Genomic DNA, 111914 nt, shown 5'->3' with positions numbered 1-111914 from the left:
GACGGGACCCTAGGGCCTCTCGTTCGGATCATGCCGGGCTCGCGCCGGGCGGGGCGGAGCTAGCCGGGGAGGCCCGTCCAGGCGGGGTGGCGCGGGTCGTCGGTGCGGACGACCACGTCCGCGGCCTCGGACGGGCCGACCTCGTTCTCGTACCGCTCGAAGGCGGGCAGGGTCCATGTCTCCTCGGTGCGGCGCGCGAGGGCACCGGGCGAGAGCCGCAGATGCGCGGTCGTGTCGAACGGGAACCAGTGCCCGAGCAGGAACGGCCCGTGCACCACGAGGACGCCGCCCGGCGCCAGTTCGGTGTAGGGGCTGCGGGTGGCACGGTCGGTGGCGGGATCCCACAGGTCGGGCAGGACGCGCCCGCTGCCGCCCGCCTCCAGCGGTCCGAACACCTCGCGCCACAACGCCCCGGTGTCGAACCAGCCGCTGTAGTACGAGTCGGGGTCCTGCTTCCCGTACTCGTAGCGGAGCGACGCGGGCCGCAGGAACCCTGTGGCCCCGACGACGAGCACGGACCGGCCGCGCAGCCGCAGCGCCCCGGCGATCCGCTCCGCGGTCTCCGCGGTCGGTGCGGCGGGCGCCCCGTCGACGCCGACCTTCAGCCAGGCGCTCCCGTCACCGGGCGTCGCGCCGTCGATGTGCGCGGCCAGGGCCTCGGAGAGGCGCTCCCAGGTGATCGCTTCGAATCGCACGGGCTTGACCTTGTCCTTGGCGTCAGGGTTCGAGCATCGAGTCTATGAACAGCGCAGAGCCGCAGAGGATCATTCTCGTCACCGGAGCCGGCACCGGCATCGGCCGGGCCACCGCCCGGGCGTTCGCCGCCGCCGGCGACACCGTCGTCGCCGTCGGCCGCAGACCGGGACCGCTGGCGGAGACCGCCGGGGGCCACCCGGGGATCCGACCGCTCATCGCCGACATCACGGCCGAGGGTGCGGCGGAGGAGATCGTACGGTCGGCGCTCGCCGCGCACGGACGCCTTGACGTCCTCGTCAACAACGCGGGCATCGCCACCGGAGGGCCCCTGGGAACGCTCGACCGGTCGGTCATCGGCCCCCTCGTCGAGACCAATCTGGTCGCTCCGATCCTGCTGACCCAGGCCGCCGTGCCCGCGCTCGAGGCGGCCGGCGGTGTGATCGTCAACGTCACGACGACGGTCGGTCAGCGCGGCTGGCCGAACAACTCGGTCTACCCGGCGACCAAGAGCGCCCTGGAGACGCTCACCCGCTGCTGGGCCGTGGAGCTCGCCCCGCGCGGCGTCCGTGTGGTCGCCGTCGCGCCCGGCGCGATCGAGACGCCGATCGCCGATCACCTGGGGCTGACCTCCGAGCAGCGCGCGGCGATCAGGACATGGCAGATCGCCCACACGCCGCTCGGGCGGCTGGGGCTGCCGGAGGAGGTGGCCTGGGCGATCACCCGACTGGCCGCTCCCGAGGCCGGGTTCCTCACGGGGACGGTCCTGCCCGTGGACGGGGGAGCGCTGGTCGCGTGATACGACTGCGCGAGGAGGTGGGTCCTTGCGCATCGGTGAACTGGCCCGGAGAACGGGCGTGACGGCCCGGGCCCTGCGTCACTACGAGAAGACCGGTCTGATCACGTCGGTCCGCGAGCCGAACGGATACCGGATCTACGACTCCACCGCGACGGCCCGCGTGGCCAATATCCGGTATCTCCTGGACGCGGGGCTGACCTTGGAGGACGTGGCCGCGTTCCGTGCGTGCCTCGACGGCGACATGCGGGCCACGCCGCCGTCCGCGCGCGGGCTCGACATCGCCCGCGAGCGGCTGGCCGTCCTGGAGGCCCGGATCGCCGCGCAGACCGCCGCCCGCGACCGGCTGGCCGCCGCCCTGGCCACCACGCGCGGCTGAAGGCGCCCTAGGGGCGGCGGTGCGCGCAGTCCGGCGCGTCCGCTTCTATCGCGAGCGGGGCGCCCTGGGGCAGCAGGCAGGTCATGTAGAGCACGACGGGTTCCGTGCCGAAGTTGTGTCCGACGTGCCGGTTCCTGCGGCCCGCGGGTTCGACGAACGCCTCGCCCGCGGACATGGTCTCGACCGAGCAGTCGTGCAGGACGCGGGTGAGCGTGCCCGACTGGACGACGGCGATGATCTGGCCGGGGTGGTGGTGCCAGCCGGTGGACTCGCCCGGGGCGAGCGTGACGGTGCGGAAGACGACGTCCGTCCGGCCCTTGGGCGGCTTGATCCGGAGCGTCCCGCCGGAGGTGCCCTGGGCGAGCGTGCCACGGGCCTCCCGCGTGACCGCACGCCGGCCCACGAGGGTCTCGCCGGGCCGTGGCTGCGCTCCGCCCCGTTCGATCCAGACGTCGGTCCCCATGGAGCAGCCCTCCCGCTTCCCCGCGGCCTCTCGGTTCAGGCCGCAAAACAGCCCCACGCTACTCCGTAAGGGGGATGAGCTGGACGGGGATTGACGATCAGTTCACCGACGCGGGCAGCAGTCGCGCCCGCAGTTCACCGGCAAGGTCGCCGTCGCCGGACACCTCGGCCCGGCCGTCCCGCACCGCCCGGGCGAGCGTCGTCCCCCCGGCCGCCAGGGCCCGGCAGGTCGCGGCGTCGGTCCGCAGCAGCACGTCGGCGGGTTCGGCCGGCGGACCGTCCCCGTAGGCGGGCGGCCCGCCGCCCCCGACCCGTACATGGAACGCGCCCTCGTCCAGGGTCACCTGGACGACCCCCTCGACCAGCCCCTCCAGGGCGCCGATCAGCGGGACGGCGAACCAGTGGGCGCGCACCGCGTCGGTCGGCCGGGGCTCCTCCAGAGCCGGGGCGCCCCACTCCGCCAGGGCCCGCAGGACGGTGAGCAGTTCGCGTCCGCGCGCGGTGAGCTCGTACACGTACGCGGAGACGGGCGCGGGCAGCCGGCGGCGGGTGACGAGTTCGGCGCCCTCCATGTCCTTGAGGCGGCCGGCGAGCATGTCCGTGCTGACACCGGGGAGGTCGGCGTGCAGGTCCGTGTAACGGCGGGGTCCCGCGAGGAGTTCACGGACGATCAGCAGTGTCCAGCGGTCGCCCACGACGTCGAGGGCACGGGCGGCGGCGCAGTACTGGTCATAGCTTCGACGACGTGGCATGCGACGCAGTCTAGACAAGTTGTTGGACTTTCCAAGCTCGAACTTGGTAAAACCAAGCAGCACCACAACGTCTGGGGAGGTCGTCGCATGGAGTTCCGGCAGTCGAGCAAGCTGAGCGAGGTCTGCTACGAGATCCGGGGCCCGGTCATCGAGCACGCCAACGCCCTGGAGGAGGCGGGCCACAGTGTCCTGCGCCTCAACACCGGAAACCCCGCCCTCTTCGGGTTCGAGGCGCCCGAGGAGATCGTCCAGGACATGATCCGGATGCTCCCCAAGGCCCACGGCTACACGGACTCCCGCGGCATCCTGTCGGCCCGGCGCGCGGTCGCCCAGCGCTACCAGGCGATGGGCCTTCCGGAGGTCGGCGTCGACGACGTGTTCCTCGGCAACGGCGTGTCCGAGCTGGTCTCCATGGCCGTCCAGGCGCTCCTGGAGGACGGCGACGAGGTGCTGATCCCCGCCCCCGACTTCCCCCTGTGGACGGCGGTGACCACCCTCTCGGGCGGCAAGGCCGTGCACTACCTCTGCGACGAGTCGGCCGACTGGTACCCGGACCTCGACGACATGGCCGCGAAGATCACCGACCGCACCCGCGCCGTCGTGATCATCAACCCCAACAACCCCACGGGCGCCGTGTACCCGCGCGAGATCGTCGAGGGCATCCTCGACCTCGCCCGCCGCCACGGCCTGATGGTCTTCGCCGACGAGATCTACGACCAGATCGTCTACGACGAGGCCGTGCACTACCCGGCCGCCTCCCTCGCCCCCGATCTCGTCGTGCTCACCTTCGGCGGCCTCTCCAAGACCTACCGGGTCGCGGGCTTCCGCTCGGGATGGCTGGTCGTCACCGGACCGCAGCAGCACGCCAAGAGCTATCTGGAGGGCCTGACGATGCTGGCCTCCATGCGGCTCTGCCCGAACGCCCCGGCCCAGTACGCCATTCAGGCCGCGCTCGGCGGCCGGCAGTCGATCCACGAGCTCACCGCCCCGGGCGGCAGGCTCCACGAGCAGCGCGACAGGGCCTGGGAGAAGCTCAACGAGATCCCCGGGGTCTCCTGCGTGAAGCCGAAGGGCGCGCTGTACGCCTTCCCCCGCCTCGACCCCAAGGTCCACAAGATCCACGACGACGAGAAGTTCGTCCTCGACCTGCTGCTGCGCGAGAAGATCCAGGTGGTGCAGGGTACCGGCTTCAACTGGCCCCGCCCGGACCACTTCCGCATCCTCACCCTGCCGTACGCCGACGATCTCGACGCCGCGATCAGCCGCATCGGCCGCTTCCTCAGCGGCTACCGGCAGTAGACGGGGAGACCGGGAGACGGCCCGGGAAAAGGAGCGGGTCCGAGGGCGTAGCCGGCCCCCGGACCCTGATGGATGCCGCTCCCATCACACGCCGGCACACTTGAGAACCCGGGTCAGTCGTCATTGCGTCGCGTCCTGCCATTGGACCACCGCCGATCGAGCTCGGCGGACCAGATTCGAACTGGCATTTCGACGCACCAGGGCCCGGGCCCGGTCGATCCGGCGATGAGCGGCGCATACTGAATCTGGAGCAATAGTCTGAGTTTGAACGCGACCCTCGTCAGAAGGGCCGCGCATTCACGACAAGCCTCAGCTTCAGCTTTGCGCTCCTCGCGCACCCCGACCGTGTTCTGTGGCCGGGGAGTTCATGGGTCTTCCCGCTACCCGAAGAGGTAGCCGAAGACGGCGTCACCGACCCGCTGGTCGATGACCTCGGCGCTGTTCGCCTCCTCACGGGCGTACTTCACCGCCTGCTGGAGCTTCTCCACCCGCTCCAGGAGATCGTTCACCCGCCGGACCGGCAGGGCGCCGGAGAACTTCACGGTCGTCCAGTAACCGACCGGCACGTCCTCGTAGTACACCTCGACCTGCGCCGGGTGCTTGTCCGTCGCCTCCGCCTTGACGTGGTTGCGCGGCACCTTCTTCGTCCGCACCGTCCGGACGACCTCGGTCTTCCACGCGTCGGTCGACGGGTCCTGCGTCCACGACTCGGCCGCGTCGAGGACGGGCAGTTTGCGGACGAAGGTGTGAAGGTCCGTCAGCTGCTTCTCCAGGAACAGGAGGTACGCGACGGGGACCTGGCCCACCAGCACCCGCCCGTCGACCGTGATGTCGGCGCGCGCGTCGCAGTTGGCCCAGTCCTTGGTGGCGGTCACATCGAACAGCCGCGTCAACGCCCGCGCGGTGTCGCGCAGCACGTCCTCGGCCTTCACCTGCACCAGCGTCGACTCGGGCGGCAACTGCTCGCCCTCCTCGTCCTTGGGCTGGTACGTACGGGAGATGCCGGCGAGCAACGCGGGCTTCTGCAGCCCGTGGTGTGCCGCCGTCAGGTCCTGCTGCGCCCGGGACTTGACGCCCTTCTCCACTGCGATGATCTGATTGAGTTTCGTTGCCACGCGACAGACCCTAGAGGGTGAAGTGGCGTGGGTTCGAACGATTATTGGGTGTCGGCCGCGGGCCCGACGTGAGTGTGCCGAGGAGCAACCGGTCATGGAAACGGCCCTGATCGCCGTGGCGGGCACCCTCTTGGGGGTGATCGCCACCCACTGGTTCCAGAGCCGCGCGGACGCCCGCACGGCGTCGCTCGCCCGGGACGAGCAGCTGCGCCAGGAGCGGATCTCGGCGTACAGCGCGTTCGCGGGCGCGGTCGTCGACTACCGGCGCAGCCAGAACGACCGCTGGTTCCGGGCCGCTCAGGACCCGGACTCGGAGCGGGCGGAGGATTCGCGCTATGCCTCGTACCACCAGCGCACCGCCACCCGGCAGGCGCTCTTCCGTGTCCAGCTGGTCTGCGACGATCCGGCCACCCGTGAACTCGCCGAGTCCGCCTTCGAGCTGACCAACTGCATGCACGAGGCGCCCGACGAGGAGGACCGCGCGCGGCGCTCCCGGGACGCGAAAGAGGCACTCGACCGGTTCATCACCGCGGCCGCGCCGGGCGTGCGCTGAAGCCGGGGACAGGACTGAGGAGGCCGTGATGGACCTGGTCGCACCCGTCGTCGTCGAACCGCTCAAGCGCCGCCGCTGCTCGGAGTGTCTCCAGGGGCCGCTGGAGCGGATGATCGTGGAGTTCAACGCTCCGGTCTGCCTGGACTGCGCCGACCTGGGCCATCTCGTCTTCCTGCGCCGCGGGAACACCGCCCTCACCCGCAGGGCCCGGGAGGGCAGCACGCTGTGGGCGGTGGTCGTCCGGCACAACCGGCGCCGTACCCGGTACGAACGTCAAGGCCTCCTCGTCGAGGAGGACGCGCTCGCCCGGGCCGAGGCCGCCTGTCTCGCGGACGCGGAGGCGCGGTCCCGGCGCCGGGTGCGGGACGCGGCCCGCCGCGCGGAGCGGGACGCGGAGGTCACGGCGGCCCTGGAGGCGGAGATCCTGCGGCTCTTCCCCCGCTGCCCGGGGGTCCGGGCAGCGGAGATCGCGGCCCACGCCTCCAGCAAGGGCAGCGGCCGGGTGGGGCGTACGGCGGCGGGGCGGGCGCTCGACCGGGGTGCGGTCACGGCCGCGGTGCGGGCCGCCGTACGGCATGTCGACACCGAGTACGACACGCTACTCATGCGCGGGGTTCCCCGGCACCAGGCCCGGACGAGCGTCGCATCCGCCATCGAGGCGGTGCTCCGGACCTGGCGACCCGGGTGAGGACCGGGAGGAACCGCGCGGGGGGCCTCAGACCTGCGCGCCCGTGCGACGCGAGCGGCGGTAGAGGAGCGCGCCACCGAGCAGCATCGCGGCGGCGGCCGGGGCGCCGTAGCCGACGAGGTCCGAGCCGGTGCTCGCGAGCTCGACGGAGTCGCCCTGCGGGCCGGGCGCGGGGGCCGGGATCTCGGCCTCGTCGTCGACCGGGGCGGGCAGCGGCTTCGGCTGCTCCTTCACCGGCGGCTTGGGCTCCTCGACGGGGGCCTCGGGCTCGCCAGGACCGTTGACGGCGGTGTTGCCGATGGCCGGGTTGCCGACGCCGACGACGTTGACCGAGTTGCCGCTCACGTTGACCGGGAGGTCGATCGGCAGCTGGAGGCCGTTGCCGGAGAGCACACCGGGCGAGCCCTTGGCGATGCCCTCGGCGGTGGCGCCGCCGCCGTTGGACGAACCGCCTCCGTGGGAGCCGCCCTCGTGGGAGCCGCCGCCGGCGTGGCCGCCGCTGCGCGGGGTGCCGGGCTGGTCCTTGTGGTGCCGGCCGCCGCCGTCCGCGTCCGAGCCGTACCCCTGGGACGGGCTCGTGTTGGCGCAGCGGTTGCCCGCGGCCGGGTTGAGCAGTCCGACGACGTTGACGGTGTTCCCGCAGACGTTGACCGGGACGTGCACCGGCAGCTGAATGGTGTTGCCGGAGCCGACGCCCGGGGAACCGACCGCGGCGCCCTGTGCACCGGAGTCGGCGTGCGCGGCGCCCGCCGAGAGCGCGAGTGCGCCACCCGTGACCATCAATGTGGCCAGACCACTTCGGCGAATCTGCCTCATGGCTTCCTGCCTTCTGGAGGTATTCACGGGCATTCGCCCGTACCGCAATTAACGCGATGCTGGCGAGGCTGGATCAGGCCGCTGGCGCGTTTCACTCCATCGAGTGGGATTGGCCTCGAACGGACGGGGCAACCCCTGCCGTTCGAGCGATGAGCGCACCGGCGGCGGCGGGCGGTCAGCGACCGAGCAGGTCCGTGAGGGCTCCGACGGGATCGGCGTCCGGGGTGCCGCGCGGCCACCAGTCCTCGCGGTCGGCGTCCGACTCGTAGCCGTACCAGAGTCCGTCGCGACCGAAGCGGAGTTGGAGGGAGCGGGTCGACAGGTGGTTGCGCCAGGGGCGGAAGGCCGGGAAGTCGGCGGCGAGCAGGGCCGGGCGGGCCCGGTCGAAGGGCCCCGCGGGCGGGTCCCAGGGCTCTTCGAGGACCGCGAGTCCGGCCAGTCCGCCCTGACGCCAGGCGGCGACGGCGCGCGCCAGGTCGGTGGGGGTGCGGTCGAGGGCGTGCGCGAGGTCGCGATAGAGGGCGCGGGTGGAGGCGGTGAGCCCGGAGCCCGGATGGGCGGCGGCCAGCCGGACGGCGTCCTGCCAGGGGGTGAGCGCGGCGACGGGGTCGTGGCCGGTGGCCAGGAAGGCATGGGCGCGGGCGGCGGCTTCCGTTGCGAGCAGGTCGAGCGCGAGCGGGTCTGGGGCGTACGGGTCGGGCGGGTAGACGGGCGGCCGGCCGGGCTGGGCGGGCACGGGGAACGGTGGCGGCAGCGCCGGCAGGACGTGACCCGTCAGTGGCGCGAGGGCGGTGCGGGCCGGGACGGTCGCCATCGGCGGTGCGGTCGCGCTCTTCTCCGCCGCCGAACGGGCCGCGTTGCGGTGGGTGAGGGCGGCGAGGATCTCCTGCTCGCCGCGGCCCCGCATCAGGAAGAGGACGAAGGGGTCCTCGTCCAGGAGCCGGGCGGACTGGTAGCAGAGGGCGGCGGCGTGCTTGCAGGGGAAGCCGTCGTCCGGGCAGGAGCAGTCGGGGATGAGGTCGCCGGGCGCCGGCAGCAGACCCGCGACGGCCTCCAGGGCGTGCGGGACGTCCTTGTCGAGCAGGGCGGCGATGTGGTCCGGGCGGGCGGCGACCTCGTCCAGGAACCGCTCCCAGCCGTGGTCGCCGAGCGTCCGGAGCCGGATCTCGGTGCGGTACGGCCGGGGGCGGCTGCCGTGGACGTACGCAACGACCCGGCCGGGCGTGACCGTGATCGCGTCGACGTGTCCCCGCCCCGCGTACGCCCTGCCGCGGGCGAGGCGCGCCGGGTCGAGGGCGGTGTCCTCCAGTGCGTCCACCCAGGCGTTTCCCCACCAGGTGGCGGCGAACCGGCCGTCGGGCGCCTCGCGCGGGGCGAGCGCGGGGAACGTGCGGCGCAGGTCGTCGTGGCGCGGGCCCCCGAACCGCCCGGCGCCGCGGCGCGGCGACGCTCCGGCTCGCGTCGAGGAGTCGGGTCGCGGTGAGGAGTCGGAGCGGCGGTTCATGACGGCCTCCTCAGCGACACCAGATCGGCCAGCTCGCGGTCGGTCAGTTCGGTCAGGGCCGCCTCTCCGGAGCCGAGCACGGCGTCGGCCAGGGCGCGCTTGGCCCGGAGCATCTCGGCGATGGTGTCCTCCACCGTGCCCTCGGCGATCAGCCGGTGGACCTGCACCGGCTGGGTCTGCCCGATCCGGTACGCACGGTCGGTGGCCTGCTCCTCGACGGCCGGGTTCCACCAGCGGTCGAAGTGGACGACATGTCCGGCCCTGGTGAGGTTGAGGCCGGTGCCCGCCGCCTTCAGCGACAGCAGGAAGACCGGCACGTCGCCGGACTGGAAGCGGTCGACCATGCGCTCCCGCTCGGCGACGGGCGTTCCGCCGTGGAGCAGTTGGGCGGGGATCGCCCGCGCGGCCAGGTGGTCGGCGAGCAGCCGGGCCATGGAGACGTACTGGGTGAAGACGAGCACGGAGCCGCCCTCGGCCAGGATCGTGTCCAGGAGCTCGTCGAGGAGGGCGAGCTTGCCGGAGCGGCCGGCGAGCCTGGCCGTACCGCCGCCCCCGGGCGTCTGCTCCTTGAGGTACTGCGCGGGGTGGTTGCAGATCTGCTTGAGCGAGGTGAGCAGCTTCATGACGAGCCCGCGACGGGCGATGCCCTCGGCGCCCTCGATCTGCGCCATGGTCTCCCGCACCACCGCCTCGTAGAGCGAGACCTGCTCGCGGGTGAGGGCCACGGGATGGTCGGACTCGGTCTTGGGCGGCAGTTCGGGGACGATACCGGGGTCGGACTTGCGGCGGCGCAGCAGGAAGGGCCTGACCAGACGGGCGAGCCGCTCGACCGCCTCCTCGTTCTCGATCTCCTCGCTGTTCTCGACGGCCCGCGCGTGACGGGAGCGGAAGGCCTTGAGCGGCCCGAGGAGTCCGGGGGTGGTCCAGTCGAGCAGGGCCCACAGCTCGGACAGGTTGTTCTCCACGGGCGTGCCGGTGAGGGCGACGCGGGCGGGCGTGGGGATGGTCCGCAGCGCCTTGGCGGTGGCGGAGAAGGGGTTCTTGACGTGCTGCGCCTCGTCGGCGACGACCATCCCCCACTCCTGTTCGGCCAGCTGGGGGGCGCTCGTGCGGAGCGTGCCGTAGGTGGTGAGGACGAAGCCGGCCGGGCCGGATTCCGGGGCGAGGCCGTCGAGGGAGCGGTCGGCGCCGTGGAAGCGGCGCACGGGCACGCCGGCGGCGAAGCGCTGGATCTCCCGCTGCCAGTTGCCCAGCAGGGAGGCGGGGCAGACGACGAGGGTGGGGGCGCGGCGGGCCCGGCGCAGATGGAGGGCGATGAGGGTGACGGTCTTGCCGAGCCCCATGTCGTCGGCGAGGCAGCCGCCGAGCCCGAGCGAGGTCATCAGATCGAGCCAGGCCAGCCCGCGCAGTTGGTAGTCGCGCAGGGTGGCGTCGAGGCCGGCGGGGGCCTCGGTCTCCTCGGGTCCGGCGACGAGCCGGTCGCGGAGCGTCGCGAGGGCTCCGACGGGCACGGCACGGACGGTCTCACCGTCGAGCTCGGCAGTGCCGCTGAGGGCGACCGCGAGGGCGTCGACGGGCTCCAGCAGGCCGAGTTCGCGTTTGCGTGCCTTGCGGACCAGGTCGGGGTCGACGACCACCCACTGGTCGCGCAGCCGCACGATGGGCCGGTGGGACTCGGCGAGCGCGTCCATCTCCCGCTCGGTGAGCGGGTCGCCGTCGAGCGCCAACTGCCAGTTGAAGCGGAGCAGTTCCTCGCTGTCGAAGAACGCGGTGCCGTCGGTGGCGGAGCCGGGGGCGGTCATGGGCGGCCGGACGACGGCGGAGGCGCTGAGCGAGCGGGCCAGTTCACGGGGCCAGTGCACGGCCACCCCGGCGTCGGCGAGACGGACGGCGGCGGGGCCGAGCAGCTCGTACAGCTCGTCCTCGGTGACGGCGAGGACATCGGGGACGTCGCGCTCCAGGAGCCTGCCGAGCGGCGGCCAGACGCGGGCCGCGCGACGCAGCGCCAGGACGGCGTCGATCCGGGCGCGCGGCCCGAAGAGCTCGTCGCCCTCGCCCGCCCAGAGGGCGGCGGCGTCGATGACGAGGGTGGGGTCGGCCAGGCTGTGGACCTGGAGCAGGGCCGCGGCGGCCTGCCGCTCGTCACCGCCCTCCTCGGCGATGTCGAAGAGCTCGTACCCGGAGAGGTCGAGGCGCAGCGAGACCCGCACCCCGGCGTCCATGCCGGCGGCGGCCTCGGCGGCCCAGGCACGCGCGCGGGGCAGGTGCTGGGCGGCGCGCGCGGCGAACGGCGCCCCGGCGGCGTGGGCGGCGGCGGGTGTCCGGGGCAGGGTGTCGGCGACCGCGTCGAGGAAGGCGCGCACGAGCGCCTCCGGGTCGGGCAGCTGGAGCGGGCTGCGGCCGGGCACGGGCACCGCGTGGGCTTCGGGGGGCATGGCGGCGGCGACGGCCCGCAGGTGCGCGATGTCGTCGGCGTCCAGCGGCCCCGCCCGCCAGGCGTCGAGGTCGTCGGCCGTGAGCCCCGGCAGCAGCCTGCCCCTCGCGGCGAGGTGCAGGGCGTGCAGGGCTGCGGCGCCCCAGCAGGCCGCGGCGGGGTGGGCGCCCGGCCGGTGGCGGGCGGCGACGAGCTCCGGGAGTGCCTCGGCGACCCCGAGGGTCACGGCGGGGACCGTGCGGCTGCGGACCCCGGCCCCGTGGCGCCGTACGACGGTGAGCTCGGTCGGTTCGGCGCCCGCGACGACGGGAAGCGGACCGCCGTCCGGGGACCAGAAGGCGACCCGGCCCTCCCTGGGCAGCGCGGCCGGGAGGAAGACGGCAGCGCAGGTCTGCGCGCTGTGCTGGGCCACGGTCCTGCTCACCTCCCGTTCCTCGACGGATTCCGACTGGATCTCCGACCTTACGGGTGGGGTCTGACAACGGGCTCGCGCGCCGCTTCGCCCGGGCGGCCCAGCAGCGGATGACAGCCCGGGCGGCAGGCGGGAGGGTGACGGGGACAGGGCTTCTGCCGCCTTCGCCCGACAGACGAGGATCCGCCATGTCCGTACACCGGCGTCTCGGCACCGCCGCCGGGGCCGCGCTCCTGACGCTCGCCGTCGCGGGCTGTTCCGGCCTCGGCCGCACCGCGGTGGGCCCCGTCATCTACGAGACCCAGCGCGAGGTCGTGATCTCCGTGACGAGCCCTTCGGTGAAGGGCTGTCACCGCCTGGCGCCGTCCGGCGTGACGGCGATCGAGAACCAGACGCTCATCGACATCAAGGCGTACACCAACCGCACGTGCCAGGGCGACTACATCTACATCCCCACCGTCACGAGCAACAGGATCGCCCCGGACACCCTCCCCTGGCGCAGCTACAGCTTCGTCCACTAGCCACGTCACCGGTGCCCGTTCTCAGCGGAGTGTGGGGCGGGCCCTCACCCAGGTGCCGTCGTCCGTCAGGTACGCGTCCACGGCAAGCCCCGCCTCGCCCAGATGCCGTTCGAAGTCCTCCCTACTCAGGGGCCGTGAGCGGAAGGTCTGGGTCCAGCGGAGATCCGGGAAGACGTACTCGGCGACGACCGAGTTGACGCCGTCGCCGACCGGGTCCGCCGAGAGGATCCGTACCGTGCAGCCGCTCGGGTCCCGCCGTTCGCGCGGCACGTCGAGGTGCCAGCTCTCCCCCTCGCGCTGGATCAGGACGCAGCCGTCGTCCCGCACGTGGTCTCTGCAGGTCTCCAGGAGTGCCTGGCGCTCGCTGTGTTCGGCCGTGTGCACCAGGTACGAGGCGAGCATCACCACGTCGAACCGCCGCTCCAGGTCCAGCGATTCGATCGGGCTGCGCACCGTCTCGGCGCCCGGCACTCGCTCCCGTACCGCTTCGAGCATCTCCTCCGACTCGTCCACCGCCGTCACGGCGAAGCCGCGCTCGACCAGAGGCCCCGTCACCCGACCCGCGCCGCAGCCCAGTTCGAGCAGCGAGGCGCCCGCAGGCACGGCCGACGCGATCACATCGGGCTCGGTCCCGACGCCCAGCCGCCGATACACATCGACGGCGCAGCCGTCCGGGGTGATGGCTCCGGGCCCTGTCCCTTGGTGTCCCTCACGCATCCGTACGCTCATGCCCCGGAGAACGAAGGGGCACAGGGAGCCGTTCCTTCCGGCACCTGTTCGGGCCGGACACCCCTCGTTCGAGTGATGTTCGCACGGGCGCGCCGGGGGTAGACCTCCTGTAGGAGATGCGACCGCCATGCGTACGGGCAGTGAGCCGGCGACCGCGCGCAGTGCGCTGCGGATGCGGTTCTGGCTGAGTCTGTGGGGTCTGCTCTGGGCCGCCTTCGGCACGACGGTGTTCGCCCTGGTCGGCAGGCCCGGGTGGGCGGCGGCCTGTGGCGTGCTGTTCCTGGTGGCGGCCGTCGACATGTCGATCGTGCTGCACCATCTGCGCCAGGGGCCGCATTGGCAGCCCGGCCGGGACATCCCGCCCTACGAACCCGACCACGGCGGCACGGGCCGCCGCTGAGACGCGGGCAGCGACCTCGCCGTCAGTCCTCCGCGCCGAAGCGAGCCGCCTGGAGGTACTCGGGCCTGGGGTCGAGGGCCGCCGCGAGCCGGAAGTGCCGGGTGGCCTGATCGGGCCGGCCGGAGCGCTGGAACGTACGGGCCAGGGCGAAGTGCGCGAACGCGTTGTCCGGCTCGCGTTCCAGTACCAGTTCGAACTCCAGCTCCGCGGGACGCAGTTGCGCGGCGGCGAAGAAGGCGCGGGCGCGCAGCAGCCGCGCCGCAGTGTTCTCCGGGTGGGCGGCGATCACCGAGTCGAGCAGCTTCACGGCACCGCGAGGGTCCCGCGCGGCCAGCAGATGCTCGGCTGCGCGGAAGTCGATGACGTGGGTCTCGGGGTTCCTCTCGGCCACGGTGGCATCCTTCCCTTGCTCCGGCGTTTCAACATCGGGTGCTGCAGGGCTATTCCGCGCCTGCGCGATCCCTACCCAGCCGGGGGCGCGGCCGATCGGCGCGAACGTTTCGGCTTTGTGCCGGGTGCGGCTCCGGGGCGGTCACGGGTTCCCGTCGGCCGCCCGCCGGGTCAGCTGCTCCCAGACCGCGCGCACCTGGGGTTCCAGCGCCTCCAGCGGCCCGTCGTTGTCGATGAGGAGGTCGGCGATCTTCTGCCGCTGCTCGCGCGTGGCCTGGGCGGCCATCCGGGCGCGCGCCTCTGACTCGGCCATGCCCCGCAGCCGTACCAGCCGGTCGAGCTGGGTCTCGGGGGACGCGTCGACGACCACGACCAGGTCGTACAGGGGGGCGAGGCCGTTCTCGGTGAGGAGGGGCACGTCGTGGACGACGACGTCGTCCGGTCCCGCCGCGCTCTCCAGCTCTGCGGAGCGGGCGCCGACGAGGGGATGGACAATTCCGTTCAGGGTGGCGAGGCGGTCGGCGTCGGCGAAGACGATCGAGCCGAGCCTCGGCCGGTCCAGCGTGCCCTGCTCGGTCAGGATCTCCGGCCCGAACGCCGCCACGACGGCCGCGAGCCCGGGTGTCCCGGGCTCGACGACCTCGCGCGCGATCTTGTCGGCGTCGATCAGTACGGCTCCGTAGGAGACGAGGAGCCGCGACACTTCACTCTTGCCGGCGCCGATACCGCCGGTCAGGCCCACCTTCAGCATGAGCGGCAGCTTAGGACCCCGGCCCGGGCCGCTAGGAGTCGCCCTCCCGCTCGGCGAGGAAGCGCTCGAACTCACGGCCCAGCTCGTCCGCCGACGGGAGGTCCACGGGCTCCGCGACGAGGCTGCCCCGGGTCTCGGCGCCTGCCACCGCGTCGTACTGGTGCTCAAGGCCCTGGACCAGGGCCGTCAGCTCGTCGTCGCCCTCGCCGATCTGGCGCTCGATCTCGGTCTGGGTGCGCCGGGCCTCGGTGCGCAGCGTGTGGGCGACACCGGGCAGGACGAGACCGGTGGCGGCCGTGATGGCTTCCAGCGCGGTCAGCGCGGCGTCGGGGTACGAGGACCGGGCGACGTAGTGCGGGACGTGGGCCGCGACGCCGAGCGTGTCGTGGCCGGACTCGGTGAGCCGGAACTCGACGAGCGACTCGGCGCTCCCGGGCACCTGGGCCTCGTCGAAGGGGCTCTTGTGGCCCGGCATGAGGTCCGTGCGGCTGCCGTGCGGCGTGAGACCGACGGGCCGGGTGTGCGGGACGCCCATCGGGATGCCGTGGAAGTTGACCGAGAGCCGTACACCGAGGCGCTCGACGATCTGGCGGACGGCGACGGCGAAGCGCTCCCACTCCACGTCCGGCTCGGGGCCGGAGAACAGCAGGAACGGCGCGCCGGTGGCGTCCTGGACGAGCCGGACCTCGATGGCGGGGGTTTCGTACGCCGTCCAGCGGTCACGCCGGAACGTGAGCAGCGGCCGACGGGCGCGGTAGTCCACGAGCCGGTCGTGGTCGAAGCGGGCCACCACCTGGTGGGGCAGCGTGTCGAGCAGGCGGTCGACGATCTGCTCGCCCGTCTCACCCGCGTCGATGTAGCCGTCGAAGTGGTAGAGCATGACCAGCCCGGCCGACTCCTGCGCCAGGGCCACGTCCACCACGGCCAGGCCCTTCTGGTCCCATTCGTACAAATCCTGGGGATCAAGCACGATTACCGCTCCTCCTCGCGTTCCTAGGGAAGAACGCTCCCCGGCCCACGAGCATTCCCCGCGTGATGGTTTTCGTGAGCGGAGTGTCAGCGCGCGAGCACGCGCACGCGCCCCCGGCGGGCGCAGGGGGCGCGGGACACGAAGGAGGCCCGCGCCCCCGAAGGGGTGCGGGCCTCGATCGTCGGCTAGCTACTGGCTAGCAGCAGAGCTGATTCAGCTCTGGCCGCCGGCCAGCTTCTCGCGCAGGGCAGCCAGGGCCTCGTCCGACGCCAGGGCGCCGGAGTTGTCGTCCGACTCCGAGGAGTACGAACCACCGGAGACGCCCGCCGGGGCACCGGCCGGAGCGGCGGCGCCACCCTCGGCAGCGGCGGCCTCGTCGGCCTCGCGGGACTTGATGACCTGAGCCTGGTGCTGCTCGAAGCGCTGCTGCGCCTCGGCGTACTGGGTCTCCCAGGCCTCGCGCTGGGTCTCGTAGCCCTCGAGCCAGTCGTTGGTCTCGGGGTCGAAGCCCTCGGGGTAGATGTAGTTGCCCTGGTCGTCGTAGGACGCGGCCATGCCGTACAGGGTCGGGTCGAACTCGACCGACGCCGGGTCGGCACCGAAGGACTCGTTGGCCTGCTTCAGGGACAGCGAGATCCGGCGACGCTCGAGGTCGATGTCGATGACCTTGACGAAGATCTCGTCGTTGACCTGGACGACCTGCTCCGGGATCTCCACGTGGCGCTCGGCCAGCTCGGAGATGTGGACCAGACCCTCGATGCCCTCGTCCACGCGGACGAACGCACCGAACGGAACCAGCTTGGTGACCTTGCCCGGGACGACCTGGCCGATCTGGTGCGTGCGGGCGAACTGCTGCCACGGGTCCTCCTGCGTCGCCTTCAGCGACAGGGAGACACGCTCGCGGTCCATGTCCACGTCGAGAACCTCGACGGTGACCTCCTGGCCGACCTCGACAACCTCGGACGGGTGGTCGATGTGCTTCCAGGACAGCTCGGAGACGTGCACGAGACCGTCGACGCCACCCAGGTCCACGAAGGCACCGAAGTTGACGATCGAGGACACGACGCCGGAGCGGACCTGACCCTTCTGGAGGGTCGTGAGGAAGGTCTGGCGAACCTCGGACTGGGTCTGCTCCAGCCAGGCGCGGCGGGACAGGACCACGTTGTTGCGGTTCTTGTCCAGCTCGATGATCTTCGCCTCGAGCTCCTTGCCCACGTAGGGCTGGAGGTCGCGGACGCGACGCATCTCGACCAGGGAGGCCGGGAGGAAGCCGCGGAGGCCGATGTCGAGGATGAGACCACCCTTGACGACCTCGATGACGGTACCGGTGACGATGCCGTCCTCTTCCTTGATCTTCTCGATGGTGCCCCACGCACGCTCGTACTGGGCGCGCTTCTTCGAGAGGATCAGGCGGCCTTCCTTGTCCTCCTTCTGGAGAACCAGGGCCTCGATCTCGTCGCCGACCTTGACGACCTCGTTCGGGTCGACGTCGTGCTTGATCGAGAGCTCGCGGCTCGGGATGACACCTTCGGTCTTGTAACCGATGTCGAGCAGGACCTCGTCCCGGTCGACCTTCACGATGACGCCGTCGACGATGTCGCCGTCGTTGAAGTACTTGATCGTCTCGTCGATCGCGGCGAGGAAGGCTTCCTCGTTACCGATGTCGTTGACCGCAACCTGCGGGGTGGTGGCGGTGGTCTCGGTGCTGCTCGTCATGTGGGAAAGGGCTCCGGTTACGGACAGAAAGTCGTAGGTACTGCTACGCCGAGAGCCCGTATCGCACCGAAGAAGCCGGACAGCCTATGAAGCGCCTTTCCCGATGAAGGGAGGCGCCTCGCGAACCGAGGGGACATACAACCGTGCGAGCGCGGCCTGCTCCGTCTGAGGCGCGCAGGCCCGCAGCGCAACCTTTAGCATACGGGGGCAGCCGGACAGGGTCAATGCGCGAAGCGCGCACGCGGGGCGGATCGCGGCATACCCGGCACAACTCAATTCTCCCCAGGCCATGATGGCCCCGGGGGCCGCACGGCGGCGCTGTGCGCAAACTACATCGACGGGCGAGATGAACCAAGAGTACGAACACGATGCCGACCCCGACGACGGGATCGGCGGGGTGCACGGGGCGGACGGGGCGGACGAGGCGGAGGCGACCCGCCGCGAGGCCGGGGACACCGAAAGCAGCCGGGCGAGCCGGGGCTGGTGGGACCGGAACGCCGACGAGTACCAGAACGAGCACGGGGCCTTCCTCGGGGACGACCGCTTCGTCTGGGGGCCGGAGGGGCTCGACGAGGCCGAGGCGGGGCTGCTCGGACCGGCCGAGGGGCTGAAGGGGCTCGACGTCCTGGAGATCGGCGCGGGCGCGGCGCAGTGTTCCCGCTGGCTGGCCGCCCGGGGCGCCCGGCCGGTGGCTCTCGACCTCTCGCACCGCCAGCTCCAGCACGCCCTGCGGATCGGCGGGGACGTGCCGCTGGTGGAGGCGGACGCCGGCGCCCTGCCGTTCCGCGACGGCTCCTTCGACCTGGCGTGCTCGGCGTACGGCGCGGTCCCGTTCGTGGCGGACCCGGTGAAGGTGTTCCGCGAGGTGCGCCGGGTGCTGCGGCCGGGCGGTCGGTGGGTGTTCTCGGTGACGCACCCGATCCGCTGGGCCTTCCCCGACGAACCGGGCCCCGAGGGCCTGTCGATCTCCGCCTCGTACTTCGACCGCACTCCTTATGTCGAGCAGGACGAGCGGGGCCGCGCGGTGTACGTGGAGCACCACCGGACGATCGGCGACCGGGTGCGGGACGTGGTGGCCGGCGGCTTCCGGCTGATCGATCTCGTCGAGCCGGAGTGGCCGGCATGGAACAGCCAGGAGTGGGGCGGATGGTCCCCGCTGCGGGGGAACCTGATCCCGGGCACGGCGATCTTCGTGTGCGAGCGGGACGAACAGCCGTAGCGAGGGGAACGAACAGCTGTGGCGAGGGGGACGAAGAGCTGCAGCGAGGGGGCCACAGGCCTTAGTCATATGAAAGGACCGAGCCTGTGGACAGCCGGGCCCGGCGTCGGCGGTGACGTACGAGACTGAGTGCGTGATCCGAAACGACGCACTCGACCGTCTCCCCGTCCGCCATGCCGTCCCCGAGCTGCTGACCGCGCTCGAGGAGCGCGGCACGGCGGTGCTGTACGCGCCTCCCGGCACCGGCAAGACCACGCTGGTGCCGCTGGCGCTCGCGGGGCTGATAGGGGACGGACCCCGGCGGCGTGTCCTGGTGGCCGAGCCGCGCCGGATGGCGGTGCGGGCGGCCGCCCGGCGGATGGCGTGGCTGCTGGGCGAGGAGGTCGGCGACGCCGTCGGCTTCTCCGTGCGCGGGGAGCGTCGGACCGGTCCGGCGACCCGCGTCGAGGTGGTGACGACGGGTGTCCTGCTCCAGCGCCTCCAGCGTGACCCGGAGCTGGCGGGCGTGGACGTGGTGCTGCTCGACGAGTGCCACGAGCGGCATCTCGACGCGGACACCGCGATGGCGTTCCTGGTGGACGTCCGGGCGACGCTGCGGCCGGAGCTCAAGCTGATCGCGGCCTCGGCGACGAGCGACGCCGAGGCGTGGGCGCGGCTCCTCACCGTCCTCGACGGCGGCGGTCCCGCGCCGATCGTGTGGGGGAAGGGCGAGGGGCACGGCTATCTGGTGCGCTTCGCCGCGCCGCCCGCCGGCATCAGGCCCTCCCACGGCACCTGGGTGGACCCCGCGCTCCTGCGCCACGTCGCGGCGACGGTCCGGCTGGCCTGCGAGCGGCACGAGGGCGACGTCCTCTGTTTCCTGCCCGGTACGGGCGAGATCGCGCGGACGGCGGGGCTGCTGGCCGGCCTGGACGCGGAGGTGCTCCAGCTGCACGGGCGGGCCCCGGCGGCGGTGCAGGACGCTGTACTGAAGGGAGCGGAGCCCGGCGGGCGGCGCAGGGTGATCCTCGCGACCTCCGTGGCGGAGTCGAGCCTGACGGTCCCGGGGGTTCGGATCGTCGTGGACTCGGGCCTGTCGAGGGAGCCGCGGACGGACCACGCGCGGGGCCTCGGCTCACTGGCGACGGTGCCGGTGTCGGTCGCGGGCGCGACCCAGCGCTCGGGCCGCTCCGGGCGGGAGGCCTTCGGTGTGGTCTACCGCTGCTGGGCCGAGGCGGACGACGGGCGCCGGGCTCCCTATCCCTCCCCCGAGATCCGGATCGCCGACCTGGCCTCGTTCGCCCTGCGGGCGGCGTGCTGGGGCGACCCGTCGGCGGAGGGCCTGGCCCTCCTGGACACCCCGCCTGCCGGAGCGCTGGCGGCGGCCCGTTCCGTCCTGACGGCGATCGGCGCGGTCGACGAGGACGGCCGGGCGACGGAGCGGGGGGTACGGATGTCCCGGCTCGGGGTGCACCCTCGGCTGGCCCGGGCGCTTCTGGACGGTGCGCCCGAGGTCGGGGCGCGACGGGCGGCCGAGGTCGTCGCCCTGCTGAGCGAGGAGCCGCCGCGGGAGTACGGCGACGACCTCGCGGCGGCCTGGCGGGCGGCCCGGCGGGGCGCCGACGGCTACGGGGCGCGCTGGAAGGCGGAGGCCCGGCGCCTCGAACGGGCGGCGGGCGAGGCGGGCGACGGGAGCGCGGACGGGCGACGGGGCGAGAACGGCGCCCTGAGCGGGGGCCTTGCCGGGGGTGGGGAGGACGTGGTGGCCGGGCTGGTGACGGCGTACGCGTTTCCGGAGCGGGTGGCGCGGGCGCGGGAGGGGCGCGGGTTCCTGATGGTGTCGGGGACGGGGGCCGAGCTCGCCGAGGGCTCGGGGCTCGGGCGCGCGCCCTGGCTGGCCGTCGCCGTGGCGGACCGGACCGCACGGAGCGCCACGGCCCGGGTGCGTCTTGCGGCCGTGGTGGACGAGGACGTGGCCCGGGCGGCCGCGGGACATCTGCTCTCCTCGGGCGAGGAGGTGCACTGGGAGGACGGAGACGTGGTCGCCCGCTCGGTGTCCCGGCTGGGCGCCGTCGAACTGGCCGCGCGTCCGCTCGGGGAGACCGCCGACCCCGCGCTCGTCCGTTCCGCGCTCCTGGACGGGCTGGGGCGGGAGGGGCTCGGGCTGTTGCGGTGGAGCCGTGAGGCGCAGGAGCTGCGGCAGCGGCTCGGCTTTCTCCACCGGGTGCTTGGCGAGCCGTGGCCGGCTGTCTCGGAGGAGGCGTTGCTCGACCGCGCGGAGGAGTGGCTGGAGCCGGAGCTGTCCCGGGCCCGGCGGCGGGCCGACCTCGGCCGGATCGACGCGGGGCAGGCGCTCACGCGGCTGCTGCCCTGGGCGACGGGTGAGGCGGGCCGGCTCGACGAGCTGGCGCCCGAGCGGATCGAGGTGCCCAGCGGGTCGCGGATCCGGGTGGACTACGACGGCGAGCAGCCGGTTCTCGCGGTGAAGCTGCAGGAGATGTTCGGCCTCGCCGAGACACCGCGGGTGGCGGGCGGCACACCGGTCGTGGTCCATCTCCTCTCCCCCGCCGGGCGGCCGGCGGCCGTCACCGCCGATCTCGCCTCGTTCTGGCGGGACGGCTACCGGGCGGTGCGGGCTGAGCTGCGCGGCCGCTACCCCAAGCATCCGTGGCCGGAGGACCCGGCCGGCGCGGAGCCGACCCGGCACACCAGCGCGCGGCTCAGGAGGGAGCGGTAGCGGGGCCGTCCGGGGCGGGGCGGCGGCCGCGCGCCTCGAGCCAGAGGGAGAGGGCGAGCAGGAGGAGGGAGAGGGTGAGGAAGGTCCAGGGCAGATAGGAGGTGACGAGCAGGATGACGGTCCGGTTGGCGTCGACCAGCTCGACGGTGTCGCGGATGTAGTCCTCGCGCATCTTCACGTGCCCGGAGAACGCGGTGACCTTCCAGTCGGTCTTGTCGTTGCGGAGCTCCTCCTCGTGGATCTCCTCGCCGTTGACCGGGGCGCCGGTGACGGGGTCGACCCAGAACATCCGCTTGGTCGTGTACCAGATGGACATGCCCGACTGGCTGATCATCTCGGGGGTGATGCCCTTGACGGGCATCGTCTTGGGCATGGGGACCTTGGTCCAGGGGATGGTCTGCTCGAAGTAGTAGACCTCCATGCCGCGGAAGGTGCGGGTGCCCTTGTAGTGGATCGGGGAGGTGGTGCGGGAGCGGGCATCGAAGTACTGGTAGTCCCTCTTCTCGGTGAGGAAGGGCCACTTGAACTCGATGCCCTCGCGCCGGACCGCGTCGCCGTCGACCGTCGCGCCGGTGGCGTTGACCGGGTCCTGGGTGTGGGCGTCGAAGACGTAGCGCTCGGGGATCTGGGAGACCATCTTGCCGTCGGGCCCTGTGATGTAGGTGAGGGCGTCCCAGACGACGACGTCACGGCCGGCGGAGCGCTCGATGCGCCTGGACTCCTCCACGTTGCCCTTGAGGGTCTGGATGATGGTGAGCTTCTCGACCTTCTTGGCGGTGAGGGTGGAGTAGTCGACGAGGGTCGCGGGCTTCGCCTCGAGGACGATCTCCTGGTACTGGTTCGGCGGGATCTTCGCCACGCGGGGGAAGACGTACCAGCGGAGGGTGGGGGCCATCGCGGCGAAGAAGACCGCGAAGGCGAGCAGGACGAGGCTGGCTCGGCGGCGCATGGACGGAGCTCCTCCTACTTCTTGGGGCCGGGGTCGGCGGTGAGGAGGGGCTTGGGCGAGGTGGGCCCGTCGGGCGGCAGGTCGACCACGGAGACGAGGAGGACGACGAGGAGGACTGGGACCAGCCCGATGGCGGCGGCTACGAGGGCGCGCATGGTGGGCCTCCCGGTGCTCGATCTGATGCGGCGTCAGGGCTGGGGCACCGTAGCAACGCGGACCCGAGATGAGAACACGTTGCACTCAGAACGCAGAGCGCCGCCCTCCTGTCCGGGGGGGGACGGGAGGGCGGCGGACCGGCTGACCGTGCGGAGGGGCTGTGGCGCCTCAGGGCGTCGACGGGGCGGACGTGGTCGGCGACGGTGTCGGCGTCGGGTCGGGCACCGGGGCGGTGACCTTGAGCTCGATGGTCACGGTGCCGCCGCCGGGCGCCGTGAGCCGGAGCAGGAAGGTGCCGGTCTGGTCGTCCGAGAAGATGTCCGGGAGGGTGAGCAGTCCGGCGGCGTCCGTCTTCAGGCCCGTGAGGGTGCGGACGGGGTTGCCGTCGGCGTCCTTGAAGTACGGGCCCTTGCTGTTCTGCTGCGGGTCGTCCGCCGAGTTGATCATGGTGGCGGTCAGGCCCACCGAGGAGGCGACGGCACCGTCGAGGGTGGCCTTCACCAGGACGCGGTCCGCGAACCGGCCGCCGGTGGTGGCGGTCAGCTCGGCGGCGTCGCCGCGGACCAGCGTGTCCGCCTGCCGCTCGGTGACGGTGGCGGAGAAGGAGACGGTCGCGCTGTTGCGGCCGACGGCGGTGGCCCGGACCGTGAAGGTGCCCGTCTGCTCGCCGGCCCGCGGGGACGGCGCGACGGCCCGGCCGTTGGCGGCGGTCACGACGGTCACGCTCTTCGCCACGCCGCCGAGGTTGGCGTCGGTGGAGCCGACGATCTCGAAGCGCACGCTGAGCCCGGCGACGGGCTTGCCCGCGGCGTCCAGCGCCTCGACCGTCGGGCGCCCGGCGAAGACGCTGCCGACGGTGGCCGTCAGCGTGCCGGTACCGGCGTCCTTCAGGGAGACGACCCTCGCGGCCGGCGGCTGAGTGACGGGCGGCGGCGTGACCGGCGGAGTGGTGGGCTTCGACGGGTTCGGCTTCGGCGTGGTCGGGGTCGGCGAAGGGGTGACGGGCGCCGTTTGCGAGGGCTTCGACGAGGGGCGGGTGGTCGGGGTGTCGCTGCGGTCGATGGGCAGCACGCCCGTGCCGTCCGGGACCTGGTGGCTGCCGCGCTTGTAGTACTCGAACCAGGAGAGGACCGTGCGGAGGTACTCGGTGGAGCGGTTGTAGCTGAGGATCGCCCGGTCCAGGTCGGCCTTGACCGCGAGGTCGCGGTTGTTGGCGCACAGGTACATGCCCGCGGCCTGGGCGGCGTCGTAGATGTTGTTGGGGTCCTTGAGGCCGTCGCCGTTGGCGTCCTGACCCCAGGTCGCCCAGGTGGAGGGGATGAACTGCATCGGGCCGACGGCGCGGTCGTGCGTCGCGTCCCCGTCGAAGGCGCCGTCGTCGGTGTCCGAGATGTTGGCGAAGCCGACACCGTTGAGCTGCGGGCCGAGGATCGGGGAGAGGGTCTTCCCGTTGGCGTCGACCCGGCCGCCGCGCGCCTGCCCGGACTCGACCTTGCCGATGCCGGCGAGCAGCTGCCACGGAAGGTTGCACGCGGGGTCGCTGGAGCGGATCGACTGCTCGGCCCGCTTGTAGGCGGCGAGGACGGTCGCGGGTATGCCGGCTTCCGCGGGGCCGGTGATGATCGGCAGGTCTATGGAAGTGCCGGGCTTGTTCGGCGTGTTCAGCGGCGGCAGATCGGTGTAGTACGGGGAGTCACCGGTGGCCGAACCGTCGGGCGGGGTCGGCGTCGCGTCACCGGCGCCGACCGGCCGGTCGCCGGCCGCGCTGTCCGAGGGGGGCGGCACGACGCCGGGCGCCTGCGAGGCGGCCAGTGCCGCCACCGCCGCCGCGACGACCGCACCGCTCGTTGCTCCCCTGCGCAGACGGCGGCCGAATTGCGCTGCCATACGTGTGGTCCCTCCCCCTCGACTGCACCCGCGCTCCCCGCGCGAGGCCTCAGGAGACCCTATGACACCGACGGGCCCCTCGACACAGCGCCCTGACCGTGTTTCACGCTTTCGTCACCTCTTGGTCGCCCACGGTCCGGGTGGAGATCGCTCCCGCATACTGGGCGTGACCGCCGACCGCCGCCGCGGGAGACGTCCGGGGCCGGCGCGGAGACCAGGGGGATGTTCCGATGCCGTTCACGCTCAGCCATGCCGCCGCGGTGCTGCCGGGCATCCGCCGCGACGGCACAGGACGCGGACCGCTGATCGCCTCGGCGATGGTGGCGGGGTCGTTCGCGCCCGACATGACCTATTTCGCGGCCACCGCCGTGCCCGGCGCGATGCTCTTCGGGAGCGTCACGCACTCCCCCGTGGGCATCCTGACGGTCGATCTGCTGATCACCGCCGCACTGGTGGCCGTGTGGCTGATGGTGCGTGAGCCGCTGGTGGCCCTGCTGCCGGCCCGGCAGCAGAGCCGGGTGTACGGCTTCGTGCGGGGCGGTGGCTGGCGCGGCCGGCCGGTCCTGCCGTTGGCCACCTGGTTCGGTCTGTCGGCGGTGCTCGGCGCCTCGACGCACGTGGTGTGGGACTCCTTCACCCACCTCGACCGCTGGGGCACCCGCGCGCTTCCGTTCCTCGACGACCTCGTCGCCGGCTTCCCGGTCTATCTGTACTTCCAGTACGGAGGGTCGGCCCTGGCGCTCGTCCTGCTGGTGTGGTTCACGGTACGGGCGCTGCGGGCCGCCCCGGGCGGGGCGACGCCGCCCGCCGGGGTGCCGGTCCTGAGCCGCCGGGGCCGCCGGCTGGCCGGCGTGCTGATCGGCGTCTGCGTCCTGGCCGGGACGTGCACCGGTGCCTGCGCTGGTACGCGTACTGGGGTCGGATCGAGACGCCGCTGGACATCATCCCGACGGCCTGCTTCGGCGGCGGCGCGGGGCTCGCCGTCGGCCTCCTGCTGTACGGGGCGGGGATGCGGCTGCGCGCCGCGCGCCCGCGTCCGGCCGCGGTCCCCGGGGGAGCGGCCGGGGAAGCGGCGGAGGGTCGTGAGCCGGAGCGGTCCCGCCCCGGCTCACGCTGAGCCTGCGGGCCCTCAGTGGGCGGCCGACTCCCAGTCCGCGCCCACGCCGACGGAGACGTCGAGGGGGGCACGGAGCGAGGCGGCCGCGGACATCTGCTCGCGGACCAGGGCCTCGACCCGCTCCCGCTCGCCCGGGGCCACTTCGAGGACGATTTCGTCGTGGACCTGGAGCAGCATCCGGGAGGCGAGGCCCGCCTCGGTGAGCGCCCGGTCCACCTTGAGCATCGCGATCTTCACGATGTCCGCCGCCGTGCCCTGGATCGGCGCGTTGAGCGCCATCCGCTCGGCGGCCTCGCGGCGCTGGCGGTTGTCGCTGTTCAGATCCGGCAGGTACCGGCGGCGGCCCAGCATCGTCTCCGTGTAGCCCGTCGCCCGCGCCTCGTCGACGACGCGGCGCAGATAGTCCCGTACCCCGCCGAAACGCTCGAAGTAGGTGTCCATCAGGGCCCGCGCCTCGCCCGCCTCGATGTTCAGCTGCTGGGAGAGGCCGAAGGCCGACAGGCCGTACGCCAGGCCGTAGGACATGGCCTTGATCTTGCGCCGCATCTCGGCGTCGACGGCGGACCGCTCGACGCCGAAGACCTGCGAGGCGACCGTGGTGTGCAGGTCCTCGCCCGAGGTGAACGCCTCGATGAGGCCCTCGTCCTCGGAGAGGTGGGCCATCACCCGCAGCTCGATCTGGCTGTAGTCCGCCGTCATCAGCGACTCGAAGCCCTCGCCGACGACGAAGCCGTGCCGGATCGCCCGGCCCTCGTCCGTGCGCACCGGCACGTTCTGCAGGTTCGGGTCGGTGGAGGAGAGCCGCCCGGTCGCCGCCACGGTCTGGCTGAAGGTGGTGTGGATGCGGCCGTCGGCCGCGACCGTCTTGATCAGACCCTCGACCGTCGACCGCAGCCGCGCCTGCTCGCGGTGGCGGAGCATGATCACCGGCAGATCGTGCTCGGTCTGCCCGGCCAGCCACGCGAGGGCGTCGGCGTCCGTGGTGTAACCGGTCTTGGTCTTCTTGGTCTTCGGCAGGTTCAGCTCGCCGAAGAACACCTCCTGGAGCTGCTTGGGCGAGCCGAGGTTGAACTCGTGCCCGACCGAGGCGTGCGCCTCCTTCACGGCCTGCTGCACCGCGCCGGCGAACTGCTGCTCCATGGCCTCCAGATGGGCCCGGTCGGCGGCGATGCCGTGCCGCTCCAGGCGCGCCAGGAGCTCGGACGTCGGCAGCTCCACCTCGTGCAGCAGCTCGCGGGCGCCGACCTCGCCGAGCTTCTCCTCGAAGGCGTCGCCGAGGTCGAGGACGGCCCTGGCCTGCGTCATGAGCGCCTCGGCCTCCGCCGAGTCGTCGGCGCCGAAGGCGAGCTGGCCGTCGGCGGCGGACGCCGGGGCGAGCTCACGGCCCAGGTACTCCAGGGAGAGCGCGTCGAGCGCGAAGGAGCGGCGGCCCGGCTTGACCAGGTACGCGGCGAGGGCGGTGTCCATGGCGACACCGGCGACGCTCCAGCCGTGCTCGGGGAAGACCCGCATCACGCCCTTGGCGTTGTGCAGCACCTTGGGCCGGGCCGGATCGGCGATCCAGGCGGCGAACGCCTGCTCGTCGGCCTCGTCGAGCTCGGTCGTGTCGAACCAGGCGGCGGCGCCGTCGGCGGCGGCCAGCGCGATCTCGCCGACGTTCCCCGTGCCCAGGGCCCAGCTGTCGACCGTGGCCATGCCCAGCGGCTTCGTGCCGTGCTCCGCCAGCCAGGGGGCCAGCTCGCCCGCGCCGAGGACGGTGCCGTCCAGCTCCACTCCGGCGGCGGGCGCCGGGGCCTGCTCCTCGCCGGCGCCCGGGTCGACGGCGAGCAGCCGCTCGCGCAGCGAGGGGTTACGGATCTCCAGCGTGTCCAGGACCATCGCGACGGCCGTACGGTCGTAGGCCACGCGCTCCAGGTCCGCCACGGTCTTCGGCAGCTCGACGTCCCGCACCATCTCGGTCAGGACGCGGTTGAGCTTGACCGCCTCCAGGTGGTCCCGGAAGTTCTGCCCGGCCTTGCCCTTGACCTCCTCGGCGCGCTCGACCAGCTCCGCGAAGGAACCGAACTGGTTGATCCACTTCGCGGCGGTCTTCTCACCGACGCCAGGGATGCCCGGGAGGTTGTCGGACGGGTCGCCGCGCAGGGCGGCGAAGTCCGGGTACTGCTGCGGCGTGAGGCCGTACTTCTCCTCGACCTTCTCCGGCGTGAACCGGGTCAGCTCGGAGACGCCCTTCGTCGGGTACAGCACGGTCACGTGGTCCGTGATCAGCTGGAAGGAGTCCCGGTCGCCGGTGACGATCAGGACCTCGAAACCGGCGGCCTCGGCCTGCGTGGCGAGGGTGGCGATCACGTCGTCGGCCTCGAAGCCGTCGATCGCGAACCGCGGCGCGCGCATGGCGTCCAGCAGCTCGCCGATCAGCTCCACCTGCCCCTTGAACTCGTCCGGGGTCTTCGAGCGGTTCGCCTTGTACTCCGGGAACTCCTGGGAGCGCCAGGTCTTTCGGGACACGTCGAACGCGACGGCGAAGTGCGTGGGCGCCTCGTCACGGAGCGTGTTCGCCAGCATCGACGCGAAGCCGTAGATGGCGTTCGTCGGCTGTCCGGTCGCGGTCGTGAAGTTCTCCGCGGGCAGCGCGAAGAACGCCCGGTACGCCAGGGAGTGCCCGTCCATGAGGAGCAGGCGCGGACGGGTCTCTTCGGTCTTCTTCGATGCTGTATCAGCCACGGACACGATCCTGCCACGGACCACTGACATTCCCGCCCACGGCGGCCCTCGGGGACGCGCTGTCGGTGGCCCGTGACAGGATCGGGGGCGTACGGAAGAGATGACCGCTCAAGGGAGAGCGCGATGGTCAGCAAGCCCCCCGCAGGCGACCCGGTCCAGGACGCGCCGCAGGTCGCGCCGCCGCAGCACGCCGCCGCCGGCCTCGCCGCCGTCGCGCACACGCTCCGGATCTCCCAGGCGCAGATGGGCGTGCGGCGCACCGCGCGCACCCTGCTCAAGGTCAACCAGAAGGACGGCTTCGACTGCCCCGGCTGCGCCTGGCCCGAGGGCGACAAGCGGCATGTGGCGGAGTTCTGCGAGAACGGGGCGAAGGCGGTCGCCGAGGAGGCGACGCTGCGCCGCGTGACCCCGGAATTCTTCGCCGCCCACCCGCTCGCGGACCTGGCGGAGCGCAGCGGGTACTGGCTGGGCCAGCAGGGCCGCATCACGCAGCCCATGCTTCTGGAGAAGGGGGCCGGGCCGGACGGGGCCGAGCGGTACGAGGCGGTGACCTGGGAGCGGGCCTTCGCGATCATCGCCGAGGAGCTGACCGCCCTCTCCTCCCCGGACGAGGCCCTCTTCTACACCTCGGGACGCACCAGCAACGAGGCCGCGTTCCTGCTCCAGCTCTTCGCGCGCGAGTTCGGCACGAACAACCTGCCGGACTGCTCCAACATGTGCCACGAGTCCTCCGGTTCCGCGCTCAACGAGACGATCGGGATCGGCAAGGGCAGCGTCTCCCTGGAGGACCTGCACCAGGCCGATCTGATCGTCGTCGCGGGACAGAACCCCGGCACGAACCACCCCCGGATGCTCTCGGCCCTGGAGAAGGCGAAGGAGGCCGGCGCGAAGATCATCTCGGTCAATCCGCTGCCCGAGGCGGGCCTGGAGAAGTTCAAGAACCCGCAGACCCCGCAGGGCCTCCTCAAGGGCGCCTCGCTCACCGACCTCTTCCTCCAGATCCGCATCGGCGGCGACCAGGCCCTCTTCCGCCTCCTCAACAAGCTGGTCCTGGAGACGCCGGGCGCGGTCGACGAGGAGTTCGTACGGGAACACACCCACGGGTACGAGGAGTTCACTGCCGCCGCGCGCGCCGCCGACTGGGACGAGACGCTGGCCGCGACGGGCCTGACCCGAGGCGAGATCGAGCGGGCCCTGGAGATGGTCCTCGCCTCGAAGCGGACCATCGTCTGCTGGGCCATGGGGCTCACCCAGCACAAGCACTCCGTGCCCACGATCCGCGAGGTCGTCAACTTCCTCCTGCTGCGCGGCAACATCGGCCGCCCCGGCGCGGGCGTCTGCCCCGTGCGCGGCCATTCGAACGTGCAGGGCGACCGCACCATGGGCATCTTCGAGCGGCCCGCGCCCGCCTTCCTGGACGCCCTGGACAAGGAGTTCGGGATCGTCTCGCCGCGCCACCACGGCTTCGACGTGGTCCGTTCGATCCAGGCGCTCCGCGACGGCGAGGCGAAGGTCTTCTTCGCCATGGGCGGCAACTTCGTCGGAGCCACGCCCGACACGGCTGTCACGGAGGCGGCGATGCGTCGCGCCCGGCTCACCGTCCATGTCTCGACGAAGCTGAACCGCTCGCACGCCGTGACCGGCACGCGCGCGTTGATCCTCCCCACGCTCGGCCGCACCGACAAGGACGTCCAGAGCAGCGGCAAGCAGTTCGTGACCGTCGAGGACTCCATGGGCCAGGTGCACGCCTCGCGCGGCAACCTGCCGCCCGCGAGCCCGCACCTGCTCTCCGAACCGGCGATCGTGGCCCGCATGGCCCGGGCGGTCCTCGGCGCCGGATCGGCCACGCCCTGGGAGGAGTTCGAGAAGGACTACGCCACGATCCGCGACCGCATCGCGCGCGTGGTGCCCGGCTTCGACGACTTCAACGCCCGCCTCGCCGCCTCCCCCGGCGGGTTCGCCCTCCCGCACGCACCGCGCGACGAGCGACGCTTCCCGACCGCGACCGGCAAGGCCAACTTCACCGCCGCGCCCGTGGAGTACCCGACGGTGCCGGAGGGCCGGCTGCTCCTGCAGACCCTGCGCTCGCACGACCAGTACAACACCACGATCTACGGCCTCGACGACCGCTACCGCGGCATCAAGGGCGGCCGCCGGGTCGTCCTCGTCCACCCGGAGGACGCGGCGGCCCTCGGCCTCGCGGACGGGGCGTACACCGATCTCGTGAGCGAGTGGCGGGACGGCGTTGAGCGGCGCGCGCCCGGCTTCCGGGTGGTGCACTACCCGACGGCCCGGGGCTGCGCGGCCGCGTACTACCCGGAGACGAACGTCCTGGTGCCGCTGGACTCCACGGCGGACATCAGCAACACCCCGGCCAGCAAGTCCGTGATCATCCGGTGCGAACCGACCCCCGAGTAAGCGCTCGCTCAATAGGCTGATAGGAAGTGCGCGTAAACGAGCGTTCACGGAGAAACGGAGAGAGCCCATGGGCGAGCAGCACGCGGTGAAGTTCCCGCAGGAGATCCTGGACGAGTACACGGCCCTGGGCATCGACCTGCCCGCCCTCTTCTCGGCCGGCCACCTCGGCGAGCGGATGGACATCCGCATCCTGGAGGCCGCCCCCGACCGCGTCGTCGGCACGATGCCGGTCGAGGGCAACACCCAGCCCTACGGCCTCCTGCACGGCGGCGCCTCCGCGGTCCTCGCCGAGACCCTCGGCTCCGTCGGCGCCATGCTGCACGGCGGCCACACCAAGATCGCGGTCGGTGTCGACCTGAACTGCACCCACCACCGGGGCGTCCGGTCCGGCCTGGTCACCGGCACCGCCACACCCGTCCACCGGGGCCGCTCCACCGCCACGTACGAGATCGTCATCACCGACGAGCAGGACAAGCGCGTCTGCACCGCCCGGCTCACCTGCCTCCTGCGGGACGTCGAGCAGTAACACCCCCGAAACGGGGGGCTGTTGTCATCAGGCCGGTCCCGGTCTAGCGTTCCCGCATGGGTAAGGGACCGGCACCGGCTCACCACTCCGCGGCAGCGCCCGCGCCAGACACGGCGGCCGTCCCGGCCTCCTCCCGAACCGCCTCCTCGACCACCGCCTCGACCACCGTCTCGACCACCGTCTCGACCGCCTCCCCGAGCGCCGGGTCGCAGGCGTGAGCGGCGCGGGCGGCGTCGGGCCGATCGAAGCGGGCGACGGCACCTCGGAGCGCCCGCCGCCCGCCCCCGGACCCCGCCGCACCCGCTTCGGGCCCGGCCCTCTCACCCCACGCGCCCGCCTCCTCCTGGCCTGCGCCCTCGGCGCCTCGGCGGCCTGCGCGATCACGGTGTACGTGACGACGCGGCCCGCTCCCGCCCCGCCCCCGGAGGCACTGCCCCCCGCCCCGCCCTCCCAGCGGATCGCACTGCGCTACGGCGAGCCGGTCGCGGCCTCCGACCCCGGCGCCGCCTTCGCCTTCACCGTCCTCATGCTCACCTCGTCCGGGCCGCCCGTGACCGTGGAGTCCATCGGCCAGCCGTCCAGCGCCCTGAGCCTGCGGGTCCGGCCCGCGCTCCCCGTCTCCGCACCCGCCGGACAGGTCCGCGAGGTGGTCGCCGAGATCGACGTAGTCGATTGCGTGCATGTGGCACGGAATTCCGGACTCCCCTTTCTGGAGGTAACCCTCAGTAATGCAGGGCAGAAAGAGGCACACAGCTACATTCTCGGCGACCGGTACGCGGCCGATCTTTCCACCGCCCTGAACAGGGCGTGTCCCATGGATCGAGATCAAGGCCGGTCCACCCCGTCATGACCAAAAGCCCCTACAGTCCTGGGCCGTCAGCACTGAAACCCGCCCATGCTCCTGCAGCGTCTCAGCATGCAGACAAGACGAACCGCCCGCAATTCGCCCGTTCCGCCCCCAGAGTTCGCTATGTATTACGCCGCGGCATAACAAGAGCGTCACATCATCGGCCCGAACCCTCCATATCCGCCGGTCCGCCGCCTAGAGTCACCGCCAGTCACCGCGACCCGATTCCTTTTCGGTTCGGTTTCACGCGTTCGACTCGGCGCATCCAAGGTGGGACGCCGTGCCTGGAAAGGACTCATCGTGCGTCAACGTAAGCTCATTGCCGTGACCGCCGCGCTCGCCGCCGGAGCCCTCACGCTCACCGCCTGTGGATCGCGCGACGAGGGCAACAAGGGCGGCGGCGCCACCGGCGACGTGACGGTTGTCATCGGTGTCGACGCCCCGCTGACGGGTGACCTCTCCGCCCTCGGCCTCGGCATCAAGAACTCCGCCGACCTGGCCGCCAAGACGGCGAACGAGAAGAAGTACGTCCCCGGCGTCACCTTCAAGGTCGAGGCCCTCGACGACCAGGCGCAGGCCTCCTCCGGCCAGCAGAACGCCACCAAGCTCGTCGCCAACAAGGACGTCCTCGGTGTCGTCGGCCCGCTGAACTCCTCCGTCTCCGAGGCCATGCAGAAGGTCTTCGACGACGCCAAGCTGGCCCAGATCTCCCCGGCCAACACCAGCCCCTCCCTGACCCAGGGCCCCAAGTGGGCCGAGGGCCAGAAGGTCCGCTCGTACAAGAGCTACTTCCGCACCGCCACCACGGACGCCATCCAGGGCCCGTTCGCGGCGCAGTACCTCTTCAACAAGGCGGGCAAGAAGAAGGTCTTCATCATCGATGACAAGAAGACCTACGGCGCGGGCCTGGCCGGCACCTTCAAGGGCGAGTTCACCAAGCTCGGCGGCCAGGTCGCGGGCGAGGGCCACATCGACCCGGAGTCCAAGGACTTCTCCGCGATCGTGACCCAGGTCAAGAACTCCGGCGCCGACGTCGTCTACTACGGCGGCGAGTACCCGGCGGCCGGCCCGCTCAGCAAGCAGATCAAGGACACCGGCGCCAACATCCCGCTCGTCGGCGGTGACGGCATCTACGACAAGAAGTACGTCGAGCTCGCCGGTGCCAAGTCCGCGGGCGACCTCGCGACCTCGGTCGGTGCCCCCGTCGAGACGCTGCCCTCCGCCAAGGAGTTCGTGGCCAACTACACCAAGGCCGGCTACAAGGACCCGTACGCGGCCTACGGCGGCTACTCCTACGACTCCGCCTGGGCGGTCATCGAGGCCGTCAAGAAGGTCGTCGAGGGCAACGGTGGCAAGCTCCCCGAGGGCGCCCGCGCCAAGGTCCTGGAAGCCGTCCAGAACGTCGCCTTCGACGGTGTGACCGGCAAGGTCTCCTTCGACGAGTTCGGTGACGCCACCAACAAGCAGCTCACGGTCTACAAGGTCGAGGGCACCGAGTGGAAGTCCGTCGAGTCCGGCACCTACGGCGGCTGATCCCCCTCCCAACGGCCCGCTGAACGGGCGGGCCGACACCACCCACCTGCCGCGCGGGGCGCGCACCACAAGGCGCCCCGCGCGGTGTCACATCCGTCGAAAGACTCGGAGGACTGCGGTGCACGAACTGCCGCAACAGCTGGTCAACGGCCTGCTACTGGGATCCATGTACGGGCTCGTCGCCATCGGCTACACGATGGTCTATGGCATCGTCCAGCTCATCAACTTCGCCCACGGCGAGATCTTCATGACCGGTGGGTTCGGAGCCCTCACGGTCTGGCTCATGCTCCCCACGGGGACGACCATGCTGGTCGCGCTGCCCCTCATGCTCATAGGCGCGATCATCGTCGCCACCCTCATAGCCGTCGGAGCCGAACGCTTCGCCTACCGGCCGCTGCGCGGAGCCCCCCGCCTCGCGCCCCTCATCACCGCCATCGGGCTCTCCATCGTGCTCCAGCAGGCCGTCTGGGCCTGGTACCCGGACGCGCGGTCCTCCCTCGTCTTCCCGCACATCCCCGGCGGCCCCTTCCACATCGGCAGCGTCACCATCCAGACCGGTGACCTCTTCCTGCTGATCGCGGCCCCCGTCTCCATGGCGTTCCTCGGCTTCTTCGTCAAGAAGACCCGCACCGGACGCGGCATGCAGGCCACCGCCCAGGACCCCGACACCGCCAAGCTCATGGGCATCAACACCGACCGCATCATCACGGTCGCGTTCGCCCTCGGCGCCGCCTTCGCGGCCGTCGGAGCCGTCGCGTACGGCCTCAAGTACGGCGAAGTCAACTACCGCATGGGCTTCATCCTCGGCCTCAAGGCCTTCACCGCGGCCGTCCTCGGCGGCATCGGAAACATCTACGGCGCCATGATCGGCGGACTGGTCCTCGGCCTCGCCGAGACCCTCACCACCGTCTACATCGACGCGATCCCCGGCATGCAGCAGCTCGGCGGACAGTCCTGGGGCAACACCTGGGCGTTCGTCCTCCTCATCCTCGTGCTCCTCTTCCGGCCGCAGGGCCTGCTGGGTGAGCGCGTGGCGGACAGGGCGTGAGAACCATGACCACCATCACCGCAGAAACCGCGAAGACCGAGGAAAGCCAGGACAAGGGCTTCATCGGCCTCTCGGAGAAGACCGGCCGCGCCCTGGCCACCGCCGGCGGCCTCCTCACCGTGGCCTCCTGCTTCCTCTCCTGGACCTGGACCTCCGCCTTCCCCGGTGACCTCACCGTCTACGGCTACCCCGGCGGACTCCAGTGGCTCGTCCTCGTCGGCGGCGCCCTCACCACCCTGTTCGGCCTGTCCTCCTACGGCGTCAAGGGCCTCGGCTGGATCGCCCCGGCCGGTGCCGACGCGGCCCTCAAGCTCTCCGCGCTCGCCGCGTTCGCCACCGCCTGGTACACCCTGATCGCGATCATCGCGACTCTCGGTGCCCTCGTCGACCTGGAGCCCGGCGGCGCCATCGTCGCCCTCACCACCCTCCTCACCCTCCTCGGCGCCCTCGCCCTCCCCTTCAAGCGCCCCGCGCTCGAGGCCGCCGACCCCGACGACGGCGCCTGGGACACCTTCAAGCACAACGCCGGCAACCGCTGGACCACCGTCAAGGCGGCCTTCACCGCCGACGCCCCCGGCCCGGCCCGCGCGCTCCCCGGCTACGTCGAGATCCTGATCATCACCGCCGTCCTCGCCGTCGCGCTCGGTGTCTTCACCTACGGCATCACCACGCCGTACCAGGAACTCTTCATCGGCTTCCTGCTCACCGCGGGCTTCGGCTTCGGCGCCGTCAGCAAGGCCGGCCTGGTCGCGCGCTTCACCGCGCTCACCACCAAGCACCGCAACGTCGCCCTCGTCGGCGCCTTCGTCGCGGCGGCCGCCTTCCCCCTCACCCAGAGCGACGACCAGTACGCGACCCTCGGCGTCAACATCCTCATCTTCGCCACCGTCGCCCTCGGTCTGAACATCGTCGTCGGCCTCACCGGCCTCCTCGACCTCGGATACGTCGCCTTCCTCGGCGTCGGCGCCTACACCGCCGCCCTCGTGTCCGGCTCCCCGAACTCGCCGTTCGGCGTCCACATGCCGTTCTGGGCCGCCATCCTCATCGGCGCCGCCGCCTCCATGGTCTTCGGCGTCCTCATCGGCGCCCCGACCCTCCGCCTCCGCGGCGACTACCTGGCCATCGTCACCCTCGGCTTCGGAGAGATCTTCCGGATCTCGATGAACAACCTCGACGGCGTCTCCGGCCCGGACATCACCAACGGCCCCAACGGCATCGCGGGCATCCCGAACGTCAACCTCTTCGGATTCGACTTCGGCGCCTCGCACACCCTCGCCGGCTTCACCATCGGCCGCTTCGCCAACTACTTCCTGCTGATGCTCGTGATCACCCTCCTGGTGGTCCTGGTCTTCCGCCGGAGCGCCGAATCCCGCATCGGCCGCGCCTGGGTCGCCATCCGCGAGGACGAGACCGCCGCCGAAGCCATGGGCATCAACGGCTTCCGCGTCAAGCTCATCGCCTTCGCCCTCGGCGCCACCCTCGCCGGATTCGCCGGAGCCGTGCAGGCACACGTCAACTACACGGTCACCCCCGACCAGTACGTGTTCGCCAACGCCGTCCCGCCGAACTCCGCCTTCCTCCTCGCCGCCGTCGTCCTCGGCGGCATGGGCACCATCTCCGGACCGCTCGTCGGTGGAGCACTGCTCTTCCTGCTCCCCAACAAGCTCCAGTCCCTCGGCGAATACCAGCTCCTCGCCTTCGGCATCGCGCTCGTCATCCTCATGCGCCTGCGCCCCGAGGGCCTCATCCCCAACCGGCGCAACCAGCTCGAGCTCCACAAGGACCTCGAAGCGCCGACGTCCCTCAGCAAGGCAGGGGCCTGACCCATGACGACCACCACCACCGCCCCCGCGGCGGAGACCGTCCTGGACGCACGTGGCGTCACCATGCGGTTCGGCGGCCTCACCGCAGTCAAGAACGTCGACCTCACCGTCCGTAGCGGCGAGATCGTCGGCCTCATCGGCCCGAACGGCGCCGGCAAGACCACGTTCTTCAACTGCCTCACCGGCCTCTACATCCCCACCGAGGGCGAAGTCCGGTACAAGGGCACCGTCCTGCCGCCCAAGTCCTTCAAGGTGACGGCGGCCGGCATCGCCCGGACCTTCCAGAACATCCGTCTCTTCAACAACATGACGGTCCTGGAGAACGTCCTCGTCGGACGCCACACCCGCACCAGGGAGGGCCTCTGGTCCGCCATGCTGCGCCTGCCCGGCTTCCACAAGGAGGAAGCCGCCAGCCGCGACCGGGCCATGGAACTCCTGGAGTTCATCGGCCTGGCCCACAAGGCGGAGCACCTCGCCCGCAACCTCCCCTACGGTGAGCAGCGCAAGCTGGAGATCGCCCGGGCCCTGGCCAGCGACCCCGGCCTGATCCTGCTCGACGAGCCCACCGCCGGCATGAACCCACAGGAGACCCGGGCCACCGAAGAGCTCATCTTCGCCATCCGGGACCAGGGCATCGCCGTCCTCGTCATCGAGCACGACATGCGCTTCATCTTCAACCTCTGCGACCGGGTCGCCTGCCTCGTCCAGGGCGAGAAGCTCATCGAGGGCACGGCCGACGAGGTCCAGAGCGACGAGCGCGTCGTCGCCGCCTACCTCGGCGAACCCTTCGAAGGCGCCCCCGGCGCCGAGGAGGCCGCCGAGGTCGAGGCTGCCGAGGCCCACGCGGAGGAGGCGCACGCGCAGGAGACCGAGGCGGCGGAGACCGAGGCCGACGAGGCTCCGGCCGACGCGGACGCCGACTCGGCGGACGAGGCTCCGGCCGACGCGGACGCCGACGCCGACCCGGCGGACGAGGCTCCGGCCGACGCGGACGCCGACCCGGCCGAGGACACCCCGGCCGACAGCACCACCAGCAAGGACGGAGAAGCCAAGTGACCGCACTCCTGGAGGTCGAGGACCTCCGCGTCGCCTACGGCAAGATCGAGGCCGTCAAGGGCATCTCCTTCTCCGTCGAGGCCGGCCAGGTCGTCACCCTCATCGGCACCAACGGCGCCGGCAAGACCACCACCCTGCGGACCCTCTCCGGCCTCATCAAGCCCAAGGGCGGCCAGATCAAGTTCCAGGGCAAGTCGCTCAAGAAGGTCCCCGCCCACAGCATCGTCAGCCTCGGGCTCGCCCACTCCCCCGAGGGGCGGCACATCTTCCCGCGCATGACGATCGAGGACAACCTGCTCCTCGGCGCCTTCCTCCGCAAGGACCGCGAAGGCATCGCCAAGGACGTCCAGCGCGCCTACGACCTCTTCCCCATCCTGGGCGAACGTCGCAAGCAGGCCGCCGGCACCCTCTCGGGCGGTGAACAGCAGATGCTCGCCATGGGCCGCGCGCTCATGTCGCAGCCCAAGCTCCTGATGCTGGACGAGCCCTCCATGGGCCTGTCCCCGCTCATGATGCAGAAGATCATGGCGACCATCTCCGAGCTGAAGGCCCAGGGCACGACCATCCTGCTGGTCGAGCAGAACGCCCAGGCGGCGCTCTCCCTGGCCGACCAGGGCCACGTCATGGAGATCGGCAAGATCGTCCTGTCCGGCCCCGGCCGCGAACTCCTCGTCAACGAGGACGTCCGCAAGGCCTACCTCGGCGAGGACTGACCCCGCCGCGCCACACGGAAGGGCCCGCCTCCCTCGGGGGAGGCGGGCCCTTCGCACGTACCCGGTACACCGGTACGGAACGACCGCTACCTACTGGCCCTTGGCCGCCTTCTTCTCCTCGGCGTCCTCGATGACCGCCTCCGCGACCTGCTGCATCGACATACGACGGTCCATCGACGTCTTCTGGATCCACCGGAACGCCGCCGGCTCCGTCAGCCCGTACTGGGTCTGCAGGATCGACTTCGCCCGGTCGACCAGCTTCCGCGTCTCCAGCCGCTGCGAGAGGTCCGCGACCTCCTTCTCCAGCGCCCGCAGCTCCGCGAACCGCGACACCGCCATCTCGATCGCCGGCACCACGTCGCTCTTGCTGAACGGCTTCACCAGATACGCCATGGCCCCGGCGTCCCGAGCCCGCTCGACGAGGTCGCGCTGCGAGAACGCGGTGAGCATGAGGACCGGCGCGATGGACTCGCCCGCGATCTTCTCGGCGGCGGAGATGCCGTCCAGGACGGGCATCTTCACGTCCAGGATCACGAGGTCCGGCCGGTGCTCCCGCGCGAGCTCGACGGCCGTGGCCCCGTCGCCGGCCTCGCCGACGACCGAGTAGCCCTCTTCTTCGAGCATCTCCTTGAGGTCCATGCGGATGAGGGCCTCGTCCTCGGCGATGACGACACGGGTCGTCAGCGGCGGAACGTGCGACGCGTCGGCGTCGTCGGCGGCGGGCTGGGGCGACTCGGGGGCGGTCACGGGGGCTCCTCGTTGCGGGGCGTGGCGCTGCTGCCAGAAGCCTACCTAGCTGCGATGGACCCGAGTGAACCGGTAGACTTCCCGAGCCCGCCCGGTTGGAGGAACTGGTTAGACTCGCGGTGCTCAAACCACCGTGCCTTAGGGCATGTGGGTTCGAATCCCACACCGGGCACGCTTCAAGAAAAAGCGGACGTTCACCTTCGTGTGAATGTCCGCTTTTTGCTACCCGCAGCAAGTTCACGTTGCGCAGAGTGATCGCATGCACTTCCACGGAACAGAAGTACGACAGCGCGCGCTCGCCCTACTGCGCGGCGGCGCCAAGAACGCGGACGTGGCCCGCAAGCTCAACGTCCCCGCAGGCACGATCAGCCACTGGAAATACGAGGACCGCGCGAAACGCGGTGAGTGTCCGAGCCGCCCCAAGCATGGGTGTCCTCGTTGCGGCGACGGGGAGCTGGACGAGGCCGCGTACGCGTACCTCTTGGGGCTCTACCTTGGCGACGGCCACGTGAGTCAGCCTCGGCAACACCGGGCGCCGAGCCTGAGAATCACTCTCGATGATTCCTGGCCAGGCGTGCAGGACGAGGCCGAGGCCTCTATGCGTCTGGTCTTTCCCGGCAACGCGATCTCCCGAGCGCGCAAGCCGGGGTGCCATGACATCAAGGTCTACTCAAAGCACCTTCCATGCCTGTTCCCTCAGCACGGGCCCGGCAGGAAGCACGAGCGGCACATCGCGCTACAGGGGTGGCAGCAAGAGATCGTGCGTGGCCACCCGTGGGCGTTCATCCGAGGGCTCATCCACTCCGACGGGTGTCGGATCACCAACTGGACCGAGAAGATCATCGGCGGCCGCATGAAGCGGTACGAGTACCCCCGGTACTTCTTCACCAACACGTCCGCCGACATCATCGGGCTCTTCACGGCCGCCCTCGACCGCGTCGGCGTCGAGTGGAAGGGCGCGAACCAGTCCCGTACCGCTCAGAACATCTCCGTCGCCCGCAAAGCCTCCGTCGCCCTCATGGATCTCCACGTCGGGCCCAAGTCCTGACCCGAGGTCAGGGGGTCCTGTTCACCGGGTCGCCGATGTGGTGGACGTGGACGAGGTTCGTGGAGCCGGGGACGCCGGGCGGGGAGCCGGCGGTGATGACGACCGTGTCGCCCTTCTTGCAGCGGCCGATGCGGAGGAGTTCCTCGTCGACCTGGGCGACCATCGCGTCCGTGGAGTCGACGTGCGGGCCCAGGAAGGTCTCGACGCCCCAGGTGAGGTTGAGCTGGGCGCGGGTCGCCGGGTCGGGGGTGAAGGCGAGGAGGGGGATGGGTGAGCGGTAGCGGGAGAGGCGCTTGACCGTGTCGCCGGACTGGGTGAAGGCGACGAGGAACTTGGCGCCGAGGAAGTCGCCGATCTCGGCGGCCGCACGGGCTACCGCTCCGCCCTGGGTGCGGGGTTTGTTGCGTTCGGTGAGGGGCGGGAGGCCCTTCGCGAGGATGTCTTCCTCCGCGGCTTCCACGATGCGGCTCATCGTGCGGACCGTTTCGACGGGGTAGCGGCCGACGCTCGTCTCGCCGGAGAGCATCACCGCGTCCGTGCCGTCGATGACCGCGTTGGCGACGTCGCTGGCCTCGGCGCGCGTGGGGCGGGAGTTCTCGATCATGGAGTCGAGCATCTGGGTGGCGACGATGACCGGCTTGGCGTTGCGCTTGGCGAGCTTGACGGCCCGCTTCTGGACGATCGGGACCTGTTCGAGGGGCATTTCGACGCCGAGGTCGCCGCGGGCGACCATGATGCCGTCGAAGGCGGCGACGATGTCGTCGATGGCTTCGACCGCCTGGGGCTTCTCGATCTTGGCGATGACGGGGAGGCGGCGGCCTTCCTCGTCCATGACGCGGTGGACGTCCTCGATGTCGCGGCCGGTGCGGACGAAGGAGAGGGCGATGATGTCGGCGCCGGCGCGCAGGGCCCAGCGGAGGTCGTCGATGTCCTTCTCGGAGAGGGCGGGGACGGAGACGGAGACGCCGGGGAGGTTGAGGCCCTTGTGGTCGGAGACCATGCCGCCTTCGACGACGCGGGTGTGGACGCGGGGTCCTTCGACGGCGGTGACTTCGAGGGTGACGCGGCCGTCGTCGACGAGGATGCGTTCGCCGGTGGTGACGTCGGCGGCGAGGCCCTTGTAGGTGGTGCCGCAGGTGGTGCGGTCGCCTTCGTGTTCTTCGACGGTGATGGTGAAGGTGTCGCCGCGTTCAAGGAGTACGGGGCCTTCGCGGAAGCGGCCGAGGCGAATCTTCGGGCCTTGAAGGTCGGCGAGTACGCCGACGCTGCGCCCGGTCTCCTCGGAGGCTTTGCGGACGTGCCGGTAGCGCTCCTCGTGTTCGGCGTAGGTGCCGTGGCTGAGGTTGAAGCGGGCGACGTTCATTCCGGCTTCGACGAGTGCCTTGATCTGCTCGTACGAGTCGGTGGCGGGGCCCAGGGTGCAGACGATTTTCGCTCGGCGCATGGTGTGAGCCTAGGGCTTACCGGCGGGTAGTTGAGGGGTCGGGCATGGCCGTTCAACAACCTTTGCGTGAAAGCTTGTTGACAAGTCTTGAATCTGTGCGGGCGGGTGCTCCGATGAGCGGTTTCGGGGGGGGCCGGGTGGCCCCCCCGTGGGGCCTTCGCTACAGCTGGGGTGGGGCCATGGTGAAGCGGGCGGTGACCTCTGCCGTGACGGTCTGGCGTTGGGGTTCGAGGTCGAGCGGTGGGGGTGCGTCGGGGGATTCGGCGGCGAACGCGGCCATGCGCATGCCGACGCCGCCGAGGGGGGCCGGTGGCATGAGCTCGGTGTCGGAGAGTTCGAGCAGGGCGGTGAGGTGCGTGCCGAGGGCTTCCGCGTAGGCGCGGGCGCGTTGGACGGCTTCGCGAACGGCGGTGCGGCGGGCTTCGGCGTGCGCCGGGGAGTCGGGGCGCAGGGCCCACCAGGGGCCGTCGACACGGGTGAGGTCGAGGTCGGCGAGGCGGGTGGTGAGTTCGCCGAGGGCGGTGAAGTCGGTGAGTTCGACGGTGAGGTGGACCGTGCCCTGGTAGGCGCGGATGCGTTCGCCGCGGCCGTGTCTGCTGGGTTCGGGGGTGATGGAGAAGGCGCCGGTCTCCAGCTTCTCGATGGCTTCGCCGTAGGACTTGATGAGGTCGAGGGTGTGGGTGTTGCGGCGGGTGAGGTCGGTGAGGGTGGCGGCGCGGTCGGTGCCGCGGGCGCTGAGGGTGACGGCGATGCGGGCGATCTCGGGGTCGACGTCGAGTCGGGCTTCGCCCCGGACGGCGACCTGGGGTGCCTCGGGGGTCGGGTGGTGGGTCGTCACTTCGGCTCCCTCGTACGGGTGACGGCTGCGATCCCGAACACTTTCCCACTCCGTGACCCGGAAACTCTGTCGCGCCGGGGGCGGCTGGGCCAGAATCTACGCGCGTTGTGCACCACCGGACCAAGGAGAACACATGCCGCTGAACCGCCGGACGTTTCTGGAGGGCTCCGTCGCCGTCGGAGCCGGAGCCGCCCTCACCACGGGGGTCGCCGCCGCCCCGGCCCAGGCCCACGGACCGCGCCCCAAGCCGGCCAAGCGGTACTCCTTCACCGTGATGGGCACCACCGACCTGCACGGCAACGTCTTCAACTGGGACTACTTCACGGACAAGGAGTTCGACGACAAGGCGCACAACGACGTGGGCCTCGCCAAGATCTCCACTCTCGTCGAGCAGGTGCGCAAGGAGAAGGGGCGGTGCAACACGCTCCTCATCGACGCCGGTGACACGATCCAGGGCACCCAGCTGTCGTACTACTACGCCAAGGTCGACCCGATCACCGCGCGCCGCGGTCCCGTGCACCCGATGGCGCAGGCGATGAACGCGATCGGGTACGACGCCGCCGCGCTCGGCAACCACGAGTTCAACTACGGCATACCGGTGCTGCGGAAGTTCGAGGAGCAGTGCGACTTCCCGCTGCTGGGCGCCAACGCGCTGGACGCGAAGACGCTGCGGCCGGCGTTTCCGCCGTACAGCATGCACCGGCTGCGCACGCCGCACGGCCGGGACGTGAAGGTGGCGGTCCTGGGTCTGACCAACCCGGGCATCGCGATCTGGGACAAGGCGAACGTCAGCGGCAGGATGGTCTTCCCGGGTCTGGAGGAGCAGGCGGCGAAGTGGGTGCCGAGGCTGCGTTCGATGGGCGCGGACGTGGTGGTCGTGTCGGCGCACAGCGGTTCCAGCGGCACGTCCTCGTACGGTGACCAGCTCCCGCACATCGAGAACGCGGCCGGTCTCGTCGCGGAGCAGGTCCCCGGGATCGACGCGATCCTCGTCGGCCACGCGCACACCGAGATCCCCGAGTACCGGGTGAAGAACAAGGAGACCGGCAAGGACGTGGTGCTGTCCGAGCCGCTCAAGTGGGGTCAGCGGCTGACGCTCTTCGACTTCGACCTGGTGTGGGAGAAGGGCCGCTGGGTCGTCGAGAAGGTCGGCGCCCAGGTGCTGAACTCCAACACCGTGGAGGAGGACCCGGAGATCGTCGGCCTGCTCGCGGACGAGCACGAGAAGGTCGTGGCCTACGTCAACCAGGTCATCGGCACCTCCAGCGCGACCATGGCCACGGCCGAGGCGCCGTGGAAGGACGAGCCGATCATCGATCTGATCAACCACGTGCAGGCGGAGACGGTGAGGAAGGCGCTGGCGGGCGGCGCGTACGCGGCTCTGCCGGTGCTGTCGCAGGCATCGTGCTTCTCCCGTACGGCGGCGATCCCGGCCGGTCGGGTCACCATCCGTGACGCGGCCGGGCTGTATGTCTTCGAGAACACCCTGGAGGCGCGTCTTCTCACGGGCGCCCAGGTCAAGGACTATCTGGAGTTCTCGGCGCGGTACTACGTGCAGACCCCGGCGGGTGCGCCCGTGGACACGGCGAAGCTGACGAACGCGGACGGCACGCCGGACTACAACTACGACGCGGTGTACGGCGTGACGTACGAGATCGACATCGCCAGGCCGGCGGGCTCGCGGATCGTGAACCTGTCCTTCGACGGGAAGCCGATCGACCCGGCCGCGCAGTTCGTCCTCGCCGTGAACAACTACCGGGCCAGCGGCGGTGGTGCTTTCCCGCACGTCGCCAAGGCCCAGCAGCTGTGGGCCAACTCGGACGAGATCCGCAACACGATCATCCAGTGGGTGAAGGCGGAGGGGTCGATCGACCCGGGCCGGTTCGCGTCGGTGGACTGGAAGCTGACCCGGGACGGTGTCCCCGTCTTCTAGGGCGGTTCAGCTCTGTGTGAGAGGCGTCAGCGCCTGGCCCTGGGCCGGGATGCGTGGCGCCTCTTGCCGTTCCAGGCCGAAGGTGGTGAAGGCGGTGCGGCGGGGCTGGGGGTAGGGGTCCTTGCCGGTGAGGGTGTTGAGGATGGTGGCGCTGCGCCAGGCGGCGAGGCCGAGGTCGGGGGCGCCGACGCCGTGGGTGTGCTTCTCGGCGTTCTGGACGTAGACGGAGCCGGTGACGGAGGCGTCGAGGACGAGGCGGTAGGTGGCGTCGATGCGGGCGCGGCCGGCGGAGTCGTGGCGGAGGTAGGGGTCGAGTCCGGCGAGCATGCGGTCGACGGGGCGTTCGCGGTAGCCGGTGGCGAGGACGACGGCGTCGGTGGTGAGGCGGGAGCGGGTGCCTTGCTGGAGGTGTTCGAGGTGGAGTTCGACCTTGGTGGTGGCGACGCGGCCGGCGGTGCGGACGCGGACTCCGGGGGTGAGGACGGTGTCGGGCCAGCCGCCGTGGAGGGTGCGGCGGTAGAGCTCTTCGTGGATGGCGGTGAGGGTGTCGGTGTCGATGCCCTTGTGGAGTTGCCATTGGCGGGGCACGAGGTCGTTGCGGGTGGGTTCGGACAGGGCGTGGAAGTAGCGGGTGTAGTCGGGGGTGAAGTGTTCGAGGCCGAGCTTGGAGTACTCCATGGGGGCGAAGGCTTCGGTGCGGGTGAGCCAGTGGATCTTCTCGGCTCCGGCGGGCCGGGCGCGGAGGAGGTCGAGGAAGATCTCGGCGCCTGATTGTCCTGAGCCGATGACGGTGACGTGGTCGGCGTCGATGAGGTCGGCGCGGTGGGTGAGGTAGTCGGCGGAGTGGATGACGGGGACGTGGGGGGCGTCGGCGAGGGGTTTGAGGGGTTCGGGTACGTACGGTTCGGTGCCGACGCCGAGGGCGATGTTGCGGGTGTAGGTGCGGCCGAGGGCTTCGGCTTCGCCGTCGGCGTCGAGTTGGGTGAAGTCGACTTCGAAGAGGGCGCGTTCGGGGTTCCAGCGGACGGAGTCGACCTGGTGGCCGAAGTGGAGGCCGGGGAGTTGGCCGCTGACCCAGCGGCAGTAGGCGTCGTACTCGGCGCGTTGGATGTGGAAGGTCTCGGCGAAGTAGAAGGGGAAGAGGCGTTCGCGGCTGCGGAGGTAGTTGAGGAAGGTCCAGGGGCTGGTGGGGTCGGCGAGGGTGACCAGGTCGGCGAGGAAGGGGACTTGGAGGGTGGCGCCTTCGATGAGGAGTCCGGGGTGCCAGTGGAAGGCGGGGTTCTGTTCGTAGAAGGCGGTGGCGAGGCCGCCGGGGACGCCGTGGGCGAGGGCGGCGAGGGAGAGGTTGAAGGGGCCGATGCCGATGCCGACCAGGTCGTGGGGCTGGTCGGGGTCGTGGGGGGACGGGGGCTTGGGGGTGCTGCCGGTCATCGGTCGGTGCTGCCTTCCACGAGGTTCAGGAGGTGCTGGAGGTCGTCGGGGGTGGTGTGGGGGTTGAGCAGGGTGGCTTTGAGCCAGAGGCGGCCGTCTTCGTGGGCGCGGCCGAGGACGGCGCGGCCTTCGGCGAGGAGGGTGCGGCGGATGGTGGCGACGGTGGAGTCGTCGGCGTCGGAGGGGCGGAAGAGGACGGTGGTGAGGGTGGGGCGTTCGTAGAGCTGGAGGCCGGGGGTTTTGTCGACGAGGTCGGCGAGGTGCTGGGCGAGGGCGTGGACCTGGTCGACGAGGGCGCCGAGTCCGCTGCGGCCGAGGGCGCGGAGGGTGACCGCGATCTTGAGGATGTCGGGGCGGCGGGTGGTGCGCAGGGAGCGGCCGAGGAGGTCGGGGAGGCCGGCTTCGGTGTCGTCGGTGGCGTTGAGGTAGTCGGCGGTGTGGGCGAGGGCGGCGAGGTCGTGGGTGTCGCGGACGGCGAGGAGTCCGGCGGCGACGGGCTGCCAGCCGAGTTTGTGCAGGTCGAGGGTGACGGTGCGGGCGCGGTCGAGGCCGCTGAGGAGGGGGTGGTGGGTGTCGCTGAAGAGGAGGGGGCCGCCGTAGGCGGCGTCGATGTGGAGGTCGGCGCCGTGGGCGTCGCAGAGGTCGGCGATCTCGGGGAGGGGGTCGATGCGGCCGGTGTCGGTGGTGCCTGCGGTGGCGGCGACGAGGAGGGGGCCGTGGAGGTCGGTGAGGGCTTCGTCGAGGGCGACGGGGTCGAGGGTGCCGTTGGGGGTGGGCACGGTGACGGGTTCGGGGAGGCCGAGGAGCCAGGCGGCGCGGTGGAAGGAGTGGTGGGCGTTGGCGCCGACGACGGTCTGGACGGTGTGGCCGGGGTGGTGGCGCTCGCGGGCGAGGAGGAGGGCGAGCTGGTTGGCTTCGGTGCCGCCGGTGGTGACGAGGGCGTCGGGGGTGGCCGCGTGGGGGTAGACGGTCGCGGCGAGTGCCTCGGTGACCAGGGCTTCGAGGGCTGAGGCGGCGGGGGCCTGGTCCCAGGAGTCCATGGAGGGGTTGAGGACGGCGGCGGCGAGGTCGGCGGCGGCGGCGAGCGCGAGGGGTGGGGTGTGGAGGTGGGCGGCGCAGAGGGGGTGCGCGGGGTCCGCGGCGCCTGCGGCGAGGGCGCGGGTGAGGGTGTGGAGGGCGGCGGTGGGGTCGGTGCCGTGGGGTGGGAGCGGGTCGCCGAGCGCGTCGCGCAGCTGTGCGGTGACCTGGTCGGGGCCGCCGGGCGGGAGGGGGCCGCCGCGTGCCGCGGTTCCTTCGTGGAGGGCGCTGAGGACGGTGTCCAGGAGGGGGCGCAGGGCGGTGGGGTCGTTCGCGAGGGGCGGTGTGGGCGGAGCGGTCGGGGTGGTCGCGGCACACATGGCACCACCCTGCCGGGGGTTCTGGGGGTTTGTCCGGGGAGTGGGGCGGTGGCACCCGAACGGGGGACGCGGAGAGCGACCTGCCGTGCGGCGATTCGGTGTCTACTCGTCGTAGACGATGTCCTCGATCGGGTGGGTCCAGCGGACCTTGCCGTCGTTGACCTCGATGATCAGGTCGAGGCCGGTGCTGAAGTGGCCGGTGGAGAGCAGGGTGAACTTGTCGGCCTTCCGGCGGAGGTAGTCGAGGAAGCCGTCCAGTGCCGGGTTCCCGTCGTTCTCGAGGACGTACTCGCCGAGCCGGCGGAAGAACTTGGGGTAGATGACGTCCTCGTCGACCGTGGGCGGGGCGGTCACCACCGTGTCGCTGTGGGTCTTGTCCAGGGGCCACAGGCCCTCGTCGTCGTCGCGCGCCGTGCGGGCGGTCGCGGCGAGGTCGGCGCGCAGGTCGGGGAAGAGCGTGCGGTAGAAGATCGGGTAGACGAATCCCTTGGCGAGCAGCTTGTGGTTGACCGTGTCGCGCATCGTCTCGGGGGTGAGGAACACCTGGTCGTTCGCGTCCGCCTCGGGACCGTCGCCCGGGCCGGTGAACGCGATGCAGCGGCCGGGCTTGTCCGCGCCCCGGGTGAGGACGTAGCCGCGGACCGCGGCCGGGGTGGTGGGGGCCTTCACCGTCCCGTTGGAGGTGCGCTGGACGGGGTCGAAGCCGAGGAGGCGGAGCAGCTCGGCGGCTGCCGCTTCGGCGGGCACCTTGGGCTGGTGCAGTTCGGGGCCGCTGACGAAGGGCGGCTTGAAGTGTGTTTCGAGGGCGTCGATGCCCTCCAGGCGCAGGTTCGCCCCACCGGGGCCGCGGATCACGATGGGGTGGGGGCCGGGGACGGTGCTCCAGACGGCCGGGTCGTCCGGGTAGAAGCGGACCGTGTCGCCGTCCGGGCGTGTTCCTACGATCCGGAATTCGCCTTTGATCCTCAGGTACGGCATGGGAGGGGCCTCGCAGACGCCTGCGGCAGGGTGGGTGGGAGCAAGGTGCCAGCAGGGGAAGGCCCCCGGGGCGGACCGCCGCCGTGGAAGGCGCTCCCCCTGTCCCACTATGCGTCCATGTCGTCGGCGGGTCCTGTTGGCGGTTCAACCTCTCGGGTGCCGGAGGCCCGTCGAGGGGTTGAACCGCCGTGCGGTGTGTTCGCGAGTGGGTCGGGTCAGGCCTCGCGGACCTTCAGGGCTCGGCGCAGGTCGGCCAGTTGGTCGACGAGCTTGCGGTGGAGGGCGGGGGTGAGGGCGGGGTCGGTGAGGTGGTTCTCGCCGAAGGTGAGGGATTCCTGGTCGATGGCGTGGGCGGGGAAGGCGTGGCGGCCCGCGGCTTCGGCCATGGCGGCGCCCCGGCGGGTGGCCAGCGCGGTGGCGGCCGGGTAGTAGCGGGGGATGTACTCCCGTACGAGTTCGGCCTGTTCGGGCTGCCAGAAGCCTTGGGCGGTGGCGGTGAAGAGGTAGTTGGAGAGGTCGTCGGTGTCGAAGAGACGGGACCAGGCGGCGGCCTTGGCCTCGGGGGTGGGGAGGGCGGCGCGGCAGCGGGCGGCGCCTTCCTGGCCGGTGGCGCTGGGGTCGCGGGCGAGTTCGCTGTCGATGGCGGCTTCGTCGAGGGCGCCGAGGACGGCGAGGCGGGCGAGGATGCGCCACCGGAGTTCGGGGTCGATCTCGGGGCCGCCGGGGACGGTTCCGTCGGCGAGCCAGCCGGCGATGGTGTCGGGCTGGGTGGCGCTGCTGATGTACGTACGGACGGCGGTGAGGCGCAGTCCGGGGTTGTCGCCGTCCTCGGTGCGGCGGATGAGGTCGCGGGCGAGGCCGGTGAGGAGGGTGAGCGCGGCGGGGCGGTCGTCGGCCGGGAGGTACCGGTCGGCGATCTGGGTGCGGGCGAAGGCGAGGACGCCCTGGACGACGGCGAGGTCGGTCTCCTCGGGGAGGTGGGCCTCGGCGGTGGTCAGGTAGTCCTGGGGGTCCAGTTCGCCGTCGCGGACCATGTCGCGCAGGGTGTTCCAGACGAGTGCGCGGGTGAGGGCGTCGGGGATGCCGGAGAGGCCGCGCAGGGCGGTCTCCAGGGAGTCGTCGTCGAGGCGGACCTTGGCGTAGGTGAGGTCGCCGTCGTTGAGGACGACGAGGGCGGGGCGGGGTCCGGGGAGGTCGAGGGGCTCGGCCTGCGGGACGTCGATCTCGACGCGTTCGCGCCGGACGAGGCGGCGGCCGTCGACGAGGTCGCGGTCGTAGACGCCGACGGCGATGCGGTGGGGGCGGCTGCCGTGGTGGTGGACGGTGAGGGTGGTCCGGGTCTCGTCGCCGCCGAGTTCGGGGGTGAGGGTGTCGACGCCGGTGGTGCGGAGCCACTGGTCGGCCCAGGCGTGGACGTCGCGGTCGGTGGCGGAGGCGAGGTTGTCGATGAAGTCGGCGAGGGTGGCGTTGCCGAAGCGGTGCCGCCTGAAGTGGGTGTTGATGCCGGCGAGGAAGTCCTTCTCCCCCATCCAGGCGACGAGTTGACGCAGGGCGGAGGCGCCCTTGGCGTAGGAGATCCCGTCGAAGTTGAGGAGGGCGGAGGCCGTGTCGGGGACGGCGTCCGGGTCCGGGGCGACGGGGTGGGTGGAGGGGCGCTGGTCGGCGTCGTAGCCCCAGGCCTTGCGCTCGATGCCGAAGTCGATCCAGGTGTCGGGGAAGCGGTCGGCGCAGGCTTCGTTGATGGTCTGGTAGCCCATGTACTCGGCGAAGGACTCGTTGAGCCAGATGTCGTCCCACCAGCGCAGGGTGACGAGGTCGCCGAACCACATGTGGGCCATCTCGTGGGCGATGACCATGGCGCGGGTCTGGCGTTCGGTGACGGTGACGGCGGAGCGGTAGACGAACTCGTCGCGGAAGGTGACGAGTCCGGGGTTCTCCATGGCGCCGGCGTTGAACTCGGGGACGAAGGCCTGGTCGTACGAGTCGAAGGGGTACGGCTCCTCGAACTTCTCGTGGAAGCGGTCGAAGCAGGCCTTGGTGATGTCGAGGATCTCGTCGGCGTCGGCGTCGAGGTGGGGGGCGAGGGAGCGGCGGCAGTGGATGGCGAAGGGCAGTCCGGCGTGTTCGGTGCGGACGGAGTGCCAGGGGCCTGCGGCGACGCAGACGAAGTAGGTGGAGAGGAGGGGGGTGGGGGCGGCCTGCCAGCGGCCGTCGGGGAGCTGCTCGGTGATGCCGTTGGCGAGGACGGTCCAGCCGTCGGGGGCCTTGACGGTCAGCTCGAAGACGGCCTTGAGGTCGGGCTGGTCGAAGGCGGCGAAGACGCGCTGGACGTCTTCCATGAAGAGCTGGGTGTAGACGTACGACTCGCCGTCGGTGGGGTCGGTGAAGCGGTGCATGCCTTCACCGGTGCGGCTGTAGCGCATGGTGGTGACGGCGCGGAGTTCGTGCTCGCCCTCGGTGAGGGTGAGGGGGACCCGGTTGTCGTCGAGGGAGGCGGGGTCGAGGGGTTCGCCGTCGAGGTGCAGGGAGTGGAGCGTGACCGGTTTCAGCTCGACGAAGGTGTCCCCGGCGGTGCGGGCGGTGAACCGGATGACGGTCGTGGATGCGAAGGTCTCGTCGCCTGTGGTGAGGTCGAGGTCGACCGTGTAGCGCTGGATGTCGAGGAGATGGGCACGGGTCTGCGCTTCCTCGCGCGTCAGTACGGGCATGGGGCCATGCTGCCCGATGGGGTGGCGGCGGGGCACGGGAGTTCCGCTGACAGCTCAGCGCCGCGTCGTGGCGGTGGTGTGGGGTCGCGGTTCAGGCCAGGCCTGCGCCGGTGAGGTGGGCGAAGGCGGCGGTGATGCCGGGGCGGTCGTAGCCCGTGCCGCTCTTGGCGCCGGTGGAGAGCAGGGCGTGCAGCAGGAGGCGGGCCTTGGCGGGGTCGAGGGGTCCTGCGGGGATGAGGCCGCGGTGCAGGAGGTCGTACTCGGAGCCGGGGCCCCGGTAGGTGTGCGTGAGGGTGGCGCCGGCGCCGGTGCGGGAGGCGAGGACGACGGGGATGTGGGTGGCCAGGCGTTCCAGGGGGTCGACGAGCCAGGTCGGGACGTGGCCGGCGCCGAACGCGGCGAGGACGAGGCCGTCGAAGCGGGTGTCGAGGCCGTCGAGGAGTTCGCCACGGTCGCCGAGGGAGAGGGTGACCAGGGCTACGCGGACCGCCGGGTCGAGGCGGAGGGGGTGGATGGCGCTGGTGCCGGCGGGGCGGAGCAGGATGCGGGGCTCGCCCTCGACGACGCTGCCCAGGGGGCCGGCGCCCGGGGAGGCGAAGGTGGTGACGGACGTGGTGTGGGTCTTGCGGACGTGGCGGGCGGCGTGGATCTCGTCGGCGAGGACGACGAGGACGCCGAGGCCCGCGCAGCCGGGGTCGGCGGCGACGGCGATCGCGGCGGCGAGGTTGGCGGGGCCGTCGGCGCCGGGCAGGTCGGGGCGGCGCATGGCGCCGGTGACGGCGACGGCCTGGGGGGTGTCGCAGAGCAGGTCGAGGAGGAAGGCGGTCTCCTCCAGGGTGTCGGTGCCCTGGACCACGACCACGCCGGACCCTGCGGCGAGGGTGTCGCGCACCTCGTGGGCGAGGGCCGCGAGGTCCTCGAGGGTGAGCGAAGAGCTGGGGAGGCGCCGGAAGTCGCGCAGCTCGACGTCGGGGACGGGGGCGGGGGCCGTGCCGGGAGCGGCGCCCGGCCCGGCGGTGCCGGTGGGCGCGCCGGGGGCGGGGGTGGCGGCCGCACCGGGGGCGGAGGCCGGGGGCATCGCACCGGGATCCCGGGTCGTCCCGCCAGGGGCCCCGGGGGCCTCGGTGGTTCCGGTCGGGGTGGGAGGTGGTGCGTCCGGGCCGGCGGTGCTGGTGGGGATGCCCAGGGCGGCGAGGACTTCCGTGCCGGTCATGCGGCTTGCGTCGCCGCCGCGGGCGGAGATGGTGCCGCCGAGGGTGAAGACCGTGACGCGGTTCATCCGACTGCTCCGTTCGTCGCGGCGACGGGGCCGCAGGGGTTCGTCTTCGTGCCCGGTGCCGTGGTCAGCCCTGGGCTCCGTCCGCGATGGTCTCGTGGTGGCGGATGACCTCGGCGATGATGAAGTTCAGGAGCTTCTCGGCGAACGCCGGGTCCAGCTTCGCGCTCTCGGCCAGTTCGCGCAGCCGGGCGATCTGGCGGGCCTCGCGCGCGGGGTCGGCGGGCGGGAGCTGGTGGCGGGCCTTGAGGACGCCGACCTGCTGGGTGCACTTGAAGCGTTCGGCGAGCATGTGGACGACCGCCGCGTCGATGTTGTCGATGCTTTCGCGCAGCCGGGTCAGTTCCGCCGTCACGGACTCGTCGATCTCACTCATGAGCAGCGAGCTTAGACGGATCGGCCGGCGATCGTCGGGGGGTGTTCGGGATCCGGGATGCGGTCGCTCCAGCCGCCGGGGACCGCCCTGCCCTGCTGTTCGCGGAAGCGGACGGGGGCGGTGCCGACCCTGCGGGTGAAGAGCCGGGAGAAGTAGGCGGCGTCGTCGTAGCCGATGCGGCGGGCGACGGCGGCGACGGGCAGTTCGGTGGCGGCGAGGAGTTCCTTGGCGCGGCCCAGCCGGATGGTGAGCAGGTAGTCCTTGGGGCTGCAGCCGGCGGCGCGGCGGACGGCGGTGCGGAGTTCGGCCTGGGTCATGCCGTGCCGGGCGGCGTGTTCGGCGACGGACAGCGGCTGGAAGGCGTCGCGGGCGAGGGCGGTGAGGACGGGGTCGCCGTCGGCGTTGGTGTCGGCGCGGGCGCGGCGCAGGGCGACGAGGAGTTCGTGGACGGCGGCGCCGGTCTCGACCTCGAGGAGGGGGTTGCCGCGGCGGGCGGCGCGGGCGATGCGGCCGATGGCGGCGCGGGGTGCGGCGGCGTCGGCGAGGGGGACGACGGGCCGGTCGGGTTCGATGTAGCCGAGTTCGGTGTACGTGGTGGTGGCGGGTCCGGTGAAGTCGACGAAGGCCTCGTCCCAGCCGGTCTCGGGGTCGGCGGAGTAGTGGTGGGGGGTGCCGGGGGTGAGCCAGATCAGGGCGGGGGCGGTGATGGCGGTGCGGCGCCCGTCGGGGCCCCGGTACCAGCCGTTGCCGGCGCTGACGACGACGGCGACGTGGTGGTCGAGGGTGCGGGGGCCGACGGTGGGCAGGGCGCCGTGCTGGAGTCCGACGCCGAGGCAGACGAGGCCGAGGCGGTGGTGGACCGGGCTGGGCGTGAAGTAGCGCATCCAGGTGTGGTACATCGGCCGTCGCCTGCCTTTCTCCGCCGCGTTCCGGCGCCGTGTTCCGTGCCGTGTTCCGGCGCCGTGTTCCGTGCCGTGTTCCGGCGCCCTGTTCCGTGCCGCGCTCCGGCGCCGCGTTCCGTGCCGCGCTCCGGGAACGTTCTTCCGTCCAAACAGCGACGATCTTTGTCCATGGACCGGCCCGCCGCCAGAGGGCGAAGGTGAGCGCATGAGCACGTTCGCTGTGGGTGACGAGGACTTTCTGCTGGACGGCAGGCCGGTGCGGCTGCTGTCGGGGGCGCTGCACTACTTCCGGGTGCACGAGGAGCAGTGGGGACATCGGCTGGAGATGCTCCGCGCGATGGGTCTCACCTGTGTGGAGACGTACGTGCCGTGGAATCTGTACGAGCCGGAGCCCGGCCGGTACGGGGACGTGGCGGCACTGGGGCGGTTCCTCGACGCGGTGGCGGCGGCCGGGATGCGGGCGATCGTGCGGCCGGGTCCTTATATCTGCGCCGAGTGGGAGAACGGCGGGCTGCCGCACTGGCTGACAGGCCGCCTGGGGCGGCGGGTGCGGTCGGCCGACGCGGAGTACCTGGGCCATGTGGAGCGCTGGTTCCGGGCGCTGCTGCCGCAGGTCGTGGAGCGGCAGATCGGTCGCGGCGGGCCGGTGATCATGGTTCAGGTGGAGAACGAGTACGGGAGTTACGGCTCCGACCAGCGGTATCTGCGGTGGGTCGCGGAGCTGCTGCTCGACTGCGGGGTGGAGGTGCCGCTGTTCACCTCGGACGGCCCTGAGGACCACATGCTGACGGGCGGGTCGGTGCCGGGGGTGCTGGCGACGGCGAACTTCGGCTCGGGGGCGCGCAAGGCGTTCGAGGTGCTGCGGCGGCACCAGCCGTCCGGGCCGCTGATGTGCATGGAGTTCTGGTGCGGCTGGTTCGACCACTGGGGCAAGGACCATGCCGTACGGGACGCGGGTGACGCGGCGGAGGCGCTGCGGGAGATCCTGGAGTGCGGGGCGTCGGTGAACGTGTACATGGCGCACGGGGGGACGAACTTCGCGGGCTGGGCGGGGGCGAACCGGGCCGGCGAGATGCACGCGGGCGAGCTGGAACCGACGGTCACGTCGTACGACTACGACGCGCCGATCGACGAGGCGGGGCTGCCGACGGAGAAGTTCTGGCGGTTCCGCGAGGTCCTTGCCGCGTACGCGGAGGGGCCGTTGCCCGAGGTTCCCGAGCCGCCGCGGCGGATCGCGGGGCCGGCGGCGGCGGACCTGGCTCAGTGGGCACCGCTCGCGGAGGTGCTCTCGGTCCTCGGCGACGAGGAGTCGGTGACGCCGGTGCCGCCGACCTTCGAGGAGTTGGGCGTCGACCGGGGCGTGGTGCGCTACCGGCTGGAGGTGCCCGGGCCGCGGCAGCCGTATCCGCTGGTCGTGGCCGGGCTCCGGGACCGTGCGGTGGTGTACGTGGACGGGGTGCGGGCGGGGGTGCTGACGGCGGAGGAGGAGGCGCTGCCGGAGCCGGTGGCCGGGCCCGCGGTGGTGGAGCTGTGGGTGGAGTCGCTGGGGCGGGTCAACTACGGGCCGCGGCAGGCGGAGCCGAAGGGGATCACGGTCGGGGTCCGGCACGAGCGGCAGTACGTGCACGGGGTGCGGGCCCGCGGTCTGCGTCTGGACGCCTTCGAGGCGGCGGCCGTGGCGAAGGTCCCGTTCCGGCCGGTGGCCGACGGAGGGGCCGGGGCTCCGGGGCTGTTCCGGGCCGTGGTGGACGTGGCCGGTCCGGGTGACGCGGCGCTCTCGCTGCCGGGCGGGGTGCGGGGCTTCGTCTGGGTGAACGGGTTCTGCCTGGGCCGGTACTGGAACGTCGGCCCGCAGGAGTCGCTGTTCGTACCGGGCCCGGTGCTCCGGGAGGGTGCCAACGAGGTGTGGGTGCTCGAACTGGAGGGCGGGGCGGAGGAGTCGGAGTCCGTACGGCTCGCGTGAGCGGATCAGCGGGTGGGCGGGAGCAGGTACGGGTCCGGATGCCTGGATGTGCGTGAGCGGGTACGGGGCGGCTCTGCCCCGTACCCGCTCACGCGCGGTTCATGCTCCTCGTACTACAGGGTCGCCGCGGCGGACTTGATCTGGGCGGCGAAGGTGGAGACCTCGGTGTACACGCCCGGGTAGTTCGGGCGGGCGCAGCCCTGGCCCCAGCTCACGATGCCGACCTGGATCCAGGCGCCGGCGTTGTCGCGGCGGAACATCGGGCCGCCCGAGTCACCCTGGCAGGTGTCGACGCCGCCCTGGGGGAAGCCGGCGCAGATCTCCTCGCCCTTGATGAGGTCGCTGCCGTAGGACTTGGCGCAGTCCGTGTCCGAGACGAACGGGACGGTGGCCTTGAGCAGGTAGCGCTGCTGGCCGCCGCCCTCGCGGGCCGCGCCCCAGCCGGCGACGGTGAACGTGCCGTTGTTGTACGCGGTGGTCTCGGCGATCTTGAGGGTGGGCACCGAGGTGATCGGCGAGGCGAGCTTGATCAGCGCCCAGTCCTTGCCGCTCCCGTTGTAGCCGGGAGCCTGGAGGACCTTGGTGGACCTGACCTTGATGGCGGCGCTGGACTGGAGGTCCACGACTCCGACGGTGGCGGTGATGCTGGTGTTGTTGCCGGAGCCGCTGACGCAGTGGGCGGCGGTGAGGACGATCTGCGGGGTCAGCATGGAGCCGCCACAGCCCATGGAGAGCCGGACCATCCAGGGGAACTCGCCCTGCGCGGCGCGGGTTCCGCCGACGACGGGGGCGGGCGCGGCGGAGGCCGTGGTGGACGGCTGGAGGCTGACGGCGGCGAGGACGACGGCGCCGGCCGCGGCGATTCTCTGCAGGGCGCGGACGAACCTGTTCTTCTTCAAGTGTCTGCCTTTCGTGGGGGGTTGGCCTTGATGGCATGTGCCCGTCAAGGCTTGGTCCGGATTATGGACACCGCTCACCGGGGGCCACAAGGGCACGATTTCGGCCAGCGCCGGGGCGCTGCGCGGGGGCCTCGTACAGTGGAGGGAAGGGGGTGCGGCGTGCCGGACGGAAGCGGAGTCGAGGGAGCCGGGGCTTCCGGCGCGGTCGTGCACGGGTTCCCGCACCTCGCCACGGTCCGGGCCTCGATCACCGCGCTGTACCGCCGACTCTCGGCGGACGGCGTACGCCAGTACGCGGCCAGCGTGCCCGCGGCGGCGGTGGCCTTCTCCGACGAGGAGGACCTCCACCTCGGGGCACAGCGGGTGGCCGGCGCCCTGGTGCACCACCTGCGGCTGCCCGAGGCGCGGATGATCGTCAGCTTCCGGGAGATGCGGCACGCGGCGACCGTCGAACTGGCGGCGGGTCCGGAGTACTTCGTCGAGCTGAACGATCGCTTCCGCGACCACCGTGCCGATGTGGGCGCGGCGCTCGCCCATGAGATCACCCACGTGCTGCTGCACCGCCTCGATCTCGGCTTCCCCGGCACCCGGGACAACGAGATCCTCACCGATGTGGTGACCACCTATCTGGGGGCGGGCTGGCTGCTGCTCGACGCGTTCCGCGAGGACGGGATGTCCCGCCAGAAGCTGGGCTACCTGACGCCGGAGGAGTTCGGATACGTGCTGGCCAAACGGGCCGAGGTGTTCGGGGAGGACCCCTCGCCGTGGTTCACCAGCCCGCGGGCGTACGAGGCGTGGACCCGGGGGCGTCAGGAGGCCGCGCGGGACGCCCGGCGGCCCCCGCTGGCGGCGGCCGGGTGGGCGGCGCGCCACCGGTACGCGAAGGACCGCCGCTACGGGCGGGCCGCGGCGGACGCTCCGTACGCCTTCGAGGGGAGCGGTGCCTCGGCCCGGGTCTCCTTCCCGTGCCCGGTGTGCCGGCAGCGGCTGCGGGTCCCGGTGGGGCGGCGGGTCCGCGCCCGGTGCGGGGTGTGCGGGACGGTTCTGGAGTGCGACGCGTAGCGGCGGATACCCATTTGCGCCGTCCGGGGCCGGCGGGTGAAGGTCGGCGCATGAGCACGTTGTTCGAGGCGATTCACGAGGGGGCCGACGCCGTCGTGCGCGCCCTGCGGGCCGGGGCCTCCCCGGAGACGGCCGACGAGGACGGGGAGACCGCGCTGTACCGGGCGGCCGTCGCGAACGAGCCGGGTGCCGTCCGGCTGTTGCTGGCCGCGGGGGCGGATCCCGGGCGGGCCGGCGGCGCCGAGGCCGGGGACCTGCCGCTGTGCGGGGCGGCCTGCGGCGGGCACGCGGACGTGGTGCGGGCGCTGCTCGCCGCCGGGGCGGTGGCGGACCAGCCGGAGGCGTACGGGTTCACGGCCATGGACTGGGCGGTACGACTCGGGCATGCGGAGACCGTACGGATCCTGCTCGAACACGGCGCCGCGCCGAGCCGGCCGGGGCCCGACGGGCTGCCGCCGCTGGTGGCGGCGGCGCGGCGCGGGTCGACGGCGAGCGTGCGGGCGCTCCTGGAGTTCGGCGCGGGCCCGGCCGAGGACGCGCTGCGCGAGGCGCGGCGCTGGATCGGCGTGGACATCGCGGAGGAGTTGCGGCGCGGCCTGCTCACGGAGGACGGCTCGGGCGCCGGGCAGGTCGGGGGCGAGGCCGGGGCCGAGGGCGGGGAGAGCGGTCGGGCGCCCGAGGTCGTCGTGCGGCGGGTGCGGGAGGACGGCGGGGTGACCGTCGTGGTAGAGGTGCTCCGGGAGGACGGCGCGCCGAGCCGCGGCAACGAGCAGCAGACCGGGCACGCGGCGATCGCGACGCTCCTGGAGCGCGCGCTCGGAGTGCGGGTCCCGCCCGAGGAGTTGGCCGCGCGGGCGCTGCGCTGCGGCGAGCCGGACCTGGACGACTGGAAGGAGGCGGTACGGACGCTGGGCGCCCGCGACGACGAGGAGTCCTTCCGGGCCGCGTCCGCCTGGTGCGCGAGCCCCGACCCGCTGCGCCGTGCCCTCGGCGCCCGCGTCCTCGGCGCCCTCGACAGCTTCACTCCCCGGGGTCTGCCGGTCCTGCGCGGGCTGGCGGCTCAGGCGGCGAAGGCGGCGCTCGGCGAGGGGCCCACGACACCCGGCGCCGCCCGCGAGCCCGCGCTCTCCGTCGTCGTCGCGCTCGGCCAGTACGGGGAGGAGGCGGCGCTGCCCGAGATGCTGGCGCTCGCCGCCCATCCCGACATCGAGGTGCGGCGGGCGCTGGGCTGCGCGCTGACCGGTCCCGTGCCCGCCGGGGACCCGGTGGCCGTGGCGACGCTGGTCGCGCTGAGCCGGGACCACGACCACGGGGTACGGGACTGGGCGACGCTCGCGCTCGCGGAGGTGCCCGAGGACACCCCGGTGCTGCGGGAGGCGCTCGTCGCGCGGCTCGCGGACGACGACGAGGACGTGGTGGCCGAGGCCGCGCGGGGTCTGGCGATGCGTCAGGATCCGCGCGCGGTCGAGGTGCTGGCGGCGATCCTCGCCGACGGGGACCCGGACGGCGCCGCCCGGGACACCGCCCTCGCCTCCGTCGAGTACGTCGAGGACCCCCGGGTCAGGACCCGCCTGGAGTGGACCGCGCCGCGATGTCGTTGACCGCCGCCCACGCGAACGCCATCGCGGGGCCGATCGTCGCGCCCGGTCCCGGATAGGTCTCCCCCATGACGGCCGCCGAGCAGTTCCCGGCCGCGTACAGGCCGGCGATGGCGCCGCCGTCCTCGCGCAGCACCCGCCCGTCGCCGTCGGTGACCAGGCCGCCCTTGGTGCCGATGTCGCCGGGGTGGACCGGGACGGCGTAGAAGGGGCCCTTGTCCAGGGGCGCCAGGTTCGGGTTCGGGAGGGTCGGGTCGCCGTAGTAGCGGTCGTAGACGGAGTCGCCGCGCCCGAAGTCCTCGTCGCGCCCTTTCGCCGCGAAGCCGTTGAAGCGGGCGATCGTCGCTTCGAGGCCGGGGGTGCCGATCAGGGCCGCCAGCTCCGCCACCGTCCCGGCGCGCTCCACGAAGCCGTCCCACCGCTTGGGGAACGGCTGGCCGGGGAAGAGGCCGGCGAAGAGGTAGCGCGCCTTGGAGCGGGCGTCGAGGATCAGCCAGGACGGGACGGTCGTCGCCTCCGGTCGGTCGCAGGCGTACATGCGGTCGACGAACCGGTGATACGGCGCGGCCTCGTTGGCGTACCGCTCCCCCGCCGCGTTCACGATCACCATGCCGGGGATGCCCCGGTCGGCGACGAGGAAGAACGGCTTCTCGCCGGGCGGGCAGACGGACGGGGCGCCCCACACCTTGTCGAGCAGGTCGGTCGCCGCGCCCAGCTCCTCGCCGAGGCGCAGGGTGTCGCCGGTCTGCCCCTCCGAGGCGTGCGTCCAGGCCGTCGAGGTGGGCGCCGGCAGGTGCTTCTCCCGGAGCTCCTGGTCGTGCGAGAAGCCCCCGGAGGCGAGGACGACACCTCCCCTGGCCCGTACGGTCCGGCCGTCGGCCAGCTCCACCCCGGCCACCCGGCCGTCCTCGACGAGGAGGCCGGCGAGCGGGGCTTTCAGCCAGAGCTCGCCGCCGAGTTCGTGCAGCGAGAGCCGCATCCGGGCGATGAGCGCCTCGCCGAGCGAGAGGAGTCTCCGTCCGGTGAGCAGGGCGCGGACGGCCCGCGCGCCGACCCTGACCGAGGCGCGGCGCCCGGCCCAGGTGCGGGCGACCATGTTGAGGAAGCGGAAGTCGTACGAGGTCATGGTCAGCCCGTACGTCGGAAGGCCGGCCCGGCGCATGGTCGCCGCGAGCGGTCCGAGCCGCTTGAGGTCGACGATCCGCGGCTCGACCGACCGCCCCTGCGCCATGCCGCCGAGGGCTTCGGGGAAGTAGTCGGAGTAGCCGGGCGTGTACATGAAGCGGACATGGGTGCGGTCGTGGAACTCCCGCACCATGCGCGGCCCGTGGGCGAGGTAGGCGTCCTTGCGGGCGGCGGGCACGCGGTCGCCGACGGTCGCGTCGAGATAGGCGCGGGCCTTCTCGTCCGTGTCCCCGAGGCCTGCCTCGTCGAGGAGGTGGTTGCCGGGGACCCAGATCGCGCCGCCGGACAGGGCGGTGGAGCCGCCGTAGCGGTCGGTCTTCTCGACGACGAGGGCGGTCAGGCCGCGCAGCCGGGCGGTGATCGCGGCGGCGAATCCGGCGGCGCCGGAGCCGACGACCACGACGTCGTACTCGTACTCGTACTCGTGCGCGTCTCCCTGGTCGGAGCTCATCCGAACACCCCTGTCGCGTAGTCGCTGCGGTAGTAGAGGAGCGGCGCGCCGTCCTCGCGGGCCTGCAGGGCCAGGACCCTGGCCGTGACCACGTGGTGGTCGCCGGCCTCGTGGACGGCGTGGACGGCGCAGTGCAGGGTGGCGAGCGCGCCCTCGATGTGGACGGCGCCGTCCTCGCTCACGGTCCAGTCGACCCCCGCGAACTTGTCGGGGCCCCGGCGGCCGAGGGAGGCGCAGACGGCTCGCTGGTCCTCGGCGAGGATGGAGATGCCGAAGTGTCCGGCGGCCCGGACGGCGGGCCAGCTGGTGGAGGTCTTCGCCACGCAGAGCAGCACCAGCGGCGGTTCGAGGGAGAGCGAGGCGAAGGACTGCACGGCCAGGCCCGCGGGCCGGCCGTCGCCGTCGAGGGCGGCGACGACCGTGATACCGCTGGCGAAGTGGCCGAGGACCTCGCGCATCAGCCGTTCCACTGGTGGCCCCAGAGACTGTCGGAGGTGATCTCCTTCGTGGTCCAGGTCGCCGGGTCGACGAGGAGGCCGTCCCAGCCGTACTCGACCTGGAAGCCGCCGGGTGCCTGGGCGTAGAAGGAGACCATGCGGTCGTTGGAGTGCCGGCCGAGGGTGGAGGCGATGGGGATGCCCGCCGCGTTCATCCGGTCGAGGCAGTAGCCGACGGCGTCGAGCGTGTCGGTCTCGACCATGAAGTGGACGATGCCGGGCGGCAGCGCGCCCGGGTAGAGGCCGAGGCTGTGGTGGCGGGCGTTGGGGCTGAGGAAGTTCATCCAGTAGAAGTCCTGGCCGGGTTCGCCGGTGGGGACGGCGACGGGCGGGAGCTTCATCCGGTCGCGGAGCTGGAAGCCGAGCAGGTGCTCGTAGAAGGTGACGGTCTCGTCCATGTTCGGGGCGGGCAGGACGACATGGCCGAGGCCGAGGTCCTGGCCGTTCGGGGCGGTGGTGACGAAGCGGTTGCCGTAGCGGGCGGGCAGCGGGCTGTGGTCCTGGGCCTGGCCCCAGTACAGCTCCAGGGGGTTGCCGGCGGGGTCGTCGACGTGGATGAGGCCCTGGACGCGGCGTTCGGCGAGGGTGGCCTGGTCGGCGTGCTTGACGGGGAAGCCGGAGGCTTCGAGCTCCTCGGCCGCCTCGTCGAGGGCGCGGGCGTTCGGGAGTTCGAAGCCGGCGGCGAGGAGCCGGTCGGTGGTCCCCGCGACGAAGGTGAGGCGGCGGATCCGGTCGTCGATGCGGGTGTGCAGGACGGTGTCGGTGGAGTCCTGGGCCTCGGCCATGCCGAGGATGTCGAGGGTGTAGGCGCGCCAGTCGGCGAGCGTGGTCGTCTCGATGCGGAGGTAGCCGAGGGAACGGATGTCCATGGGAGCGGGGTCCTATCGCGAGAAGAAGTCGAGGGCGAGGCGGTTGAACTCGTCGAAGCGTTCGACCTGGGCCCAGTGGCCGCAGTGCGGGAAGACGTGCAGCCGGGCGTCCGGGATCGTGCGCAGGGCGACGAGCGCGCCGTCGAGCGGGTTGGTGCGGTCCTCGCGGCCCCAGGTGAGCAGGGTCGGCTGGGTGATGCGGTGGCCGTCGCGCCAGAGCTGCGACTCCTGCGGCCAGGTGGCGAAGGCGGCGCCCATCCGGGCGGCGCCGAGCCGGGCGTCGGGGTCGGTGGCCTGGGTGTAGCGCTCCTCGACGAAGGCGTCGGTGACGATCGCCGGGTCGTACGCCATGGTGAGCAGGAAGGCGCGCATCTGCTCGCGGCTGGGGGCGGGCGAGGCGTTGAAGCCGAAGAGGTGCTTGATGCCCTCGGTCGGGTCGGGCGAGAAGAGGTTGACGGAGATCCCGCCCGGGCCCATCAGGACCAGCCGGTCGACCTTGGCGGGGTGGTCGACCGCGAGCCGGGCGGCGGTGCCGCCGCCGAGCGAGTTGCCGATGAAGTGGGCCTTCTCCAGGCCGAGTTCGTCCATGAGGGCGGCGACGGCGCGGGCGCTGAAGGAGAAGTAGTCGCGGTCCGGCGCGGTCTTGTCGGAGCGGCCGAAGCAGGGCTGGTCGATCAGGAGCGTACGGAAGCGCTCGGCGAAGACCGGCAGGTTGGCGCCGAAGTTGGACCAGGCGGAGGCCCCGGGGCCGCCGCCGTGGAGCATGATCACGGCGGGGGCGTCGGCGGGACCGGCCTCGTGGAAGTGGAGGGTGAGGTCGCCGGCCTTCGCGGTCCGTGAGGTGTTCTCGTGCGTGAGAGCGGTCGCGGTGGTCACAGCATCGTGTCCTGGATGTCGAGGCCGAGGGCGGCCTGGCCGTAGAGGACGAGGGCCCGCTCGGGGTCGTTGGCGGCGTGGCCGCGCCCGGTGTGGACGTCGCGCCAGGCGCGCTGGACCGGATTGGGGCCGGTACGCATCGCGCTGCCGCCGGCGTTCTCCATGAGCAGGTCGACGGCGGCGACGGCCCGTTCGGTGGCGATGACCTGGTCGCGGCGGGCGCGGGCGCGCAGCTCCATGGGCAACGGCGCGCCGGCGCGGGCGAGTTCGTACAGCTCGGCCATGTTGCGGGTGAGCTGGAGCCAGGAGGCGTCGATGTCGGCGGCGGCGCGGGCGATGCGGACCTGCGCGAAGGGGTCCTCGGCGACCTGCTGTCCGTAGCTGACGCGGAACCGCTCGCGGGTCGCGGCGACATGGCCCTCGTAGGCGCCCTCGGCGATGCCGACGATCGGGGTGGAGATGGTGGTGGTGAAGACGGAGGCGTACGGGAGCCGGTAGAGCGGTTCGGGGTTGGCGGCGAGCCCGGGCGCGTCGAGGGCGGTGACCGGGCCGAAGCTGAGCGCGCGGTGCTCGGGGACGAAGACGTCCTCGCAGACGACGTCGTTGGAGCCGGAGCCGCGCAGGCCGACGGTGTCCCAGACCTCGTCGACGCGGTAGGCGGTGCGCGGGACGAGGAAGGTGCGCATGTCGACGGGGCGGCCGTCGGCGTCGGTGACGAGGCCGCCGAGGAGGGCCCAGTCGGTGTGGTCGCAGCCGGAGGAGAAGTGCCAGCGGCCGGTGAGGGTGAAGCCGCCGTCGACGGGGGTGACCTTGCCGGTGGGGGCGTAGGAGGAGCAGATCCGGGTGTCGGGGTCGGCGCCCCACACCTCCTCCTGTGCCTTCGGCTCGTACAGGGCGACGTGCCAGGGGTGGACGCCGACGACGGAGGCGACCCAGCCGGTGGAGCCGCAGGCCTTCGCGATCTCCTTGACGGCCTTGTAGAAGGCGACGGGGTCGGCGGCGTGGCCGCCGTACGCGCGGGGCTGGAGCAGCCTGAAGAATCCGGTCGCGGCGAGCTCCTTGACGGAGTCCTCGGGGACCTTGCGGGCGGCCTCGGCCTCGGCGGCCCGCTCGCGCAGGGCGGGGGCGAGGGCGCGGACGGCCTCGAGGACGGCTCCGGTGGCGTCGCTCATCGCGTGTCCTCTCTCGGAGGGAATCGGGAGTGGCTGGACCGTACGCCCAGGTGTTCCGGAACGGCATACGGGGTTCCCGCTGAGCGGGAACCCCGAGGCCGGGGGCGCGGCGGGGGGGGGACCTGGCGCCCATGGACCCCGCCGAGGCCCATGGGTCCCGCCGCGCCCCCATCCGTGCCGAACTTGCCGGTAACCCGATCCGCCGGGGAATCGCAGGGCGGGCTTCTCCTCGCGTTCACCGAGGGGTCATCGTGACCCCCCGTAATGCAGGAGTTGTATGGACAACAGTTGTTCATACATCTTGGCCCCGCTCCCCTTCCCTCATGGAGTACGCGTGACCTCCCCTGCCCGCGCCGCCGTCCTGCTCGGCGCCCTCGGACTGACCGCCCTGTCGCTCACCGCCTGTGGTGCCGCCCCCACGAAGGGCGCCGCAGGCGCCGACGGGAAGAACCTCGCCACCGCGACCTCCGCCGCCGAGGCCGGCGGCATGGACGCCCTGATCGCCGCCGCGAAGAAGGAGGGCACGCTCAACGCGATCGCCATCCCGCGCGACTGGGCCAACTACGGCGCGATCATCGACGGCTTCACCGCGAAGTACGGCATCAAGGTGACCGTCGAGAACCCCGACGGCTCCAGCCAGGACGAGATCAACGCGGTCAAGTCCCGCAAGGGCCAGGACCGCGCCCCCGACGTCCTCGACCTCGGCGCCTCCTTCGCGCAGGCCGCCGGCGAGCAGGGCCTCACCGCCCCCTACAAGGTCGCCGCCTTCGACAAGATCCCCGGCTCGCAGCGCGACGCCCAGGGCCGCTGGTTCAACGACTACGGCGGCTACGTCTCCATCGGCTGCGACGCCAAGAAGGTCACGGTCTGCCCGCAGACCTTCGACGACCTGCTCAAGCCCGAGTACAAGGGCAAGGTCGCCCTCAACGGCAACCCGACCAAGTCCGGCTCGGCCTTCGGCGGCGTCTACGCGGCGGCGCTCGCGAACGGCGGCTCCTTCGACGACATCAAGCCGGGCATCGACTTCTTCGGCAAGCTGAAGAAGAACGGCAACTTCAACCCGGTCGAGTCGACCCCCGCCACCATCGAGAAGGGCGAGACGCCCATCTCCATCGACTGGGACTACCTGAACGCCGGTTACGCGAAGCAGTTCACGGCCAAGGGCATCGACTGGAAGGTCGCCGTGCCCACGGACGGCGTCTACGCCCAGTTCTACTCCCAGGCGATCAACAAGGACGCCCCGCACCCGGCGGCCGCCCGCCTGTGGCAGGAGTACCTGTACAGCCCCGAGGGCCAGAACCTGTGGCTGAAGGGCTTCGCCCGGCCCGTGCTGATGCCGGCCATGGAGGCCGACGGCACGCTGGACAAGACGGCCGCCGCCGCGCTGCCGAAGGTCGCGGGCACCCCGACGTTCCCGACCGAGCAGCAGACCTCCAAGGCCAAGGAGACCCTGTCGCAGGGCTGGGCCGCGGCCGTCTCCGGGTGACGCCCCGATGACTCCGCACCCCTCCACGACCCCGTCCGGGGCGGCCGACGCGTCCACCGCGCGTCCGGCCGCCCCGGCGGGGCCGGGGGCCGCCGGTTCCCCCATGACCGACGGCTCCCCCACCCTCCCGGCGCAGGCCGGCGCCGTGACCCCGGCCAAGAGCGCCGCCCCGGCCGGGCAGCCGCGCCGGGGCCGCCGCTCCATGGGCGGATGGCTCGCCGCACTGCCGCTGCTCCTGCTGGTCGCGCTCGCCTTCGGGCTGCCCGCGCTCGCCATGACCGACGGCGCCTTCACGCTCGCCGACGGCGGGTACGGCCTGGACAACCTCGAGCGGTCGGTGGACGGCGCGTACGCCACCGCGCTGCTCGGCAGCGTCAAGCTCTCCGCGCTCACCGCCGCCGCCGGCACCGTCTTCGGGCTCTTCCTCGCCCAGGCCGTGGTCTCCTCGCGCGGCCGGGCGCTGCGCGAGGCCGTCCTCACCGCGTCCGGTGTGCTCGCCAACTTCGGCGGTGTCCCGCTCGCCTTCGCCTTCGTCGCCACCCTCGGCAACGCGGGCGTGCTCACCACCGAGTTCGGCCTGGACCAGCACGGCTGGTCGCTCTACGGGTTCTGGGGCCTCGCCCTGACCTATCTGTACTTCCTCGTCCCGCTGATGGTCCTGACGGTCGCGCCCGCGCTCGACGGACTGCGCGTCCAGTGGCGCGAGGCGGCCCACGACAACGGGGCGACGACCTGGCAGTACTGGCGCCACGTCGGCATCCCGGTGCTGCTGCCGTCCCTGCTCGGCGGCTTCGTGCTGCTCTTCGGCAGCGCGTTCGCCGCGTACGCGACGGCCGCGGCGATGGTCGGCAGCTCCGTCCCGCTGGTGACCCTGCAGATCGCGGACGCGCTCTCCGGCAACGTCCTGGTCGGCCAGGAGAACGTGGCGCTCGCGCTCAGCCTCGACATGGTCGTGGTCGCGGCGCTCGTGATGGCCGTCCACCTCCCCCTCCAGCGAAGGAGCACCCGATGGCTCGCCTAGGACGTCCCGTCGTCCTCCTGGTCGCGGGGGTCTACTTCCTGGTGCCGCTGCTCGCGTCCGCCGTGTTCACCCTGGACATCCCGGGGCAGGGGCTCACCCTCTCCGCGTACACGGCGATCTTCGCCGCGCCCGGTTTCACCGGCAGCCTGCTGCTGTCGCTCGGGCTCGCGGCGGCGACCGTCGCGCTCGTCCTGCTGGTGACCGTCCCGGCGGCGGTCGCGGCCCGGCTCTCGGCGCCCCGGCTGCGGCCGGTCCTGGAGGTCGTCTGCACCCTGCCGCTGGTGGTGCCGCCGGTCGCGCTGACCGCCGGGCTCGGGACCGTCCTGCGCTGGGGCCCGGAGCACCTGTCCACGACCCCGCTCTACCAGACCTTCGTGGCCGTGCAGAACCCCGACTTCCCCTTCGTCCTTGTCCTCGCGTACGCGGTGATGGCGCTGCCGTTCGTCTACCGGGCGCTCGACGCGGGCCTGCGCTCGGTCGACCTGCGCACCCTCGTCGAGGCAGCGCGGGACTGCGGAGCGTCCTGGCCCCGCGCGCTGGTCTCGGCGGTGCTGCCGAATCTGCGGGGCGCGCTCCTGAACGGCTCGTTCCTGACCTTGGCGCTGGTGCTCGGCGAGTTCACGGTGGCCTCGCTGCTCGGCTTCCAGCCCTTCGCGGTGTGGATCGTGCAGGCCTCCGGCTCCGACGCCCGGCTCTCGGTGGCCGTGTCGCTGCTGAGCCTGCTGCTGACCTGGGTGCTGCTGCTCGCGCTGACCACCGTGGGCAACCGCCGCCGGCGCGCACCGCGCTCCGGCCGCTCCCTCCGTCCGTCCGGGGCCTTGTCGGCCTCCCGAGGAAAGACCACCAGCTCATGACCGTGACCGAGAACGTGACCGGCCCCGCCGCCAGGACCGGGGCGGCGCTCCAACTGCGCGGTCTGCGCCGGACCTTCGGCTCCGCCGTCGCCCTCGACGGCCTCGACCTCGATGTCGCCCCCGGCGAACTCCTCGCCCTGCTCGGCCCGTCCGGCTGCGGCAAGACGACCGCGCTGCGCGTGCTGGCCGGTTTCGAGCGGCCCGACGAGGGCCAGGTGCTGCTCGACGGCGAGGACATCGTGCCGGTGCCCGCCAACCGCCGTGACACGGCGATGGTGTTCCAGTCGTACAGCCTCTTCCCGCACCTCACGGCCGCCGACAACGTGGCCTTCGGGCTGCGGATGCGCAAGGTGCGGTCCGCCGAGCGGCGCGCCCGCGCCGCCGAACTGCTCGACCTCGTGGGGCTGGGCGGCCACGGTGAGCGGTTCCCGCACCAGCTCTCCGGCGGCCAGCAGCAGCGGGTCGCGCTGGCCAGGGCGCTGGCGCTGCGGCCCCGGCTGCTGCTGCTCGACGAGCCGCTGTCGGCGCTCGACGCACGGGTGCGGGTGACGCTGCGGGAGGAGATCCGCCGGCTCCAGCTGGAGCTGGGCATCACCACCGTGTTCGTCACGCACGACCAAGAGGAGGCGCTCTCGATGGCCGACCGGGTCGCCGTGATGAACGGCGGGCGGCTCGAACAGTGCGCCACGCCGACCGAGTTGTACGAGCGGCCCGCGACGGACTTCGTCGCGGAGTTCATCGGCACCATGAACCGGGTGCCGGGGCGCGCGGTCGACGGCGGAACGGCGGTCGAGGTGCTCGGGGCGACGCTTCCGGTCGGGGAACCGGACGGGCGTACGGGGGACGTGCGGGTGCTGCTGCGGCCCGAGGCCCTGGAGGTGACGGCGGGCGGCCCCGCCCACGTCACGGGGACCTCGTTCCACGGCCCGACGACCCGGCTGCGGATCGCGCTGCCCGACGGTACGGACGTCAAGGCGGACGTCCCGACGCACGCGGCGGCCGGGCTGACCCCGGGTACGGCGGTCGCGGTCCGTCCGCAGTCCCGGCCCGTGCTCCTGGCCTCCGCCGGAGCTGCGGCGTGAACGGCGCGAACCGGCTGCAGGCGGTCCTCTTCGACATGGACGGCACGCTGGTCGACACCGAGGGCGTCTGGCTCGATGTGGTGGAGTCCGCGGCCGCGCGCCGGGGCAGGACCCTGGGCGCCGAGCGGCGTACGGCGGTGACCGGCCGGTCCGTCGAGGACACGGCGGAACTGCTGCACGCCCATCTGGGGTCGCCCGCGGCGGAGTTGGCCGCCGAGCTGGGCGCGGACTTCGCCGCCCGGCTCGCGGTGGCGGTGGCACCCCGGCCGGGCGCGCTGCGGCTGCTCGCGGCGCTGCGCGCGCACCGGGTGCCGACGGCGCTGGTCTCGGCCTCGCCCCGCGCGGTCGTCGCGCAGGTGGCGAGCACCCTGGGCGGGCACCGGTTCGACGCGCTGTTCGGCGCCGAGGACACCGCGCGGACGAAGCCGGAGCCCGATCCGTATCTGGCGGCGGCCGTGGCGCTCGGCGCCGAACCGGCGCGGTGCGTGGCGGTGGAGGACAGCCCGACGGGCGTCGCCTCGGCCGTCGCGGCCGGCTGCCGGGTCCTCGCGGTGCCGTCGACGGAACCGCTGGTGGACTTCGCCGGAACCGAAGGCGTCACGCTGGCGGACTCGTTGACGGAGGTCGACCCCGAGCTGCTGAACTCCCTGGTCGGGTGAGCCGCGCACATGGCAGGGTGGGCCTGTGAGTGAGGAACGGGGCAGGACGCCGCTGTATCTGAAGGTCGCCGCGGACCTGCGGACCGCCATCACGGCGGGCGAGTACGGATCGGGCGCGAAGCTCCCCGCCGAGGACGAGCTGGCCCGCCGCTACGGCGTGTCCCGGGGCACGGTCCGCCAGGCCCTCGCCGCGCTCCGCACGGACGGGCTGATCACCTCGCGGCGGGGTTCGCGCCGGGTGGTCCTCGGCGGTCCCCGGCTGCACAGCTTCGGCGAGCTGCGCTCGTTCACGCGCTGGGCGCGCTCCCTCGGCGAGGAGCCGGGCGGCCGGATCGTGGCCGTGGAGCGGGTGCCGGCGGACGCGGAGGAGGCGGAGAAGCTGCGCGTCGAGGAGGGCGCGCCGGTCTACCGGGTGCGCCGGCTGCGCACGCTCGCGGGCGCGCCGGTGATGGTGGAGCGCACGACGTATCCGGAGCGGATCGGTGAGCTGGTGGCCGGGATGCCGCTGGACACGGTCTCGCACTCGGAGCAACTGGAGCTGCACGGCGTGCTGTTCGCGGACGCGCGGCACACCATCGACCTGGTGCCGGCCGACGCCGACGACGCGGAGCTGCTCGGCTGCCGGGTCGGGGAGTCGCTGCTGCGGGAGCGGCGGCACTCCACGGACCCGGCGGGGACGCCGGTGGAGTGGTCGCAGGACCGCTATCTGCCGGGCACGGTGGCGTTCACGATGCAGAGCTCGACGGCGACGAGCGCGCTGGGCCGCAGACTGGGTGCCTGAGTCCGCCACACGTACGACAGGAACCCGGGGTCCCAGACCCCGGGTTCCTTCGTGTGTGGCGGTGGTGTCAGGCCGCGCGGAGCAGCGCCGCGAGGAGCGGGCGGAATTGCGCGAAGCCCGGGGTCGGCAGCTCCGGGTCCTTGGCCTGCTCGTCCCAGCGGCGTACGGCGACGGCGTCGGCCGCGCCCGGGTGGGCCTCGAAGGCGCGCACCTGCTCCTCGGTCATCGGTCCGCCCTGGACGGCCAGGGTGTGCACCGACGCATCGGAGAGGAGGGCGAGGTAGCCGGGCTCGACGGCGCAGAGGTACCGCTTGGCCGCGACGTGCAGCCGTACGGGTTCGGTGACTTCGGGCCCGAACCACTGGTCGAGCCAGTCGGCCCCGGTGTGGCTGTGCCGGTTGTCGGTGCCGTTCTCCATCAGGTCGCGGCCGGTGACGGCGCCCTGGAAGTGGCCGACGTCGTGCAGGAGCGCGGCGGCGACCAGGTGCGCGGGGGCGCCGGCCGCCTCGGCGAGGGCGCCGGCCTGGCACATGTGCTCGGCCTGGGTGACGGCCTCGCCGAAGTACTCGGCGCTGCCCTCGCCCTCGAAGAGGGCGGCGAGCGTGTCGAGGGGGTGGTTCATCGCGTGCTCTCCGCTCGACGCAGGACGGCGAGGGTGGAGGCGAGCCCGTCGATGTCGGCGTACGCGCCCTGGAGGTGCCGGTCGCCGGACTCGGCGAAGGCAGTACGGGCGTGCAGCAGCCGGGTGTTGTCGAAGATCAGGCAGTCGCCGGGGGCAAGCCGGAAGTCCAGCTGGAGCTCGGGCCGCAGGAGCAGTTCGCCGAAGCGCCGGTAGGCGGCGTAGAAGGCGTCGAGCAGGTCGGCGGGGAGGGAGAGCGTGCCGATGGAGCGGTTGTTGAAGCGGATCTCGCGGAGCCGGCCGGCCGGGTCGGTGCCGATCAGGGGCCGGTGGGCGCGGAGTTCGGTGCGCTCGTCGGCGAAGGCGAAGGGGACCGGGACGCGGGTGAGGATCTCGTACGCCTCCGGGTCCTCGGCGCGCAGCAGGGCGGCGGCGTGGAAGCCGTCGACGAGGCCGGAGTCGCCGCCCCGGGCCGCGTTGCTGAGGCAGTGCAGGAGCTGGAGGGTGGGGACCGGGTCGCGGTAGGGGTTGTCGGTGTGCGGGGTGATCCGGGCGCCGGTGAAGGCGAGGTTGTTGGGGTCGGCCTCGACGCGGACCTCGAACAGCTCGCCGTAGTTGGTCTCGCGGACGTAGCCGAAGGTGCGGGCCACGTCGAGGACCTGGCGGTCGCGCACGGGGACGCCGCGCAGCAGGGTGAAGCCGAGGCGCAGGACGGAGTCGAGGGCGGCGGCGCGGACGGCCGGGTCGCCGGTGTACGCGTCCCAGTCGGCCTCGGGGAGTCCGTCGGCGAACCGCTCGGCGGCCCACAGCTCCTTGTCGTCCTCGGTGCGGCCGTCGCCGGGCGCGGCGTCGGCGCCCGGCAGGTGGGCGCCGAGCCATGCCTCGGGGTAGACGGAGCGGTGGCCGTCGGGGGCCCAGACGACCTCGCGGGCGGGGGCGCCGTCGGGGGTGCGGGTGTCGTGGACGGCGTCGACGGCGAGCGCGGCGGGGAGTTCGGTGATCTGGAACAGCTTCTGGCCGTTGCGGGGGTCGCGGCAGTGCGCGCAGGGGCAGTTGTCGCGCAGCCAGAACGGCGGCGCGGTGGCGAGGGACGCCATGAGGCTCTCCAAGTTGTACAGACAACTTTCGGTTCGGTCGGGAGCCTCCCAGTCCCGGATGACCAAGGGGTTACGGACAGCCCAACAGGCACCCGAACCCCGTCCCGTATATGCCTATTCGAAATAGTGGGTGCAGCTGTCTTCCCCCCGGCGAGGAGCGCGTGGCAGGGTCTGCGCAACGTCACGGAAACACGGGGACGGGAACGGAGACGGCCATGACCGCTGAGCTGGTCGGCGTGGGGACCCCCGCGCCCTCTCTGCTGGAGAAGGCCGCCCGGGTGCTCGCCGCCTTCGAGGGGCCCGAGCCGCGGCTCTCGCTGACCGAGGTGATCCGCCGCTCCGGCATCCCGCGCTCCTCCGCGCACCGCATCCTCGACCAGCTCGTCCAGCTGCGCTGGCTGGACCGGGAGGGCCGGGACTACCGCATGGGCATGCGGATGCTGGAGCTGGGCGCGCTCGCCGCCCACCACAACCGGCTGCGCCGGGCCGCCCTCCCCCGCCTCCACGCGCTCCACGAGTCCACCGGCCACCTGGTCCACCTGTACGTCCTCGACGGCGCCGAGGTCGTCTGCCTGGAGCGGATCGGCGGCTCGGAGGACTCCACGGTCCCCTCCCGCACGGGCGGCAGGATGCCCGCGTACTCCACGGCCGCCGGCAAGGCCCTCCTCGCCTTCGGCGACCCGGCCGCCCTCACCGCGCTCCTGGCCCGGCGGCTCCGCCCGCTCACCCCCCGCACCCTCGTCAATCCGGTCGCCCTCCGCTCCGAACTGGCCGCCGCCCGCGAACGGGGCGTCGCCTTCGACCGCGAGGAGACCTACCGGGGTGTCTCCTGCGTGGCCGCGCCCCTGCGCGGCGCGGGCCGGGCGATCGCCGCTGTCTCGGTCTCGGGCCACGGCATCCACCGCGACCTGGACCGCCTCGCCCCGGCGGTCCTGGCGTGCTCCCGCGGCGTGTGGCAGGACCTGTTCGGCCCGGGCCGCGCCACCGCCTCCCCCCAGGCCGCGGCGCCCGCGCCGAAGTCCCGGGTGTCGGAGGGGGAGATGGACGCGATGATGGGGTGGCTGCGGTTCAGCGAGTGGATGTAGCGGCGGCCACGTGCTCGGCCAGCAGGTCGGCCATCCGCTCCATCACGGGCACCGGCAACGAGGGATTCACCGTGGCCCCGTAGGCGGTCTCCCCGTCGCGCAGCAGCCGCACCAGGACATCCGGCGGGACGGCGGGGTTGCGGGCGGCCCTCGCCCGCACCGAGACCTCCGGGTCGTCGAGCAGCCGTACCACCGACTCCGGCGAGAGCCGCGGGTCCTCGGCCGCGTCCCGCCGCACCTCCTCCGCCTCGTCCCGACTGAACGCCTCGACCAGCTCGGGCGTGGACTCCGGGTCGTCCAGGGCCAGTCGGCGCAGTCTCGGGTTCGGGTCGGTGGCGTAGCGGAGCAGTCCGGCGCGCGGGAAGTTCGGGTGCGTGCGCGGGCGGCCGGGGAAGGAGAGGCTGCTCCCGTCCCACCAGTGCCACAGCTCCAGGAGCATGTCGGCGGGCGCGTCGTCGCAGGACTCGGCGAGGAAGAGCCGGACGACCCGATCCTCGTCCCGGGCCAGTCGTTCGACCACGTCGGGCGGCAGGTGCCGGGCGCGGGCGACGCTGCCGCGGACGTACGGATGGCTGGAGGCGGCGAGCCGGCGCATGGCGTCGGCGTCGTGGTGCAGGTCCACGACCCAGTCCAGAGCCATGGGGCGCAGGGCGTTCTCCTCGAACGCGAGGCGCACGGTGGCTCGTCGCTCCTCGGTGAGGTCCGCCCGCACGGCGAGCGCGCGCCGGACGCCCTCGTCGTCGTCCTCGGCGAGGACGGCGAAGACCGCCGGATCCAGGCCGGGACTCCCCGCCAGCCGCAGACGGACCTCACGGTCCTCGTCCGCCGCGAGGCGGGCGGCGAGCTCCGGGGCCAGGCAGCACCGGTCCAGAGCCTCGCCCTCCTTCCCTCCCAGCCGCTCGAAAGCGGCCTCGCCCAGCGGGTGGTCCTCGTGGAGGCGCAGGAGGGCGGCCGTACGGACGTGTTCGTCGGGGTCGGCGAGCAGCCCTTCCCGTACGGCGGAGGAGAGGTGCGGCCAGGCGGGGCCGCAGGCGGCGGCCCGGACGGCGGAAACGGGGTCGGCGGCGAGGGTGTGCAGGAGGGGCGCAGCCAGTCCGGGCAGCGCAGCGGCCGCGGCGCGCACCAGCGGGGAGCTGTCGGCGACGAGCGCGTGCTGCCCGGCGTCGGTCGGGGACTCACCGCGGCGGACGGCTCTCTCCACCAGCAGGGCTCGTCGCGCGGCGCCGCGTTCGGCGCGTGCCAGCCGAGTCCAGTGGTCACCGGTGAGTCCACGCCGGGACTCCAGGAGCCGTTCACGCACCTCGCGGTCGGGGTGCCGGAGCGCCGCGTCCAGGACGATCCGGGGCAGATCCTCTCGGGATACGAACGACGGGTCGATGTCGAGCAGCCGTATCAGCAGCTCGTCCGGCGCCGCGCGGTTGAAGCCGAGGAAGTCCCAGCCGCGCACCGGCCTGCCCAGGTCGTCGAGAGTCACGCACACCATCGTGCCCGGTCCGCGGCCGGCCCGGCATGGGGGAAGGTCCGGCCGCGGAACGGGAGCCGGTGACGTGGTGCGTCAGCAGTCGTGGTCGATGAGGTCGAACGAGGCGTAGTGGTCGGCGGTGTAGTAGTCCTCCTGGTACGACTCGCCCGTCACGATCCGGCGCGCGCCCCGGGTGGAGGAGCCCGGGGTCTTGACCGTGTACTCGTGGTAGTAGCCGAGGGAGTGCGCGGGCAGCAGGCGCTCGCGGTTCTGGAAGACGCTGCCGTCCTGGCGGTACGGGAAGGGGCCGCCCTGGTCGATCAGGCGGAGGGTGTCGTGGGCCTGGGAGGGCAGGTCGGAGTAACAGATGTCGCCGACGGCGGCGGCCGAGAAGGCCGATGCGGCCGGGGCGGCGGCGGTCGGGGCGACGGCCGCGGTGGCCGGGGCGCCGAGGAGGAGGGTCGAGACGAGGGCGGCAGCGCCGCCGATGACGGTGATGCGTGGGGGGATCCTCATGGCTCGATGATGACGCGCGTAGAGGAGGCCTGGACAGGCCAACTCCCTTCATTTCAACGGACGTTAACTTCATCTGCGCCTTGTGGGGACGGTGTGCGCGGCCGTCACTCGTACGTCACGTCCACCCGCTCCCCGAGCGGCACCGCCTGGCAGGCCAGGACGTAGCCCTCGGCCAGGTCCGCCGCGTCGAGCACCTCGTTGCGGGCCATCTTCACCTCGCCGGCCGTGACCCGGCAGGCGCAGGCCGCGCAGGCGCCCTCGCGACAGGAGTACGGGGCGTCGACACCGGCCGCGAGGAGGGCGTCGAGGAGCGGGGTGGCCGGCCCGCCGGTCACCCGGTGGACCCGGCCGTCCAGGTGGACCTCGGCGGTGTACGAGGCCTCGGTCGCCACGGGCTCCTCGCGGGTGAAGACGTCCTCGGCGAGGGAGAAGTACCGCTCCCGGTGGACCCGGCGCCCGCCCGCCGACCGTACGGCCGTCTCCGCCGCGTCCATGAGCGGGCCCGGGCCGCACAGGTAGGTGTCCCGGGCCGCGTACGGGGCGAGGGCGGGGGCGAGGAGTTCGGCGGTGGGGAGTCCCTGGAGGGACTCCAGCCAGTGGGTGAGGGTGAACCGGCCCGCGAAGTCCTCGGCCAGGTCGCGCAGTTCGTCACGGAAGACGACGGAGTCCTGGTCCCGGTTGGCGTAGAGCAGCGCGACCCGTCCCTCCCCCGCCACCAGCGCCGACTTGGCCAGCGAGATGACGGGGGTGATGCCGCTGCCGCCCGCGACGAGCAGCAGGTCGCGGCCGGGGACGGCCGGGGTGAAGGTCCCGGCGGGCGCGAGCACCTCCAGTTCGTCCCCGGCTGCCACCCGTTCGCAGAGCCAGCCGGAACCGCGCCCGCCCGGCACCTTCTTGACCGTGATCTTCGGCGCCTCGCCGGTGTACGGGGAGCTGGCGAGGGAGTAGCAGCGGGCGCCGCCGTCGGGCAGGCGGACGGTGAGGAACTGGCCGGGACGGTAGGGGAAGTCGGCGTCGAGGACCAGGGAGACGGCGTCCGCCGTCTCCCTGATGACCTCGGCGACCGCGACCCGCAGGCTACGGGAGGTCCGCACCGGTCACCTCCAACGCGCCGCTCGCCACCGCCGCGTCGATGGAGCCCCGCAGCTCGCCGCAGGAGCGGACCCGGCCGGCCGGCTCACCGGCGGCGACGCGCGCCCGGATGACCGGGCACGCGTCCACCGAGGGGCCCGACCACTGCACGGAGGTGTGCGCCGGGCTGAACTTCTCGCACAGCACCCGGTTCCCGCAGGCGGCGCACTCCACCGGGCGCATCACCGCGCGCGCCTTGCCAGGTTCTCGGCGACCTCGGCCTCCCAGGCCTGGTTGGCCCGGGTGGTGTCGATCTCGAACTCGAACCGCTCGACCATCTCGTCCCTGACGTCGGCCGCGTCCACGTAGAACTGCTCGTACCAGCGGCGCAGTTGGTAGACGGGCCCGTCCTCCTCGCTCAGCAGGGGGTTGTCGATGCGGGTCTTGTTCCGCCAGACCTCGATGTCCTGCTCGAAGCCGACGGCGAGGCCGGTGGTGAACAACTCGGCTGCGGCGGCGGGTTGTTCGTCGGTCATGCCGGGGAGCTTGCGCACGGTCGTGCCGTAGAGGAGAACGAAGCTGTCGGCGGACACCGGGTAGTGGCAGTTGATGAGGACGCTCTCCATCTCCGCGCCGCCGCCGATGTCCGACCAGACGCGGTCGATCATGTAGGAGGGGCCGTAGTAGGAGGCGTCGGAGCGCAGGGGTGCGCTGAGGTTGCCGAGGTCCATGTCCTGGCGCGGGGTGGACTCCAGGTACTGGCTGGCGATGTGGCCTTCGAAGACGTTGGTGAAGCGGGTCGGGAAGGCGTAGTGCACGTAGTAGAAGTGGGCCATGTCCACGACATTGTCGACGATCTCGCGGCAGTGGGAGCCGTCGACGCGGGCGGTCTTCCAGGACCAGTCGGACCACTCGCCGCTGTCGAGGCCCTCGATCTCGGGGATGGTGACCTCGGGCGGCGGCGGGTTGCCCTCGGGGTCGTGCCAGACGAAGAGCTGCTTGTTCCGTTCCAGGGTGGTCCAGGCGCGGGTCTTGGCGCGGGCCGGGACGCGGCGGGCGTACGGGATGCCGGCGCAGCGGCCGTTCCCAGCCCAGCGCCAGTCGTGGAAGGGGCAGGCGACGGCGTCGCCCTTGACGGTGCCGTGGGCGAGGTTGCCGCCCATGTGGGGGCAGTAGGCGTTGAGGACGTGCAGCTGCCCGTCCTCCTGGCCCTGGAAGACGACGAGCTTGGTGCCGAAGGCCTCGATCTCGTGCGGCTCGCCGTCCTTGAAGTCCCGGGCGAGCCCGAGGCAGTGCCAGCCGCGGGCGAAGCGGGCGGGCGGGGCGGCGGCGCGGATGACACGGGGACCCTGGTCGGTGGCGTCCGGCAGGTCGACGGTGGTCATGGGGCGATCACCTTCTCCTTCGCGAGTTCGACGGCGATGTCGATGAGCTGGTCCTCCTGGCCGCCGACGAGCCGGCGTTCCCCGGCGCGCAGCAGGATCTCGGCGCCGGAGACGCCGTACCGCTCGGCCTGCCGGTAGGCGTGCTTGAGGAAGCTGGAGTAGACCCCGGCGTGGCCCATGAGCAGGGCGAGCCGGTCGAGTCGGCACTCCTCGTCCATGACGGGCCGGACGACGTCCTCGGCCGCGTCGATGATCTTCAGTACGTCGATGCCGGTACGAATGCCCATCTTGTGGCAGACGGCGACGAGGGCCTCGACGGCGGTGTTGCCCGCGCCCGCGCCGAGCCGGCGGGTGGAGCCGTCGATCTGCCGGGCGCCGGCCTTGATCGCGGCGATCGAGTTGCCGGTGCCGAGGGCGAGGTTCTCGTGGCCGTGGAAGCCGACCTGGGCGTCGTCGCCGAGTTCGGCGACGAGGGCGGCGACCCGGTCGGCGGTCTCGTCCATGACGAGGGCGCCCGCGGAGTCCACGACGTACACGCACTGGCAGCCGGCGTCGGCCATGATCCGGCCCTGGCGGGCGAGGAGTTCGGGGGTGGTGGAGTGGGCCATCATCAGGAAGCCGACGGTCTCCAGGCCCATCTCCCGCGCGAGGCCGAAGTGCTGGACCGAGATGTCGGCCTCGGTGCAGTGGGTGGCGATCCGGCAGACGCTCGCGCCGTTCGCCTGGGCGGCCCTGATGTCGTCCTTGACGCCGAGGCCGGGGAGCATGAGGAAGGCGATCCTGGCGCGCGTCGCGGTGGCGACGGCGGCCTTGATCAGCTCCTGCTCGGGTGTCTTCGAGAAGCCGTAGGTGAACGAGGAGCCGCCCAGGCCGTCGCCGTGGGTGACCTCGACGACGGGGACTCCGGCGTCGTCGAGGGCGGCGACGACCGAGGTCACGTCCTCGACGGTGAACTGGTGGCGCTTGGCGTGGGAGCCGTCGCGCAGGGAGGAGTCGGTGATGCGGATGTCGTACGCGTCCGTGGTCATGCCTGGCTCCGCTTCGCGAACTCCTCGCCGACCTTCGTGGCGGCGGCCGTCATGATGTCGAGGTTCCCGGCGTACGGCGGGAGGTAGTCGCCGGCGCCCTCGACCTCCAGGAAGATGCCGACGCGGGCCATGCCGCCGCTGACGTCGGAGGGGTCGTCGAACTGCGGCTCGGCGCGCAGCCGGTAGCCGGGGACGTACTCCCGCACCTCCTCGGCGACCTGCTTGACGGAGAGCGCGACGGCCTCCCGGTCGGCGTCCTCGGGGATCGCGCAGAAGACGGTGTCACGCATGATCACGGGCGGGTCGGCGGGGTTGAGGATGATGATCGCCTTGCCCCGGTCGGCGCCGCCGATGGTCTCGATGCCGCGCGCGGTCGTCCGGGTGAACTCGTCGATGTTGGCGCGGGTGCCGGGTCCGGCGGAGACGGAGGCGACGGACGCGACGATCTCGGCGTAGGGGACGGGGACGACACGGGAGACGGCATGGACCATGGGGATGGTGGCCTGGCCGCCGCAGGTGATCATGTTGACGTTGTCGCCGTCGAGATGGGCCGTCAGGTTGGCGGGCGGGACGACGCCGGGCCCGAGGGCGGCCGGGGTCAGGTCGACGGCCTTGATGCCGAGCGCGCGGTAGCGGGGGGCGTTGGCGCGGTGGACGGAGGCGGAGGTCGCCTCGAAGACGAGGTCGGGGAGTTCGGGCCCGTCGAGGAGCCGGTCGACCCCGTCGTCGAAGGTGTCGAGCCCGAGCCGGCGGGCGCGGGCGAGCCCCTCGCTCTCCGGGTCGACCCCGACCATCCAGCGGGGTTCGATGTGGGGTGAGCGCAGGAGTTTGTAGAGCAGGTCGGTGCCGATGTTGCCGGAGCCGACGATGGCGGCGGTGAGGGTGGTCATCGTGCCTCAGCAGAAGGAGAGGGAGACGGAACCGAGCCCGGTGAACTCGGCGGTGTACGTGCGTCCCGCGGTGACGTCGACGGCGCGGGTGCAGGACCCGGGCAGGACGAGGTGACCCTCGCGGAGCCGGACGCCGTAGCGGGCGACGGTGCGGGCGAGCCAGGCGACGGAGCGGGCGGGGTCGCCGAGGACGGCGTCGCCGCGGCCCTCGGCGAGCGGCGCACCGTCCGCGTGGAGCCGGGCCTCGACGCCCCTGGGGTCGATCTCGCCCGGGGGGCGTCCGGCGCCGACGACGAACCCGGCGGAGGAGGCGTTGTCGGCGATCGTGTCGCCGATGGTGATGCGCCAGTCGGCGATCCGGCTGTCGATCAACTCGATCGCGGGGACGATCCGTTCGGTGGCGGCGAGGACGTCGGCCGGTGTGCAGCCCTCGCCGGGGAGGTCCGCGCCGAGCACGAACCCGGTCTCGACCTCGATGCGGGGCGCGCAGTAGCGGGCGACGGGGACGGGCCGGTCGGAGCGGAGCTCCATGTCGTCGAGGAGATGGCCGTAGTCGGGCTCGTCGACGCCCATCATGCGCTGCATGACGGGCGAGGACAGGCCGACCTTGTGCCCGACGACGGTGGCTCCGGCGGCCTGCCGGTCACGGATGTTGAGCAACTGGACGTGGTACGCGTCCTCGACGCCGAGGCCCGGGAAGGTCTCGGTGAGGGGCACCACGGGGGTTCTGCCGCGCTCGGCGTCGCGCAGCCGCTCGGCGGCCTGCCGCCGGAGCCGGTCGGTGAGCATCGCCGCTCCTTCCGGGGGGGGAGGTGGGTGGAGTGCGCCGACCGTAGGCCGGTGGGGCGGCGCCGGGGGAGCGCGGTTTCCCACTGGCCGGGAAACCGCCGCCTCGCGCATTCCGGGCGCCTCACACGCCCCTTCACGCCCCCAACAGGTGTGATTACGGTATGTGATGACACGGGCACATGTGGTGACAAGCGCATCGACGCGAGCCTCTGGAGAGCTCCATGTCGCACATCACCGGCACGGTCCAGACCCTGTCCCCCGCCGTCGTCATCGGGCCCGCCTCCGGCGCGCCCCCGACCTCGCCCGGCATCTGGGCGATCGACTTCCCGTACACACCCGCGCCTTCGGGCACGAAGCTGGTGGTCCTGCACTTCCAGGGGGTGAGCCTGCCTGCCGCCAACCGCCTGGAGGTCGAACTCGGCTACGGGACGGACGTGTTCACCTCCGGCCACGGGACCGAGTTCTGGTCCCGCCCCGTCGACGTGTACGCGCTCCCCGGCGGCCGGGTGCCCATCCGTTACGTCACGGACGGCGCCACCACCGGAGGGGCGACGCTCGACCGGTACGCGCGCGGTGAACGGCACGCGGGCGAGCAGGACCCCACGGCGTTCTCGAACAGCGATCCGTTCCTCGGCGAGGCGGTGTACACGGAGCCGAAGTACGACCCCTTCTGGTTCTGCAACACGCCGCCGAACTGGGAGAACGCGGCCTGCGCGACCCCGGCTTCAGATGTCCGGGCGCGGGTCGCGAAGAGCGTGGGCATGATCGTGGCGGCCCACGGCCACCACTTCTCGACCTGCTCCGTCACGCTCGTCGAGCCGAACGTGGTGCTGACGGCCGGGCACTGTCTGACGGACGTGGTCGCGGAGGCCGCCTCGGCCTCGGTGACCTTCGACTACGCGACGGACTGCGCGGGCGCCCGGCCCGCGGGGTACGCGGCGCGGTTCCACAAGGTCGTGAAGGTGCTGCGGCACCGCTGGGACCCCAGCACGGGGCTCGACTACTGCCTGCTGCAACTGGAGGTGCCCGCGTCGGGGCTCGGGATCCCGCCGATCCCCATCAGAGCGGACCTTCCCGGCCCGGGCGAGGCCGTCTTCGGCGTGCACCACCCGAACGGCGCGGTGAAGAAACTCTCCCCGCCGCACGCCTCGTTCGGCGGGATCATCAGCAGCTCGGCGGCCGGCCTGGACGTCAATTTCGACGTGTCCGGCGGCAGTTCGGGCTCCGGGCTCTTCGACACCTCGGGCCGGGTGATCGGCGTCCTGTCCACCGGGCGGGCATGCCGGCTGTCGTACTCCCCGACGGCGAGCGTCCTGCGCGACCTCGCCACCCCGGCCGAGCCACCCACGAACCGGGACGTCATGGTGGTGGTCGACCGCTCCGGCAGCATGACGGAGACGGCCGGGACGGGCCGTGACCGTACGAAGATCGAGGAGGCCCGGGACGCGGCCTCGCTCTTCGTCCGGCTGGTCCGCGCGGGGACCGGCAACCGGCTCGGCCTGGTCTCCTTCTCCACGTCGGCGAGTTCACCCGTCGACTTCGCCCTGGCACCGGTCACCGACGCGACGAAGACGGCACTGGCCGGGCCCCCGCCGTTCTCCGGCGGTGTGGTCGGCGGACTCGCCCCCGGTGGGATGACGACGATCGGCGGCGGACTCGACGCCGCACGCGGCCAGTTCCCCGCGCCGGGCGCCAACCCGCGCTCCGTGCTGCTGCTCACCGACGGGCTGCAGAACACCCCGCCGATGGTGGCCGACGTGCGCGGCGGCCTCGCGGGCATCGGCGTCAGCGCGATCGGCTTCGGCACGGAGACCAGCCTCGACGGCGCCCTGCTGACCCAGCTGACGCAGGAGCGCGGCGGGCTGTACACCCGGGCCGGGAACGGTCTGGCGCTGAAGAAGTTCTTCGGCCTCGCCTTCGGGAACATCTTCGAGTCGGGCGCGCTCTTCGACCCGGAGTTCGACATGCCGGCGGCCGTGCGGCGCAGCGACCCGATCCCGTTCCACGTGTGCGGTGAGGAGTCGCTGACCGTGGTGGTCGGCTGGGACAACGTGGAGGGCGAGCTCGGCATCGGGCTGCTCACACCGTCCGGCCGCTTCGTGTCGACGTCCACCGCCGGGGTCGTCCTGGAGAACGGGCACACCTGGACGTTCCTGCGGGTGCCGCTGCCGTACGGCGAGGAGCGTGACGGCCAGTGGCGGGTGCAGGTCTTCCGGCCGGGTGGCGGCGAGATCCCGCCGCCCGGTGTGAACCTGCGGTACTTCGTGCAGGTGGTGGCCTCCGGCGGGCCGAGGCTCGACCAAGTGGCGGGACCGACCCGCTTCTACACGGGCGACACCGTCAATCCGCGGGTCTTCCTGCGGTACGAGGAGGGCGGCAGCCCGCACCACGGGCGCGTCGACCTCACGGTGACCCGGCCGACGGCGGGCGCGGGCAACGTCCTGACCGAGGCCGGGCTCGGGGCGCCGGTGACCGTCGGCGGTGACACCATCCCGGCTCGGCACGCGACGCTGCGCGCCCTGGAGCAGGCGACGGGGAGACCGCTGTTCACGTACACGAGCGAGACGTTCCCGCTCTTCTCCGACGCCGCGCACACGGAGGGGGCCTTCGAGGCGGGCGGCCTCTTCGGCAACCCGCAGACCGAACTCCTCACCGTGGAGGGCAACTACACGTTCCACGCCCGGGCGGTGTACGGCGAGGGATGCGTGTCGACCCGGGAGACCCAGTGGACGGTCCACGTCGACGTCTCGGTGGACCCGGGCCGTACGACGGTCACGGTCGCCGGACCGCCCGACGGCGGCACGCTCACGATCGTCCCGCGCGACCGCTACGGCAACCACGTGGGCCCCGGCCACCTCGACGACCTCCCGATCACCGGGGCGCCCGGCACGACGGTCACGGGGCCGGTGCGGGACAACGGCGACGGCAGCTACACGATCCCGGTCACCTGGGACCCGGACGTGCCGGGCGCCCCGGGGGTCGTCGTCGCCCAACCGGGCCGCCCACCCGTGGTCGTGGCACCCCCGGCGCCCCCGCCCCCGGGCGGCGGCGACCCCTGCGAGGAGGCCCTCCGGCGCCTGCTGAAGGCCCTCTGCCGCTGCCTGGTCCGCCCACCGCACGGCCCGTGCGGGTGCGGACCGCACGGACCGGGTGGACCGGGTGGACCGGGTGGACCGGGTGGGCCGCACGGGCCCGGTGGACCTTGCGGACCGGGTGGACCGGGTGGACCGAGTGGGCCCGGCGGGCCTGGTGGACCGGGTGGACCCGGTGGACCCGGTGGGCCGCACGGACCGGGTAAGCCCGACAAGCCGCACGGGCCCGACGGCTCGGGCGGACCCGACCGGCCGAAGCCGCCCCGCCCCGGGGGCGGTTGCTGCGGGGGCCGCCCCTGACGGCCCCGGGGGTTCGGGGGGCCAAGGCTCCCCGAACCCCCACCCTTCAGGCACCCACCCCTCAGTCCGCCGCCCCGTACACCCGCCCCGGGGTCTCGGCGGCGGCCAGCAGCTTCAAGGTCGCCTCCCCCGCCTCCGCCGGGTTCCAGCGCGCGCCCTTGTCCGCCGAAGGGCCGGGCCGCCAGCCCTCCATGACCGTGATGCGACCGCCCTCCGCCTCGAAGACGCGGCCGGTCACGCCCGCCGAGGACGCCGAGCCGAGCCAGACCACAAGGGGCGAGACGTCCTCCGGCGCGGCGTCGAGGCCCGCGAAGGCCTGCTCGGTCATCCGGGTCCTGGCCGCCGGGGCGATCGCGTTGACCTGGACGCCGTACCGGCCCATCTCCGCCGCCGCGACCAGGGTGAGCCCGACGATCCCGGCCTTGGCCGCCGCGTAGTTGCCCTGCCCGACGCTGCCGAGCAGTCCCGCGCCCGACGTCGTGTTGACGACCCGTGCCACCGGCTCGCGCCCCGCCTTCGCCTCCGCCCGCCAGTACGCGGCGGCGTGCCGCAGCGGCAGGAAGTGGCCCTTCACATGGACGCGCATCACGGCGTCCCAGTCGTCCTCGCCGAGGTTCACGAGCATCCGGTCCCGCAGGAAACCCGCGTTGTTGACCAGCGTGTCCAGCCGGCCGAAGCTGTCGAGGGCGGCGGTGACCAGCGAGGCCGCGCCCTCCTCCGTGGCGATGTCGCCGCCGTGCGCGACGGCCTCGCCGCCCGCCGTACGGATCTCCTCCACCACCTGCTCGGCGGGCGAGCCGGAGCCCGCCGAGCCGTCGAGCCCCACGCCCAGGTCGTTGACGACCACCTTCGCCCCCTCGGCGGCGAAGGCCCTGGCGTGCGCCCGCCCGAGCCCCCTCCCGGCGCCCGTCACGATCACGACCCGGCCCTCGCACAGGCCCTCACGCACTCCGTCACTCCGTCCCATCTCAGCTCTCCTTGTTGACAGTCGCGGCATCCAGAAACGCGGGGCGTTCGCCGCCCCCGTGCACCAGCAGCGCGGCCCCCGAGACGTATCCGGCCCGTTCGGAGGCGAGGAAGACGGCCGCCTCGCCCACGTCCGAGGGCTCCGCGAGCCGGCCGAGCGGCACGGTCCGGGCGACGGCCTCGATCCCTCCCTCGTCCCCGTAGTGCAGATGGGAGAGTTCGGTCCTGACCATGCCGAGGACCAGGGTGTTCACCCGGACGTACGGGGCCCACTCGACGGCCATCGACCGCGCGAGGTTCTCCAGGCCGGCCTTCGCGGCGCCGTACGCGGCCGTGCCCGGTGAGGGCCGGGTCGCGCTGACGCTGCCGATCATGACGACCGAGCCGCGCGACTCCCGCAGCAGCCCGTGCGCGGCGAGCGAGGCCGTGAGCGGGGCGGTGAGGTTCAACTCCACCACCCGCGCGTGCCGTTCCGCCTCGCCCTCGCCGAGCAGCCGGTACGGCGTGCCGCCCGCGTTGTTGACCAGGGTGTCGAGGCGTCCGTACCGCTCGCCGACCTCGGCGAAGAGGTCGGCGACCGCCGCGGGGTCCCGCAGGTCGACGGGGACGAACTCGGCCTCCCGGCCCGCCTCCTTCACCGGCTCGCCCGGTGGCCTGCGGGCGCAGACGACGACCCGCGCGCCCGCCCCGAGGAAGGCCCGCGCGATGCCCGCGCCGACCCCGCGTGTGCCACCGGTGACGACCGCCACCCTCCCGTCCAGCTCCATCGGCTGCTACCTTTCCTGACCAAGCAGTCACCTAACAAATGTTTGGTGGAAAGGTAGCTGATCCGCTCATGGGTGTCTCCACCGCAAGCCCCGGCAAGGGCATCGCCCTCGTCACCGTCGACTTCCCACCCGTCAACGCCCTGCCCGTGCGGGGCTGGTACGAGCTCGCCGACGCGATCCGCGCGGCCGGCCGCGACCCCGAGATCCGCTGTGTCGTCCTTGCCGCCGAGGGCCGCGGCTTCAACGCCGGCGTCGACATCAAGGAGATGCAGCGGGACCCCGGGCACGCCAGCCTGATCGGCGCCAACCGCGGCTGCGCGGAGGCGTTCGCGGCGGTCTACGACTGCGAGGTGCCGGTCGTCGCGGCCGTCGGCGGCTTCTGCCTGGGCGGCGGCATCGGACTCGTCGGCAACGCGGACGCGATCGTCGCCTCCGAGGACGCCACCTTCGGACTGCCCGAGCTGGACCGGGGCGCGCTCGGCGCCGCAACCCACCTCGCGCGGCTCGTCCCGCAGCACCTGATGCGCGCGCTGTACTACACCTCGCGCACCGCCACCGCCGCCGAACTGCACGCCCACGGCTCGGTCTGGAAGGTAGTTCCACGTGAGGAACTCCTGGACGCCGCAGTGGAGTTGGCGGGCGAGATCGCCCGCAAGGACGGGTATCTGATCCGGCTCGCCAAGGCCGCCATCAACGGCATCGACCCGGTGGACGTGCGCCGCAGCTACCGCTTCGAGCAGGGCTTCACCTTCGAGGCCAACCTCAGCGGGGTCGCCGACCGCGTCCGCGACACCTTCGGCAAGGACGAGGCGAAGGACGAAGCGAAGGACAAGGCCAAGGAGGGCACCTCGTGACCGACAAGACCATGACCCCCGACGAGGTGGTCTCCCGGCTCCGCTCCGGCATGACGCTCGGCATCGGCGGCTGGGGCTCGCGCCGCAAGCCGATGGCCCTGGTCCGGGCGCTGCTCCGGTCCGAGATCACCGACCTGACCGTGATCTCCTACGGCGGCCCCGACGTCGGCCTGCTCGCCGCCGCCGGCCGGATCCGCCGGCTCGTCGCCGCCTTCACCACCCTGGACTCCATCCCCCTCGAACCGCACTTCCGCGCCGCCCGCGAGCGCGGCGACCTCACCCTCACCGAGCTGGACGAGGCCATGTTCATGTGGGGCCTGCACGCCGCCGCCAACCGGCTGCCCTTCATGCCCGTCCGCGCGGGTCTCGGCTCGGACGTCATGACGGTCAACCCCGAGCTGCGCACGGTCACCTCGCCGTACGAGGACGGGGAGACCTTCGTCGCCGTGCCCGCACTGCGCATGGACGCCGCCTTCGTCCACCTCAACCGGGCCGACCGGCTCGGCAACGGCCAGTACCTGGGCCCCGACCCGTACTTCGACGACCTCTTCTGCGAGGCCGCCGACACCGCGTACGTCTCCTGCGAGCGGCTCGTCGACCGGTTCGACGCGGACACCGCCCCGCAGTCCCTGCTCGTCAGCCGGCACAGCGTCACCGGCGTCGTCGAGACCCCGAACGGCGCCCACTTCACCTCCTGCGTCCCCGACCACGGCCGTGACGAGCCCTTCCAGAAGCTGTACGCGACCACCCCCTGGCCCGAGTTCTCCGAACGGTTCCTCTCCGGCAAGAGCGAGGACGACTACCAGCAGGCCGTACGGACCTGGCACGAGGAGCAGCGATGACCACGACCACCACGACACGCTCCGAGTACTGCGTCGTCGCCTGTGCCGAGGCCTGGCGCGACAACGGCGAGATCCTCGCCGCCGCGATGGCCCCGGTCTCCTCCTTCGGCGCCCGGCTCGCCAAGCGTTCCTTCGCCCCCGACCTGCTCCTGACCGACGGCGAGGCGATACTCGTCGGGCTCGACGGGGAGCCCGAGGGCTGGCTGCCGTACCGCCGCCACCTGACGATGGTCACCGGCGGCAAGCGGCACGTGATGATGGGCGCGAGCCAGATCGACCGGTACGGCAACCAGAACATCTCCTGCATCGGCGACTGGTCGCGCCCCGCCCGCCAGCTCCTCGGCGTGCGCGGCGCGCCCGTCAACACCCTGAACAACCCGGTCAGTTACTGGGTCCCCAAGCACTCGCCCCGGGTCTTCGTCGAGCGCGTCGACATGGTCAGCGGCGTCGGCTACGACCGGGCGGCGGCAGCCGGGGCGGAGCGCTTCCACCGGATCCCCCGGGTCGTCTCCGACCTCGGCGTCTTCGACTTCGAGACGCCCGACCGCTCGATGCGGCTCGCGTCCCTGCACCCGGGCGTCACCGTGGACCAGGTCCGGCAGGCCACCGGCTTCGACCTCGTGATCAGCGACGACGTCCCGTACACCCGCGAGCCGACCGTCGAGGAGCTGCGGCTGATCCGCGAGGTCATCGACCCGAAGGGGCTGCGGGACCGGGAGGTCAGGTCCTGATGGAGACGGCGCTCACCCGGCTCACCGGGGTGCGGTATCCGATCGTCCAGACCGGCATGGGCTGGGTCGCCGGGCCCCGTCTGGTCTCGGCCACCGCAGAGGCGGGCGCGCTCGGCATCCTCGCCTCGGCGACGATGACCGTCGACGAGCTGCGCGCGGCGGTCCGCGAGGTGAAGTCCCGTACGGACCGGCCCTTCGGGGTCAATCTGCGCGCGGACGCGGGCGACGCCCGCGAGCGGGTGCGGATCATCATCGACGAGGGCGTACGGGTCGCCTCCTTCGCGCTCGCCCCCTCCCGCGAGCTGATCGCGGAGCTGAAGGACGCGGGCGTGGTCGTCGTCCCCTCCATCGGGGCCCGGCGGCACGCCGAGAAGGTCGCGGCCTGGGGCGCGGACGCGGTGATCGTGCAGGGCGGCGAGGGCGGCGGGCACACCGGGGACGTGGCCACGACGGTCCTGCTGCCGCAGGTCGTCGACGCGGTCTCCATTCCGGTGATCGCGGCCGGCGGCTTCCACGACGGCCGCGGTCTGGTCGCCGCGCTCTCCTACGGGGCCGCCGGCATCGCCATGGGCACCCGCTTCCTGCTCACCTCCGACTCCACCGTCCCCGACGCCGTGAAGGCGAAGTACCTGGCCGCCACGGTGAAGGACGTGACGGTGACGACGGCCGTCGACGGGCTGCCGCACCGGATGCTCCGTACGGAGATGGTCGCCGCCCTCGAACGGGCGGGCCGCGTACGGGCGTTGGCGCAGGCCGTCCGCCGGGCGGCCGGCTTCCGCAAGCTCTCGGGGCTCTCGTGGCCGGCCATGGTCCGCGACGGCCTCGCGATGAAGCACGGCAAGGACCTGTCGTGGAGCCAGGTCCTGCTGGCAGCGAACACCCCCATGCTCCTCAAGGCGTCCATGGTCGAGGGCCGCACCGACCTCGGCGTCATGGCGTCCGGACAGGTCGCGGGGATCATCGAGGACCTCCCGAGCTGTGAGGAACTCGTCCTGCGCGTCATGTCCGAGGCCGAGAAAGCGCTCCGCGCCCTGCCGACACCAGGGTGAACCCGCCCTCCCCTCAAGGGAGTTCCCGTACAGGGAGTTCAGTCATGCCCCTTTCGAGACGCGCACTTCTGAGCACCGCCACCGCCACCGCTCTCGTCTCGCTCGCCTCCCCGGCCGTCGCGGCGCCCCGCCGTCGGTACCGCGCCGCCACCATCCGGCACATCCCGCTCCAGGGCGCGGTCAACGTCCGCGACCTGGGCGGCTACCTCACGTACACCGGCGACCGGGTGCGCCAGGGCCTGGTCTACCGGGGCGACGCCCTGGGCAAGCTCACCGACGCCGATCTGACCACCCTGTCCGGGCTGCGCCTGGCCACGGTGGTCGACTTCCGGATCCCGCTGGAGATCCAGGCCGACGGCGCCGACCGGCTGCCCGGCGGCCTGGTCCCGGTGTCCCGGACGGTGACCGACAACGGTCTGAACGCGCTGATCCGGGCGGCGATCGGTTCCCGGGACCCGGTGAAGCAGGAGGAGATGCTGGGCGGCGGCCGGGCGGCCGCGTTCATGGCGGACGTCTACCGCACCTTCGTCACCGACGCCGACAACCGGGCGCGGTTCGCCGCGACGATCCGCGACATCGCCCGCCCGGGCGCGGGCCCGCTGCTGTACCACTGCACCTCGGGCAAGGACCGTACGGGCTGGCTGAGCCACCTGCTCCTGACGGTGTGCGGGGTGCCCGAGCGGTACGCCGTGGAGGACTTCCTGGCCTCCAACACCTTCCGGGCCGCCTACGACGCGAAGCTGCGCGAGGGCCTGAAGCAGGCCGGACTCATGCAGAACCCGGACCTGCTCATCCCGATGCAGGAGGTACGGACCGAGTACCTGAACGCGGCGCTGACCGAGGCGAAGACCCGCTACGGCAGCCTGTTCCGCTATCTCACCGACGGCTTGGCCCTGGAACCGCGCACCCTCGCGCAGCTCCAGGACCGGCTCGTCGACTGATCGGCTAGGCGGACCGTCCGCCCTGGGCGGCGCCGCCGCCGGACCGGCGGCCACGGCCGCCGCCGCTGCGGGTACGGGTGGGCGCACCACCCGTGCCCGTACGGGCGCCGGTGCCGGACCGCGTACGGGAGCGCTCGCCGCCACCCGTGCCGCCGGTCGCAGCGCCTCCGCCGTTGCCGCCGCCTCCGCCGCCACCGCGGCGCGAGCGGCGGCCGGCGCCGTTGCGGGCGGACGCGGGCGGGGTCGGCTGCGGGACCTCGATGACGACCGGGACGCCCGAGGGCTCGCGGGCGCCGGTGAGCCGGGTCAGCTCCTCGTCGCTCGACTTGATCTGCGCCGAACGCGGGGTGATCCCGGCGTTCGACATCAGCCGGCCCATGTCGCGCTTCTGCTCGGGCAGGACGAGGGTGACGACGCTGCCGGACTCGCCGGCGCGGGCGGTGCGGCCGCCCCGGTGCAGGTAGTCCTTGTGGTCGATGGGCGGGTCGACGTTGACGACCAGGTCGAGGTCGTCGACGTGGATGCCGCGGGCCGCCACGTTGGTCGCGACCAGGACGGTGACCTGGCCGTTCTTGAACTGGTCCAGGGTGCGGTTGCGCTGCGGCTGCGAGCGGCCGCCGTGCAGCCCGGAGGCCCGGACACCGCTGGCGAGGAGCCGCTTGACGAGCCGGTCCACAGAGCGCTTGGTGTCCAGGAAGAGGATGGTGCGTCCGTCGCGGGCGGCGATGCGCGTGGTGACGGCCTTCTTGTCGGTCTCGTCGGCGACGTAGAGCACGTGGTGCTCCATCGTCGTGACGGCGCCGGCCGACGGGTCGACGGAGTGCACGACCGGGTCGTCCAGGAACATCTTCACGAGCCGGTCGATGTTCTGGTCCAGGGTGGCCGAGAACAGCATCCGCTGGCCGTCCGGCTCGACCTGCTTCAGCAGCGCCGTGACCTGCGGCATGAAGCCCATGTCGGCCATCTGGTCGGCCTCGTCGAGGACCGTGATCGCGACCTGGTCGAGCCGGCAGTCGCCGCGCTCGATGAGGTCCTTGAGGCGGCCTGGCGTGGCGACGAGGACCTCGGCGCCACGGCGCAGCGCGTTCGACTGCTTGGTGATCGACAGTCCGCCGACGACGGTGGTGAGCCGCAGCTGCACCGAGGTGGCGTACGGGGTGAGGGCGTCGGTGACCTGCTGGGCGAGTTCGCGCGTGGGCACCAGGACCAGCGCGAGCGGCGCCTTGGGCTCGGCGCGGCGGCCCGCGGTGCGGGCGAGGAGCGCGAGGCCGAAGGCGAGGGTCTTGCCGGAGCCGGTACGGCCGCGGCCGAGGATGTCCCGGCCGGCGAGCGAGTTCGGCAGCGTGGCGCCCTGGATCGGGAACGGCTCGGTGACCCCCTGCGCGCCCAGGGTCTTGACCAGGGCGGCGGGCATGTCGAGGGCGTCGAAGGACTCGACGGAGGGGAGCGCGGGCGTCAACGTCTCGGGCAGGGTGAACTCGCGCGGCGGCGGAGGCGTGGCCGGTCCACGGCCGCGCCCGGCGGCCTTCTGCCTGCCGTTGCCCCGGGAGGCGGCGGAGCCACGGCGGGTATTTCCGGACGTGGTTCCGGAGCGGGATTCGGCGGCCCGGCGGGGCCGCTGTTCGGAGCGAGTCATGGGAAATACCTTCCTGGCCTGAGCAGAGCCCTGAGCAGTGCGCCCGAGCAGTGCGCCCGGGCAAGTGCCTGAGCACAGCGCGAGCCGGGACCCGCACCTGCGCGGTGCGGGCCCCGGCTGCGAGAATCGCGTACGGCGATCAGGCGGGGAGGATGTTCTCCGCCTGCGGGCCCTTCTGGCCCTGCGTGACGTCGAAGGTGACCTTCTGGCCTTCCTGCAGCTCACGGAAGCCGGAGGTCGCGATGTTGGAGTAGTGGGCGAAGACGTCGGCGCCGCCGCCGTCCTGCTCGATGAAGCCGAAGCCCTTTTCCGAGTTGAACCACTTCACGGTTCCGGTAGCCATGTTTTCTCCTGAATAGGTAAGGGTCCCATCCCGGAGAGTCCGGAAAACAAAATTGCGCCTGAGGAACATTCCCGTCAGGCGCACATAAAGTTCATGGGTACCAACTAGCAACGTCGGCAACCTTAGCATGCCGCCCCTCCCTGAGGGCGGGGCGGCGACGCACGTCACATACCGCGCGGTAGGGCGGTCAGAGCCGCTCGATGATCGTCACGTTGGCCTGGCCGCCGCCCTCGCACATCGTCTGGAGCCCGTAGCGGCCGCCCGTCCGCTCCAGCTCGTGCAGGAGCGTGGTCATCAGCTTCACGCCGGTCGCGCCCAGCGGGTGGCCGAGCGCGATCGCGCCGCCGTTGACGTTCACGCGCTCCGGGTCGGCGCCGGTCTCCTTCAGCCAGGCGAGGACGACCGGGGCGAAGGCCTCGTTGATCTCGACGAGGTCCATGTCGTCGATGGTCATCCCGGTCTTCTTCAGGGCGTACGCGGTCGCCGGTATCGGCGCGGAGAGCATCCGGATCGGGTCCTCGCCGCGCACCGAGAGGTGGTGGATCCGGGCGCGCGGGGTGAGGCCGTGCTCCCGTACGGCCCGCTCGCTCGCGAGCAGCATGGCGGCGGCGCCGTCGGAGACCTGGGAGGAGCAGGCCGCGGTGATCGTGCCGCCCTCGACGACGGGCTTCAGGCCGGCCATCTTCTCCAGGGTGGTGTCCCGGCGCGGGCCCTCGTCCACGGTCACGTCTCCGTAGGCCACGATCTCGCGCGCGAAGCGGCCCTCGTCGATCGCGTGGAGCGCCCGCCGGTGCGAGCGGAGGGCGAACTCCTCCTGGTCGCGGCGGGTGATGCCCCACTTCTCGGCGATCAGCTCGGCGCCGTGGAACTGGTTGACGGGCGCGTCGCCGTAGCGGGCCCGCCAGCCCTCGGAGCCGGCGTAGGGGCCCTCGGTCAGGCCGAGGGGCTCGGCGGCCTGCCGGGAGGCGAAGGCGATCGGGATCATCGACATGTTCTGGGTGCCGCCGGCGACGACCAGGTCCTGGGTTCCGGAGAGGACGCCCTGGGCGGCGAAGTGCACGGCCTGCTGGGAGGAGCCGCACTGGCGGTCGACGGTGACGCCGGGGACCTCCTCGGGAAGTCCGGCGGCGAGCCAGGCCGTCCGGGCGATGTCGCCCGCCTGCGGGCCCACGGTGTCGAGGCAGCCGAAGACGACGTCCTCGACGGCGGCCGGGTCGACGCCCGATCGCTGGACGAGTGCCTTGAGGACGTGGGCTCCGAGGTCCGCCGGGTGAACGGAGGCCAGCCCTCCCTTGCGCCGGCCCACCGGGGTGCGGACCGCTTCGACGATGTAGGCCTCGGCCATGACAACTCCTCCAGACGTCGGCGCACGTACGACTGGTGCGTACGGCGCTCTATGTGCGTACGGCGATACCGTCCAGGACCATCGACAGGTACTGGCGGGCGATCTCCTCCGGGCTGTGCTGTCCGCCCGGGCGGTACCAGGACGCGGCGACCCAGACGGTGTCGCGCACGAAGCGGTAGGTGAGCCGGATGTCGAGGTCGGCCCGGAAGGTGCCGGCCTCCACGCCCCGCTCCAGGGTCCCGAGCCATGCCTTCTCGAACTTGACCTGCGAGTCCGAGAGGTAGTGGAAGCGGGGCTGGTCGGTGAGGTGTCTGGACTCCTTCTGGTAGATGGCGACGGCGGCGCGGTGCCGGTCGATCTCCCGGAAGGACTCGGTGACGAGGGCCTCGATGGTCTCCCTGGGGCCGAGTCCGGCGGCGAGGACGGTGTCGTACCCCTCCCACAGCTCGGTCAGGAAGGTGGAGAGGATCTCGTCGAGCATCGATTCCTTGGAATCGAAGTGGTAGTAGAGGCTGCCGGCGAGCATGCCGGCGGCGTCGGCGATCTTGCGTACGGTCGTGGCGTTGTACCCCTGGGCGGCGAACACCTCGGCCGCGGTGTCCAGGAGTTCGCGACGCCGCTCGGGCGAGGCGGTCACGGCGGTCTTCTTCTTGCTGCTGTTGCTGACGGTCTTCGGCACACGTCCATTCTGGTCCTACGCGTGCTGGCTGCTGACCGAGACGGTCTCGCCGGTCATGTAGGAGGAGTAGCCGCTGGCCAGGAAGACGATGACGTTGGCGATCTCCCAGGGTTCGGCGTACCGCCCGAAGGCCTCGCGCTCGGTCAGTTCGGCGAGCAGCTCGGCGGAGGTGACCTTGACCAGGTGCGGGTGCATGGCGAGGGAGGGGGATACGGCGTTGACGCGGACGTCGTGGGCCGCCGCCTCGATGGCGGCGCAGCGGGTGAGGGCCATGACGCCGGCCTTGGCGGCGGCGTAGTGGGCCTGACCGGCCTGGGCGCGCCAGCCGACGACGGAGGCGTTGTTGACGATCACGCCCGGGCCGCCGAAGTCCTTGAAGTGGCGCAGGGCGGCGCGGACGCAGCGGAAGGTGCCGTTGAGGGTGACGTCCAGGACCCGGCCCCACTGGTCGTCGGTCATGTCGACGAGCGCGGCGGTGCCGCCGAGGCCGGCGTTGTTGACGACGGCGTCGAGGCGGCCGTGGAGCCGTACGGCGGTGTCGAGGAGGGCCTGGACCTGGGTCTCGTCGGTGACGTCGCAGGGCAGGGCGTCGACCCGGTCGGCGCCGAAGTCGGCGGCGAGGGCGGCCTCGCTCTCCTTGAGGCGGCGGGCGTGTGCGTCGCTGATCAGGACCCGGGCGCCCTCTTCCAGGAAGCGGCGGGCGGTCGCGCCGCCTATGCCTGCTCCGGCGGCGGCGGTGATGACGGCGGTACGGCCGGCGAGCAGGCCGTGGCCCGGCACATAGGGGGGTGCGGCGGTCATGGGCGCGGCTCCTTCGGGAGGCCGAGCACCCGCTCGGCGATGAGGTTGCGCTGGATCTCGCTGGATCCGGCGTAGATGGTGTCGGCGCGGGAGAAGAGGAACAGCCGCTGCCACTCGTCGAGTTCGTACGGTTCGGCGGCGACGACCGTGGCGGCGGCGCCGCAGATGTCCATGGCGAGTTCGCCGAGGTCGCGGTGCCAGTGCGACCAGTAGAGCTTGGCCATGGAGGGGTCGGTGGAGCGCAGCGCGTTCGCGCGCATGGCCTGGAGTCCGGTCCAGGCCCGGACGAGCCGGTCGCGGATCAGCGGGTCGTCGAGGGTTCCGTTGCGCCGGGCGAGGGTGACCAGGCCCTCCCACTCGCGGCGGAATCCGACCTGCTGGCCGAGGGTGGAGACGCCGCGTTCGTAGCCGAGGGTGGCCATGGCGATCCGCCAGCCGTCGCCCGGCTCGCCGACGATGTGCGTGGCGTCGGTGCGGGCTCCGTCGAAGAAGACCTCGTTGAACTCGCTGGTGCCGGTGAGCTGGACGATCGGCCTGACCTCGACGCCGGGCTGGTCCATGGGGACGAGCAGGTACGAGAGTCCGGCGTGCCGGCGCGAGCCGGCCTCGGTGCGGGCGACGACGAAGCACCACTGGGACTCGTGGGCGAGCGAGGTCCAGATCTTCTGGCCGTCCACCACCCACTGGTCGCCCTCGCGGACGGCGCGGGTGCGGACGGCGGCGAGGTCGGAGCCGGCGTCGGGTTCGCTGTAGCCCTGGCACCAGAGCTCCTCGACGGCGCGGATCGGGGGCAGGAAGCGGGCCTTCTGCTCCTCGGTGCCGTGGTCGACGAGGGTGGGTCCGAGGAGCTGTTCGCCGATGTGGTTGACGCGGGCGGGGGCGTCGGCGAGGGCGTACTCCTCGTGGAAGGCGATCTGCTCCTCGATGCTCGCGCCGCGCCCGCCGTACTCCTTCGGCCAGCCGACGCAGGTCCAGCCGTGGGCGGCCAGGTGCCGCTCCCAGGCCAGGCGTTCGGCGAAGGCCTCGTGCTCGCGGCCCGGTCCGCCGAGGCCCTTGAGGGCGGCGAACTCGCCACTGAGGTGGGCCCGTAGCCAGTCCCGTATCTCGGCACGGAACTCCTCGACGCTGCTCATGGCGCTGCTCATGGCCGTACGTTAACCTACCAAACACTTGTTAGGGAAGGAGCGTCGAAGGATGCAGATGCCCGTGCTGTACGAGCGCCGCGGACCGGTCGCGTACGTGACGATGAACCGCCCGCGCTACCGCAACGCCCAGAACTCCGCCATGACCTACGCCCTGGACGAGGCCTTCTACCGGGCGGCGGAGGATTCCGAGGTCAAGGTGATCGTGCTCGCGGGCGCGGGCGAGCACTTCTCGGCGGGCCACGACATCGGCACCCCGGAGCGCGACGCCCATCTCCCCTTCGACCGCCGCGCCGGACTCTGGTGGGACCACTCCGACAAGCGCGGCGCCGAGTCCCGCTTCGCCCGCGAGTCCGAGGTCTATCTCGGCATGTGCCGGCGCTGGCGCGAACTGCCCAAGCCGGTCGTCGCCTCCATCCAGGGCGCCTGCGTGGCGGGCGGGTTGATGCTGGCCTGGGTCTGCGACCTGATCGTGGCGAGCGAGGACGCGTTCTTCGCCGACCCGGTGGTGCGGATGGGGATCCCGGGCGTCGAGTACTTCGCCCACCCGTGGGTGATGCCGCCCAGGATCGCCAAGGAGTTCCTGTTCACGGGCGACCGGATGACGGCCCGCCGGGCGTACGAGATCGGCATGGTCAACCGGGTCGTGGACCGCTCCGAACTGGCCGCCTCGACCGAGGAGTTGGCCCTGCGGATCGCCGAGATGCCCCGGCTCGGCCTGGCCCTGACCAAGCGGGCGGTGAACCAGGCCGAGGACCTCCAGGGCCTGCACGCCGGGATGGACTCGGTCTTCGGCCTCCACCATCTCGCCCACGCCCACAACGCGGAGACCGCGGCGGACCCGCTGGGCGGGATGGACATGGCGGCGATGAAGGAGGCGGGGGTCTGATGGATCTGACGTACGCGCCGGAGGAGCGGGCGTTCCGCGCGGAGGCGCGGGAGTGGCTGCGCGCCCATGTCCCCGCGGAGCCGCTGCCGTCCCTGGAGACGGCCGAGGGCTTCGCCGCGCACCGCGCCTGGGAGGCCGCACTCGCCGCCGACCGCTGGTCGGTGGTCTCCTGGCCGGAGCGGTACGGCGGCCGGGGCGCCGACATCGTCCGGTGGCTGGTCTTCGAGGAGGAGTACTACGCGGCGGGGGCCCCCGGCCGGGTCTCGCAGAACGGCATCAACCTGCTGGCCCCCACCCTCTTCGACCACGCGACGGAGGAGCAGCGGGCCCGGGTGCTGCCGTCGATGGCGACCGGGGAGGTGATCTGGGCGCAGGCCTGGTCGGAGCCGGAGTCCGGCTCGGACCTGGCGTCGCTCAGCTCCCGGGCGGTGCGGACCGACGGCGGCTGGCTGCTGTCCGGCCAGAAGACCTGGTCCTCGCGGGCCGCCTTCGCCGACCGGGCCTTCGGGATCTTCCGTACCGGTGGGGAGACGGACCCGGCCCGGCCGCACCGCGGTCTGACGTACCTGATGTTCGACCTGCGGGCGCCGGGGGTGACGGTCCGGCCGATCGGCCGGCTGGACGGGAAGCCCGCGTTCGCGGAGCTCTTCCTCGACGAGGTCTTCGTACCGGACGAGGACGTGATCGGGGAGCCGGGACAGGGCTGGCGGATCGCGATGTCGACGACCGGCAACGAGCGCGGCCTGATGCTCCGCTCCCCCGGCCGCTTCCTGGCGGCGGCGGACCGTCTCGTCGCGCTGTGGCGGGAGACGGGCGCGGACCCGTCGCTGCGGGACCGGGTCGCGGACGCGGTGATCGGCGCGCGGGCCTACCAGCTCTTCACGGCGGGCGGCGCGTCGCGCTTCGCGGCGGGGGCGTCGATCGGGGCCGAGTCCAGCCTGAACAAGGTCTTCTGGTCGGAGTACGACATCGCGCTGCACGAGACGGCGCTCGATCTGCTGGGCGACGAGACGGAGTCGGCGGACGGGGAGTGGGGCGAGGGGTACGTCTTCTCGCTCGCGGGCCCGATCTACGCCGGCACGAACGAGATCCAGCGCGACATCATCGCCGAGCGTTTGCTCGGCCTGCCGAAGGGGCGGCGCTGATGCGATTCCTGCCGACGGAGGAACAGCGCGACTTCGCGCGCTCGTTGGACGCGATGCTGACGGCGGCGGACACGCCGACGGCGGTACGGGCCTGGGCGGCGGGCGACGCGACGCCCGGTCGCGCCCTGTGGTCCCGGCTCGCGGAGGCGGGCGTCTTCGCCCTCGCGGTCCCGGAGCCGTACGAGGGCGTCGGCCCCCTCCCGGTCGAACTGGCCACGGCATTCGTGGAATTGGGCCGGCAGGCGGCACCGGGCCCGCTGGTGGAGTCGGTGGCGGCGGCCGCTCTCCTGACGGAGCTCGCGGCCTCGGGCGAGACGGGCCCGGCGAAGCGACTGCTGCCGGGGCTCACGTCGGGCGCGACGGTGGCGACCCTGACGATGCCCACGGGGCCCGCTCCCGCGCGAGCGACGCCCGCCGGTGCTGTGCCCACCGGGCTGGTTCCCACCCTCGCCCTCGACCCGGACGTCGCCGACGTGATCCTCGTCGTCCGGGGGGACGAGTTGTGGATGGCCCCCGGACACGAGGGCGTGCGGGTCTCCGCAGACCCCGCCCGCCGCCTCGCCCGCCCCTCCCCCGGCGGGGAGCTGCTGGCAGCCGGGTCCGCCGTACGGGAAGCCGCGGCACACGCGAGGCACTGGGCCGTGCTCGCCACCGCCGCACAAGCCCTCGGCGTCGGGCTCACCCTCCTCGACCGCACCGTCGCGTACGCCAAGCAGCGCCGGCAGTTCGGCACCGAGATCGGCTCCTTCCAGGCGGTCAAGCACCGGCTCGCCGACACCCTGATCGCCCTGGAGTTCGCCCGCCCACTCCTCTTCGGGGCGGCGGTCACCTTCCGGAGCACCGATCTCGCCGCCGCCAAGGTCGCCGCGGGCGAGGCCGCGTACACCGCCGCCCGTACCGCCCTGCAGATCCACGGCGCGGTCGGCTACACCGAGGAGCTCGACCTCTCGCTCTGGCTGCGCAAGGCCCGCCCGCTCCGCGACGCCTGGGGCACTCCGTCCTGGTGCCGGGCCGAGGTCATGCGGACGTACGACGAGGTGTACGACACCGGGTCATGACGTCGTCTCACGCGGCGGGCTGTCGTCCGTACCGCGCCGGATCGTCCGCACCGGCCGCCCCGGCGTCCAGGTGCGGACGACCATGTCGTCGCCCTCGACGAAGGTGCGCACGACCTCGGCCGGCTCGACCCGGAAGACATGGAACGGCATCGGCATCCCGACGGCCTCCGCGTAGCGGTCCAGCTCCTTCGGGTCGGTGATCTCCACGGCCCGGCCGGAGATCCGGACGTCCCCGCCACCCATGTCCGTCCCCGCACCCGGGTTGGCGAGGAGCGAGAAGCGGGGGTCGCGCCGCAGGTCGAGGGCCTTGCGGGAGTTCGGCATCATGCCGAGCCACAGCTCGCCCCAGCGGAAGTCCGCCTCGATCCCGCTGAGCCGGGGCGAACCGTCCTTCCGCAGGGTGCCGAGCACATGGTGGGTGAACTGGCCGAACCGCTCCCGAACGGTCGCTTCCAGTTCGGGTTCGGCGGCGGCGAAGGCCGCCCAGGTGGTTCCGGTTCCGGCGTCGATGTGTCCCATGGTTCCAGTGAACACCGGATACCCGACAGCTTCTGTCTGGATTACTCCGTGGCCTGGCGCTCGGCCGCGCTCCGCTCGACGCAGAACTCGTTGCCCTCGGGGTCGAGCAGCGTCGCCCACCCCGTGCCGTCCGGCTTCCGGTGGTCCTCGAAGACCGTGGCGCCGAGGGCGAGCAGCCGCTCGACCTCCTCGTCACGGCTGCGGTCCTGCGGCTGGAGGTCGAGGTGGACACGGTTCTTGACCGTCTTCCCGTCCGGGACCCGGATGAAGAGCAGCCCACCGCCGACGGTCTCGACCAGCGCCTCGGGGTCACCGGGCCGGTCGTCGTCGGAGACCTTGGAGTCCAGGGCGGCGGCCCAGAAGGTCGCCAGGGCGTACGCGTCGGCGCAGTCGATCGTCACATGTCGCACAAGAGAGGCCATGGGCCCACTATCACATGATCGACTCCGCACCGGGCGGGGTTTTCCCGCCCGCCGTCACCGGACGATGGACCGGGCCCGGGCGGCGGCGAGCCAGGCGGGGAACTCGGCGACGATGCGGTCGTACAGCTCGGCGTCCGGGACCGCGCGCGGGTCCTGGCCCGCGTGGAAGAACCCGGCGTTGTCGACGGAGCGCTTCTGCGGGACCGCCAACTCGTCCAGTTTCCGCAGGAATTCGAACTGCCGGCTGCCCGGGTCGCCGAAGCCGATGAACTGCCAGAAGAGCGGCAGCTCGGCCGCCTTGCACAAGTACCGTTCGGCGGCGAGCTTGTTGATCGGACCGCCGTCCGTCTGGAAGACGACGAGCGCGGGGGCGGTCGCGCCGCTGTCGAGGTAGTGGTCGATGACCGCGTCCATCGCCAGGTGGTAGCTGGTCTTGCCCATATGGCCGAGCCCGGCGACGATCCGGTCGATCCGCCCCTGGTGGTCGGCGAGTTCGATGCTCGTCTCGGCGTCGATGTCGGTGGAGAAGAACACCACCGGCACCCGCCCGTCGTCGTCCAGGTTGGCCGAGAGCCCCAGGACCCGGTCGGCCAGCGCCTGCACGCTGCCGTCCTTGTAGTACGGCTTCATGGATCCCGAGTAGTCGAGCACAAGGTAGACGGCCACCCGCTGCCCGTCCATCCCGTGCTTGCGCAGCGACACCCCCGCCGACTTGTACAGGCTCACCAGCGCGGGCGCGGTCTCCTCGACCTTGCGCAGACTCAGCCCCACGGGCGTCTCCCCTCCCCCTCCCGAGGGGACGCCTTTCCCCCCGGAGTGCCGAGCGTACGGGATCAGGGTGACGGGACGAGTCCGAGCGCGGCGGCGAGACGGGCCCGGTGCGCGGCCGGCAGGCCGAGGAGGTGGGCGCACTGGTGGGCGCGTTTGAGGTGGTCGTGCGCCGGGTGTTCCCAGGTCACGCCGATCCCGCCGTGGAGCTGGATCATCTCGCCCGCGACCGTCAGGTACGTCTCCGAGCAGACCGTCCGCGCCGCCGCCGCGGCGAGGGGTTCGGCGTCGGCGTGGGCGGCGGCCAGCGCGAGGGAGCGGGCGGACTCGACAGCGGTGTACAGGTCGGCCAGGCGGTGCTTCACGGCCTGGAAGGAGCCGATGGGCCGGCCGAACTGGACGCGCTCGCCGACCTGCCGGACCGTGTCGCCCAGGGCCCGTTCGGCGCCTCCGACCTGCTCGGCGGCGAGGACGGTCGCGGCCACGTCGCGCACCCGGGTGAGGACGCCCTCGCCGTCGGCGCAGAGGAGCCGGGCGGGTGTCCGGTCCAGCCGGATCCGGGCGAGGGGGCGGGTCCGGTCCAGGGTGGGAGCCACGGTGAACTCACCCTCGTCGTCCAGGAGTTCGTAGAGGGAGAGACGTCCGGTGCGGGCGTCCCGCGCGAAGACCAGGCACAGGTCGGGGCGTTCGGGCGGAGCGAGCACGTACTCCTTCCGGCCGGTGAGGCGCGGGCCTTCGTCCGCCGTGGTCGTGAGGGACTCCGGCGGGCCTTGGTGAGCCGCCGTCGTGAGCGACTCCGGCTCCCAGCCGCCCTCCTCCGCCCAGGCGAGCGCGCCGGTCCTGGCGCCCTCGGCGAGTCCGGGCAGGAGGCGGGCGCAGGCGTCCCAGTCGCCCGAGGCGAGGAGGGCGGTCACGGGCAGGACGGCGGAGCCGAGGAACGGGACCGGGCTGAGCGCCCGCCCCAGCTCCTCCGCGACCACCGCGATCTCGGGCAGCCCGCAGCCGAGTCCGCCGTACGCCTCGGGCACGGCGAGGGCCGCCACGCCGATCTGTCCGGTCAACGGCGCCCAGGCCGCCGCGCCCGCGTGGCGGTCGAGCACGGACCGTACCGCCGCCCGCAGTTCGTCCTGTTCGGGGGTGGTCCTCATGCGTCCTCTCCTCTCGCCGCGCGCCGCAGTTCGCCCTTGAGGAGCTTGCCCCCGGCGTTGCGCGGCAGCTCTGTCACGACGACGAAGCGGCGCGGGACCTTGAAGTTGGCGAGCCGTTCGCGGGCCCAGGCGGTCAGTTCGTCCGCGCCGAGGGCGCGGTCGGTCACGACGAACGCGACGCCGACCTCGCCGAGCCGCGCGTCGGGGGCGCCGACGACGGCGACGTCGTGGACGGCCTCGTGGCGCAGGAGGACGTGCTCGATCTCGGCCGGGTAGGCGTTGAAGCCACCGACGACGTACATGTCCTTCAGCCGGTCGGTCACCGCGAGGTAGCCGCGCTCGTCGAGGGCGCCGATGTCGCCGGTGCGCAGCCAGCCCCCGTCGAGGACCGTCTCGGCCGTGGCCGCAGGTTCGTCGAGGTAGCCGCGCATGACGTGGTGGCCGCGGACCTGGATCTCGCCCGGCTCACCGGGGCCGAGCACGGCGCCGAGCGGGGAGGCGATCCGGATCTCGGTGCCGGGCAGCGGCAGGCCGACGGTGCGGGCGACGGTCTCCGCGTCGGCGTCCGTCGGGCAGACGGAGACCACCCCGCAGGACTCGGTGAGCCCGTACGCAGTGAAGACGTCGGGCGCGCCGAGCTCCTCCCGGATCTCCTCGACGAGCGTGGCGGGGACGGCGGCCGCGCCGGTCCCGGCGAGGCGGAGCGCGGAGAGGTCGTGCGCCGCGCGGCGCGGGTGGTGGATCAGGCCGTGGAAGACGGTCGGCGGCCCCATGAGGCAGGTGACGCGTTCGGCGGCGATCCGTTCGAGGACGCGGTCGGCGTCGTAGACGGCCTCGGGCAGCATGGTCGCGCCGGTCAGCAGACAGGCGAGCACCCCCGCCTTGTAGCCGAAGGTGTGGAAGAAGGGGTTGACGAGCAGATACCGGTCGCCCGCGCGCAGTCCGACGAGCCGGGCCCAGTCGGTGTAGACGCGCAGGGTCTGGCCGTGGGTGGTCATCACGCCCTTGGAGCGGCCGGTGGTGCCCGAGGTGTAGAGGATGTCGCAGAGGTCGTCGGGGCGTACGGCGACGACGCGGGCGATCCGCTCGGCGTCGGGGACGGCGGCCCCGGCGGCGAGGTAGCCGTCCCAGTCGGGTCCGTGCAGGGTGAGCGTGGAACGCAGCTCCCCGAGGTCCTCCCCGGAGCCGTGCAGGGCGGCGGCGTAGTCGGTGCCGAGGAAGTCGTGCTCGGTGAACAGGAACCGGGCGCCGCTGCGGCGCACGATGTCGGCGGCCTCTGCGGGCTTGTAGCGGGTGTTGACCGGGACGAGGACGGCGCCGACCGCGACCGCGCCGAGGGCCGCGGTGATCCAGCGGCGGCTGTTGGGGGCCCAGATCGCGACCCGGTCGCCGTGCCCCACGCCGTGGGCGAGAGCGGCGCGCGCGGCGGCGGCGATCTCGTCGCGGAGCCGCGCGAAGCCCCAGCGGACCCCGTCGTCGGCTCCGCCGGCTCCGCCGCCGACCAGCGCCTCCTGGGCGGGTCCGGCGTGCGCGGCGGCCGCCCAGTCGGGCAACTCGGCGATGGTGCGGGGTAGTTGCTGTGGCACTTGCTGGGGGCTGATCACTGACCCTCCCTACTTGACGTGCGAGCGTGGCGGGTATCCAATCACAGGTGTTTCGGTTAGGCATATACCTAGTAGGAATATTCCTCAGGAGGTCCCCATGGATCCGGATCCGACCGACATGAAGGCCGCGCTCGCCGGCTTCTGCACCGGCGTCGCCGTCATCACCGCCCGCGACCCGGCCGACGGACGGCCTGCCGGCATGGCGGTGCAGTCCTTCTCGTCCGTCTCGCTCGACCCGCCGCTCGTCTGCTTCTGCCCGGCGCACACCTCGACGACCTGGCCGCGGATCCGCGCGGCGGGCCGCTTCGCGGTGAACGTGCTCGCGGCCGACCAGGAGGAGCTCTGCCGCCGGTTCGCGGTCACGGGCGGCGACAAGTTCGCCGGTACGGCCTGGCGGCCCGGTGCCTCGGGCGCGCCCCTGCTCGACGGGGCGCTCGCGACGATCGAGTGCACGCTCGACGCCGTCCTCGACGGCGGCGACCACGCCATCACCCTGGGCCGGGTCGACACGCTCACCGCGCACCGGGACACCGGCCCGCTGCTCTACTTCCGCCGCGCCTACGGCCGCTTGCCCTCGGCGGAGTCCCCGCCGGAATCGACGCCGCCCTCGACGGCCGCCGCCCGTGCGCGCTCCTTCGCCAGCTCCTCGATGTCGGCGAGCATGGCGTCCGCCAGGTCCCGCTCGGAGGCGTAGTACCGCTCGGCCCACTTGAGGGTGAGGGTGGGGTACGCCCACGCCTCCTCGGCCTTCGCCCCCTCCACGTCGGCCGCCGCGCGCAGCCGCATGGTCTCGGCGAACTCCCGGTGCCGGGCCAGGACTTCACGCTGCTGTTCGGGTTCGAGGAGATGCCCGAGCCAGAGCCGCAGCATCGGCCCGTGCTTGAGCACGGGCGGGTCCACGGGCGCGGTCCGCGCCCACGTACGGACGGCGGTCATCCCCTCGTCCGTGATCCGGTAGACCCGCTTGTCGCGGCTGCCCGTCTCCTGGGCGACCATCCGCGAGGTGGCGTAACCGGCCTTCTCCAGCCGCTTCAGCTCGCTGTAGATCTGACTGAACGACGGGCTCCAGTAGAAGAAGCGGAGCGACCAGTCGGACCACTTCTTCAGGTCGTAACCGGACAGTTCCTCCCCGAAGGAGAGCAGCCCGAGCACCGCCCAGCTGGTCGCCGGGAACCCCGGGAGTTCCGGAACGTCTTCCTGACCTGCCGTCTTCTTGTCCGCCACGGAGCGAAGTCTACGACCCCCTTCCCCACCCCAGATATGACTGCTAGAAGTATTCCTATTCGAAATAGAGGAGTTCAGATGAAGTTCTCCATGATCTTCGAGGCCCAGCTCGTCGACCCGACCCCCGAGCGGGAGCGCCAGGTCCTCCACGACTGCGTCGAACAGGCCGTCCACGCCGAGCAGATGGGCTTCGACCGGGTCTGGGCGGTCGAGCACCACTCCCTCACCCAGTACGCGCACATGAGCGCGTCCGAGATCTTCCTGACCTGGGTCGCCGCCCGCACCGAACTCATCCGCATCGGCCACGGCGTCGTCACCATGCCCTTCGGCTACCAGCACCCGGTGCGGGTGGCCGAGCGCGCCGCGATGCTCGACGTGCTCAGCGGCGGCCGGGTGGACATCGGCGCGGGCCGGGGCGCGACCCGGCAGGAGATGCGGATGTACGGGGTGCGCCCCGAGGACACCTACCCGCAGATGGAGGAGGCGCTGCGGATCTTCTCGCACGCCTGGCGCGAGGAGCAGTTCGAGTGGCACGGCTCCATCGACATCGGACCGGGCGCGATCCTCCCCCGCCCTGTGCAGGACCCGCACCCGCCGCTCTTCATGGCCTGCTCGAAGCACGACACCCTCAAGCTCGCCGCCGAACTCGGCATCGGAGCCCTGGTGATGGGCTTCGCCGGCGCCGACGACGTACGCGCGATGCGCAAGGTGTACGACGAGGCCATCGCCGTACGCGACGGCTCCCGGCTGGTCTCCTCCGAGGTCAACGACCACTTCTCGGCGCTGTGCCCGACGATCGTCCTGGACGACGCCGAGCGCGCGCTCCGGCTCGGCACGCGCGGCCAGCGCTTCTTCGCCGAGTCGATCGCCCACTGGTACGGCAACGCCCCCGCGCCCACCGGCTACGCGGAGGAGGAGGACCACACGGGCGCGCTCGAACGGCAGCGTGAGGAGCTGGTCGCCCGCCTGCACGAGGCGAACATCCCGGCCCGCCCGGTCGACACCGGGACGTACAACACCGACCACGCCTACGGGGACGCCGACACCGCCATCGCCTACGTGGAGCAGCTCCGCGAGATCGGGGTCGACGAGGTGATGTGCCTGATCCAGATGGGCACGGTCCCCCAGGAGGTCTGCATGGAGACCATCCGGCAGTGGGGCGAGAAGGTCATCCCGCACTTCCGCGCCCTGGAGGCCAAGTGAGCGCGCTCGCCGGCAAGACCGTGATCGTGACGGGCGCGGCGCGCGGCCAGGGCGCGGCAGAGGCCCGACTCCTGGCCGGAGCGGGCGCGCGGGTCGTCCTGACGGACGTACGGGAGGACGAGGGCCGGGCGGTCGCTGCGGAGCTGGGCGACGCCGGGGTGTTCGTCCGTCACGACGTGACCTCGGCGGAGGACTGGCACGCGGTGGCCGAGCACGCCGTCGCCGCGTACGGCCGGGTGGACGCGCTGGTCAACAACGCGGCGCTGTGGCGGACCGCGCCGGTGGAGTCGGAGACGTACGAGAACTTCGAACTCCTGCTCCGAGTCAACCTGTTGGGCCCGTTCCTCGGTATCCAGGCGGTCGTGCCCGCGCTGCGCGATGCGGGTGGCGGCTCGATCGTGAACGTCTCGTCGACGGCCGGCCTGGTCGGCATACCCGGGCACGCGGCGTACGGGGCGAGCAAGTTCGGCCTGCGCGGCCTGACCCGCTCCTCCGCCCTGGACCTGGCGCGGCACGGCATCCGCGTCAACTCGGTGCACCCGGGGGCGGTCGACACGCCGATGGTGGCGGCGGTGGCGGACCGGGACTGGTCGCACGTCCCGCTCGGCCGGATGGGCCGGGCGGAGGAGGTCGGGGGCCTGATCGCCTTCCTGGTCTCGGACGCCTCCTCGTACATCACGGGCGCGGAGTTCACGGTGGACGGGGGGCTGACGACCGGATGACGGATCCCCTGACCCCGACGGCCCGGACCCTGGTGGAGGCGATGTCGGCGGGCTTCCCGGGACCGGGCTCCCCGGAGGCGCTCCGGGCGGCGGCGCGAGCGGGCGTACGGGAGATCCCCCCGCCCCGGGAGGAGTCGGCGCACGGCGTACGGGTCCGCCTGTACGGCCCCGAGGCAGGCACCGGCGCCCCCGTGATCGTCTTCGCGCACGGCGGCGGCTGGGTCCTCTGCGACCTGGACACCCACGACGGCCTCTGCCGCGAACTGGCCTCCCGTACGGGCGCGTCCGTGGTCTCCGTGGACTACCGGCGCGCCCCCGAGCACCGCTTCCCGGCCGCCGAGGACGACGTGTACGCGGTCGTGGAGTGGGCGGCCGAGCGGTACGACGGCCCGCTGCTCGTGGCGGGCGACTCCAGCGGCGGCAACCTGGCGGCGGGGGCGGCCCTGCGCGGCCGGGACGCGGGCGGCCCGCCGGTCGCGGGCCAGCTCCTCTTCTACCCGGCCCTGGACCACCGCCTGGACACACCCTCCGCCGAGGCGTACGCCGAGGGCTTCTTCCACACCGAGGCCCATATGCGCTGGTACTGGGAGCAGTACGTCGGCCCGGACGGCGACCCGGTCGCCGCCTCACCGGGCCTGGCCCCCGACCTGGCCGGTCTCCCCTCGACCCTGGTGGTCCTCGCCGACTGCGACGTCCTGCGCGACGAGGGGCTGGCCTACGCCCGCCGGCTCTCCTCGGCCGGGGTCGAGGCCCAGGTGCACCTGCACACCGGGGTCTTCCACGGCTTCCTGGGCGCCCGGGGCGTCCTGCCCGAAGCGGAAAACGCCCTGGCCGGAGCAGCGGCCTGGGTGGCTGACGTGACCGGGTGACTCCGGACGCGTACCGCCCCCCGCGAGGCAGACACACCGCGGCGCCCACCACGTCACCCACCGCCCCCGCGAGGAATCGAACCCGCGGCGCCCTCCCAGTCGTCCGGTCCCCTCCCCCACGCCGATCTCGCACCGCTCGGCCGCAGGCGGCCTCCCGGGCTTCGACCGGCTGCGTCGGACTCCGTCCGCCGACCCGACCGCCGGACCACCGCCTGATCCGCCCCTGCGAGGCGAACGCACCGCGGCGCCCTCCCAGTCGTCCGGTCGGGGACATTCGGGGGGCGCCGCGCTCAGTTCCGTACGTCGTTGTACGGGACGTCTTGGGGACGGGACGGTCAGACCGTCAGGGCTCGGTCCGTCGGGCGGATCGGGGCCGGGAGGTCGCTCGCGCCCGTCAGGAAGCGGTCGACGCCGCGCGCCGCCGAGCGGCCCTCGGCGATCGCCCAGACGATCAGCGACTGGCCGCGACCCGCGTCACCGGCCACGAACACACCACCGACGTTGGTGGCGAAGTCCGCGTCACGGGCGATGTTACCCCGCTCATCGAGGTCTAGACCAAACTGCGCGACCAGACCGTTCTCCACGTCCGTACCCGTGAAGCCCATCGCGAGCGTCACCAGCTGGGCCGGGATCGCGCGCTCCGTGCCGGGCTTCTGCGTGAGCCGGCCCTCGACGAACTCGACCTCGACCAGGTGCAGGGACTGGACGTTGCCGTCCTCGTCGCCCTCGAAGTGGGTGGTGGAGACGGAGTAGACCCGCTCGCCGCCCTCCTCGTGCGCGGAGGTGACCTTGTACAGCATCGGGAACGTCGGCCAGGGCTGGCCGGCCGCCCGGTCCTCGCCCGGACGGGGCATGATCTCCAGCTGCGTGACCGAGGCCGCGCCCTGGCGGTGGGCGGTGCCCACGCAGTCCGCGCCCGTGTCGCCGCCGCCGATGACGACGACGTGCTTGCCCTCGGCCGTGATCGGCGGGGCCACGAAGTCGCCCTCGACGACCTTGTTGGCGAGCGGCAGGTACTCCATCGCCTGGTGGATGCCGTTCAGCTCCCGGCCCGGGACCGGCAGGTCGCGCGCGGTCGTGGCGCCCGCGGCGATGACCACGGCGTCGTACCGCTTGCGCAGGTCCGTCGCGGTGATGTCGCGGCCGATCTCGACACCCGTGCGGAACTTGGTGCCCTCCGCGCGCATCTGCTCGATGCGCCGGTTGATGTGCCGCTTCTCCATCTTGAACTCGGGGATGCCGTACCGCAGCAGGCCGCCGACGCGGTCCGCGCGCTCGAAGACGGCGACCGTGTGGCCCGCCCGCGTCAGCTGCTGCGCCGCGGCGAGACCCGCCGGGCCCGAGCCGACGACGGCGACGGTCTTGCCCGACAGGCGCTCGGGCGCCTGCGGCTTGACGTCGTTGGAGTCCCACGCCTTGTCGATGATGGAGACTTCGACGTTCTTGATGGTGACGGCCGGCTGGTTGATGCCGAGCACGCACGCCGCCTCGCACGGAGCCGGGCACAGACGGCCGGTGAACTCCGGGAAGTTGTTCGTGGCGTGCAGCCGCTCGCTCGCCTGCGCCCAGTCCTCGCGGTAGGCGTAGTCGTTCCACTCGGGGATCAGGTTCCCGAGCGGGCAGCCGTTGTGGCAGAACGGGATGCCGCAGTCCATGCAACGGCCGGCCTGCTTGCTGATGATCGGCAGCAGGGAGCCGGGAACGTAGACCTCGTTCCAGTCCTTGACTCGCTCGCCCACCGGGCGGGTCGTGGCGACCTCGCGCCCGGTGGTCAGGAAGCCCTTGGGGTCAGCCATGGGTCGCCGCCTCCATCATCTTCTCGGTGGTCTCGGCCTCGGAGAGACCGGCGAGCTCAGCGGCGTCCTTGGCGGCGAGCACTGCCTTGTACGTGGACGGGATGATCTTGCTGAACCGGTCCGCGTTCACGGTCCAGTCGGCAAGGAGCTTCTCGGCGACCGTCGAGCCGGTCTCCTCGTGGTGGCGGCGCACGACATCGTGCAGCCACTGCTTGTCGGCGTCGTCGAGCGCCTCGACGGCGGACAGGTTGCCGGAGTTGACGTTGTCCCGGTCGAGGTCGACGACGTACGCGACGCCGCCCGACATGCCGGCCGCGAAGTTGCGGCCCGTCTCGCCGAGGACGACGGCCGTGCCGCCGGTCATGTACTCGCAGCCGTGGTCGCCCACGCCCTCCGAGACGACGAGCGCGCCGGAGTTGCGGACGCAGAAGCGCTCGCCGGTGCGGCCGCGCAGGAACAGCTCGCCGCCGGTCGCGCCGTACCCGATGGTGTTGCCGGCGATGGTCGAGTACTCGGCCAGGTGGTCGGCGCCGCGGTCCGGGCGGACGACGACCCGGCCGCCGGAGAGGCCCTTGCCGACGTAGTCGTTGGCGTCGCCCTCCAGGCGGAGCGTGACACCGGCCGGCAGGAAGGCGCCGAACGACTGGCCGGCGGAGCCGGTGAAGGTGATGTCGATGGTGTCGGCCGGCAGACCCGCGCCGCCGAACCGCTTCGTCACCTCGTGGCCGAGCATCGTGCCGACCGTCCGGTTGATGTTGCGGATCGCGACCTGCGCCCGGACCGGCTGGGCGGCCTCGGCGCTCGCCGCGCCCAGCGCCTCGGCGGCGAGCTCGATCAGCTCGTTGTCGAGGGCCTTCTCCAGACCGTGGTCCTGCTCGATCAGGGCGTGGCGGACCGCGCCCTCGGGCAGCTCGGGCACGTGGAAGAGCGGCGCCAGGTCCAGGCCCTGCACCTTCCAGTGCGTCACGGCCCGGCTGGTGTCGAGCAGCTCGGCGTGGCCGACGGCCTCTTCGAGCGTACGGAAGCCCAGCTCGGCGAGGAGCTCGCGGACCTCCTCGGCGATGAACTCGAAGAAGTTGACGACGTACTCGGCCTTGCCGGAGAAGCGGTCGCGCAGCACCGGGTTCTGGGTGGCGATGCCGACCGGGCAGGTGTCCAGGTGGCAGACGCGCATCATGACGCAGCCGGAGACGACGAGCGGCGCGGTCGCGAAACCGAACTCCTCGGCGCCGAGCAGCGCGGCGATGACGACGTCACGGCCGGTCTTGAGCTGGCCGTCGGTCTGCACGACGATCCGGTCGCGCAGGCCGTTGAGCAGCAGCGTCTGCTGGGTCTCGGCGAGGCCGAGCTCCCAGGGGCCGCCCGCGTGCTTGAGCGAGGTGAGCGGCGAGGCGCCCGTACCGCCGTCGTGGCCGGAGATCAGGACGACGTCCGCGTGCGCCTTGGAGACACCGGCGGCGACCGTGCCGACACCGACCTCGGACACCAGCTTCACGTGGATGCGGGCGGCCGGGTTGGCGTTCTTGAGGTCGTGGATCAGCTGAGCCAGGTCCTCGATGGAGTAGATGTCGTGGTGCGGCGGCGGGGAGATCAGGCCGACACCGGGCGTGCTGTGCCGGGTCTTGGCGACCCACGGGTAGACCTTGTGGCCGGGCAGCTGGCCGCCCTCGCCGGGCTTGGCGCCCTGGGCCATCTTGATCTGGATGTCGTCCGCGTTGACCAGGTACTCGCTCGTGACGCCGAAGCGGCCGGAGGCGACCTGCTTGATCGCGGAGCGGCGCGCCGGGTCGTAGAGGCGGTCCGGGTCCTCGCCGCCCTCACCGGTGTTGGACTTGCCGCCCAGCTGGTTCATGGCGATGGCGAGGGTCTCGTGCGCCTCGCGGGAGATGGAGCCGTACGACATGGCGCCGGTGGAGAAGCGCTTGACGATCTCGGAGACCGGCTCGACCTCGTCGACGGAGATCGACGGGCGGTCGGAGGTGAAGCCGAACAGGCCGCGGAGCGTCATCAGGCGCTCGGACTGCTCGTTCACCCGGTCCGTGTACTTCTTGAAGATGTCGTACCGCTTGTTGCGCGTGGCGTGCTGCAGGCGGAAGACGGTCTCCGGGTCGAACAGGTGCGGCTCGCCCTCGCGGCGCCACTGGTACTCGCCGCCGATCTCGAGCGCGCGGTGCGCGGAGGGGACGCCGGAGGCCGGGTACGCCTTGGCGTGCCGGGCGGCGACCTCCTTGGCGACGACGTCGAGACCGGCGCCGCCGATCTTGGTGGCGGTGCCGTTGAAGTACTTCTCGACGAAGGCGGTGTCGAGGCCGACGGCCTCGAAGACCTGGGCGCCGCGGTAGGAGGCGACGGTCGAGATGCCCATCTTGGACATGACCTTGAGGACGCCCTTGCCGAGCGCGTAGATCAGGTTCCGGATGGCCTGCTCGGGCTCCAGGCCCTCGATGAAGGTGCCGGCGCGGACCAGGTCCTCGACGGACTCCATCGCCAGGTACGGGTTGACGGCGGCGGCGCCGTAGCCGATGAGGAGGGCCACGTGGTGGACCTCGCGGACGTCGCCGGCCTCGACCAGCAGACCCACCTTGGTGCGCTGCTTGGTACGGATGAGGTGGTGGTGGACGGCCGCGGTGAGCAGCAGCGACGGGATCGGCGCGTGCTCGGCGTCGGAGTGCCGGTCCGAGAGGACGAGCAGGTGCGCGCCGCCCTCGATCGCCGCGTCGGTCTCGGCGCAGATCTCCTGGATGCGGGCGGCGAGCGCGTCGCCTCCGCCGGAGACCCGGTACAGGCCGGAGAGGGTCGCGGCCTTCATCCCGGGCATGTCGCCGTCGGCGTTGATGTGGATGAGCTTGGCCAACTCGTCGTTGTCGATCACCGGGAAGGGCAGCGTGACGCTGCGGCACGACGCGGCGGTCGGGTCGAGCAGGTTGCCCTGCGGGCCCAGCGAGGAGTGCAGCGAGGTGACGAGCTCCTCGCGGATGGCGTCCAGCGGCGGGTTGGTGACCTGCGCGAAGAGCTGGGTGAAGTAGTCGAAGAGCAGCCGGGGGCGCTCGGACAGGGCCGCGATCGGCGAGTCCGTGCCCATGGAGCCGAGCGGCTCGCCGCCGGTGCGGGCCATCGGGGCGAGGATGACGCGGAGCTCTTCCTCGGTGTAGCCGAAGGTCTGCTGGCGGCGGGTGACCGAGGCGTGGGTGTGCACGATGTGCTCGCGCTCGGGCAGGTCGGAGAGCTCGATCTCCCCGGTCTCCAGCCACTCGGCGTACGGCTTCTCGGCGGCCAGGCCGGCCTTGATCTCGTCGTCCTCGATGATCCGGTGCTCGGCGGTGTCGACGAGGAACATCTTGCCGGGCTGGAGGCGGCCCTTGCGGACGACCTTGGCGGGGTCGATGTCGAGGACGCCGACCTCGGAGGAGAGGACGACGAGGCCCTCGTCGGTGACCCAGTAGCGGCCGGGGCGCAGACCGTTGCGGTCGAG

The 111914-nt window shown here is 72.4% G+C and carries 100 protein-coding genes, 1 tRNA gene and 2 pseudogenes (2 of these 103 cut by a window edge); 45 read left to right on the top strand and 58 right to left on the bottom strand.

Going from position 1 to position 111914, the window contains the following annotated elements; all coding sequences use genetic code 11:
* Positions 1–13 carry the end of a carbohydrate kinase family protein gene (locus ACF09C_RS14720; RefSeq protein WP_392091841.1) on the top strand. It extends 884 nt beyond the left edge of the window, so only the last 13 of its 897 coding nucleotides appear in the window; its start codon lies beyond the left edge, outside the window; its stop codon occupies positions 11–13.
* A gap of 46 nt (positions 14–59) precedes the next feature.
* Here ACF09C_RS14720 and ACF09C_RS14715 read toward each other — a convergent pair whose 3' ends face one another.
* Positions 60–695: a uridine kinase gene (locus ACF09C_RS14715; RefSeq protein ID WP_392091840.1), complete on the bottom strand. Its 636-nt coding sequence runs from the start codon at positions 693–695 to the stop codon at positions 60–62.
* A gap of 44 nt (positions 696–739) precedes the next feature.
* Between ACF09C_RS14715 and ACF09C_RS14710 the strand changes: the two genes are divergently transcribed.
* Both ACF09C_RS14710 and ACF09C_RS14705 read left to right on the top strand, forming a co-directional pair.
* Positions 740–1492 carry an SDR family NAD(P)-dependent oxidoreductase gene (locus tag ACF09C_RS14710; RefSeq protein WP_392091839.1) on the top strand — a complete coding sequence of 251 codons (753 nt, stop codon included), beginning with the start codon at positions 740–742 and terminating at the stop codon, positions 1490–1492.
* 25 nt (positions 1493–1517) lie between these two features.
* Entirely contained in the window at positions 1518–1868 is a 351-nt protein-coding gene (locus tag ACF09C_RS14705; protein ID WP_392091838.1) for a MerR family transcriptional regulator, read from the top strand.
* Between the two features lie 7 nt (positions 1869–1875).
* Here ACF09C_RS14705 and ACF09C_RS14700 read toward each other — a convergent pair whose 3' ends face one another.
* Positions 1876–2331 carry a cupin domain-containing protein gene (locus ACF09C_RS14700; protein WP_392091837.1) on the bottom strand — a complete coding sequence of 152 codons (456 nt, stop codon included), beginning with the start codon at positions 2329–2331 and terminating at the stop codon, positions 1876–1878.
* Positions 2332–2428: 97 nt separating this feature from the next.
* Positions 2429–3082 (bottom strand): winged helix-turn-helix transcriptional regulator, encoded by a 654-nt coding sequence (locus ACF09C_RS14695; protein WP_392091836.1) that lies wholly within the window; start codon positions 3080–3082, stop codon positions 2429–2431.
* An 87-nt stretch (positions 3083–3169) separates the two neighbouring features.
* Here ACF09C_RS14695 and ACF09C_RS14690 point away from each other — a divergent pair, with 87 nt between their 5' ends.
* The gene (locus ACF09C_RS14690) at positions 3170–4381 is read left to right on the top strand and encodes a pyridoxal phosphate-dependent aminotransferase (protein ID WP_392091835.1); all 1212 of its coding nucleotides are present in this window, start codon (positions 3170–3172) and stop codon (positions 4379–4381) included.
* A 380-nt stretch (positions 4382–4761) separates the two neighbouring features.
* Here ACF09C_RS14690 and ACF09C_RS14685 read toward each other — a convergent pair whose 3' ends face one another.
* Positions 4762–5496 (bottom strand): hypothetical protein, encoded by a 735-nt coding sequence (locus ACF09C_RS14685; protein ID WP_392091834.1) that lies wholly within the window; start codon positions 5494–5496, stop codon positions 4762–4764.
* Between the two features lie 94 nt (positions 5497–5590).
* On the opposite strand from ACF09C_RS14685, the gene ACF09C_RS14680 reads away from it, so the two are divergent.
* Positions 5591–6049: a hypothetical protein gene (locus ACF09C_RS14680; RefSeq protein WP_392091833.1), complete on the top strand. Its 459-nt coding sequence runs from the start codon at positions 5591–5593 to the stop codon at positions 6047–6049.
* Positions 6050–6077: 28 nt separating this feature from the next.
* Positions 6078–6737 (top strand): DUF2293 domain-containing protein, encoded by a 660-nt coding sequence (locus tag ACF09C_RS14675; protein ID WP_392091832.1) that lies wholly within the window; start codon positions 6078–6080, stop codon positions 6735–6737.
* A gap of 27 nt (positions 6738–6764) precedes the next feature.
* Here ACF09C_RS14675 and ACF09C_RS14670 read toward each other — a convergent pair whose 3' ends face one another.
* From ACF09C_RS14670 to ACF09C_RS14660, 3 genes are all read right to left on the bottom strand, one after another.
* Positions 6765–7553, bottom strand: coding sequence for a chaplin family protein (locus ACF09C_RS14670; RefSeq protein ID WP_392091831.1), 789 nt, complete (start codon positions 7551–7553; stop codon positions 6765–6767).
* Between the two features lie 175 nt (positions 7554–7728).
* Positions 7729–9057, bottom strand: a complete 1329-nt coding sequence (locus ACF09C_RS14665) for an SWIM zinc finger family protein (protein WP_392091830.1) — start codon at positions 9055–9057, stop codon at positions 7729–7731.
* Positions 9054–11915, bottom strand: coding sequence for a DEAD/DEAH box helicase (locus tag ACF09C_RS14660; protein WP_392091829.1), 2862 nt, complete (start codon positions 11913–11915; stop codon positions 9054–9056). Before ACF09C_RS14660 ends, ACF09C_RS14665 begins: the two co-directional genes overlap by 4 nt.
* Positions 11916–12091: 176 nt before the next feature.
* Here ACF09C_RS14660 and ACF09C_RS14655 point away from each other — a divergent pair, with 176 nt between their 5' ends.
* Positions 12092–12424 carry a hypothetical protein gene (locus ACF09C_RS14655; protein ID WP_362422979.1) on the top strand — a complete coding sequence of 111 codons (333 nt, stop codon included), beginning with the start codon at positions 12092–12094 and terminating at the stop codon, positions 12422–12424.
* Between the two features lie 21 nt (positions 12425–12445).
* On the opposite strand, the gene ACF09C_RS14650 is transcribed toward ACF09C_RS14655, so the two are convergent.
* The gene (locus ACF09C_RS14650; RefSeq protein ID WP_392091828.1) at positions 12446–13141 is read right to left on the bottom strand and encodes a class I SAM-dependent methyltransferase; all 696 of its coding nucleotides are present in this window, start codon (positions 13139–13141) and stop codon (positions 12446–12448) included.
* A 139-nt stretch (positions 13142–13280) separates the two neighbouring features.
* Here ACF09C_RS14650 and ACF09C_RS14645 point away from each other — a divergent pair, with 139 nt between their 5' ends.
* On the top strand, positions 13281–13553 hold the full coding sequence (locus tag ACF09C_RS14645; protein WP_392091827.1) for a DUF6343 family protein: 273 nt from the start codon (positions 13281–13283) through the stop codon (positions 13551–13553).
* Between the two features lie 22 nt (positions 13554–13575).
* On the opposite strand, the gene ACF09C_RS14640 is transcribed toward ACF09C_RS14645, so the two are convergent.
* From ACF09C_RS14640 to rpsA, 4 genes are all read right to left on the bottom strand, one after another.
* On the bottom strand, positions 13576–13944 hold the full coding sequence (locus tag ACF09C_RS14640) for a tetratricopeptide repeat protein (protein WP_362422987.1): 369 nt from the start codon (positions 13942–13944) through the stop codon (positions 13576–13578).
* Positions 13945–14085: 141 nt separating this feature from the next.
* Positions 14086–14694, bottom strand: coding sequence for a dephospho-CoA kinase (coaE, locus tag ACF09C_RS14635; RefSeq protein ID WP_392091826.1), 609 nt, complete (start codon positions 14692–14694; stop codon positions 14086–14088).
* Between the two features lie 31 nt (positions 14695–14725).
* Positions 14726–15664, bottom strand: a complete 939-nt coding sequence (locus tag ACF09C_RS14630) for a PAC2 family protein (RefSeq protein ID WP_392091825.1) — start codon at positions 15662–15664, stop codon at positions 14726–14728.
* 213 nt (positions 15665–15877) lie between these two features.
* Positions 15878–17380 (bottom strand): 30S ribosomal protein S1, encoded by a 1503-nt coding sequence (rpsA, locus tag ACF09C_RS14625; protein ID WP_019885395.1) that lies wholly within the window; start codon positions 17378–17380, stop codon positions 15878–15880.
* 346 nt (positions 17381–17726) lie between these two features.
* Here rpsA and ACF09C_RS14620 point away from each other — a divergent pair, with 346 nt between their 5' ends.
* A complete protein-coding gene (locus ACF09C_RS14620) occupies positions 17727–18599 on the top strand; it encodes a class I SAM-dependent methyltransferase (protein ID WP_392091824.1) in 873 nt (290 codons plus the stop codon).
* A 133-nt stretch (positions 18600–18732) separates the two neighbouring features.
* Positions 18733–21315: an ATP-dependent helicase HrpB gene (gene hrpB / locus ACF09C_RS14615; protein ID WP_392091823.1), complete on the top strand. Its 2583-nt coding sequence runs from the start codon at positions 18733–18735 to the stop codon at positions 21313–21315.
* Here the strand turns inward: hrpB and ACF09C_RS14610 are convergent.
* The 3 genes from ACF09C_RS14610 to ACF09C_RS14600 all read right to left on the bottom strand — a co-directional run bounded on the left by ACF09C_RS14610 (position 21299) and on the right by ACF09C_RS14600 (position 24307).
* Positions 21299–22264 carry a DUF3068 domain-containing protein gene (locus ACF09C_RS14610; protein ID WP_392091822.1) on the bottom strand — a complete coding sequence of 322 codons (966 nt, stop codon included), beginning with the start codon at positions 22262–22264 and terminating at the stop codon, positions 21299–21301. The genes hrpB and ACF09C_RS14610 overlap by 17 nt on opposite strands.
* A gap of 14 nt (positions 22265–22278) precedes the next feature.
* Positions 22279–22419: an SPW_0924 family protein gene (locus ACF09C_RS14605; RefSeq protein ID WP_315890806.1), complete on the bottom strand. Its 141-nt coding sequence runs from the start codon at positions 22417–22419 to the stop codon at positions 22279–22281.
* Between the two features lie 169 nt (positions 22420–22588).
* Complete coding sequence (locus ACF09C_RS14600) at positions 22589–24307, bottom strand: lytic transglycosylase (protein ID WP_392091821.1); 1719 nt, start codon at positions 24305–24307, stop codon at positions 22589–22591.
* A 230-nt stretch (positions 24308–24537) separates the two neighbouring features.
* On the opposite strand from ACF09C_RS14600, the pseudogene ACF09C_RS14595 reads away from it, so the two are divergent.
* Positions 24538–25424: pseudogene (locus tag ACF09C_RS14595) on the top strand (DUF4184 family protein).
* Between the two features lie 12 nt (positions 25425–25436).
* On the opposite strand, the gene polA reads toward ACF09C_RS14595, so the two are convergent.
* Positions 25437–28148: a DNA polymerase I gene (gene polA, locus ACF09C_RS14590; RefSeq protein ID WP_392091820.1), complete on the bottom strand. Its 2712-nt coding sequence runs from the start codon at positions 28146–28148 to the stop codon at positions 25437–25439.
* A 123-nt stretch (positions 28149–28271) separates the two neighbouring features.
* On the opposite strand from polA, the gene ACF09C_RS14585 reads away from it, so the two are divergent.
* The 8 genes from ACF09C_RS14585 (at position 28272) to ACF09C_RS14550 (ending at position 38112) form a co-directional block, all read left to right on the top strand.
* Positions 28272–30566, top strand: a complete 2295-nt coding sequence (locus tag ACF09C_RS14585) for an FdhF/YdeP family oxidoreductase (RefSeq protein ID WP_392091819.1) — start codon at positions 28272–28274, stop codon at positions 30564–30566.
* 67 nt (positions 30567–30633) lie between these two features.
* Positions 30634–31092: a PaaI family thioesterase gene (locus ACF09C_RS14580; RefSeq protein WP_392091818.1), complete on the top strand. Its 459-nt coding sequence runs from the start codon at positions 30634–30636 to the stop codon at positions 31090–31092.
* A gap of 214 nt (positions 31093–31306) precedes the next feature.
* Positions 31307–31942: a Tat pathway signal sequence domain protein gene (locus tag ACF09C_RS14575; RefSeq protein WP_392091817.1), complete on the top strand. Its 636-nt coding sequence runs from the start codon at positions 31307–31309 to the stop codon at positions 31940–31942.
* A gap of 297 nt (positions 31943–32239) precedes the next feature.
* On the top strand, positions 32240–33472 hold the full coding sequence (locus ACF09C_RS14570; RefSeq protein WP_392091816.1) for a branched-chain amino acid ABC transporter substrate-binding protein: 1233 nt from the start codon (positions 32240–32242) through the stop codon (positions 33470–33472).
* 118 nt (positions 33473–33590) lie between these two features.
* The gene (locus ACF09C_RS14565) at positions 33591–34520 is read left to right on the top strand and encodes a branched-chain amino acid ABC transporter permease (protein WP_392091815.1); all 930 of its coding nucleotides are present in this window, start codon (positions 33591–33593) and stop codon (positions 34518–34520) included.
* Between the two features lie 5 nt (positions 34521–34525).
* Positions 34526–36343 (top strand): branched-chain amino acid ABC transporter permease, encoded by a 1818-nt coding sequence (locus ACF09C_RS14560; protein WP_392091814.1) that lies wholly within the window; start codon positions 34526–34528, stop codon positions 36341–36343.
* A 3-nt stretch (positions 36344–36346) separates the two neighbouring features.
* The gene (locus tag ACF09C_RS14555; RefSeq protein WP_392091813.1) at positions 36347–37399 is read left to right on the top strand and encodes an ABC transporter ATP-binding protein; all 1053 of its coding nucleotides are present in this window, start codon (positions 36347–36349) and stop codon (positions 37397–37399) included.
* On the top strand, positions 37396–38112 hold the full coding sequence (locus ACF09C_RS14550; RefSeq protein WP_362423035.1) for an ABC transporter ATP-binding protein: 717 nt from the start codon (positions 37396–37398) through the stop codon (positions 38110–38112). The genes ACF09C_RS14555 and ACF09C_RS14550 overlap by 4 nt, the downstream gene beginning before the upstream one ends.
* Before the next feature lie 90 nt (positions 38113–38202).
* Here the strand turns inward: ACF09C_RS14550 and ACF09C_RS14545 are convergent, their stop codons facing one another.
* Positions 38203–38859 (bottom strand): ANTAR domain-containing response regulator, encoded by a 657-nt coding sequence (locus tag ACF09C_RS14545; protein ID WP_392091812.1) that lies wholly within the window; start codon positions 38857–38859, stop codon positions 38203–38205.
* Between the two features lie 89 nt (positions 38860–38948).
* Between ACF09C_RS14545 and ACF09C_RS14540 the strand changes: the two genes are divergently transcribed.
* A tRNA-Leu gene (locus tag ACF09C_RS14540) sits at positions 38949–39031 on the top strand.
* Between the two features lie 87 nt (positions 39032–39118).
* The gene (locus ACF09C_RS14535) at positions 39119–39907 is read left to right on the top strand and encodes a helix-turn-helix domain-containing protein (protein ID WP_392091811.1); all 789 of its coding nucleotides are present in this window, start codon (positions 39119–39121) and stop codon (positions 39905–39907) included.
* A 7-nt stretch (positions 39908–39914) separates the two neighbouring features.
* Here ACF09C_RS14535 and pyk read toward each other — a convergent pair whose 3' ends face one another.
* Together pyk and ACF09C_RS14525 are read right to left on the bottom strand one after the other, a co-directional pair.
* Positions 39915–41351: a pyruvate kinase gene (gene pyk / locus ACF09C_RS14530; protein ID WP_392091810.1), complete on the bottom strand. Its 1437-nt coding sequence runs from the start codon at positions 41349–41351 to the stop codon at positions 39915–39917.
* A 160-nt stretch (positions 41352–41511) separates the two neighbouring features.
* Entirely contained in the window at positions 41512–42189 is a 678-nt protein-coding gene (locus ACF09C_RS14525) for an SIMPL domain-containing protein (RefSeq protein WP_392091809.1), read from the bottom strand.
* 133 nt (positions 42190–42322) lie between these two features.
* Here ACF09C_RS14525 and ACF09C_RS14520 point away from each other — a divergent pair, with 133 nt between their 5' ends.
* Complete coding sequence (locus tag ACF09C_RS14520; protein WP_392091808.1) at positions 42323–44122, top strand: 5'-nucleotidase C-terminal domain-containing protein; 1800 nt, start codon at positions 42323–42325, stop codon at positions 44120–44122.
* Positions 44123–44128: 6 nt separating this feature from the next.
* Here ACF09C_RS14520 and ACF09C_RS14515 read toward each other — a convergent pair whose 3' ends face one another.
* The 7 genes from ACF09C_RS14515 to ACF09C_RS14485 form a co-directional block, all read right to left on the bottom strand.
* A complete protein-coding gene (locus ACF09C_RS14515; protein ID WP_392091807.1) occupies positions 44129–45553 on the bottom strand; it encodes a lysine N(6)-hydroxylase/L-ornithine N(5)-oxygenase family protein in 1425 nt (474 codons plus the stop codon).
* Positions 45550–46950, bottom strand: a complete 1401-nt coding sequence (locus ACF09C_RS14510) for a pyridoxal phosphate-dependent decarboxylase family protein (protein ID WP_392091806.1) — start codon at positions 46948–46950, stop codon at positions 45550–45552. The genes ACF09C_RS14515 and ACF09C_RS14510 overlap by 4 nt, the downstream gene beginning before the upstream one ends.
* Positions 46951–47052: 102 nt before the next feature.
* Positions 47053–47928, bottom strand: a complete 876-nt coding sequence (locus ACF09C_RS14505; protein ID WP_392091805.1) for a nuclease — start codon at positions 47926–47928, stop codon at positions 47053–47055.
* A gap of 215 nt (positions 47929–48143) precedes the next feature.
* Entirely contained in the window at positions 48144–50636 is a 2493-nt protein-coding gene (pepN, locus tag ACF09C_RS14500) for an aminopeptidase N (protein ID WP_392091804.1), read from the bottom strand.
* A 91-nt stretch (positions 50637–50727) separates the two neighbouring features.
* On the bottom strand, positions 50728–51915 hold the full coding sequence (locus ACF09C_RS14495) for an asparaginase (protein WP_392091803.1): 1188 nt from the start codon (positions 51913–51915) through the stop codon (positions 50728–50730).
* Between the two features lie 64 nt (positions 51916–51979).
* Complete coding sequence (locus tag ACF09C_RS14490) at positions 51980–52288, bottom strand: chorismate mutase (protein ID WP_362428486.1); 309 nt, start codon at positions 52286–52288, stop codon at positions 51980–51982.
* An 11-nt stretch (positions 52289–52299) separates the two neighbouring features.
* Positions 52300–53187 (bottom strand): AraC family transcriptional regulator, encoded by an 888-nt coding sequence (locus tag ACF09C_RS14485; protein ID WP_392091802.1) that lies wholly within the window; start codon positions 53185–53187, stop codon positions 52300–52302.
* Positions 53188–53395: 208 nt separating this feature from the next.
* On the opposite strand from ACF09C_RS14485, the gene ACF09C_RS14480 reads away from it, so the two are divergent.
* On the top strand, positions 53396–55153 hold the full coding sequence (locus ACF09C_RS14480; RefSeq protein WP_392091801.1) for a beta-galactosidase family protein: 1758 nt from the start codon (positions 53396–53398) through the stop codon (positions 55151–55153).
* A 113-nt stretch (positions 55154–55266) separates the two neighbouring features.
* Here the strand turns inward: ACF09C_RS14480 and ACF09C_RS14475 are convergent, their stop codons facing one another.
* Positions 55267–56052: a S1 family peptidase gene (locus tag ACF09C_RS14475; RefSeq protein WP_392091800.1), complete on the bottom strand. Its 786-nt coding sequence runs from the start codon at positions 56050–56052 to the stop codon at positions 55267–55269.
* 159 nt (positions 56053–56211) lie between these two features.
* Here ACF09C_RS14475 and ACF09C_RS14470 point away from each other — a divergent pair, with 159 nt between their 5' ends.
* Positions 56212–57114, top strand: a complete 903-nt coding sequence (locus tag ACF09C_RS14470; RefSeq protein WP_392091799.1) for a hypothetical protein — start codon at positions 56212–56214, stop codon at positions 57112–57114.
* Positions 57115–57164: 50 nt separating this feature from the next.
* On the top strand, positions 57165–58715 hold the full coding sequence (locus ACF09C_RS14465) for an ankyrin repeat domain-containing protein (protein ID WP_392091798.1): 1551 nt from the start codon (positions 57165–57167) through the stop codon (positions 58713–58715).
* On the opposite strand, the gene ACF09C_RS14460 is transcribed toward ACF09C_RS14465, so the two are convergent.
* From ACF09C_RS14460 to hsaA, 5 genes are read right to left on the bottom strand one after another with little or no spacing between them, the layout of a single operon-like run.
* Positions 58675–60348, bottom strand: a complete 1674-nt coding sequence (locus tag ACF09C_RS14460; RefSeq protein WP_392091797.1) for an FAD-dependent oxidoreductase — start codon at positions 60346–60348, stop codon at positions 58675–58677. The two genes, ACF09C_RS14465 and ACF09C_RS14460, sit on opposite strands and share 41 nt — an antisense overlap.
* Positions 60345–60806 (bottom strand): flavin reductase family protein, encoded by a 462-nt coding sequence (locus ACF09C_RS14455; protein ID WP_392091796.1) that lies wholly within the window; start codon positions 60804–60806, stop codon positions 60345–60347. The genes ACF09C_RS14460 and ACF09C_RS14455 overlap by 4 nt, the downstream gene beginning before the upstream one ends.
* Positions 60806–61714, bottom strand: coding sequence for a VOC family protein (locus tag ACF09C_RS14450; protein WP_392091795.1), 909 nt, complete (start codon positions 61712–61714; stop codon positions 60806–60808). The genes ACF09C_RS14455 and ACF09C_RS14450 overlap by 1 nt, the downstream gene beginning before the upstream one ends.
* A 12-nt stretch (positions 61715–61726) precedes the next feature.
* Entirely contained in the window at positions 61727–62590 is an 864-nt protein-coding gene (gene hsaD / locus ACF09C_RS14445) for a 4,5:9,10-diseco-3-hydroxy-5,9,17-trioxoandrosta-1(10),2-diene-4-oate hydrolase (protein ID WP_392091794.1), read from the bottom strand.
* Positions 62587–63762, bottom strand: a complete 1176-nt coding sequence (hsaA, locus tag ACF09C_RS14440; protein WP_392091793.1) for a 3-hydroxy-9,10-secoandrosta-1,3,5(10)-triene-9,17-dione monooxygenase oxygenase subunit — start codon at positions 63760–63762, stop codon at positions 62587–62589. Before hsaA ends, hsaD begins: the two co-directional genes overlap by 4 nt.
* A 334-nt stretch (positions 63763–64096) precedes the next feature.
* Here hsaA and ACF09C_RS14435 point away from each other — a divergent pair, with 334 nt between their 5' ends.
* From ACF09C_RS14435 to ACF09C_RS14410, 6 genes are all read left to right on the top strand, one after another.
* Complete coding sequence (locus ACF09C_RS14435; RefSeq protein WP_392091792.1) at positions 64097–65248, top strand: ABC transporter substrate-binding protein; 1152 nt, start codon at positions 64097–64099, stop codon at positions 65246–65248.
* A 202-nt stretch (positions 65249–65450) separates the two neighbouring features.
* Positions 65451–66269, top strand: coding sequence for an ABC transporter permease (locus ACF09C_RS14430; protein WP_392092009.1), 819 nt, complete (start codon positions 65451–65453; stop codon positions 66267–66269).
* On the top strand, positions 66257–67123 hold the full coding sequence (locus ACF09C_RS14425; RefSeq protein WP_392091791.1) for an ABC transporter permease: 867 nt from the start codon (positions 66257–66259) through the stop codon (positions 67121–67123). The genes ACF09C_RS14430 and ACF09C_RS14425 overlap by 13 nt, the downstream gene beginning before the upstream one ends.
* Positions 67120–68205, top strand: coding sequence for an ABC transporter ATP-binding protein (locus ACF09C_RS14420; RefSeq protein WP_392091790.1), 1086 nt, complete (start codon positions 67120–67122; stop codon positions 68203–68205). The genes ACF09C_RS14425 and ACF09C_RS14420 overlap by 4 nt, the downstream gene beginning before the upstream one ends.
* A complete protein-coding gene (locus tag ACF09C_RS14415) occupies positions 68202–68864 on the top strand; it encodes an HAD family hydrolase (protein ID WP_392091789.1) in 663 nt (220 codons plus the stop codon). The genes ACF09C_RS14420 and ACF09C_RS14415 overlap by 4 nt, the downstream gene beginning before the upstream one ends.
* A gap of 25 nt (positions 68865–68889) precedes the next feature.
* Positions 68890–69645: a GntR family transcriptional regulator gene (locus ACF09C_RS14410; RefSeq protein ID WP_392091788.1), complete on the top strand. Its 756-nt coding sequence runs from the start codon at positions 68890–68892 to the stop codon at positions 69643–69645.
* A gap of 67 nt (positions 69646–69712) precedes the next feature.
* On the opposite strand, the gene ACF09C_RS14405 is transcribed toward ACF09C_RS14410, so the two are convergent.
* Together ACF09C_RS14405 and ACF09C_RS14400 are read right to left on the bottom strand one after the other, a co-directional pair.
* Positions 69713–70267, bottom strand: a complete 555-nt coding sequence (locus ACF09C_RS14405) for a phosphonate degradation HD-domain oxygenase (RefSeq protein WP_392091787.1) — start codon at positions 70265–70267, stop codon at positions 69713–69715.
* Positions 70264–71361 carry a TauD/TfdA family dioxygenase gene (locus tag ACF09C_RS14400; protein ID WP_392091786.1) on the bottom strand — a complete coding sequence of 366 codons (1098 nt, stop codon included), beginning with the start codon at positions 71359–71361 and terminating at the stop codon, positions 70264–70266. The genes ACF09C_RS14405 and ACF09C_RS14400 overlap by 4 nt, the downstream gene beginning before the upstream one ends.
* A gap of 215 nt (positions 71362–71576) precedes the next feature.
* On the opposite strand from ACF09C_RS14400, the gene ACF09C_RS14395 reads away from it, so the two are divergent.
* Positions 71577–72446, top strand: a complete 870-nt coding sequence (locus tag ACF09C_RS14395) for an IclR family transcriptional regulator (RefSeq protein ID WP_392091785.1) — start codon at positions 71577–71579, stop codon at positions 72444–72446.
* On the opposite strand, the gene ACF09C_RS14390 is transcribed toward ACF09C_RS14395, so the two are convergent.
* From ACF09C_RS14390 to ACF09C_RS14355, 8 genes are all read right to left on the bottom strand, one after another.
* Positions 72430–73920, bottom strand: a complete 1491-nt coding sequence (locus ACF09C_RS14390; RefSeq protein ID WP_392091784.1) for a PE-PGRS family protein — start codon at positions 73918–73920, stop codon at positions 72430–72432. The genes ACF09C_RS14395 and ACF09C_RS14390 overlap by 17 nt on opposite strands.
* Positions 73921–74001: 81 nt before the next feature.
* The gene (locus ACF09C_RS14385; RefSeq protein WP_392091783.1) at positions 74002–74424 is read right to left on the bottom strand and encodes a ribonuclease domain-containing protein; all 423 of its coding nucleotides are present in this window, start codon (positions 74422–74424) and stop codon (positions 74002–74004) included.
* A gap of 104 nt (positions 74425–74528) precedes the next feature.
* Positions 74529–75518: a 2Fe-2S iron-sulfur cluster-binding protein gene (locus ACF09C_RS14380; protein ID WP_392091782.1), complete on the bottom strand. Its 990-nt coding sequence runs from the start codon at positions 75516–75518 to the stop codon at positions 74529–74531.
* The gene (locus ACF09C_RS14375) at positions 75502–75738 is read right to left on the bottom strand and encodes a hypothetical protein (protein ID WP_392091781.1); all 237 of its coding nucleotides are present in this window, start codon (positions 75736–75738) and stop codon (positions 75502–75504) included. The genes ACF09C_RS14380 and ACF09C_RS14375 overlap by 17 nt, the downstream gene beginning before the upstream one ends.
* Positions 75738–76880 carry a Rieske 2Fe-2S domain-containing protein gene (locus ACF09C_RS14370; protein WP_392091780.1) on the bottom strand — a complete coding sequence of 381 codons (1143 nt, stop codon included), beginning with the start codon at positions 76878–76880 and terminating at the stop codon, positions 75738–75740. Before ACF09C_RS14370 ends, ACF09C_RS14375 begins: the two co-directional genes overlap by 1 nt.
* Positions 76877–77908, bottom strand: coding sequence for a 4-hydroxy-2-oxovalerate aldolase (gene dmpG / locus ACF09C_RS14365; RefSeq protein ID WP_392091779.1), 1032 nt, complete (start codon positions 77906–77908; stop codon positions 76877–76879). The genes ACF09C_RS14370 and dmpG overlap by 4 nt, the downstream gene beginning before the upstream one ends.
* The gene (locus tag ACF09C_RS14360) at positions 77905–78798 is read right to left on the bottom strand and encodes an acetaldehyde dehydrogenase (acetylating) (RefSeq protein ID WP_392091778.1); all 894 of its coding nucleotides are present in this window, start codon (positions 78796–78798) and stop codon (positions 77905–77907) included. The genes dmpG and ACF09C_RS14360 overlap by 4 nt, the downstream gene beginning before the upstream one ends.
* A gap of 6 nt (positions 78799–78804) precedes the next feature.
* Positions 78805–79587 carry a 2-keto-4-pentenoate hydratase gene (locus ACF09C_RS14355; protein WP_392091777.1) on the bottom strand — a complete coding sequence of 261 codons (783 nt, stop codon included), beginning with the start codon at positions 79585–79587 and terminating at the stop codon, positions 78805–78807.
* Positions 79588–79808: 221 nt separating this feature from the next.
* On the opposite strand from ACF09C_RS14355, the gene ACF09C_RS14350 reads away from it, so the two are divergent.
* Entirely contained in the window at positions 79809–82979 is a 3171-nt protein-coding gene (locus tag ACF09C_RS14350) for a trypsin-like peptidase domain-containing protein (RefSeq protein WP_392091776.1), read from the top strand.
* 61 nt (positions 82980–83040) lie between these two features.
* Here ACF09C_RS14350 and ACF09C_RS14345 read toward each other — a convergent pair whose 3' ends face one another.
* Both ACF09C_RS14345 and ACF09C_RS14340 read right to left on the bottom strand, forming a co-directional pair.
* Positions 83041–83946 carry an SDR family oxidoreductase gene (locus tag ACF09C_RS14345; RefSeq protein WP_392091775.1) on the bottom strand — a complete coding sequence of 302 codons (906 nt, stop codon included), beginning with the start codon at positions 83944–83946 and terminating at the stop codon, positions 83041–83043.
* A 1-nt stretch (position 83947) separates the two neighbouring features.
* Complete coding sequence (locus tag ACF09C_RS14340) at positions 83948–84712, bottom strand: SDR family oxidoreductase (RefSeq protein WP_392091774.1); 765 nt, start codon at positions 84710–84712, stop codon at positions 83948–83950.
* Between the two features lie 68 nt (positions 84713–84780).
* Between ACF09C_RS14340 and ACF09C_RS14335 the strand changes: the two genes are divergently transcribed.
* Genes ACF09C_RS14335 through ACF09C_RS14315 form a run of 5 tightly spaced genes read left to right on the top strand, consistent with a single transcriptional unit; the run spans position 84781 to position 89129 of the window.
* Positions 84781–85566, top strand: coding sequence for an enoyl-CoA hydratase family protein (locus ACF09C_RS14335; protein ID WP_392091773.1), 786 nt, complete (start codon positions 84781–84783; stop codon positions 85564–85566).
* Positions 85563–86408: a CoA transferase subunit A gene (locus tag ACF09C_RS14330; RefSeq protein WP_392091772.1), complete on the top strand. Its 846-nt coding sequence runs from the start codon at positions 85563–85565 to the stop codon at positions 86406–86408. The genes ACF09C_RS14335 and ACF09C_RS14330 overlap by 4 nt, the downstream gene beginning before the upstream one ends.
* On the top strand, positions 86405–87139 hold the full coding sequence (locus ACF09C_RS14325) for a CoA-transferase subunit beta (protein ID WP_392091771.1): 735 nt from the start codon (positions 86405–86407) through the stop codon (positions 87137–87139). Before ACF09C_RS14330 ends, ACF09C_RS14325 begins: the two co-directional genes overlap by 4 nt.
* Positions 87139–88188, top strand: coding sequence for an NAD(P)H-dependent flavin oxidoreductase (locus ACF09C_RS14320; RefSeq protein ID WP_392091770.1), 1050 nt, complete (start codon positions 87139–87141; stop codon positions 88186–88188). Before ACF09C_RS14325 ends, ACF09C_RS14320 begins: the two co-directional genes overlap by 1 nt.
* A 44-nt stretch (positions 88189–88232) precedes the next feature.
* Positions 88233–89129, top strand: coding sequence for a tyrosine-protein phosphatase (locus ACF09C_RS14315; protein WP_392091769.1), 897 nt, complete (start codon positions 88233–88235; stop codon positions 89127–89129).
* Between the two features lie 4 nt (positions 89130–89133).
* Here ACF09C_RS14315 and ACF09C_RS14310 read toward each other — a convergent pair whose 3' ends face one another.
* The 6 genes from ACF09C_RS14310 to ACF09C_RS14285 form a co-directional block, all read right to left on the bottom strand.
* Positions 89134–90765, bottom strand: coding sequence for a DEAD/DEAH box helicase (locus ACF09C_RS14310; protein WP_392091768.1), 1632 nt, complete (start codon positions 90763–90765; stop codon positions 89134–89136).
* Between the two features lie 139 nt (positions 90766–90904).
* Positions 90905–91108 carry a cold-shock protein gene (locus tag ACF09C_RS14305; RefSeq protein WP_005318814.1) on the bottom strand — a complete coding sequence of 68 codons (204 nt, stop codon included), beginning with the start codon at positions 91106–91108 and terminating at the stop codon, positions 90905–90907.
* A gap of 187 nt (positions 91109–91295) precedes the next feature.
* Positions 91296–92453, bottom strand: a complete 1158-nt coding sequence (locus ACF09C_RS14300; RefSeq protein WP_392091767.1) for an acetyl-CoA C-acetyltransferase — start codon at positions 92451–92453, stop codon at positions 91296–91298.
* Between the two features lie 49 nt (positions 92454–92502).
* Complete coding sequence (locus ACF09C_RS14295) at positions 92503–93132, bottom strand: TetR/AcrR family transcriptional regulator (RefSeq protein WP_392091766.1); 630 nt, start codon at positions 93130–93132, stop codon at positions 92503–92505.
* Positions 93133–93147: 15 nt separating this feature from the next.
* Positions 93148–93933, bottom strand: a complete 786-nt coding sequence (locus ACF09C_RS14290; protein WP_392091765.1) for an SDR family oxidoreductase — start codon at positions 93931–93933, stop codon at positions 93148–93150.
* Complete coding sequence (locus tag ACF09C_RS14285; RefSeq protein ID WP_392092008.1) at positions 93930–95066, bottom strand: acyl-CoA dehydrogenase family protein; 1137 nt, start codon at positions 95064–95066, stop codon at positions 93930–93932. The genes ACF09C_RS14290 and ACF09C_RS14285 overlap by 4 nt, the downstream gene beginning before the upstream one ends.
* A 61-nt stretch (positions 95067–95127) precedes the next feature.
* Here ACF09C_RS14285 and ACF09C_RS14280 point away from each other — a divergent pair, with 61 nt between their 5' ends.
* The 3 genes from ACF09C_RS14280 to ACF09C_RS14270 are packed head-to-tail and all read left to right on the top strand — an operon-like array spanning position 95128 to position 98167.
* The gene (locus ACF09C_RS14280; RefSeq protein ID WP_392091764.1) at positions 95128–95964 is read left to right on the top strand and encodes an enoyl-CoA hydratase; all 837 of its coding nucleotides are present in this window, start codon (positions 95128–95130) and stop codon (positions 95962–95964) included.
* Positions 95964–97109, top strand: coding sequence for an acyl-CoA dehydrogenase family protein (locus tag ACF09C_RS14275; RefSeq protein ID WP_392091763.1), 1146 nt, complete (start codon positions 95964–95966; stop codon positions 97107–97109). Before ACF09C_RS14280 ends, ACF09C_RS14275 begins: the two co-directional genes overlap by 1 nt.
* Positions 97109–98167: an acyl-CoA dehydrogenase family protein gene (locus tag ACF09C_RS14270; RefSeq protein WP_392091762.1), complete on the top strand. Its 1059-nt coding sequence runs from the start codon at positions 97109–97111 to the stop codon at positions 98165–98167. Before ACF09C_RS14275 ends, ACF09C_RS14270 begins: the two co-directional genes overlap by 1 nt.
* Here ACF09C_RS14270 and ACF09C_RS14265 read toward each other — a convergent pair.
* The 5 genes from ACF09C_RS14265 to ACF09C_RS14245 all read right to left on the bottom strand — a co-directional run bounded on the left by ACF09C_RS14265 (position 98162) and on the right by ACF09C_RS14245 (position 102628).
* The gene (locus tag ACF09C_RS14265; RefSeq protein ID WP_392091761.1) at positions 98162–98686 is read right to left on the bottom strand and encodes a pyridoxamine 5'-phosphate oxidase family protein; all 525 of its coding nucleotides are present in this window, start codon (positions 98684–98686) and stop codon (positions 98162–98164) included. The two genes, ACF09C_RS14270 and ACF09C_RS14265, sit on opposite strands and share 6 nt — an antisense overlap.
* 41 nt (positions 98687–98727) lie before the next feature.
* Positions 98728–99108 carry a VOC family protein gene (locus tag ACF09C_RS14260; RefSeq protein ID WP_392091760.1) on the bottom strand — a complete coding sequence of 127 codons (381 nt, stop codon included), beginning with the start codon at positions 99106–99108 and terminating at the stop codon, positions 98728–98730.
* A gap of 54 nt (positions 99109–99162) precedes the next feature.
* A complete protein-coding gene (locus ACF09C_RS14255; protein ID WP_392091759.1) occupies positions 99163–99879 on the bottom strand; it encodes a VWA domain-containing protein in 717 nt (238 codons plus the stop codon).
* Between the two features lie 62 nt (positions 99880–99941).
* Positions 99942–101024, bottom strand: a complete 1083-nt coding sequence (locus tag ACF09C_RS14250; RefSeq protein ID WP_392091758.1) for an acyl-CoA dehydrogenase family protein — start codon at positions 101022–101024, stop codon at positions 99942–99944.
* Complete coding sequence (locus ACF09C_RS14245) at positions 101021–102628, bottom strand: FadD3 family acyl-CoA ligase (protein WP_392091757.1); 1608 nt, start codon at positions 102626–102628, stop codon at positions 101021–101023. The genes ACF09C_RS14250 and ACF09C_RS14245 overlap by 4 nt, the downstream gene beginning before the upstream one ends.
* Here ACF09C_RS14245 and ACF09C_RS14240 point away from each other — a divergent pair.
* Positions 102585–103139, top strand: a pseudogene (locus ACF09C_RS14240) (flavin reductase family protein); the annotation flags it as partial. The gene ACF09C_RS14245 and the pseudogene ACF09C_RS14240 sit on opposite strands and share 44 nt — an antisense overlap.
* Positions 103140–103186: 47 nt before the next feature.
* On the opposite strand, the gene ACF09C_RS14235 reads toward ACF09C_RS14240, so the two are convergent.
* Positions 103187–103852, bottom strand: coding sequence for a PadR family transcriptional regulator (locus tag ACF09C_RS14235; RefSeq protein ID WP_392091756.1), 666 nt, complete (start codon positions 103850–103852; stop codon positions 103187–103189).
* Positions 103853–103930: 78 nt separating this feature from the next.
* On the opposite strand from ACF09C_RS14235, the gene ACF09C_RS14230 reads away from it, so the two are divergent.
* The 3 genes from ACF09C_RS14230 to ACF09C_RS14220 are packed head-to-tail and all read left to right on the top strand — an operon-like array spanning position 103931 to position 106646.
* Positions 103931–105055, top strand: a complete 1125-nt coding sequence (locus ACF09C_RS14230) for an LLM class flavin-dependent oxidoreductase (RefSeq protein WP_392091755.1) — start codon at positions 103931–103933, stop codon at positions 105053–105055.
* Positions 105052–105777, top strand: coding sequence for a glucose 1-dehydrogenase (locus ACF09C_RS14225; protein ID WP_392091754.1), 726 nt, complete (start codon positions 105052–105054; stop codon positions 105775–105777). The genes ACF09C_RS14230 and ACF09C_RS14225 overlap by 4 nt, the downstream gene beginning before the upstream one ends.
* Entirely contained in the window at positions 105774–106646 is an 873-nt protein-coding gene (locus ACF09C_RS14220; RefSeq protein WP_392091753.1) for an alpha/beta hydrolase, read from the top strand. The genes ACF09C_RS14225 and ACF09C_RS14220 overlap by 4 nt, the downstream gene beginning before the upstream one ends.
* A gap of 335 nt (positions 106647–106981) precedes the next feature.
* On the opposite strand, the gene ACF09C_RS14215 is transcribed toward ACF09C_RS14220, so the two are convergent.
* Together ACF09C_RS14215 and gltB are read right to left on the bottom strand one after the other, a co-directional pair.
* The gene (locus ACF09C_RS14215; protein ID WP_392091752.1) at positions 106982–108442 is read right to left on the bottom strand and encodes a glutamate synthase subunit beta; all 1461 of its coding nucleotides are present in this window, start codon (positions 108440–108442) and stop codon (positions 106982–106984) included.
* Positions 108435–111914: the 3' portion of a glutamate synthase large subunit gene (gene gltB, locus ACF09C_RS14210; RefSeq protein ID WP_392091751.1), read on the bottom strand. 1080 nt of this gene lie beyond the right edge of the window; only the last 3480 of its 4560 coding nucleotides appear in the window; its start codon lies off the right edge, out of view; the stop codon is at positions 108435–108437. Before gltB ends, ACF09C_RS14215 begins: the two co-directional genes overlap by 8 nt.

It is taken from the genome of Streptomyces sp. NPDC014870 (assembly GCF_043081505.1).
GTDB lineage: Bacteria > Actinomycetota > Actinomycetes > Streptomycetales > Streptomycetaceae > Streptomyces.
Note: the sequence above shows the minus strand (reverse complement) of the source record. Positions and strands in the feature narration are given on the sequence as shown.

Bases quoted from the DNA above. Each gene is read 5' to 3' on its own strand.
- ACF09C_RS14485 (WP_392091802.1), bottom strand. From the start codon at position 53,187: ATGTACCACACCTGGATGCGCTACTTCACGCCCAGCCCGGTCCACCAC.
- ACF09C_RS14325 (WP_392091771.1), top strand. From the start codon at position 86,405: ATGACCACGACCACCACGACACGCTCCGAGTACTGCGTCGTCGCCTGT.
- ACF09C_RS14610 (WP_392091822.1), bottom strand. From the start codon at position 22,264: ATGCGCCGCCGAGCCAGCCTCGTCCTGCTCGCCTTCGCGGTCTTCTTC.
- ACF09C_RS14360 (WP_392091778.1), bottom strand. From the start codon at position 78,798: ATGACCACCCTCACCGCCGCCATCGTCGGCTCCGGCAACATCGGCACC.
- ACF09C_RS14300 (WP_392091767.1), bottom strand. From the start codon at position 92,453: ATGGCCGAGGCCTACATCGTCGAAGCGGTCCGCACCCCGGTGGGCCGG.
- ACF09C_RS14605 (WP_315890806.1), bottom strand. From the start codon at position 22,419: ATGCGCGCCCTCGTAGCCGCCGCCATCGGGCTGGTCCCAGTCCTCCTC.
- ACF09C_RS14620 (WP_392091824.1), top strand. From the start codon at position 17,727: ATGAACCAAGAGTACGAACACGATGCCGACCCCGACGACGGGATCGGC.
- rpsA (WP_019885395.1), bottom strand. From the start codon at position 17,380: ATGACGAGCAGCACCGAGACCACCGCCACCACCCCGCAGGTTGCGGTC.
- ACF09C_RS14320 (WP_392091770.1), top strand. From the start codon at position 87,139: ATGGAGACGGCGCTCACCCGGCTCACCGGGGTGCGGTATCCGATCGTC.
- ACF09C_RS14370 (WP_392091780.1), bottom strand. From the start codon at position 76,880: ATGACCACCGTCGACCTGCCGGACGCCACCGACCAGGGTCCCCGTGTC.
- pyk (WP_392091810.1), bottom strand. From the start codon at position 41,351: ATGCGCCGAGCGAAAATCGTCTGCACCCTGGGCCCCGCCACCGACTCG.
- ACF09C_RS14275 (WP_392091763.1), top strand. From the start codon at position 95,964: ATGGATCTGACGTACGCGCCGGAGGAGCGGGCGTTCCGCGCGGAGGCG.
- ACF09C_RS14375 (WP_392091781.1), bottom strand. From the start codon at position 75,738: ATGCGCCCGGTGGAGTGCGCCGCCTGCGGGAACCGGGTGCTGTGCGAG.
- ACF09C_RS14405 (WP_392091787.1), bottom strand. From the start codon at position 70,267: ATGAACCACCCCCTCGACACGCTCGCCGCCCTCTTCGAGGGCGAGGGC.
- ACF09C_RS14560 (WP_392091814.1), top strand. From the start codon at position 34,526: ATGACCACCATCACCGCAGAAACCGCGAAGACCGAGGAAAGCCAGGAC.
- ACF09C_RS14695 (WP_392091836.1), bottom strand. From the start codon at position 3,082: ATGCCACGTCGTCGAAGCTATGACCAGTACTGCGCCGCCGCCCGTGCC.
- ACF09C_RS14700 (WP_392091837.1), bottom strand. From the start codon at position 2,331: ATGGGGACCGACGTCTGGATCGAACGGGGCGGAGCGCAGCCACGGCCC.
- ACF09C_RS14395 (WP_392091785.1), top strand. From the start codon at position 71,577: ATGACCGCTGAGCTGGTCGGCGTGGGGACCCCCGCGCCCTCTCTGCTG.
- ACF09C_RS14345 (WP_392091775.1), bottom strand. From the start codon at position 83,946: ATGGGACGGAGTGACGGAGTGCGTGAGGGCCTGTGCGAGGGCCGGGTC.
- ACF09C_RS14680 (WP_392091833.1), top strand. From the start codon at position 5,591: ATGGAAACGGCCCTGATCGCCGTGGCGGGCACCCTCTTGGGGGTGATC.
- ACF09C_RS14285 (WP_392092008.1), bottom strand. From the start codon at position 95,066: ATGAGCAGCGTCGAGGAGTTCCGTGCCGAGATACGGGACTGGCTACGG.
- ACF09C_RS14290 (WP_392091765.1), bottom strand. From the start codon at position 93,933: ATGACCGCCGCACCCCCCTATGTGCCGGGCCACGGCCTGCTCGCCGGC.
- ACF09C_RS14270 (WP_392091762.1), top strand. From the start codon at position 97,109: ATGCGATTCCTGCCGACGGAGGAACAGCGCGACTTCGCGCGCTCGTTG.
- ACF09C_RS14250 (WP_392091758.1), bottom strand. From the start codon at position 101,024: ATGAGGACCACCCCCGAACAGGACGAACTGCGGGCGGCGGTACGGTCC.
- ACF09C_RS14220 (WP_392091753.1), top strand. From the start codon at position 105,774: ATGACGGATCCCCTGACCCCGACGGCCCGGACCCTGGTGGAGGCGATG.
- ACF09C_RS14280 (WP_392091764.1), top strand. From the start codon at position 95,128: ATGCAGATGCCCGTGCTGTACGAGCGCCGCGGACCGGTCGCGTACGTG.
- ACF09C_RS14585 (WP_392091819.1), top strand. From the start codon at position 28,272: ATGGTCAGCAAGCCCCCCGCAGGCGACCCGGTCCAGGACGCGCCGCAG.
- ACF09C_RS14515 (WP_392091807.1), bottom strand. From the start codon at position 45,553: ATGACCGGCAGCACCCCCAAGCCCCCGTCCCCCCACGACCCCGACCAG.
- ACF09C_RS14355 (WP_392091777.1), bottom strand. From the start codon at position 79,587: ATGCTCACCGACCGGCTCCGGCGGCAGGCCGCCGAGCGGCTGCGCGAC.
- ACF09C_RS14555 (WP_392091813.1), top strand. From the start codon at position 36,347: ATGACGACCACCACCACCGCCCCCGCGGCGGAGACCGTCCTGGACGCA.
- dmpG (WP_392091779.1), bottom strand. From the start codon at position 77,908: ATGACCACGGACGCGTACGACATCCGCATCACCGACTCCTCCCTGCGC.
- ACF09C_RS14385 (WP_392091783.1), bottom strand. From the start codon at position 74,424: ATGAGGATCCCCCCACGCATCACCGTCATCGGCGGCGCTGCCGCCCTC.
- ACF09C_RS14430 (WP_392092009.1), top strand. From the start codon at position 65,451: ATGGGCGGATGGCTCGCCGCACTGCCGCTGCTCCTGCTGGTCGCGCTC.
- ACF09C_RS14645 (WP_392091827.1), top strand. From the start codon at position 13,281: ATGCGTACGGGCAGTGAGCCGGCGACCGCGCGCAGTGCGCTGCGGATG.
- ACF09C_RS14310 (WP_392091768.1), bottom strand. From the start codon at position 90,765: ATGACTCGCTCCGAACAGCGGCCCCGCCGGGCCGCCGAATCCCGCTCC.
- coaE (WP_392091826.1), bottom strand. From the start codon at position 14,694: ATGCTGAAGGTGGGCCTGACCGGCGGTATCGGCGCCGGCAAGAGTGAA.
- ACF09C_RS14710 (WP_392091839.1), top strand. From the start codon at position 740: ATGAACAGCGCAGAGCCGCAGAGGATCATTCTCGTCACCGGAGCCGGC.
- ACF09C_RS14665 (WP_392091830.1), bottom strand. From the start codon at position 9,057: ATGAACCGCCGCTCCGACTCCTCACCGCGACCCGACTCCTCGACGCGA.
- pepN (WP_392091804.1), bottom strand. From the start codon at position 50,636: ATGCCCGTACTGACGCGCGAGGAAGCGCAGACCCGTGCCCATCTCCTC.
- ACF09C_RS14650 (WP_392091828.1), bottom strand. From the start codon at position 13,141: ATGCGTGAGGGACACCAAGGGACAGGGCCCGGAGCCATCACCCCGGAC.
- ACF09C_RS14600 (WP_392091821.1), bottom strand. From the start codon at position 24,307: ATGGCAGCGCAATTCGGCCGCCGTCTGCGCAGGGGAGCAACGAGCGGT.
- hsaA (WP_392091793.1), bottom strand. From the start codon at position 63,762: ATGAGCGACGCCACCGGAGCCGTCCTCGAGGCCGTCCGCGCCCTCGCC.
- ACF09C_RS14480 (WP_392091801.1), top strand. From the start codon at position 53,396: ATGAGCACGTTCGCTGTGGGTGACGAGGACTTTCTGCTGGACGGCAGG.
- ACF09C_RS14655 (WP_362422979.1), top strand. From the start codon at position 12,092: ATGTCCGTACACCGGCGTCTCGGCACCGCCGCCGGGGCCGCGCTCCTG.
- ACF09C_RS14580 (WP_392091818.1), top strand. From the start codon at position 30,634: ATGGGCGAGCAGCACGCGGTGAAGTTCCCGCAGGAGATCCTGGACGAG.
- ACF09C_RS14520 (WP_392091808.1), top strand. From the start codon at position 42,323: ATGCCGCTGAACCGCCGGACGTTTCTGGAGGGCTCCGTCGCCGTCGGA.
- ACF09C_RS14670 (WP_392091831.1), bottom strand. From the start codon at position 7,553: ATGAGGCAGATTCGCCGAAGTGGTCTGGCCACATTGATGGTCACGGGT.
- ACF09C_RS14455 (WP_392091796.1), bottom strand. From the start codon at position 60,806: ATGCGCGAGGTCCTCGGCCACTTCGCCAGCGGTATCACGGTCGTCGCC.
- ACF09C_RS14400 (WP_392091786.1), bottom strand. From the start codon at position 71,361: ATGGCGTCCCTCGCCACCGCGCCGCCGTTCTGGCTGCGCGACAACTGC.
- ACF09C_RS14260 (WP_392091760.1), bottom strand. From the start codon at position 99,108: ATGGCCTCTCTTGTGCGACATGTGACGATCGACTGCGCCGACGCGTAC.
- ACF09C_RS14335 (WP_392091773.1), top strand. From the start codon at position 84,781: ATGGGTGTCTCCACCGCAAGCCCCGGCAAGGGCATCGCCCTCGTCACC.
- ACF09C_RS14315 (WP_392091769.1), top strand. From the start codon at position 88,233: ATGCCCCTTTCGAGACGCGCACTTCTGAGCACCGCCACCGCCACCGCT.
- ACF09C_RS14340 (WP_392091774.1), bottom strand. From the start codon at position 84,712: ATGGAGCTGGACGGGAGGGTGGCGGTCGTCACCGGTGGCACACGCGGG.
- ACF09C_RS14350 (WP_392091776.1), top strand. From the start codon at position 79,809: ATGTCGCACATCACCGGCACGGTCCAGACCCTGTCCCCCGCCGTCGTC.
- ACF09C_RS14505 (WP_392091805.1), bottom strand. From the start codon at position 47,928: ATGCCGTACCTGAGGATCAAAGGCGAATTCCGGATCGTAGGAACACGC.
- ACF09C_RS14690 (WP_392091835.1), top strand. From the start codon at position 3,170: ATGGAGTTCCGGCAGTCGAGCAAGCTGAGCGAGGTCTGCTACGAGATC.
- ACF09C_RS14460 (WP_392091797.1), bottom strand. From the start codon at position 60,348: ATGAGCTCCGACCAGGGAGACGCGCACGAGTACGAGTACGAGTACGAC.
- ACF09C_RS14230 (WP_392091755.1), top strand. From the start codon at position 103,931: ATGAAGTTCTCCATGATCTTCGAGGCCCAGCTCGTCGACCCGACCCCC.
- ACF09C_RS14675 (WP_392091832.1), top strand. From the start codon at position 6,078: ATGGACCTGGTCGCACCCGTCGTCGTCGAACCGCTCAAGCGCCGCCGC.
- ACF09C_RS14425 (WP_392091791.1), top strand. From the start codon at position 66,257: ATGGCTCGCCTAGGACGTCCCGTCGTCCTCCTGGTCGCGGGGGTCTAC.
- ACF09C_RS14450 (WP_392091795.1), bottom strand. From the start codon at position 61,714: ATGGACATCCGTTCCCTCGGCTACCTCCGCATCGAGACGACCACGCTC.
- ACF09C_RS14420 (WP_392091790.1), top strand. From the start codon at position 67,120: ATGACCGTGACCGAGAACGTGACCGGCCCCGCCGCCAGGACCGGGGCG.
- ACF09C_RS14305 (WP_005318814.1), bottom strand. From the start codon at position 91,108: ATGGCTACCGGAACCGTGAAGTGGTTCAACTCGGAAAAGGGCTTCGGC.
- ACF09C_RS14535 (WP_392091811.1), top strand. From the start codon at position 39,119: ATGCACTTCCACGGAACAGAAGTACGACAGCGCGCGCTCGCCCTACTG.
- ACF09C_RS14265 (WP_392091761.1), bottom strand. From the start codon at position 98,686: ATGGGACACATCGACGCCGGAACCGGAACCACCTGGGCGGCCTTCGCC.
- ACF09C_RS14465 (WP_392091798.1), top strand. From the start codon at position 57,165: ATGAGCACGTTGTTCGAGGCGATTCACGAGGGGGCCGACGCCGTCGTG.
- ACF09C_RS14495 (WP_392091803.1), bottom strand. From the start codon at position 51,915: ATGAACCGCGTCACGGTCTTCACCCTCGGCGGCACCATCTCCGCCCGC.
- ACF09C_RS14215 (WP_392091752.1), bottom strand. From the start codon at position 108,442: ATGGCTGACCCCAAGGGCTTCCTGACCACCGGGCGCGAGGTCGCCACG.
- ACF09C_RS14490 (WP_362428486.1), bottom strand. From the start codon at position 52,288: ATGAGTGAGATCGACGAGTCCGTGACGGCGGAACTGACCCGGCTGCGC.
- ACF09C_RS14510 (WP_392091806.1), bottom strand. From the start codon at position 46,950: ATGTGTGCCGCGACCACCCCGACCGCTCCGCCCACACCGCCCCTCGCG.